Origin of the sequence: Sinimarinibacterium flocculans, from assembly GCF_003201205.1 — a bacterium.
GTDB classification, from domain to species: Bacteria; Pseudomonadota; Gammaproteobacteria; order Nevskiales; family Nevskiaceae; genus Solimonas; species Solimonas flocculans.
Map to the genome: position 1 here is coordinate 1 of NZ_QICN01000004.1, position 115,343 is coordinate 115,343.

The following is a 115,343-nucleotide window of genomic DNA, read 5'->3' on the forward strand; positions in this document are numbered from 1 at the left end:
TCGGCGCCGAGATCGAGCGCAAGCGCGCCATGGTGCAGATGCCCGATGAACCGGCACCCGCACCCGCGCCGGCAGCGCAGCAGGACGGCGAGGGCGAGCCGGCGGACGCTATGCTCAACCCGGAGATCGAAACGGCACACACCTGAGCGCAGGCACCGGCGCTTAGAGGACACGGGGGACAGGTCGATGAATGCAGAGCTGGACAAGAAGGTCGTCGTCGTCACCGGTGCGCTGGGCGTGCTGGGGCGGGCGGTGGCCGAAGCTGCCACCGCAGCCGGCGCGCAGGTCGTGGCCGTCGACCGCGTCGACGGGACACCGCCGACCGGTGCGGCGTCCTGGCCCGCGCTCGACCTGGGCAACGCGCAGCAGACACAGCAGGCCATGGCGGCGATCGCCGAGCGCCATGGGCGGATCGATGCACTGGTGAACGTCGCCGGCGGCTTTCGCTGGGAGACGGTGGCCGACGGCTCCATCGATACCTGGGACCAGCTCTACGGGCTGAACGTGCGCACCGCGGTCAACGCCTGTCGTGCGGTGCTGCCGCACCTGCCGACGGGCGGGCGCATCGTCAACATCGGGGCCGCGGGTGCGGTCAAGGCCGCTGCCGGGATGGGCGCCTATGCCGCATCCAAGGCGGGCGTGGCCCGCCTGACCGAAGCGCTGGCCGAAGAACTCAAGCCCCGCGACATCACCGTCAATGCGGTGCTGCCGAGCATCATCGACACGCCGACGAACCGGGCCGACATGCCCGATGCCGATGCTGCACGCTGGGTCAGCCCGCAGGCGCTCGCGGACGTCATCGTCTTCCTGCTCGGGCCCCGCGCGGCCGCCGTGACCGGTGCGCTCGTGCCGGTCACCGGCAGGGTCTGAAGGACGCTGTCGGATCGCGGCATCGCAGTATGACGACCGGATTGCAACACGGTTGCGGCGGCGTATGATGATAGTCAGCAGTGTTGACTTATAAGAAGGGCGCGTGTGGGCGTGCCGTTCGAAGGGTGTTGGGGGGAGTGATGCTGAAACGATAGGCCGGCTGCTGCAGGTCCACCGGGCCGGGCAGCAACGGCAGCAGGGCACAGGCCGCCTGCGTGCGAGAGAGGATCGGGCGGCGTCCGCCAGCCGCGCCGATCGGCCTGAATAAGGGGGAGAACCATGCTGCAGAGATTGTTGATGGCGATCTCCATCGGTGCGGCGATCGTCGTGCTGGTGGTGCTGGTCGTCCGCACCCAGAGCGAACCGCAGACGGTGCAGGGGCACCTGGCGCGGCTGACCACGCTTGCGCAGCTGCGCGTTGCCGACGAGAACGCCACGGCCCAGGTCACGCGCGCCCGCCTGCGCCTGTCGACCGAGGCGAAAGGTCTTGCGGATGCGGCGCGTCGCCTGGAGGACGCCGGCTCCGCGCTCGCAACGCATCGTGACGAGTTCCGGATGGTCTCGCGGGATCTCGCCGGTACGGCCGCGGGTCTGCTGCAGCAGATCGACGAGAAGAAGTCCCTGCTGGGCACCTATGAACGTCAGATCGAGCAGCTCGCATCGTCCTTCGAGCAACTGCGCGGACAGGCCGAGGCGCTGCTGGTCCATCCGGCACTTCCGGCGGGCAGCGCGCTGCACACGGCGGTGCGACGCCTGATCGAGGAGGTGACGCTCTATGCACTGCAGTCGAATCCGGACAACCAGCAGACCATCGAGGCACTGCTGAACCGCCTGAGCGCCGAGGCCGCGTCCGCGCGGGCGCTACGCGGTGCCCTGCTGGGCCTGGGGCGCGCGACGACGACCGTGCTGGGCGACAGCGACCGCGCGAGCGCGACGGCCGATCGCATCTCGCAGCTGCCGATCACGGCCGAGCTCGATCAGTTGCGGCATCGCTACGTCACGCACTACGCCAAGGCCGAAACCGAGATCGCCCGCTACCGCACGGTTCTGGTCATCTACGCGGGCGCGCTGCTGGCGGTGTTCGGCTTCGTCGGCTGGCGCCTGCGCCGCAGCTACGGCGAACTCGACCGCAGCCATGACGCGCTGCAGACCCTGAACACCAAGCTCGAAGCGACCGTCGAGGAGAGAACGGCGGAACTGCGCAAGGCATTCGACGATCTGCGCCTGCAGCAGGCGCAGCTGGTGCAGTCGGAGAAGATGGCGGCGCTCGGACAGATGGTCGCGGGCGTCGCTCACGAGATCAACACGCCGCTCGGTTATGCGCGAGGCAATGTCGAGACGGTACGCGAGGCCGTACCGCTGATCCGCGAACTGTTCGACGCCCAGGCGTCCGGCGACACGGCACGGCAGGAGCAGGCCCGGCGCAGCTGGCCGCCCGAGGAGGGACTGCCCGAGCTCGAGATGCTGCTGGGCGATGCGGAATACGGTCTCGAGCAGATCGGTGAACTCGTGCGCGGCCTCAAGGATTTCTCCCGTGTCGATCGCTCGTTCAACGAGATGTTCGACCTCAACGACGGCATCGACACGGCGCTGAAGATCTGCCAGAACCAGCTCAAGGGACGCGTCGAGATCCAGCGCGACTACGCAGAGCTGCCGCCGGTCCCGTGTGCGCCTTCGCAGATCAACCAGGTCTTTCTCAACCTGCTGAACAATGCCGGACAGGCGATCGACGGCGCCGGCACGATCGCGATCCGCACACGCGTCGAGGACCAGATGGCGGTGGTCGAGATCCGCGACACCGGTTGCGGCATGGACGCCGACACGCAGGCCCACATCTTCGAGCCGTTCTTCACGACCAAGCCGGTCGGCAAGGGCACCGGACTGGGGCTGTCCATCGTCTTTCGCATCATCGAGGACCACCGGGGTTCGATCGAGGTGGATTCGACGATCGGCGAGGGCACCACCTTTCGCGTGAAGCTGCCGCTGCGCTCGGCCGGCACCGGCGGGACGAGCAACGCAACCGCCCGTCCCGAGAACCTTCAGGAGACCGTCGCGTGAGTACCGCACCGCCCCCCAGCCGACCACGCCTGCTGTTCGTCGACGACGAGAGCCGGATCCTGCTGTCGTTGCGCGCGATCTTCCGCGCCGACTACGACGTCACCACCGCCGAGGGCGGCGCCAAGGCGCTCGAGGTGCTTCGCCAGGAACGCTTCGAGGTGGTCGTCAGCGACCAGCGCATGCCGGACGTTCCCGGCGTCGAGGTCCTGCGTGCCGCGCGCGAACTGCAGCCGCAGGCCATCCGCATGCTGCTGACCGGATACTCCGACCTCAACGCCATCATCGCGTCGATCAACGAGGGCGAGATCTTCCGGTTCATTCCCAAGCCCTGGACCAACAGCGAGCTGCGCGAGACGATCGCCGCGGCGGTGCGTGCCGCCTCGGTGGAGCACGTGGCGTTGCCGGAACCTCCGCCGGGGCCGCAACAGAATGCGGCATACAACGAGGTGGGCGTTCTGGTGCTGGACGAGGACCCGCAGACGACGATTGCCTTGCGGGCCGCGCTCGGCAGCGAGCGCGAGGTCTACACGGCGGACAGCATCGAGGCCGCGCTGACCTTGCTCGGCGAGCACCGTATCGGCGTCATCTTCACCGAGCTGGCGGTCGTCGGTCAGAGTGTCGCGCCCTTGCTGAGCGCGCTGCGCCAGCATCATCCGGCGCTGGTCGTTGTCGCCGTCACCTCGCAGGCGGACGCGGGGCACAGCATCTCGCTGATCAACCACGGTCAGGTCTTCCGCCTGCTGCAGAAGCCGGTGGCCACGACGCTGCTGCGCGGTACTGTCAACATCGCCAGCCGTCGCCACGAGATGCTGCGGCAGCATCCGGAGCAGGCGCAGCGGGTCGTGGCCGATACCGCGCCGATGCTGCAGGTCGCCGAACGCAGCGGATTGCTCGGCAGGATTCGCGGCCTGCTGCGCTGGATCTGAGCCATGGCCGACCAGAACGGGGGCAGGACCGGCGAAGGCGGCGTGTTCGCGCGGATCGCGGGTTCGGCCGAGTACTCGATCGCCGCGGCGTTGCTGGCCGTGTGCGTGGTCGTCGGCGGTGCCTTGTGGCTGCTGCAGCCGGAGTCGGCCGACGTGGTTGCGGCGCCGGTCGCCGCGCCGACCAGCGCGGTGGCCGCGGTCGACGAAGACGCGGCGCTCAGCGACTGGAAGCGGCGTCTCGGCGAGCAGTTCTCCCAGGCCGAGGCGGAGCAGCGGCAGCGGGCTGCCGACGAGGAGCGGGCGCGTCGCGCCCGCGTGGTTGCGGAGCAGGAGGCGGCTGCGGCGCGTCGGCAGGCCGAAGCCGACCGCGAGGCCCAGCGCCGTCTGGATGCGACCGCGCTGACCGCCCTGACGGCGCTGGCGACGCCCCGGCCGACGGTCGGGGCGCCGGTGGCTGCGCCGCGGACGTCCGCGCCGGTGGCGAGGCCGACGCCGCCGCCGGTCGCGGCGGTGCAGCCGACGCGCGTCGCTGCGGCGATCGACTGGTCGTCGTGCGAGGCGCCGCGCTACCCCGCGCTGTCGGTGAGCCGGGGCGAGGAGGGCGTGGTCGTCATCGCCGCCGATCTCGATGCCGCTGCACGGATTGTCGATCTGCGCATTGCCGAGTCCAGCGGACACTCGCGCCTCGACCGCGTGACGCTGGAGGCGGTGCGCGACTGCCGGTTCACGCCGGCGACGCAGAACGGCGTGCCGCAGGCGGCCACGGCCGAAGTCCGTTTCACCTGGAAGCTGCAGAACTGACGCGGCGGTAGGCAGCGGGTGCCGGGCCGGACAAGACGGCGGTCCCGACTTGTCCCTGCGCGAAATGTCGATGCGTCCGCGCAAACTGCGGGGACCTGTTCCGGGGCCGGGGCTAGCATCTTTCCCCACAAAGACTCCCGCGTCCCAACGCGGCGGGCGAGAGCTTCGGCTTCTGGCAGGAGATGACGATGGAAACCTTGTTCGCATTCGACAAACGCAACTATCAGGAATGCCAGACGGCGTTTCGCGGTCCGCGCAACCGCGAGTACTACGGCGGCGACTACTCGATCGAGTCGGACTCGGTAATCGACGTGCGCGCCGACCGCAAGGCGGTGGGTGCCTGCTCGATCATCCGTTTGCGCTCGCGCACCCGGCAGTTCTTCCGTCGCACCTGGACCCATATCCGCGAGGACGGGACCGATGTCGCCGTGCTCTGCTTCGTGCGCCGCGGCTGGCTGCGCCTGTCGCATCAGCGTGGCGAGAGTGTGGCGCGACCGGGCGACTTCATCGTCACCCGCTCGACCACGCCGTTCTCGGTCGAGAGCTTTCCCGGTGACGACGGGGCCTACGAGCTGCTGCACCTGACGGTGCCGACGCATCTGCTGCGGCGCGTGCTCTGCGACGATGTCCGCACCGGCTTCTGCGTGCCTGCAGGCAACCGCAAGTTCGCACTGGCCGAGCGCATCCTCACGGATCTCTTCGAGGATGCGGGCGAGATCAAGGATGCGGTGGCCGAGCAACTGGTCGATGCCGTGCTGTCGGTGCTCAGCGACGCGGTGCGCAGCCACGAATCCTTCACGCCCGAACGGCAGTCGCTGGCGGATCGTCGCCTGCACGACGTGCTGCGCTTCATCGAGACCCATCTGTCCGATCCGAAACTCAGCGTCGTCGCCGTTGCCCGGGGCTGCGGCATCTCGCCGCGCTATCTGTCGCTGCTGCTGCGCCAGCACGGTACGCCGTTCTCGGCGCTGGTCTGGAGCAAGCGGCTCGAGGCTGCAGGCCACTGGCTGTCCATGTCGCGGTCGGGAGAAGCCTCGATCAGCGAGATCGCCTACCGTGTCGGCTTCAAGAGCCCGGCGCATTTCAGCCGCATGTTCAAGCGCGAGTTCAAGATGAGTCCGCGGCAGTATCGCGCCGGCGCTGCGCTGCGCGCCGAACCGCAGACGGTGGTGGTCGACGGCGGCGAATCGCGCCACTGATCCGTTGCCGATGAACGACGCGCTGCGGGCCTACGACACTCTCGCCCTGAGTCGCCAGGGGCGGCGCCTGACCGTCACGCTGAACCGCGGTGACGCGCTCAACGCCGTCAACCTGCGCATGCACGAGGAGCTGGCGGACGTGTTCACGTTCGCCGCGCAGGACGAGCACTCGGACGTCGTCGTGCTCACCGGTGCCGGCCGTGCGTTCTCCGCCGGCGGCGACCTGGACCACGTCGCCCACAACGCGGCGAACCCGCACCTGTTCGACAACGAGGTGCGCCTGGCCAAGCGCATCGTCTTCGCGATGCTGGACCTGGACAAGCCGCTGGTGTGCCGCCTCAACGGCCACGCGGTCGGACTCGGCGCGACCCTGGCGCTGTTCTGCGATGTGGTCTTCGCCGCCGAGCACGCCAAGATCGGCGATCCGCACGTCGCCATCGGCCTCGTCGCCGGCGATGGCGGGGCGGTGATCTGGCCGCAGCGCGTCGGCCTGTGCCGGGCCAAGGAATACCTGCTGACCGGGGAACTGATCCCCGCTGCCGTGGCGGCCGAGATCGGGCTGGTCAATCACTGCCTGCCGATGGCCGAGCTGGACGCAGCCGTCGATACGTTCTGCGACAAGCTGCTCGCGGGTTCGCGCAACGCGATCCGCTGGACCAAGGTGCTGCTCAACCTCGAGCTCAAGCGCATCGCCACCGCGGTCATGGATGCCGGCATCGCCTACGAGGCGGTGGCGCAGCGCTCTGCCGACCATCGCGAGGGCATCCAGGCGCTGCGCGAGAAGCGCAAGCCGGTGTTCGGGCGCGAGTAGCGCCTCGCGGTCAGGCGGTGCGCGGCGCGTCTGCGCCGCGTGCGGGCCATGGGCCCGCGGAATCAATGCACGACCACGCGCACGCGGCCCAGATTCTGGACCCGGCCGTAGCGCGTCTGTGCGTCGCCCTCGCGCTGCGCGGTGGCGCGCAACACGGCGAAATAGGTGCCCGGCTGGGGGTACGCGTGCGTCGCGTCCAGCGTGAGCCTGGCCTGACCCGGCGCGATCTCCGCCGTGACCGGAAACGAGCCTGTGCCCTCGAAGTCCCATTCGGCCGCGACCAGGCTGCCGGCGTCCGGCGGCAGTTCGATGACCGCCTCGAAGTTCACCGCCACTCCGGCTGCAATCTCCGCTCGCACACCCCCGTTCACGCGCAGATCCACCACAGGCTGGATGCCGCCGCGATCCCGTGCGCCTGCCGGAACCTGCACCTGCGCGTCCTCGACCTGATAGCGCGTGTCGTGCGGTCGCCGCCCCTGTTCCACCCACGCGGCGAGATCGCGCAACCCCTGCTGCAGCACGCCGGAGAAGTTCACCGTGCGCGCCTGCGCGGCCGGCGTCTGCGGATTGTCGTGCTGGGCGTGGTCGACGAACCACAGCGCGAACTGGCTTTCGTAGTCCGCGCCGAGCGCGGCGCGGACCTTGTTGCGATACCAATCGGCCTGCCAGGCCAGTGCGTCGATGTCCATCAGGCACTCGACGACGAGCATCTTGCCGCTGATGCGTCCGTCCGGCACCGAGCCGGCGGTGCCGCTGGCGCCCAGCGGTCCGATCAGCACCTCGCGCTGCGGATACCGCGGCGTGCCGTCGGCCGTGCGGAACTGGTCCCAGCCGCAGTAGTCCGCGCTCGGCAGCTGGTGACGATGGTAGGTCTGCAACGCCAGCGCCCAGCGGTTGTCGATGCGCACGCGATCGCCGGCCGCCAGCGCGGCGACGGCGGTCTGGTCGGAGGCCAGCGCGAAGCTGACGATACGGCCGTCGATCCACGCGATGGGAATGCTCTTGCCCGCCGCCGCGCCGCTGAGCACGACCAGGTGAGCGTCGGCGAAGTCGCGCTCCGGCACGGCGGCAAGTTCGGCCTTCTTGTGGAAGGCGTCAATCGTGCGGACGACGGTCGTGTCGAAGGTGAAGCACAGGCGGTCGAGCCCTTCGGCCGGATCGCTGCCCAGATAGCCGGGCTGGGTCCAGAAATCGTCGATATAGGTCGGGTCGAGCATCGGCACCAGCGGCGCGACTTCGGAGAAGTAGCCGCTGCCGAGCGTCTCGTAGGCCCACCAGCCGCGCGGCGGGAAGCCCATGCGCGTGGCTTCGGACAGCGCGGCGCTTTCGCGGGCATTGAGCGTGGCATGCGGATCGCCGCTGCCGCCGGGATCGATCGCGTCCATGATCGCCGGCAGCACGTTGCGCTCGCGCAGCACGCGCAATGCATGCATGCGGATCGTGAACATGCTCGGGATCGCGTTGGGGGTGGCCATGACGAAGGGCATGAAGCCATCCCAGATGCCGCGCGTGTTCTCGGCGCTGCCGATGGTCTGGTACGAGCCGCCGCTGCCGCCGAACAGATAGCCCCAGGGACGATGCTCGCCGTACATCTCGCGCGCCACCTGGCGCGAGAACTTCGCCGCGGCGGCATTGACGCGATACGCCGCGATGGCCGGATCGGCCATGCCGGTGCGGTCCTTGCCGCCGAGATTGGTCTGGACGTAATAGGCGCCGCTGTCGAAGCTGAAACCCAGGTCGCCGGTGGCCACGTCGAAGGCGATCGGGAACGGGCCGACGTCCTCGTGCACCGCCAGCGGGTAGGTGTTGTGGAAGAAGCGCTTGCGGTACTGCGCCTGCGGCGGGAAGTAGAACGAGAAGCGCGCATCCGTGCCGGTGAAGCCGCCATGCACGTAGCGGTGCGGCGCCGGTGCGTCGCGCCATTCGTCGACGTCGATGTAGGCGTCGCGATACGTCGGGTCGACCGTGTCCTCGGTGAGCGGGCCGTCCAGTTCTGTGGCGGCCGGCGGCGGCGTCGCCGTTCCGGCAGCCACGCGTTCGCCGCTGAGCGTGGACGAGCCGAAGAGGCCGAGCTTCGCCGAGCCGCTGAAGCGGTCGCCGTCGATCCGGGCCTTGAAGCGCACCGTGATCGGCATTGGCTTGGCTGCTTTCATCTCCCAGCGCAATTCGCCGTCGGCACCGATGCTGCCGGCAATCTCGTGATTGCCCATCGGGCTCTCGATACGCCCGGTGAACCCCGTGTCGACCGTCAGGATGTGCAGCTGCATGCGCTGCGGCCCGACCGGTGTGGTCATGGTGACGTCCCAGGTGCCCAGGACATGCGGTTCGGCGGCACTCATCCGACGGGTCTCCTCCGGTCGTTGATGCAGCGGGCGCCGCCGGGCTTCGGCGGCGCCGGTACTCAGGCCGCGAAACCCTGCAGGCGTTCGCGGATGATGCGCGTGGCGTCGTCGACGATGCGCTGCATCAGCTCGGCCACGGTGGGGATGTCGTGGATCAGGCCCTGTATCTGGCCGGCCCAGATCAGGCCGGCATCGAGATCGCCGGTCTCCAGCGCGACGCGGCCCTGCGCGCCCTTTACCAGATGCGCGACGTCATCGAACTTCGCGTCCGGGCGCCTGAGGATTTCCACGACCTGATCGGACACGCTGTTCTTGCCGACGCGCGCGGTGTTCTTCAGCGACTTGAAGATGACATTGGTGCCGCGCTCGTCGTTGTCGACCAGCAGCTGCTTGATCTTGTCGTGGATCGGCGCCTCCACGGTCGCGCAGAAGCGCGTACCCATGTTGATGCCGTCGGCGCCCAGCGCCAGCGCGGCGACCAGGCCACGACCGTCGCCGAAGCCGCCGGACGCGAGCATCGGGATCTTCACCTTGTCGGCGGCAGCCGGAATCAGCACCAGGCCGGGAATGTCGTCCTCGCCCGGATGGCCGGCGCACTCGAAGCCGTCGATCGAGATCGCATCCACGCCCATGCGCTCGGCCGACAGCGCATGACGCACCGCGGTGCACTTGTGCACGACGGTGATGCCGTGAGCCTTGAAGTCCTCGACATGCTCGCGCGGGTTGTGGCCGGCGGTCTCGACGATCCTGATGCCGCTGTCGATGATCGCCTTGCGGTATTCCGCATACGGTGGCGGCTTCACCGACGGCAGGATCGTCAGGTTCACGCCGAAGGGCTTGTCCGTCATCGTGCGGCAGCGGGCGATCTCCTCGCGCAGCGCATCCGGGCTCGGCTGCGTCAGCGCGGTGAGGATGCCCAGGCCGCCGGCGTTGGATACCGCCGCGGCGAGTTCGGCGCGGCCGACCCACATCATGCCGCCCTGGACGATGGGGTATTCGATGCCGACGAGTTCGGTGAAGCGCGTCTTCAGGGTCATGGTTGGGTGTCGGGTGCGTGCGCCGTCATTCCGCGCTCACAGCGAGCGCGCGATGACCATGCGCTGGATGTCGGAAGTGCCTTCGTAGATCTGGCAGACGCGCACGTCGCGGTAGATCTTGGCGAGCCCGAATTCTTCGAGATAGCCGTAGCCGCCGAGCGTCTGGATCGCACCGGAGCATACGGCTTCCGCGGTCTCCGAGGCGACCAGCTTGGCCATCGACGCCTCCTTGAGGCAGGGCGCGCCACTGTCCTTCACCGCCGCCGCATGCAGCACGAGCTGACGCGCGGCTTCGAGGCGTGCCGCGAGGTCGGCGAGACGGAAGCCCACGGCCTGGTGATCGATGATCGCCTTGCCCATCGAGCGGCGTTCCTTGGCATAGCCGGCGGCGATTTCCAGCGCGGCGCGCGCCATGCCGATGCACTGCGCGGCGATGCCGATGCGACCGGCCTCCAGATTCGACAGCGCGATGCGATAGCCCTGGCCCTCGGCGCCCAGGCGCAGGCTGTCCTCGATGCGCAGACCGTCGAAGCGCAGGCTGCAGGTGTCGGACGCGAGCTGGCCGAGCTTGTGCTCGACCTTGTCGACGACGTAACCCGGCCGGTCGGTCGGCACGAGAAAGGCGCTGATGCCCTTCTTGCCGGCGGCCGGATCGGTGACGGCGAAGACGATCGCGAGCCCGGCGATGCGGCCCGAGCTGATGAACTGCTTGCTGCCGTTGAGCACGTAGCCGCCGTCGACGCGTTCGGCGCGCGTGCGCAGCGCACTCGCGTCGGAGCCGGCATCGGCTTCGGTGAGCGCGAATGCGCCGATCATGCGGCCCGCCATCAGCTCCGGCAGGAAATGCTGCTGCTGTTCGGGACTGCCGTCCTTGAGCAGGGCCGAGACGATCAGGCTGTTCTGGATCGACAGGATGGTCGACAGCGCGCCATCGGCGGCCGCGATCTCGATCAGCGACAGCGCGTAGGAAACGTAGTCGGCACCGGCGCCGCCGTGGTCCTCGGGCGCGGTCATGCCCATCAGGCCAAGTTCGGCGAGCTGTTCGAACAGCGCCGGCGGATAGGCGCGCGCCTGTTCGAACTGCGGCGCCTGTGGCCGGATCCGCGCCTGTGCGAACGCGCGCACGGAATCGGCAATGGCCTGCTGGGTTTCGTTGAGCAGCATGGGGGTCCGGAGAACGCGGAAATCGGAGTCGACGGCAGTCTAGCGGCGCGTTTTCCGCAGCCGAAGGGCGCGGCCACGGCAGGCAATTCTGTCTGCGTACCCGGTCATGCTCCGGCGCAGGGGCGACGGGATAATGCGTGGATGAGCCAAGCCCCGGAAGCCCTGCGCACGGAGGTGCGTGCGTGGCTGCAGAACAACATCCCGCGCGACTGGCGTGCCGCGATGACCGGCACCGACCAGGATGCCTTCGTGCGCGCGCAGCGCGAGTGGTTCGGCAAGCTGGTAAAGGCCGGCTACGCCACGCCGCACTGGCCCGAAGGCTGGCCCGGCGGCGGACGTTCGCTGGCCGAGCAGAAGATCATCTACGAGGAAGTCGCGCGCGCCGACGCGCCGCGCCTGATCCTGTTCTTCGTCGCGCTCTACCACGCGGCCTGCACGCTGATCGAGTGGGGCACCGACGAGCAGAAGCGCGCGCACCTGCCGGGCATTCTCGACGGCAAGCTCTGGTGCCAGGGCTTCTCCGAGCCGAACGCGGGCTCTGATCTCGCCGCGGTGCGCACGCGCGCCGAGCTGCGCGGCGACCGCTACGTGATCAACGGCCAGAAGATCTGGTCGACGCTGGCGCAGCACGCCGACTACTGCCTGTTACTGGTGCGCACCGACACCGCCGGACCGCCGCAGGCCGGGCTGACCTACCTGCTGCTCGACATGCGCAGCAAGGGCGTGTCGGTGCGGCCCATCGCGCAGATCACCGGCGACGACGAGTTCTCGGAAATCTTCCTCGACGATGTCGAGGTGCCGGTGTCCGATCGCGTCGGCGGGGAAGGGCAGGGCTGGGCGGTCGCGCAGTCGACGCTGGCCTCCGAGCGCGGCCTGACGCTGGTCGAGCTGTCACACCGCATGCGCTACGCGCTGAACCGGATCACCGGCCTGATGCGCGCGCGCGGCGTCGCGGGCGATGCGGCTCTGCGTCGCGACCTCGGGCGTCTGGCGCCGAAGGTCGATGCCGCCTGCGCGTTGGCCGACCAGTACCTGCTCAAGCGCATCGAGAACACCGAGGCGCCGGGCGACGCCTCCATCGTCAAGCTGCACTACGCGCGCACGCTGCGCGATTTCACCGCGCTGGGCCTGCGCATCGCCGGCCTGCAGGGCCAGTACCGCGAGCCCTTCATTCGCGGCGGTGGCATGGAGACCGGCAACTGGCCGTTCGACTTCATGAACTCCTACAACTGGACCATCGCCGGCGGCAGCGACGAGATCCAGCGCAACATCATCGCCGAGCGCATGCTGGGCATGCCGCGCGAACCCAAGGACTGGCGCCTGTGAACGCAGAACTGAGCGAACTGCGCGACAGCGCGCGGCAGGTGCTCGCCGCCGAAGGCCTGGCGGCACCCGAGGACAAGACCTGGCCGCTGGCGCTCGATCTGGGCTGGCTGCTGGTGGCCGTGCCGGAGGCGCAGGGCGGACTCGGGCAGGGCCTCGCCGGCGCTTGCGCCTTCCATGCGGAGATGGGCCGCAGCCTGTGCGCCGCACCGTACCTGCCGGCGATGCTGGCGATGGAGGCGGCGATCCACGCCGGTCGCGAGGACTGGATCGAGCGTCTGGGGGCGAGCGGCTTCGTCACGGCGCCGCTGGTCGACCCGACGCTGACGATCACGGATGGCGGCATCGTTGCCGGGATGGCGAGCGCCGTGCCGTCGGCCGATCGCGCCAGCCATGTGCTGCTCGGCAGCGAAGCCGGCGATTGCGTCGCCCTGGTGGCGCTGCAGCAGGCCGGCATCGACGCCCGTCATCGTGAGACCTGGGATACGACACGGCGGCTGTTCGACCTGCGTTTCGACAACGTCGCGGGGGACCCGTCGCTGGTGCTCGCGCGCGGCAACGATGCGCACGTGCTGAGCCGTCGCTTGGCGACGCATCGCGACTTCGCGCTCGCGGCGGATGCGGTGGGCGGCGCGGCCACAGCGCTGGAGATGACGGTCGAGTACCTGAAGACGCGGCGCCAGTTCGGTCGCCCGCTGGCGCTGTTCCAGGCGCTCAAGCACCGTTGCGCCGATCTCAAGGCGCGCATCGCGGCGGCCGAAGCCCTGCTCGCCGACAGCCTGGTGCGCGTCGGCACCGAAGTCGACAGCGAACGGGCCGAAGCCCTCGGCAAGGCGGCAAAGAGCTTTGCCGTCAGCGCCTACGCGGCCGTGGCCGAGGAGATGCTGCAGCTGCATGGCGGCATCGGCATGACGGCGGAGCACGCCTGCCACCTGTTCCTCAAGCGCGCACTGCTCGACGAACAGCTCGGGCGCTGTACGAGCTACGAGCTTGATGTTGCGGATACCCTGCTGGGGGCCGGCTGATGCGCCGGATGTCGGCATGCGTCAAATGTCGAATGGCTCGCAGAAGATGCCGGGATAGCCGGCGCGCCGACTCCTAGAATGCTTCGATCCCCCCACTTCCAGAACGACGGACCCCCATGTTCTCTGCAATCCTGATCAACAAGACCGACGCCGGACAGAGCGTCGAACTGACCCAGATCGACGAGGCCCAGCTGCCCGAGGGCGACGTCACCGTCGACGTGGAGTACTCCACGCTCAACTACAAGGACGGCTTGGCCATCACCGGCAAGTCGCCGGTCGTGCGCAAGTTCCCGATGGTGCCGGGCATTGACATCGCCGGCACCGTCAGCGACAGCAGCCACGCCGACTGGAAGAAGGGCGACAAGGTCGTGCTCAACGGCTGGGGCGTCGGCGAGACGCACTGGGGCGGCCTCGCGCAGAAGGCGCGCCTCAAGGGTGACTGGCTGGTGCCGCTGCCCAGTGCGTTCAGCAGCAAGCAGGCCATGGCCATCGGCACCGCGGGCTACACCGCGAGCCTGTGCGTCGAGGCGCTGGTCAACGCCGGGGTGAAGCCCGAGCAGGGCGAGGTGCTGGTCACCGGCTCGACCGGTGGCGTCGGCAGCGTCGCCATCGCCCTGCTGGCCAAGGCCGGCTACAAGGTCGTTGCGGCGACCGGCAAGGCCGCCGAGGGCGACTACCTCAAGCAACTCGGCGCCAGCGGCGTGATCGACCGCGCCGAACTGGCCGCGGCCGGCAAGCCGCTGCAGAAGGAGCGCTGGGCCGGCGTCGTCGACTCGGTCGGCAGCCACACGCTGGCCAATGCCTGCGCGCAGACGCGCTACGGCGGCGCCGTCGCCGCCTGCGGCCTGGCCCAGGGCATGGATTTTCCGGCCTCGGTCGCACCGTTCATCCTGCGCGGCGTGTCGCTGCTCGGCATCGACAGTGTGATGGCGCCCAAGGCGCGGCGCCTGACCGCCTGGGAGCGCCTCGGTCGCGACCTCAACCCGGCCGCGCTCGAACTGATCGCCAGGGAAATCGCGCTCGCCGACGCCATCCAGGCCGGCGCCGACCTGATCGCCGGCAAGGTGCGCGGCCGTCTGGTCGTCAACGTCAATCAGTAAGACAGTCTTTATGTAGGAGCGGCGTAGGGTGGGTTAGCGCCGAGAGGCGCGTAACCCACCGGCCTTGCGAACAGGAGGTCAACGATGATCGGCATGGACGGCGACAAGTGCCCTTTCACCTTCAACTTCGATCCGGCGACCTTCAAGGTCGGCGACACCGTGAGCTACCGGGTGCCCAAGCTCGGTGACTTTCCGTTCGCGGCGCAGATCGTCGCCGTGTTCGACGACCACATCGACATCGTTAATCCGGCCGAGCCGGACAAGGTGCTGCAGGCGACGCGCGAAGCGCGCCCGGTCGTCAGCGACGAGCAGGCATTGAGCTGAACCGCGACGATCGCCGATAATCAACAGCACTGTTGTATAGTGGCGTGAAAGCGCGCAGACAGGAGAACGCATGAGTACCCCGACATTCACGCCCCAGGTCCTGCTGGAAGTCTGGCGCAAGGCGCGGCAGATCAATCTGATCGACGAGAAGTTCCGCGGCCTGTTGCGCTCCGGGCGTCTGGCGGCGGTGTACTACTCGCCGCGTGGGCAGGAGATCCTCGCCGCGGCGATGGGCGTGCACCTGCAGCCCACGGACTACCTGGTCACCACCTACCGCGGCATCCACGACCAGCTCGCCAAGGGTATTCCGCTCAAGCCGCTGTTCGCCGAGTACTACGCCAAGGCCACCGGCGCCTGCAAGGGCAAGGGCGGGCCGATGCACATCACGCATCCGGAGACGGGCGTGATGGTCACCACCGGCATCGTCGGCAGCGGGCTGCCGATCGCCAACGGCCTGGCCTGGGCCTCGCAGCTCAAGAAGGACGGCCGCGTCACGCTGGTCACCTTCGGCGACGGTGCATCGAACATCGGCGCCTTCCACGAGGCACTGAACATGGCCGGCCTGTGGAAGCTGCCGGTGATCTTTCTGTGCCAGAACAACCTTTACGGCGAGTCGAGCAAGTACGAGAAGTGCACCTCGGTCGACCACATCGGCGAGCGTGCGGCCAGCTACAAGATGCCGGGCGTCACCGTCGACGGCAACGATGCCGAGGCGATGTGGCGCGCCTCTGCCGACGCAGTTGCGCGGGCACGCGCCGGCGAGGGCCCGACGCTGATCGAGGCCAAGACCTTCCGCTTCATGGGGCACTACTTCGGCGATCCGGGGGCGTACATCCCCAAGGAGGAGTACGAAGCCCACCTGGCCAAGGACCCGATGCCGAAGACGCGCGCCGCGGTGCTCGCCAGCGGCATCGCGACCGAGGCCGATCTCGAGAAATACGACGCCGAGGTCAATGCCAAGATCGAGGAGGCGCTGCAGTTCGCCGCCGACAGCCCGTTCCCGGATGTCGGCGAGATCGATATCGACGTCTATGGAGCCGCGGCATGAGCGCGACTGCAACCACCACTGAAGCCAAGCCCGAGATGATCACCTTCACCGAGGCCTTCTCGCGCGCGCTGCACGACGCGATGGAGATGGACCCCACCGTCATCATGCTCGGCGAGGACATCGCCGACGAAGAGGGCGGCGGCATCTTCAAGGTCACCAAGGGCCTGTCGACGAAGTTCGGCGGCGAGCGCGTGCGCACGACGCCGATCTCCGAGCAGGCGATCGTCGGTGCCGCCATCGGTGCCTCGCTGGCCGGCATGCGCCCGGTCGCCGAGATCATGCTGATGAACTTCATCACCGTGCCGATGGACCAGATCGTCAACCACGCCGCGAAGCTGCGCTTCATGTCGGGTGGCCAGACGCATGTGCCGATCACGATCCGCACGCGCACCGGTGCCGGCGCCGGCACCGGCGGCCAGCACTCGGACATGCTCGAGGCCTGGTTCGCGCACGTGGCCGGCATGAAGGTCGTCACGCCGTCGACGCCGGCCGATGCCTACGGCCTGCTGCTCGGTTGCATCTTCGACAACGATCCCTGCCTGTTCATCGAGGATCAGCTCACGCGCACGCAGACCGGCCCGGCGCCGGTCAAGGGCGAGATCATCAAGCTCGGCAAGGCGCACATCGCCCGCGAGGGCACGGACGTCTCCATCGTCGGCTACGGCCGCCCGATCCGCGACGCGATGGCACTGGCCGAGAAGCTGACCGGCGAGGGCATCTCCGTCGAGGTCGTCGACCTGCGCACGGTCTCGCCGATGGACACCGAAACCGTGATCAAGTCGGTCGCCAAGACCGGCCGCGCGGTCGTCGTGCACGAGGCGCCCCGCAGCTTCGGTTGCGGCGCCGAGATCGTCGCGCGCATCCAGGAGGCGCTGTACGGCCAGCTCAAGGCGCCGGTGCTGCGCGTCGCCTCGCGCGACGTCACAGTGCCGTTCTCGCGCGTGCTGGAAGCCGAGTATCTGTACAAGGGCGCTGACATCGAAGCGGCCGTGCGCCGCACGCTGGACACGGGGAGCAGGAAATGAGTGTGGAAGTCCGCATTCCGCAGATCGGGTTCTCGACGCAGGAAGGCACGCTGACCGAGTGGCTCGTCGCTGACGGCGGCCAGGTCGAGGCCGGCAAGCCGCTGTACACGCTGGAACTCGACAAGTCGGTCCAGGAAGTCGAGGCCCCGGCCTCGGGCACGCTGAAGATTCTCGCCGCGACCGGTGAGGTCTATCAGGTGGGGCATCTGGTGGCCGAGATCAGCTGAGGTCTATCAAACGTCGGGTCCTGCAAAGGCAGGAGGAGAGCCCATGAGCGTGAGTACACAGGCGAGCGGGACGCAGCACTGGCCCGACAGCTGGAAGGTTCTTGAACACGGCATCCGCAGCGGTCGCTACACCGACCCTGCGTTCATGCGCCTGGAGTTCGAGAAGCTGTGGAGCAAGGTCTGGCAGGCCGCGGCGCGGCTGGACGAGATTCCCGAGCCCGGCGACTTCACCACTTACGACATCGGCGACCAGTCGGTCATCGTCGTGCGTGTCGACGCCGACACGATCAAGACCTATCACAACGTCTGTCCGCATCGCGGCACCGCGCTGTCGGCGGGCGGCTGCGGGCATTTCAAGGACGGCAAGATCATCTGCCCGTTCCACGGCTGGCGCTGGAATCTCGAAGGCCAGAACCAGTACGTCCTCGAACGCGCCCAGTTCCGCGGCGGCAATCTGCAGAACAGCGATGTCGCGCTGCGCGAAGTCCATCACGAGGTCTTCGCCGGCTTCGTCTTCATCAACTTCGATCGCAACCCGCAACCGTTCGACGAGTTCATCGCGCCGGTGCGTGAGCTGATGGAGGGCCTGGCGATCGGCGACATGCACCACTACTGGTGGAAGTCGATCCCGATCGAGAGCAACTGGAAGGTGGCGCAGGAGGCCTTCTTCGAGGGCTACCACGTTCCGGCGACGCATCCACAGCTCGAGCCCGATGCCGCCGAGATCATCTTCGACGGCAATCCGGACGCCGCTGCCGAAGCCACGTTCGCGCACAAGAACGTCGTCTACGAAAACTTTGCCTACGGCCATGGCCGCTTCTTCGCCGGCCGCAACACGGCGATGCAGGGGCAGAGCAAGCCGCAACAAGGCGCCGTCGATCCGGTCGACGTGATGGCCGACCGTCTGAACCTGCTGGTCACCGGCATGGACGCGATGGTGCTCGCAGAAGACGTCGAGCTGGTGCGCTCGCTCAAGGGAAAACCCATTCCCGAGGGTTCGAGCCTCGGCGGCGAGTACGTCAAGGCGCTGTACACGACCGCGGCGATGCAGAAGCGCCCGATGCCCAAGCCGGTGCCGGAAATCCTGCGCATGTGGGGCGGCGAGATCTTCATCTTCCCAAACCTGCTGATCCTGCCGCAGGCGGGCAACGCGATGATGTACCGCGTGCGGCCCGATCCCCGGGACCCGAACCGCTGCAGCTTCGAGATCTTCTCGACCCGGACCTATCCCGCCGCCGTGACGCCGCCGCGTGCGGTGATGCAGCAGGTCACCGATCCCGAAGACCCGGAACAGGTGCTGCAGATTCCGCGGCAGGACCTCGGCAACATCTCGCGCATGCAGCGCGGCCTGCATTCCAAGGGCTGCAAGCAGATCTGGCTGGCGGTCGAAGAAGAAAAGATGATCCTGAACATGCATCAAGAGCTGGACCGCTATCTCGACGACAGCCAACCGGCAGCCGGAGCACGCGCGGCATGAATTTCGAGCTGTCCGAAGAACAGGAGCTGATGCGCGACAGTTTTGCGCGTTTTCTCGACGAGCAGAGCAGCACGGTGCGTGTGCGCGCGGCGATGCCGTCCGGCTTCGACGCGAAGATGTGGCGCGAATTTGCCGAACTCGGCGCGCTGTCCATCCGTGTGCCGGAAGACGCCGGCGGCCTGGGGCTGGGCCTGCTGGATGCGGCGCTGCTGATGGAAGAAGCCGGCCGCACGCTGGTATCGGGTCCGCTCGCGGAAACCCTCGTGTCCGCGCGGCTGTTGGCGCTGCTTGGTGGCCAGGACGACCTGTTGTCGCGCGTGCTCGCCGGACAGGCGGTCGCGAGCATCGCGCTGCACGACATCGCGCAGCAGCCGCTGCAGTGGATCGCCGGCGGCGCGGTGGCCGAGGCCGTCATCGCCCGCAAGGGTGACGAGGTGGTGCTCGTGGCGGTCGGTGCGGACGATCGTCGTGCCGAGGAAAACCTCGCGTCGACGCCGCTGGCCGAGATCGCGCTGGGCAGCCTGCCGGCGATCTCGCTGGGGCAGGGGACGCAGGCTGTCGCGCAGTTCGCGCAGGCCGTCGAGGAATGGAAGCTGCTGATCGGTGCCGGCCTCGCCGGCATCGGCCGCGAGGCGCTCAAGCTCGCCGCGGCGTATGCCAGCCAGCGCAAGCAGTTCGGACAGTTCATCGGCCAGTTCCAGGCCATCTCGCATCCGCTCGCCGATCTGCTGTGCGAGGTGGACGGCGGCAAGTTCCTGGTCTGGCGCGCGATCCGCAACATTGCCGACGGCGCGCCGGAAGCGGGCGCCGCGGTATCGATCGCCGCATGGTGGAATGCCGAGGCCGCGGGCCGCGCGGTTGCGCAGGCGCTACATACCTTCGGCGGCTACGGCCTGACCACCGAATACGACATCTTCCTCTACAACCTGCGCGCCAAGGCCTGGCCGCTGGTGTTCGGCGATCCGCAGTTGCTGCTCGCCGAAGCGGGCCGCCGTCTGTACGGCAGCGAGAAGGTCGCGTTGCCGGAAGCCGGCGATTGCCCGATCGAGTTCGACCTGGGCGACGACGCGCGCGCGATCGCGGCGGAGATCAACGCGTTCTTCGAGAAGAACGTCACGCCCCAGATGCGCGAGAAGTTCCACTACAGCTGGGAAGGCTACAACCCCGAGATCCACCGCAAGCTCGCGCAGGCCAAGCTGCTGTTCCCCGGCCTGCCTAAGGAGATGGGCGAGCGCGGTCTGGCGCCCTACGCCAAGATCGCGGCGATGGATGCCTTCGAGCACCAGGGCTACAACACGCCGGCGGCCAACGTCGCGCAGATGGTGGCGCTGATCATCCACCGCTTCGGCTCCGACGAGCTGAGGAAGGAAGTGCTGAGCAAGCTGATGGCCGGTGAGGCGATCGCCAGCCTCGGCTACTCCGAACCCGGCTCCGGCTCCGACGTCTTCGCCGCGCAGTGCAAGGCGACGCGCGAACCCGACGGCAGCTGGCGCATAGACGGCACCAAGATGTTCACCAGCGGCGCGAACCTCGCGTCCTACGTGCTGATGCTGTGCCGGACCAACCCCGACGTGCCCAAGCACAAGGGTCTGACGATGTTCATCGTGCCGCTGAAGGCCGAGGGCGTGACGATCCAGCCGGTGTACACCTTCCAGGACGAGCGCACCAACATCACGTTCTACGACGGCGTGCGCATTCCCGACAGCTGGCGCCTGGGCGAGGTCGACGGCGGCGTGCGCACGATGAGCGCGAGCCTCGAACTCGAACACGGCGGCGGCTTCTCCAAGGTCATGCGCGCCATGCTCAAGGCCGCCGAGCAGCTCTGCCGCGAACTGCAACGCGACGGCAAGCCGCTGATCGAGAGCACGTCCGCTCAATCGCGTCTGGCGCGCTCAATGGCCAACCTGTGGGTCTCCGACGTGCTCGCGTTCCGCGCGCAGTGGACCATCGCCGAGAAGAAGCCCAACCACGCCTTCGGGCCGATGGCCAAGCTGTTCTCGTCCGAGAAATTCCTGACCGACGCCCGCGACCTGCTCGACCTGACCGCGCCGCACTCGCTGTCCAAGCGCACGGGGCCGGCCGGCTTCCTGAATCAGTGCTACCGTCACGCGCAGGGCACGACGATCTACGGCGGCACCAGCGAGGTGCATCGCAGCATGATCGCCGAGCGCGCGCTGGAACTGCCGCGCACGCGGGCTTGAATCGTGATTCCCTCTCCCCGCGAGCGGGGAGAGGGCTAGGGTGAGGGGCGGCTGTTACATCGTGCGCTGCCCCTCACCCCAACCTTCTCCCCACCATGTGGGGAGAGGGAGCAAAGGGCTCCGAGGAAGAAGCTGATGTCAGACGAAGCACCCCACCTGCTGGTCGACCAGGACGGCGCGATCCTGATCGCGACGCTGAACCGTCCGGACAAGCTCAACGCGCTCAGCGCCGAGACGATGCGGCTGTTCGAGGAAGCCCTGCACCGCTTCCGCGATTCGCCCGATCTCAAGGTGCTGCTGATCCGCGCCACTGGCCGCTACTTCTGCGCCGGCGCCGACCTGCGCAGCGGCGACGCGCGCCGCCCGGCCGGCCCGCCGTCCGGCTCCGCGATCCGCGAGAATCATCGCCTGGGCCTGCACGGCATGCACCGCATCTACGACGAGATGGAGGCCATCGAAAAGCCCATCGTTGTCGCGCATCACGCCATGTGCATGGGTGGCGGGCTGGAGATCTCGCTGTCCTGCGACTTCCGCCTTGCCGCCAAGAGCGCGAAGTACGCCTTCCCCGAAGGCAAGATGGGCGTGATCCCGGCGTCGAACGGCGTGAGCCGGCTCACGCGGCTGGTTGGCACCCACTGGGCGCGCTACCTGATCATGGCCAACCTGCCGGTCGACGCCGACCGCGCGCTGATGATGGGCCTGGTCCACGAGATCTACCCGGACGACAGCTTCGAGCAGGACACGATGGCCTTCTGCCGTCATCTGGCCGAGCAGAACCTCGAACAGATGGGCACCGCCAAGCTCGCCATCGAACTGGCACGCGACGTGGAGAAGGCGCAGGCGCGCAACATCGAGCGACTGGCCAACAGCGCGCTGATGCTCAACCCGGCCTATCTCGAAGGCATGAAGCGCTACCTCGAAGGCGTCGGCAACAAGAACAAGTAGGCCGATGTCCACCGACGACCTGCACCGGCCGCGCTATGTGCCCGAGCTGCTGGTCGCCGCGCTCGACCAGACGCCCGACCGGCCGCTGCTCGAACTGGATGACGGCAGCGTCCTCAGCGTCGGGGATGTCCGCGACGCCACCGGCCGCTACGTGCAGGCGCTGCAGGCGGAGGGCATCGGCCGCGGCACGCGCGTGGCGCTGCTCTCCGGCACGCGCATCGAGGTGCTGTTCCTCGTCAACGCCGTGCAGCTCACCGCGGCGGTCTACGTGCCGCTGCATCCGCTCGGCAGTCTGGCCGATCACGCCCATGTGCTGGCCGACGCCGGCGTCGACCTGCTGATCTTCGATGCCGCGCGCTGCGCCGAACGGGCTGCGGCGCTCCAGCAGCGCCAACCCGCGCTGCGCCTGCTCGCGCTCGGTGACAGCCCGCTGGCGCCGGACCTCAACGCCTGTGCCGCCAACCATGCGCCGCGCCCGCTGCAGGCGCCCACCGTCGGTCCGCACGACATCCTGCGCCTGGGCTACTCCGGCGGCACCACCGGGCAGCCCAAGCGCATCGCCAGCGTGCAGCGCGTGGGCCTCGCCACCGTGCAGGCGATGATGTCGCAGTGGGAGTGGCCGGCCGCGCCGCGCTTCCTGTCGTGCACGCCGCTGTCGCATGCCGGCGCCGCGATGTTCCTGCCGCTGCTGCTGCGCGGCGGCACCATGCACGTGCTGCCGGCCTTCGAGCCGGTGGCGGTGATGCGGGCCATCCAGACCCACCGCATCAACTGCATCATGCTGGTGCCGACGATGATCTACGCGCTGCTCGATCATCCGCGCTTCAACGCGTTCGACCTGTCGAGCCTGGAAACGGTGTTCTACGGCGCCTCGGCGATTGCTCCGGCGCGGCTCAAGGAAGCCATCGAGCGCATCGGCCCGGTGTTCATGCAGTTCTATGGCCAGGCCGAGGCGCCGATGTGCGTCACCGTGCTGCGCAAGGCCGAGCACGACGTCAACGATCTGCAGCGCCTCGCGAGCTGCGGCCGACCGGCGCCGTGGGTCGAAGTCTCGCTACGCGACGCGAACAACCAGCCGGTGTCGGACGGGGAACCGGGAGAAATCTGCGTGCGCGGCCCGCTGGTCATGGATGGCTACCACGAGCAGCCGGACCTGACCGAACAGGCCTTCGCCGGCGGCTGGCTGCACTCGGGTGACGTGGCCGTGCGCGACCCCGGCGGCTTCCTGCGCATCATCGACCGCACCAAGGACATGATCGTCACCGGCGGATTCAACGTGTATCCGCGCGAGATCGAGGACATCCTCACCCAGCACCCGGCCGTGTCCCAGGCCGCCGTCATCGGCGTGCCGCACCCCAAGTGGGGAGAGGCCGTTGCCGCCATCATCGTCCTGCGCGACGGCATGCACGTCGACGCCCAGACCCTCACCGCGCTGGTCGCCGAGCGCAAGGGCGCCTACCAAGCACCCAAGACCGTCGAGTTCGTCGATGCCATCCCGCAGACCTCCGTCGGCAAGCCGGACAAGAAGGCGCTGCGGGCGCGGTATCCGGGCAATTGAGTAGCCGAGGCGTGTTCGGATGGCGTCCCGAGACAGTCGTGTGAACGAGACGGTCCGAGATCGCCCCCGAAGGGGGCGATCAGCTTTCAATGCACGACATAGCACTCCGACTGCGCTATGTTAAGTACGCCTTGGGCGGCATACGCCATGCGGCGTTAGGGGAACAACTGAATAGGTTGCATCGGCAAGCTGGCCCTGCAGCCCTTGCACGCCAAGTCGCAAGGCTTGGCGCACATGAAAACATAATTTTCGGGTTGCCTCCCTGCCAAGCCGCCCAAGGTCTATCTATCAGCCGAAACCAGCGATGGAAAAGGTATTTAGATCAGAGCTAACGGCAGAGTGCCACAAGCACATTCGTCGCCACGAAGATTACCTTCGTGATCTCGAGTTCGATGCGGTTCGAATTGAGAAGCGTACCGGTGTCGCGCCAATCAAGCGAGTGCAGCGTCCGGGGTACTGGTCTATCCACCGAAACTTCGATCCCTATAGAACCCGCTCTGAGAGACGTGTGGCGTCGCTTTCGTATGGCCTTGCAAGGCGATTCTTGGCAGCTACATATGATCCAGCACCGGCACTGATTTACACGGTCCCTAAGGCTAGCGGTGGTGAACGACATACCAACGTCTTCCAAATACCTGATGCGGTAGTCTCACGCTTCGTCTACAGCTCCTTGGTGCGCAAGAATAGGCACCGCATGAGTGGCTATTCGTATGCGTACCGTAGCGATATTGGCTCCCATGAAGCTGTAGTCAACATTCAGAACGACTTTATAGATCGTGCTCGGGTTTATGCAGCAGAATACGACTTTTCAGCGTTCTTCGACAACATCAGGCATGATTTCCTATGGAAGATGTTGGATCGTGGTGGCTTTCAGGTAACGAATCAAGAGCTGCACATCTTGGAGCGATTTGCTGAATGTCCGGCAATTGCGCTTGATCGCTATTTGACAGACAAGCCACCAAAGCGAGCCCGAGGTATTCCTCAGGGCACTTCTGTGTCGCTGTTTCTTGCCAATGCGGCGTGTTGGGGACTCGATCGCGCTCTTGAAAGGACCGGGGTTGGCTTCGCACGCTACGCTGACGATACCGTTATTTGGAGTGAAGACTACGCACGGATTGTCGATGCTTACGAGGTACTCAAAGCGTTCTCGATGGAGAGCGGAGTACCAATAAATGACGCCAAATCTGAAGGCATAAATTTGATAACTGACCTCCCCGGAGGCGGTGAGATTCGTAGTAAATCTAACGTTGTTTTTCTCGGGTACTCAATATCTACATCGAAGGTGAGCATAAGTCAGAAGCACCTTTCTCGGATAAAAAGAAATATCTCGAAGTTGATCTACTGCAATCTTCTTCAGGCGCCTCGCAAGGGCCTGTGCGTTGGGGGTCGTTATTCGCCAATTGACTGGGACTATTTGGTGTGTATTGCGCAGATCCGTAGGTATCTTTACGGTGGCTTAAGAACTATTGATCTTCTTAACTACACACGAGGCGTGACGACGTCCCTACGTTTTCGGGGATTGATGTCCTACTATCCTATAGTTTCGGATATTGATCAGTTGAGGGGCATGGATGGATGGCTGCTTCACTGCCTTAAGCGAGCCCTGTCGAAGCGCCAACGCCTTGTTGCAGCGATCGGAGGGCCATCCACGCTGCCAGGACCTAGGCCTGACTGGATTCAAAGCATAGAGAAGCTTCGAACTGAGTCGGTTGGCTCGCTCACACTTGACTATCGTCTTCCGAGCTTTTCACTGATCCTCTAAGTTCTCAAGAGAGCGTTGCAAACTGAGGGATCGTCACTTTTCTCGGGAAGCGGCTCCTCCTATTCGTCGGGGTTCTAGTCCGAGAATCATGCAATGGAGAGCGCAGTCGCCTAACCGTGTCTCGCTGCTAGCGACACGTGAATCGCGTGCAGGTCGGGCGGCAAATCGACCAGCGCCCGGAAGGCATCAGTTACGGACGTGAACTGCGACAGCGGCCGCTCGCGCAGGTTGATGCCAGCGTCCATCGCCGCCTTGCCGAAGGCCATGCGTGCCTCGGGCGGGACGTCCCAGGTCTTGCCTTCTTCGTACATCTGACCGGCGCGCACGCTGGTGACGCGGATGCCGGCGGATTCTAGTTCGTGGTGCAGGCCTTCAGAGAAGCGTTCCAGTCCGGCCTTGCTGCTCTGGTAGACGACCAGATGCGGGAAGCGCATGCCGACCGATTCGCTGCTCACGTTGAAGATGTGGCTGCCGCGGCGCATCAGCGAGATGGCTTCGCGGGCGCAGAGCATCGCGCCGACGAGGTTGGTCATGATGGTGTTGACGATCTGCGCGTCGCTGGCGTCGGCGACGAGGAAGGGTTCGAACACGGCGGCGTTGTTGATGAGCACGTCGATGTGCCCATGCTTACTCTTGATGGCGGCGAAGACCTGCTTCACCGAGTCCGGCGAGGCGACGTCGCAGCCGACGGCGATGGCGCGCTCGCCGAGTTCCTGGGCCACGGCCTCGACCTTCGATTCGGTGCGGCCGAGCAGGACGACCTGATCGCCGTCGTTGACGAAGCGGCGCGCCAGGGCGCGGCCGAGGCCGACGCCGGCGCCGGTGATGACGATGACTTTGGACATGGGGTTCTCCGGTTCTAGGCTGTGACTCGTCTTGCGCTTCACTTCCTTCTCCCCGCTTGCGGGGAGAAGGTGCCCGCAGGGCGGATGAGGGGCTGTTTGTCGCGCTTGCGCCTGCGGCGCGGCCCCTCACCCCGACCCTCTCCCCGCAGGCGGGGAGAGGGAGGTATCTGTTAGGCGAAACAGTGCTGCGCCACGGCCACGGACTGGCCGCCGCGCCCGCCCAGCTCGGACATCAGGGCCTTGAGCCGGTAGGTCCACAGGTGCAGCGGATGTTCGAGCGTCATGCCCATGGCGCCGAGCATCTGGTGCAGGTCGTAGACGATGCGGGTGGCACTGTCTTGCGCATGCAGCGCGGCGAGGGCGGCGTCGCCGTCGTCGGCGGTCGCAGCGGCCTGCAGCGCCAGCCAGCGCACGCCACCGGACAGCACGGCGCATTCGGCCATGCGGTGGCGCAGCGCCTGGAAAGCACCGAGCGGGCGGCCGAACTGCTTGCGCACGGACAGGTGCTCGACGGCGGAGGCGATCGCGGCCTGGATCAGGCCGGTGGCCTCGTTGGCCAGCGCCACGCGAATCCACTTGCGGACGGTGGCGGCGTCCTCTGCCGAGAGCTTTGTGGCCTTCGGTTGACGTTTGAGCCGGCCCATCGGGTAGGCGAACAGGGAGTCCACGGGTTCGACGTCGTCCGGCGTGACCTGCGCGAGGCTGATGTCGTCGCCGTCGATCAGGATCAGCGTCCTGGCGGTGGCGACGAAGCGGCCCGGACGGCCGTTCTCGACGACCGCCAGCGGACGCGGCCAGTCGCCGGGCAGGTGCGGGCGCACCAGCATCGACAGGGCGATGTCGGCGGTGTACGGCAGCCAGGCGAGCCGCTCGACCGCCATCGCTGCGGTCAGTGCGCCCATCTCGGGAATCTGCGCGATGTCGAAGTACTCGCCTTCGGTCAGCTCGCGTTCGAGATCGGAACCCACGAGTGCGAAGCCGTGGAAGTCGATCGGCTTGGATTCGAACGGGGCGACCAGACGGTCGAGCGCGCCGAGCAGCGCCGACTGATCGGAGGTCAGGGTGAAGTCCATAGTGAGCGGCGTCGGTCGTGTGCTGAGAACTCCCTCTCCCGCGTGCGGGAGAGGGCGGGGGAGAGGGCGCCGGCGCAGCCGGTGGTGTTCCGCGCTGCGCGCGGCCCTCTCCCGCCCCTTCGGGGCACCCTCTCCCGCACGCGGGCGAGGGAAGATTCCGGTTTGTGTGCGTCCCAAGCCATCAGCGCGGCTCCCTCGGCAACTGCAGCAGTTCCGTTGCGATCAGGTTGAGCTGAATCTCGGCGGCGCCGGAGGCGATGCCGGCAACGATGGCGCGCTGGTGATGCGCGAGCAGCAGCGGGTCGCCGCCGGCCAGTGCATCCGGGCAGTGCTCGACGACGAACTCGCCGACGAGTCGCTCGGCCATCACGGTGGCGTAGCGCGCGGCGCTGGCCTCGGGGCCGGTGGGCGTGCCGTGACGGCGCTGGTCGACGATCTGGTAGCTGTACAGGCGCGCGGCCTCGCAGGCGGCGAGGGCGCGTGCCGACTGTTCGACCGCACCGTGACCATAGCGATCTGCTTTCTTCAGTGCGGCGACGGCGCGGCGCAGCATGCGCGCGGCCAGCGCGAAGCGCGGAATGCCCACGCGCTCCAGCGACAGCGCGTTGCGGGCGATCTCCCAGGCCTGGCCTTCGGCGCCGAGCAGGGCGTCGGCGGGGACGAACACATCGTCGAAGAACACTTCGTGGATGTCGCCCTCACCGATCACGCTGGGAATCTGGCGCACGGTGATGCCGGCGGTGTCCATCGGCACCAGGAACACGGACATGCCGGTCTTGCCGATGCCGGTGCGGGCGAGCAGGAAGCAGGTGTCGGCGTGGCCGGCGTACGAGGTCCAGATCTTCTGGCCGTTGAGGCGGTAGCCGCCGTCGCAGCGCTCGGCGCGCGTGCGCAGCGAGGCGAGATCGGAGCCGGCCTCGGGCTCGGAGAAGCCCTGGCACCAGATGGTCTCGCCGCGCGCGATCGGCGGGATGTAGCGGTCCTGCTGCGCCTCGGTGCCGAAGCGCATCAGCGTCGGCCCGATCCAGTTCACGTTCATGTACTGGCCGCCGCGCGGTTCGCCGGCCATCCACATTTCCTCGGCGAGGATGAAGGACGTCCAGGCATCGGCGTCTCGACCGCCCCAGCGCTTGGGCCAGTGCGGCACCAGCAGGCCGGCCTTGGCTAGCGCGCCGCAGAAGGTCTTGGAGAACGCGCTCTGCGATTCGGAGCCCGGTCCATGGGCCAGCGACTCCCAGTCCGCGGGGAGGTTCTCGGCGAGGAAGCTGCGCACGGTGTCGCGGAAGGCGCGCTGCTCGGCGTCCCACTGAAAGTCCACTTAGCGCCCCAGGCAAACGGCCGAAGGCCGGCCGATGCTCCTCGCCCGCACAGCGGGAGAGGGGAGGACCATCCGCAGAGCGGATGGTGGGGAGAGGGCGGGGTCGCGCCGGCGACCCTGCCCGCTGATGCTCACAATCCCAGGCACAGGTACTTGATCTCCAGGTAGTCGTCGATGCCGTACTTCGAGCCTTCGCGGCCGAGTCCGGAGGCCTTCACGCCGCCGAACGGCGCGATCTCGGTCGAGATCAGGCCGGTGTTGACGCCGACGATGCCAGCCTCGATGCGCTCGGCGACGCGCCAGATGCGGCCGATGTCGCGGGCATAGAAGTAGGCGGCGAGGCCGAACGGCGTGGCGTTGGCCTGCGCGATGACGTCGTCCTCGGTCTCGAAGCGGAACACCGGTGCCAGCGGACCGAAGGTTTCTTCGCGTGCGACCTGCATCCGGGCGGTGACGCCGGCGATGACGGTCGGCTCGAAGAAGCGTCCGCCGCGCGCATGCGCCTTGCCGCCGACGACGATGCGTGCGCCGTGGGCCGTCGCGTCGTCGATGTGCTCGCGCACCTTGGCGAGCGCGCGCTCGTCGATCAGCGGGCCGATCTCCGTACCGGTCTCGGTGCCGGCACCGACCTTGAGCGCCTTGGTGGCCGCCGACAGGCGCTCGACGAAGGCGTCGTGGATGCCGGCCTGCGCGTAAATGCGGTTGGCGCACACGCAGGTCTGGCCGGCGTTGCGGAACTTGGACTGCATCGCCCCGGCGACGGCGGCGTCGAGATCGGCATCGTCGAAGACGATGAACGGCGCGTTGCCGCCGAGTTCGAGGCTGAGCTTCTTGATCGTCGGCGCGCTCTGCGCGTAAAGCTGCGCGCCGATCTCGGTCGAGCCGGTGAACGAGATCTTGCGCACCTTGTCGCTGGCGGTCAGCACGTCGCCGATCTCGCCGGCGCTGCCGGTGACGACATTCAGCAGGCCGTCCGGCACACCAGCTTCCTGCGCGAGCAGGCCAAGGGCCAACGCGGTGAACGGCGTCTGCGACGCCGGCTTGACGACGACACCACAGCCGGCGGCCAGTGCGGGGCCGATCTTGCGCGTGATCATCGCCGCCGGGAAGTTCCACGGCGTGATCGCGGCGACGACGCCGATCGGCTGCTTGAGCACGACGATGCGCTTGTCCGGCGCGTGCGCGGGAATCGTGTCGCCGTAGACGCGCTTGGCTTCCTCGGCGAACCATTCGATGAAGCTCGCGGCGTAGGCGATCTCGCCACGCGCCTCGGCGAGTGGCTTGCCCTGTTCGAGCGTCAGCAGCGTGGCGAGTTCGTCCTGGTGGGACATGATCCGCTCGAAGTAGCGCCGCAGGATCGTGCTGCGTTCCTTGGCCGTGCGCGCGGCCCACGGACCCATCGCCGTTTCGGCGGCGTCGATCGCCCGCAGCGTCTCGTCGCGGCCGAGGCGCGGCACGCGGCCGATGACGGTGCCGGTGGCCGGGTCGTCGACGTCGATCCAGCGTTCGCCGGCCACCCATTCGCCTCCGATCAGGCAGGCCTCTCGCTTGAGACGGGTCATCGACAGCAGCGCTTGAGGTCAAGTGTGAAGCGATCTTATCGGCAGGCCTGAGAGCCGCCGCCGCCCATTGCAGGCGCAGGCACATGACCCATCACCGACAGACCAAGGCTTGAGGAGACCTCACGCGCTCCGTCGGTGCGGGCCGAGTGCGGGACGCGGAGCGTGGGGTGTATCGAGGTTCTTGCTTCGGGGCCAAGCGCCCGCCGTTCGATACGACCGTGCGGCCACTCAGGGCAAGTTTGGATACACCCGCGTTGCGGGCTACTCGACGCGGACGGTTTGGGGTACTACGCGGCCTCGCGCAGATCGAGCTGACGCCGATAACGCTGCGGCGTCGATCCGGTCCAGCGCTTGAACGCGCGTCCGAAACTCGACTGCTCGGAGTAGCCGAGCATCGCGGCCACGTCGTCCAGCGTCATGTCGCCCTGTTCGAGATAGCTCTTCGCCAGCTCGACGCGGTGGCGCTCGAGAATGTCGGAGAAACGCAGACCCTTGTCGCTGAGCGTGGCTTGCAGGGTACGCACGGAGCTGCCGAGCTTGCGTGCGCATTGCTCGATGGAGCAGGTGCCCGACGACAGCGCGCCGCGCACGTAGTCCTCCACGCGCTCGACGATGCTGCGGCGCGACGCGGCGCGCACGCGCTCCAGGTAGCCGCCGAGCAGGCGGAACAGCAGGCGGTTGGCGCTGGCCAGCGGGTGGTCCAGCGTCGCCGCCGGGAAGGCGATGACGTTGGTCGGCGAGCGGCCGCGGAAGCGGCAGCCGAAGCGGCTCTCGACTTCGGCGAGATCCTTCTGGCGCACGTCCACGGTCAGGTTGACGTAGCTGGGGCGGAAGTTCGGTCCGGCGAGCTGGCGCAGCAGCTTGAGGTTCATCAGCGCGCCCTTGTACTGCGCCTGATCGGTCTGGCCCAGGTCGGTGTGCACGTGCCAGCGCAGTTCCGCGATCTCGCGGCCCTCCTCGATGTCCAGCGTCACCAGCGGGCAGTGGGCGACCGGGATGAAGGTCGCATAGCACTGCAGCGCCTCGCGAAAGCTCGACGCGGAGCGGCACAGCGTCGCCACCGAGCCGAACACGTCCGGGTCCTGGAAATGTGCGAGGCGCAGTCCGAACAGGGAGTCGTTGAAGGCGAGGCTGCAGTCCTCGAACAGCTCGACGATCGCCTTGCTGTCGACGTAGGAATCGGGATCGCGCATCGCGCGCGGGTCGATGTCGTGGCGTTCCAGCATCCGGCGCGGATCGCCGCCCAGGTTGCGGACCAGGTCGCCGAAGCCGGTCAGATTGCCGGCGCGCACCTGGCGTTCGACCGGCATCGTGTCGAGTGGGCCGTCAAGGCTGAAGAAATACCCATCGCTCATCGCTTGCGTCCTCCGCGCCGTCTGCAGCCTTGTGCAGCGGGTGTCACCTGGGGTCGTAGCGGGCACAGACAGAACCGGCCGTGCCATTGCTCCTCGGGACAAGAATATCGCGCTTCCGCGATAAATAATCAACAGTGGTGTTGTTTATTCATGGGTTAGTGCATGCTGCGCTGCGACATAGGCCCAGGTCAGCGCTGGGCCGATGCTGCCGCCGGGGCCGGGTTCGGCATGCCCCATCACCGAGGCGGCGCTGGTGCCGGTGGCATACAGGCCGTCGATCGCCGAGCCGTCTTCGCGCAGCACGCGCGCATGGGAGTCGGTGAGCAGGCCGCCATAGGTGCCGACATCGCCGGGGTAGAGCGCCACGGCGTAGAACGGACCCTGCTCGATCCTGCCGAGCGTGTTCGACGGGGTATCGGGCGAGGCGCTCAGCGGATCGCCGACCCAGCGGTCGTAGGCGGAATCTCCGCGGCCGAAGTCCTCGTCGCGGCCCCGGTCGACGAAACCGTTGTAGCGCTCGATCGTCTCGCGCAGGCGTGCGCCGTCGATCTCGCAGGCGGCGGCCAGCGCCTCGATCGTGTCGCCGCTGCACAGGAACTTCGCATCGAGCCAGGCCTGCGGCTTCTTCCTGCCGGGCATCGTGCCGGCGAGCATGTATTTGGCGAGATACTGGCTGTCGCAGATCATCCAGCTCGGCACGGCAGTGTCACGGCGTTCGAGCATGCGCTCGCTGAACTCCGGGTGTGAGCTCGATTCGCGCGCGAAGCGCACGCCGGTCCGGTCGACGACGATCGCGTGCGGCTTGCAGATGTCGTTCTGCATCGCCGCCTTGACCTTCATCTGTTCGCTGCCGGGCGGCCAGGCGATCTGCATGCCGATGCGTTCCGACATCTGCACGGTGGCGCCGCCGATGCGCTGCGCGGCCGCGATCACCTCGCCGGTGTCGGCCTCGATGGTGCTGGACCATTGCGCCGAGGTGCCGGGGATATGGCGGTCGAGCATCTGCTGGTTGCGCGCGAAGCCGCCGGCGCTGAGCAGCACGCCCAGCGCGGCCTCGAGGCGCTGCGGCTTGCCGTCGATCTGCGCGACCACGCCGCGGACACGGCCATCGTCGACGATCAGTTCCGAGACCGCTGTGTCGAGGCGGATGTCGACGCCGGCCTTCAGCGCGGCGTGCAGCAGCTGGCCTTGCAGGGCCTCGCCGGCGGTGCGACGGGCGCGGCCGGTGAACTTGTCTGCAATCGCACGGCCCAGCACCCGCAGCAGCACCTTCTTCGCCGCGCCGCTGCGCTTGATCAGCGGCAGCTGCATCGCCTCGTCGAGATGCGCCGGCAAGGGGACGAATCCGGGCCGCAGCTTCGCGCGCCACTCGCCGAGCTGCCTGACGTCGAACAGCTCGGAGACGACGGCCCGGCCCGGCACCGAGGCACCCGGCGCGTCGTAGTAGTCCGGCCACGACGGAATGCGCCGCAGCTTCAGGCCCTGCGCGACGAGAAAGTCGAGCATTCGCGGTGCCTGCTCGACGAAGGTCCGGCGGCGCTCGCGACTGGCGGCCGGCATGTCCGCGCGGTCGCCGACGACGGCGTCGAGATAGGCCATCGCCTGTGCGGCGCTGTCGTCGATGCCGGCGTCCTGCATGAACCGGTTGGCCGGAATCCACATCACGCCGCCGGACAGCGCCGTGGTGCCGCCGACCAGGCCGGTCTTCTCCAGGACTACGACACGCTTGCCGGCCGCGCGCAGCGCCAGCGCCGCGCACATCGAACCGGCGCCGCTGCCGACGATGACGAAGTCGAACGCGTGGCTCACGGAACCGTTGCCGTCCATCGCAGGCTCTCTCCAGATCGCAGGGGTGAGGTCGGCGCACGGGCGCCGGACGTTCTCTTGATGATAAACAGCATTGTTGATTGATGGACTGGGGCGGTCAAGCGCTCCGAAACGGGGTCCGCCGTGAACCGCAAATAAACAGCACTGTTGTATGTTAACGGGGTTTGTGAGATAAAGCCGGCGACACCGGCCGACCGCCGTCAGCGGCCGTGCCGGCATCTGGAGTGGACCATGAAAATCCGAATCGAGAAGGCGTCCTGCGTGGGCAATGCCCGCTGCGCAGCGGTCGCGCCGCAGCTGTTTCCGCTGGATGACGACGGCTATATCGCGGTCAGCGAGATCGACGTGCCGCCGGGCCAGGAACAGCTTGCCCGGCGCGGCGCCCGTGCCTGCCCCGAGCGGATCATCGTCGTCGAGGAAGATGCCCCGGACGGCACGCCGTAGCCGTCGTCATCACAACGGACAAGACCCGCAGCAGGAGACTCGGTAATGGACTTTTTGGGATACAGGAACAAGCGCGTCATCGTCAGCGGCTGCTTCTCGGGCATGGGCGAGGCCACCGCGCGCCAGCTGCTGGAGCAGGGCGCCGAGGTGCACGGGCTCGACTACAAGCAGACCGGCCTGAAGCTGGCGTCGTTCACCCAGGTGGACCTGCGTGATCCGGCGGCCATCGATGCCGCGGTCGCCGGCATCGGCGGCAAGGTGGATGCGCTGTTCAACTGCGCCGGCCTGCCGCAAACCGCGCCGCCGCTGGACGTGATGAAGGTGAATTACTGCGGCACGCGTCGCGTCACCGAGCAGGTGGCGAAGCTGATGGGCGAGGGCGGCGCGATCGTCAGCATCTCGTCGAACGGCGGCATGGGTTTTTCGCGGCGCATCCCGACGATCATGCAGCTGCTGCAGGTGCCGGACTACGCCGCACAGGTGAAGTGGTGCGAGGACAATGCCGACACCGTGCGCGAGGGCTATGCGTTCTCCAAGGAGTGCATCATCGTCTGGACGATGCTGATGTCGAACCAGCTCATCAAGAAGGGCATCCGCATCAACTGCACGATGCCGGGGCCGACGCAGACGCCGATGATGAGTCACTTCGAGCAGGCGACGAAGGCCTCGGTGCTGGAAGCCGCGATGCAGCCGATCAACCGTCGCTCGACGCCGGACGAGCAGGCCGGTCCGCTGCTGTTCCTCAACAGTGCGGCGGCGAGCTACGTCAACGGTGTGGCGATGGCGGTCGACGGCGGCTTCATGGGCGGTATCGCCACCGGCCAGATCGACCCGCGCAGCCTGATGGCGAACGCCTCCTGATCCGTTCCTCCTTCCAGCGGAAGTTCTCCCGATGACCCAAGCCAGACCCCTGAGCCCCGCCGTTGCCCGGCCGGCGCACGTGACCGATGCGGTCACCTACGATTTCGACATGTTCGCCGACGAGGCGTACGTGAAGAATCCGCACGACCGCATCCTCGATCTGCACAAGAACGCACCGCCGGTGTTCTGGACGCCGCGCAACGGCGGTCACTGGATGCTGCTGTCGCACAAGGCGAACTTCGACGCCTCGCGCGACGTGGAGACGTTCTCGAGCGAGGTGATTCCGCAGGCCCAGGTGCAGGCGATGCTGGCGCAGCGTCCGCCGGGTTCTCCGCACTTCCCGCAGCCGTGGCCGATCAACATCGACCCGCCGTTGCACACGATGCATCGTGCGCCGCTGCAGAAGGCCTTCTCGCCCAAGGCGATCATGGCGCTGAAGGACAGCATCCGCGAACTTGCCGGCGAACTGATCGATGCGATGAAGCCGGCCGGCACGGCGGAATTCGTCTCGGCGGTCGCCGAGCCGCTGCCGGTGCAGGTGTTTCTGAAGATGTTCGGCCTGCCGGTCGAGCGTCAGCAGGAATACCGCCAGGTGGTCAAGGAGCACATGGAGAGCATCTCGGTCTCCGACCCGCGGGCGGTGATGATGCGCATGCTCAAGATCACCGCGATCATGCGCGACACGCTGCTGGACCGGAAGGAGAATCCGAAGGACGACATCATCAGCATGCTCTGGCAGACCGAAATCGACGGCAAGCCGATGGGCATGGACGAGATGGAGAACTTCTGCGTGGTGCTGTTCGCCGCCGGACTCGACACCGTCGTCAACGGCATTTCGCTCGGCGCACGTCACCTGGCCGATCATCCGGAGCTGCAGCGGGAGCTGCGCGCCGACCCGACGCTGATCTCGGCGGCCACCGAGGAGATGCTGCGTCGCTACACCTTCACCGTGCCGCCGCGTCGCGTGAACAAGGACACCGAGTTCCACGGCGTGACGATGAAGGCCGGCGACAAGGTCATGCTGTTCCTGCCGGGCGCCGACCTCGACTCCAGGGAATACGCCAACCCCGAGCAGTACCAGCTCAAGCGCGAGACCGTGCACATCGCCTTCGGCGCCGGCCCGCACCGCTGCCTCGGCTCCCATCTTGCGCGTGTCGAACTCAACGTCGTCTACGAGGAGATGCTTGCGCGCCTGCCCGAGTTCCGCCTCGCCAGCGACAAGGAAGTTCGCTATCACGGCGGCCATGTCGTGGGGCCGGACGAACTCTGGCTGAGCTGGAACTGAGCATGGCGGCAGCCCGCCCCCTACCCAGACTCGACAACGACAACCGCTTCTTCTGGACCGGCGGTGCCGACGGCCGCCTGCGTCTCCTGCAATGCCAGGACTGCAGGACCTTCGTGCATCCGCCGCGTCCGGTATGCCGGAACTGCCTGTCCGAGCGGGTCGAGCCGACCGAGGTCGCGGGCACGGGCGTCGTCGACACGTTCACGGTCAATCACCAGAAGTTCCATCCGGCAATGGAGGTGCCGTACGTGATCGCACGCGTCGCCATCGACGGCGCGCCGGGCGTGATCCTGACGACCAACATCGTCGGCTGCCCGGTGGACAGCGTCGTCATCGGTGACCGGGTGCGGGCGAGGTTCGAGCAGCACGACGATGTCTGGCTGCCGCTGTTCGAGAAGATTGCGGCATGAAGGGGCAGGCCTACATCACGGGTGTCGGCATGTCGGAGGTCGCCGTCCGGCAGACGCGGCACCCGCTGCTGCTGACGCTCGATGCCGTGCGCGAGGCACTGGACGAGGCGGGGCTGACCATCGGCCAGATCGACGGCGTCTCCACATACCCGGGGCGCATGCCGGCCTACCTGGGTTTTTCACCGGTCGGCGCGGACGAGCTGATCGATGCCCTCGGCATCCGCGCGCGCTGGTACGCGGGCGGCGGCGAGATCAGCTCGCAGCTCGGCGCTGTCGTTGCCGCAGCGACCGCGGTGCGTGCCGGACTCGCGCGGCACGTGATCTGCTTTCGCACGGTCTACGAGGCCGCGGCGATGGCGCGGCCGGACGAGTATCCGCCGCTGCGCCGCGACCGCGTGGACGGCGCCTCGCAGTGGACCGCCCCTTTCGGGGCGATCTCGGCGGCGAACTGGACGGCGCAGTACGCGATGCGTCACGTCAGCAAGTACGGGCTGACGCGCGAACAGCTGGCCCAGGTCGCACTGACCGACCGCGCGCACGCGGCGCTGAATCCGCGTGCGCTGGTGCGCGAGCCGCTGACGATGGAGCAGTACCTGTCGGCGCGCATGATCTCCACGCCGCTGTGCCTCTACGATTGCGACCGCTTCACCGACGCCTCGACCGTGCTGATCGTATCAAGCGGCGATGCGCTCGATGAGGTCCGTTGCACGCCGGTGCGCATCGCCGCGATGGCCGGCAGCGTCGAGCGCCACAGCTGGGACCAGGCCGAGTGGATGGCCTGCTATCCGACCGGTGCCGAGCTGTGGAAGCACACGGACTACACGCCGGCCGACGTCGATACCGTGCAGCTCTACGACGGTTTCGCGTTCTACCCGATCACCTGGCTCGAGGCGCTGGGCTTCTGCGGCGTCGGCGAGGGCGGGCGTTTCATCGAGGGCGGCAAGCGCATCGCGCTCGACGGCGAGTTGCCGCTGAACACCTTCGGCGGCCAGATCGGCGCCGGGCGCCTGCATGGTTTCGGCTTCGCGCACGAATCCGTCGTGCAACTGCGCGGCAAGGGCGGCGAGCGGCAGATTCCCGGCGACCCGAAAGTCGCTGTCGCGACCTCCGGCGGCGGTCCGCTGGCCACCGCGTTGCTGCTGGCCCGGGATTGATTCCCGTGAGCGAGATCGACCGCCTGCCGGGGTTCCGCCGACGCTTTCGCGTCGATACCGGTGCCGGCTGGGTACGCAGTGCCGTCGAGGACGACTATCACTGCATGGCCGTGACGCTGCGCCACCGCGCAGGTGTGGTCGAGGCGGTCGAACCCGTCATGCAGCGCGCGCCCTGGAACACGTGCCCGGGTGCGGTCGCGCAGTTGCGGCAGACCTTTACCGGCGTGGCGCTGGACGGGTTCGTCAGCCGCGGCGAGAAGTCCGCCAACTGCACGCATCTTCACGATCTGGCGCTGCTGGCAGCCGCGCATGCCTGCGACGACGCGCCGCTGGTCTACGACATCCTCGCATCCGATCCGGTCGGATCGCGTCGCCAGATCGAGTTGCGCCGCAACGGGATGCGGTTGCTCGGCTGGGTCGAGCACGAGCACCGCATCGTCGAGCCGGCGGAGCTGGCGGGCCGGCGCCTCGACGAGCTGCGGTCGTGGTTCGACACGCTCGATCCCGATCTGCAGGAAGCGGCGCGCCTGCTGCGCTGGGGCGCGATGCTCGCGCACGGCCGCACGATTCCGATGGAACGGCAGTCGGACGCGAGCCGCATGCCGCCGAACTGCTACAGCTTTCAGCCGGAGCGGGCGCGCATCGCGCAGCGCGTCGGCGAGATCCGCGACTTCAGCCGGGGCGAGGCGCAGTTGCTCGACCGGCCTTTCGACATCAACAGCAGCCGTGACGGTCATGCGACCGCGCGGCTCCCTGCATGAGGAGCACGAGATGAAGATGAACGACATGGTGATCGTCAGCGTCGACGACCACATCAGCGAACCGCCGGACATGTTCAAGAAGCACCTGTCCGGCGACGATCTGGCGAGCGCGCCGACGTTCAAGGTGCTCGACAACGGCACCAGCTACTGGGAATACCAGGGCATGAAGATGCCGTCGGTGGGCCTCAACGCCGTGGTCGGCCGTCCGCTCGAGGAGTACGGCATGGAGCCGACCTCCCTGGAGCAGCTGCGCGCCGGCACCTACGACGTGCATGCCCGCATCGGCGACATGGACGTTAACGGCATCGCCGCGTCGCTGAACTTCGGCAGCTTTCCCGGGTTCGACGGCGGCCGCTTCCACAAGGCACCGGACAAGGCCAAGGCCCTGGTTCACCTGCGCGCCTACAACGACTGGCACATCACCGAGTGGTGCGGCGCCTATCCGGGCCGCTTCATTCCCTGCGCGCTGCTGCCGACCTGGGACATGCAGGCCACGGTCGAGGAACTCAAGCGCATCAAGAAGCTGGGCTGCAATACCGTCTCGATCAACGAGAATCCGACGGTGCAGGGCCTGCCGAGCATCCACAATGCCTACTGGGAGCCGTTGTGGAAGGCGGTGACCGAGCTCGACATGACGATCTGCCTGCACATCGGCGCCGGCAACCCCGCGCCGCACGCGTCGATGGAGACGCCGATCGAGGCGTGGATCACGACGATGCCGATGTCGATCTCGACCGGTGCCGCGGACTGGCTCAACCTTGCGGCGCTGCACCAGTATCCGACGCTGCGGATCGCGCTGTCCGAGGGCGGCATCGGCTGGATTCCGTACTTCCTCGAGCGCGCCGACTTCAGCCACAGCCGTCACCAGTTCTGGACGCACTCGCGCTTCAACTTCGGCGATCTCAAGCCAAGCGACGTGTTCAAGCGTCATTTCATGTGCTGCTTCATCGACGACGCCTTCGGCCTGCAGAACCTGCGCTACCTCAACGAGGACCTGGTCTCGTACGAATGCGACTATCCTCACTCGGACAGCCTGTGGCCGGAAGTGCCGGAGCGGCTGCACGAGACGGTCAAGCACCTGACCGACGTGCAGATCGACAAGATCACGCACGGCAACGCGCTGCGCTTCTTCAAGCACGACATGTTCAAGCACCACAAGCGCGAGGAGCTGACCGTCGGCGCGCTGCGCGCCAAGGCCAAGGCCGCGGGCGTGGACGTCACGCCGAAGTCCTCCGGCGGCGCGTCGCCGCTCGAGGCCGGCGAGCAACCGCGCGTGATCACCTCGGGCGACCTGATGCGCATGTTCTCCCACCATTCGAAGGCGGCGTGAAGGAACGGAAAATGACTGCAACTGCGGTGAAGCAAGCTGCCGTGACGGCCGTATCGCACTGGATCGATGGCGCCGAGCTGGCCGGCACGTCCGGGCGCACGAGCGATGTGTTCAACCCGAGCACCGGCGAGGTCGCCGCGCAGGTGCCGTTCGCCTCGCTCGAGGAACTCGATCGCTGCGTGGCTTCGGCGAAGGCCGCGAGCGCGGCCTGGGCGGCGACGCCGCCGCTGCGCCGCGCACGCGTGCTGTTCCGCTACCGCCAGTTGCTCGAGGAGGCCAGCGAGGAGCTGGCGCAGACGATCTCGCGCGAGCATGGCAAGACCGTGGCCGACGCGCGCGGCGAGATCGTGCGCGGCCTCGAGGTCGTCGAGTTCGCCTGTGGTATCCCCGACCTGATCAAGGGCGAGTACAACGAGAATGTCGGCACCGGCGTCGATGCCTGGAGCATCCGCCAGCCGCTCGGCGTCGTCGCCGGCATCACCCCGTTCAACTTCCCGGCCATGGTGCCGCTGTGGATGTTCCCGGTGGCGCTGGCCTGCGGCAACAGCTTCATCCTCAAACCGTCGGAGCGCGACCCGTCGGCGTCGATGCTGCTGGCCAAGCTGCTCAAGCAGGCTGGGCTGCCGGACGGCGTGTTCAGTGTGCTGCATGGCGACAAGGTCGCCGTCGACGGCCTGCTGGCGCATCCGGACATCGCCGCCATCAGCTTCGTCGGCTCGACGCCGGTCGCGCGGCACGTGCACCAGCAGGGCACGCTCGGCGGCAAGCGCGTGCAGGCCCTCGGCGGCGCCAAGAACCACATGGTCATCATGCCCGACGCCGATCTCGACGACGCCGTCGAGGCGCTGCTCGGCGCGGCCTACGGTTCGGCCGGCGAGCGCTGCATGGCGATCTCGGTCGCCGTTGCGGTCGGCGATGCCTGCGCCGACGCGCTGATCGAGAAGCTCGGGCCCAAGGTGCGTGCGCTCAAGATCGGGCTGCCGACCGATGCGGCGACCGAGATGGGACCGCTGATCAGCGGCGCGCATCGCAACAAGGTCTGCGACTACATCCAGCACGGTGTCGGCGAAGGCGCGAAGCTGCTCATCGACGGTCGCTCCGGCCATGTCGACAAGCCCGGCTTCTTCCTCGGCGGCTCGCTGTTCGACGGCGTGCAACCCGACATGAAGATCTATCAGGAAGAGATCTTCGGACCGGTGCTCGGCATCCTGCGGGTGCCGGACCTCGAGACCGCCATCAAACTGATCAATGCGCATCCGTACGCCAACGGCACCGCGATCTTCACGCGTAGCGGTGCGGCGGCGCGCATCTTCACCTCGCAGATCGAGGTCGGCATGGTCGGCGTCAACGTGCCGCTGCCGGTGCCGGTGGCCTTCCACAGCTTCGGCGGATGGCGCAGCTCGCTGTTCGGCGATCACCACATCTACGGCCGTGAGGGCGTGCGCTTCTACACGCGTCTCAAGGCGATTACCCAGCGCTGGCCGAAGGACGCCGACGCCAAGGCGGAATTCTCGATGCCCACGATGAAGTGAGGGATCTGCGCCAACCGATTGGAGGCTCGTGATGCCGGACGGAACCACCATCATCCCGACGCGGCGTCCGCGTCGTCGCCAGGACCCGGAGCGCACCCGTGCCGCGATCCTGGAGGCGGCCTGCGCCCTGCTCGCCAAGGATGGGCCGGAAGGGCTGAGCGTCTCCCAGGTTGCGCAGCTCGCGAAGGTCAACCGCGGCACCGCCTACCAGCATTTCCAGACGCGCGAGCAGTTGCTGGAGGCGACGACCACCTGGGTCAGCGAGAAGCTGCGGCGCGCCGTCTTCGGCGAGGCGCCGGTGAACTCCGATGTCGCGACGCTCGGCGACGCCCAGGGCGTCGCCCTGCGCATGGCCGAGTTCGCGATGGAGAATCCGGCGCTCGGCCGTGTCTGGCTGTTCGAGCTGCTGGCGTCGAGCCGGCCGGCCAGCGATCCGTTCTGGAACCAGTTCAAGACCTCGCTGGAGAAGTTCGCTAGGTCCGACCAGGCGCAGCCGGGCATCGACGTCGACGTGCACGCGGTGATGGTGCTGATCGGTACGCTGTTGTGGCCGGTCTTCGTGCGTGCGGACAGCCGTAGCGCCAAGGATCGGCGTCAACTCGTCGAGCGTTTCTCCAACGAGATGTTGCGCCTGAGCCTGCAGGGCACGATGCGGCCGGAGAAGTTTCCGGAGCTCGACGCGCACCTGCGCGCGGCGCGGGGTGACAAGGCAAGGCGCGCCAGCGCCGCGAAGTAGATGTTATTCCTTCTCCCCGCGTACGGGGGTGAGGGATCGTGTCCTTGCGAGTGCCGGTGGCACTCGCAGCGATCCCGAACGCCCGGCCATGGATGGCCGGGCCGGGCGATCCGAGCGGCATGCCGTAGCGCCATGGACGGCCAGGACGGGGTCGCATAGAAGCTTGCGCCGCCGCTACGCCATCTCGCTCATCGACACCCACAGCGCGCAGGCGGCAGCGACGAAGATCGGCAGCGCGAAGTACAGCGACAGCGCCGGCATCGACACGCCCGCCGCGATCAGCAGGCCGGCCACCGCCGGGCTCAACACCGCACCGCCGCGACCCAGGCCCGCGGCCCAGCCTAGGCCGGTGCTGCGAATCTGCGCCGGGTAGACCGTCAGCGCCACGGTGTACAGGTTGGTGAATCCGCCCATCACCGTGATGCCGATCAGCAGCAGCGAAATCCAGACGACGACCGGCGGCACGGTGTCCGCCGCAAGCAGCATCGTGCCGAGCGCGGCGGCGGTGAGGCCGCCGATGACGAAGGCGACGGTGATGATGCGGTTCAGCGGCTTCCACTTGGCGAGTCCGCCGATCAGCGTCGTGCCGATCACCGAGCCGAAGGCCATCGTCACCGCGCCGCGGATCGCCTGGTCCTGCGGCCAGCCGGCGTTGACCAGGATTTGCGGCAGCCAGCTGGTGAAGAAGTAGACCGTCGCGAAGGCGAGAAAGAACGTCAGCCAGACCAGCAGCGTTTTCGGCCGCCGAGCCGGTGTCAGCAGGGAGATGACCGAGGCCGACTCGCTGCGCTGGCCCGCCCCGGTGTCCGGCAGGCGTTCGATCCGGTCCTGGCCGATGTAGCGCAGGATGCGGTTGACCTTGTCCAGCGCGCCGTGCGGCCGACGCTTGATGATGAAGGCCATCGACTCGGGCACGACGGCGTACTGCAGAAGGCCGACCAGGATCGTGAGGATGCCGGCATACAGGAAGATGCTCTGCCAGCCGTGCTCGGTGATCATCGGCGCGGCGATCAGTCCGCCGATGACCGGCCCGAGCGGACCGGCCGAGAAGATCGCGGCGAGGATCAGCGTGCGGTGGCGGCGCGGGCTGTACTCGCCGACCAGTGGTGCGAGGGCGGCCATCAGCGCGCCGAGTCCGAGTCCGCCGACGAAGCGCAGCGCGATCAGTTGCGGCACGGTCTGGGTGTAGGCGACGCCCACGGTGGCGGCGCCGGCCATCAGCAGCATCAGGCAGACGATCAGCCGGCGGCCGTAGAGGTCCGCCAGCGAGGCGAGGAACATCGCGCCCAGCGTCATGCCGAGCACCCCGGAGCTGAACACCATGCCGAGCTGGTCCGCCGCAATGCCCCATTCCGCACTGATGGCCGGCGCGGCGAACGAGATCACGGCGACGTCGAAACCGTCGAGGACGTAGGCGACGAAGCAGATCGCCATGATCAGCCACTGCTTCGGCGTGATCTTCGACTCGTGGACGATGTCGTCGTCGGGGGCGGCGGTGGGTGTCGTGCTCATCGGCTCTCGCGGTGGGTTTCGGTTGGCGGTTTGCGGCGAGAGTGCATGCGGGCGATGCGATCAGCCGGTCTGGAACAGCTTCTTCACTTCGCGCCGCAGCAGCTTGCCCATCTCGTTGTAGGGCAGGGCGTCGACGACGACGATGCGCTCCGGCACGCGCGAGGAGCGCAGGCGGTTGCGGATCAGCGTGCGCAGCTCGTCTTCCGAGGGCGCCGGGTGCGGCGCGCGCGCGGCGATGGCCACGCCGACCGCCTCGCCCCATTCCACCGAGGGCACGGCGACGGCGGCGGCATCGGCGATCGACGGATGGGTCAGCAGCACATCCTCGATCTCTCCGGGCGAGATATTCTCGCCGCCGCGCACGATGACGTCGTCGGCGCGGCCCGCGAGAAACAGGTAGCCCTCGGCATCGAGCCAGCCGGCGTCGCGGGTCGGGAACCAGCCGCCGGCGTCGAGCGCCTTGCGTTCGCGGTACTCGCCGGACACCTGCTCGCCGCGCACGTAGATTTCGCCGCGCTCGCCGGCCGGCAGCACGCGCCCGTCCTCGTCGCGGATCTCGATCTCCACCGTCGGCAGTGGCTTGCCGACCGATGCCAGGCGTGCCCGTACCGCCGGGTCGTCCGAAGCCAGCGCCGCGCGGTGATCCTCGGGGCCGAGCAAGGCGATCGTCGAGCTGGTCTCGGTGAGACCATAGGCGTTGGTGAAGCCGGTGTCCGGCAGCAGTGCCAGCGCGCGCTCGATCAGTTCCAGCGGCATGCGGCCGCCGCCGTAGGCGATGGCCTGCAGCGACGACAGGTCCGGGCGATGGCCGGCGTCCATGCGCGCGATGATGCGGGCGAGCATCGTCGGCACGACAAAGGCATTGCTCGCGCGTTCGCTCGCCGCAAGCTCCAGCCAGGCATCCGGATCGAAGGCCGGCAGCAGCACGATGCGACGCATCGCGTAGATCGAACTCATCAGCGCGGCGATGCCGGCGATGTGATACGGCGGCACGCAGACCAGCGCGGCTTCCTCGGGGGACGCCGAGGCGAAGTCGACGGTGCCGAGGATGTACGAGAGCAGGTTGGCGTGACGCAGCAGCGCCGCCTTCGGCGCTGCGGTCGTGCCGCTGGTGAAGATTTGCGCGGCGATGCCTTCGCCCTCGCGCGGGTCCTCCGGCGCGCCGACGGCGAGCGCTTCGGCACAGGCGACGAAGTCCCCACGGCTCAGCGGGATGTGGCCGGAGCGAGGGTCGAGCCGCTGCACGCGATCGACGTCGCCGATCACGCAGGCCGGCGCCACGCGCTTGAGCAGTGCGCCGAGATCCGCATCGGCCAGCCGGTAGTTGAGCGGCACGTAGGGCACGCCCGCCAAGGCTGCACCGAACAGGGCGATGGCGGCCGCCTCGCTGCTCTCGTCGAGCAGGGCGACGTGCGTCGCGCCGGTTTCGAGGATGTGTGCCGCGGCGCCGCGCGCGGCGCCGAGCAGGGCGCCATACGACCAGCGATGACCGTCGCAGACCAGGCCGATGCGGTCCGGCTCGGCCTCGGCGGCCATCTGAAGGAGCAGTGAGATGTTCATCGTTCAGTGTGCTGAAATACTGTTCCGTCAAGCGCAGTAGTGCTGCTCTCTTCTCCCCGCATGCGGGGAGAAGATGCCCGCAGGGCAGATGAGGGGCGGCTGCTACTTGTGCATGCTCCTGCGGCGCGCCCCTCACCCCGACCCTCTCCCCGCATGCGGGGAGAGGGGGAGGTTATGCAGTGGCTCAGGCAATCGCGCCGGCGGCCTTCAGCTGCTCGATGCGCTCCCATTCCATGCCCATTTCCATCAGCACGATCTCGGTGTGCTCGGAGGCCTGGGGCGCGCGCGTGGTCTTCACCGGTTCATGGTTGAACTGCACCGGTCCGCGTACCAGCCTGATCGGATCTCCGCCGTCGCTGGCCTCGACCTCGAACAGCATGTCGTTCGCCAGCGCCTGCGCGTCGTCGGCAATGTCGAGCAGACTCTGCACCGGTGCCCACTGACCCGAGTAGCTCGCGAGTTTTTCGCGCCAGTACTTGAAATCCCGCTGTGCGAAGGCCTCGCGGATGATGTCGCTCGCGGCCTGCCAGTTCTTCATCAGCGCCTCGGCGGTGGCGAACCGCTCGTCGTCGGCGCATTCCGGCCTGCCGATGTGCTCGAAGAAGTTGCGGATGTGCGGGCCCGGCGTGAGCGTGCACATGTTGATGGTCTCGCCGTCGGCAGTGGTGTAGTTGCCCATCAGCGGGTTGCCCGGGTTGCCACCCGAGCCGGGCATGCGGTTGCGCATGATCTGGCCGGTATCGATGCCCATGTCGATCGAGGTGCCGGAAGCCCACCACGCCGTGCTCAGCAGGGAGACGTCGACTTCCGTCGCCTCGCCGGTGCGCTCGCGATGGAACAGCGCCGCGGAAATGCCGCCGGCGATGTTCATGCCGCCGATCGAATCACCGAAGGCGGGGATGCCCTGCGAGATCGGTCCGCCCAGGTCGGGAGGTGACATCGCCCAAGCGATGCCGCTGCGGTTCCAGAAGGCCGTGCCGTCGAAGCCGCCGCTGTCGCGCTCGGGACCCTTGTCGCCGTAGGCGCTGCCGCGGGCGTAGATGATCCTCGGGTTCACCGCGCGGATGTGCTCGACGTCGAACTTCATCTTCTGCCGCTGGGCCGGCAGGTAGTTGGTCAGGAATACATCGGCGGTCTTGGCCAGCTCGTAGATCACCGCCATGCCTTCCGGCTTGGAGATGTCGACGCCGACGCTGCGCTTGCCGCGGTTCGGGTGTTCCATGAACGGGCTGCGGTTCGGGTTGACCTTGATGCCGCCCAGATTGACGAAGCCGCGCTGCGTGTCGCCGCGCTGCGGATGCTCGATCTTGATCACGTCCGCGCCCCAGTCGGCGAGAATCGCGCCGGCGGCCGGCACGAAGGTGAACTGCGCCACCTCCAGCACCCGAATGCCCTTCATCACCTGGGTCATGCGTCATTCCTCCAAGAATGCTAATCAACAACATTGTTGCATACTGATCGGGGGTGCGCTACAAAGGTCGGCAGCCGTTCGCCGCGGCAGCAACAATCCCTATCCTTCACAGACCAGAGCCGCGGGGCGGACACCGACGGCTCGCCAGCGGGGAGCACCATGCGCATCGATTCCTCCATCTCGGCCGTCGTCACCGGCGGCGCCTCGGGCCTCGGCCTGGCCACCGTCCAGGCCCTGCGGGCAGCCGGCGTCAAGGTCGCGATCTTCGACCTGAACCCGGAAACCGGGGAGAAGGTCGCCGCCGAGACCGGTAGCGTCTTCTGCCCCTGCGACGTGCTGTCCGACGAAAGCGTCGATGCCGCGTTTGCCCAGGCGCGCAAGGCCAACGGTCAGGAGCGGGTGCTCGTGTCCTGTGCCGGGGGCGGCAACGCGATCCCGACCGCACGCCGCGACAAGAACACGGGTGAGATCAACATCTTTCCCAGCGACAAGTTCGAGTGGGTGCTCAAGCTCAATACCGTCGGCACCTTTCGCTGCATCACCCGTGCGGCGGCCGGCATGATGACGCTCGATCCGGTCGACGGCGAGCGCGGCGTGCTGATCAACACGGCTTCGGCCGCAGCTACCGACGGGCAGATGGGACAGGCCGCCTATTCGGCGGCGAAGGCGGCCATCGTCGGCATGACGCTGACGATCGCCCGCGACCTGTCGCGCGAAGGCATCCGCGTGAACACGATCCAGCCCGGCATCTTCGACACGCCGGCAATGGCGCGCGCGCCGCAGCAGATGAAGGACGCGCTCGGCGCGATGGTGCCGTTCCCGCCGCGCCTGGGCCGTGCCGATGAGTACGCGAGCCTCGCGCTGGAGATGATCCGCAACACCTACTTCAACGGCGAGACCGTGCGCCTCGACGGCGCGATCCGCATGCAGCCGCGCTGAGCACTGCTTGAAGACCCAGTCCATCGAGTACGCCAGCGGCCCCACGCGCCTCGTCGGCCATCTGGCGTGGGACGCGGACATCGGCGCGCGGCGCCCCGGCGTCATCGTGTTCCCCGAAGCCTTCGGCCTGAACGCGCACGCGCGCGAGCGCGCCGAACGCCTCGCGCGCCTGGGCTACGTCGCACTCGCCGCCGATCTGCTCGGCGATGGCCGGGTATTCGACAACCTGCCGTCCGTGGTGCCGTCGATCAAGGCGCTGTATGCCGACCGCACCGCATGGCGCGCGCGGGCCCGGGCCGCGCTCGAGGTGCTGCTCGCCCGGCCGGAGGTCGACCGCGAACGGCTCGGCGCCATCGGCTTCTGCTTCGGCGGCAGCACGGCGCTCGAACTGGCGCGCAGCGGTGCGCCGCTGTCGGCGGTCGCCACCTTCCACGCCGGCCTGCTGCCGCGATTGCCGGAAGACGCCGGGCGCATCGGCAGCCGCGTGCTGATCTGCCACGGTGACGACGACCCGGTGGTCAACCAGGATGCGCTGGCGACGGTCGTCGACGAACTGCGGCGCGACCGGGTCGACTGGCAGCTTGCCCGCTACGGCAACACCGTGCACAGCTTCACCGACCCGCAGGCCGATGCGCGCAACAACCCGGGGTTCGCCTACAACGCGCTTGCCGACCGGCGATCCTGGGCGGCGATGCGGCAGCTGTTCGACGAGGCCTTCGCGCTGCCGTGATGCCGTCATAATCGGCTGACCAGTCCACCGGGGGAGCGCCGCCGCCCATGAGTTCGCCGCAGTCGGTCACGCGGGTGATCCACATCCTCGAAGCCCTGTGCGCGAGCACCGAGCCGGTAAGCCTTGCGCAGCTCAGCCGCAGCCTCAAGGCACCGAAGAGCAGCATCGCCGCGCTGCTGCGCGGACTGGCGCAGGCCGAGTTCGTCGTGCCGGCGGACGGTGCGTGGCGGCTGGGGCCGCGCGCCTTCGGACTGGGCAGTGCGCTGATCGAGGCGCGTCGCCGGCTGCAGTCCTCCGACCTGATCCGTGCTGGCATGCGCCGGCTCGCCGAGCGGTCCGGCGAAACGGTGTTGTTCGCCGTCGGGGATGTCGATGCCGACGCCCTGACCTATGTCGACGTGATCGAGAGCCGCAATGCCGTGCGCTTCTCGGTGTCCGTCGGCGATCGTCGGCCGCTGTTCTGCACGGCGGGCGGTCGCGCACTGCTGGCGGTGGCGTCGCCGGCACAGGTCCGCAGCTATTTCCGGACGCTCCGTCCGCGCGCGTTGACCGCGCAGACCGTCGTCGACAAGCGCCGGCTTGCCGGGATCATCGAGCAGGCACGCGAGAACGGCTTTGCGCAGACGATGGACCAGGCCGCGGACGGCGCGACCGGCACGGCGTCCGCCGTGCGCGATGCCACCGGCGCGGCGCTCGGCGCACTGATCGTCGCCGCGCCCAGTTCGCGTCTGCAGGCGACGCGCGACGAACTCGCGCGCCTGGTGCGCGAAGAGGCCGCCGCCGTGTCGGCGACACTGGGATTTCGTGCGGCCGGTGGATAGCGCCGGCCGATTCACTCGACGGGGGAGAAGGGGATGAGGATCTTTCTGGTGATTTCCGCGCTCGGCTGGGGCGGCTACGGCCTCTACTGCCTGATCAATCCGGCGATGCTCGCCGAGTTGGCCGGGGTGACATCGACGACGCCCACCGGCGCGATCGAGTTGCGGGCGATGTACGGCGGTGCGCAGACGGGGATGGGTCTGTTCGCCGCCGTGGCCGTGTTCTGCGCCGCGTGGCAGCGTTCGGCGGTACTGGCGCTGGCCTTCGTCACCGGCGGCCTGTTCACCGCGCGGCTGATCGGTGCGCTGCTGGCCGGCGACTTCTCGTCCTACACCGTCGGCGGCCTCGGCTTCGAATTCGTCTTCACGGCGATCGCCATCGCCTTGCTGCGGAAGAGCGCCGCGACGACCTGATCCTCGGGGTCAGCGTGAGGCTACAGTCGCGCCCACGCCCGCTTCATCGAGCACCTGCTGCGTGTGCGTGCCCAGTTCCGGCGCCGGGCCGGCGACGCGGCCGGGCGTGCGCGAGAACCAGGTCGGCACGCCGGGGAAGCGCACCGGGCCGTGTTCCGACTCGACCGTCTCGAAGAAGCCGACGGCGTTCAGGTGGGCGTTGTCGAACAGTTCATCCGGGGTGCGCAGCGGCGCCGCCGGAATGCCCAGTGACTGCAGCAGCTCCAGCCACTCGGCGGTCGTGCGTTCAAGGAAGGTGTCGCCCAGCAGGCCGTAGACGCGGTCGATCTGTTTGGCGCGCTGCTTGAGCGTGGCCAGTTCCGGACCGGCCCAGGACGGCTTTACCGCGTCGACGAACTTGGCCCACATCTTGTCGTTGTAGATCAGCGCCGAGATGTGGCCGTCCTTGGTGCGGTACGGCTTGCGGTTGCGCGCGACGGCGCGCGGGTAATGCGCCTTGGACAGCGGCGGGCTGAACATCGCGCCGTTGGCGTGCTCGACGAGCATGAACGAGGCCATGGTCTCGAACATGCCGACCTCGACCTCCTGGCCCTCGCCGGTGCGCTCTCGATGGAACAGCGCCATGACCGTCGCATACAGCGCGGTCAGGCCCGCGACCTTGTCGGCGACGATGGAGCCGACGTAGTTCGCCTCGCCGGTCAGCATCTGCTGCACGGCGGTGAGGCCGCACTCGGCCTGGATGGTGTCGTCGTAGGCGGGCAGGTCGCGGTCGGGCCCGCGACGGCTGTAGCCGTAGGCATTGGTGTAGACGATGTCCGGCTTGATGGGCGTAACGTCGTCGTAGGCGAAGCCGAGCCTGGCGATGGCCTTGGCGCGCATCGTGTGGATGAACACGTCGGCATCGGCGATCAGCCGGCGCAGCGCCTCGCGGCCGGCATCGGTCTGCAGGTCGAGCACCACGCTGCGCTTGCCGCGGTTCACGTTGGCGAACACGCCCCCCATCGTCGGCGACGGCCCGATCGAGATGTAGCGCGTGCCGTCGCCGTCGGGCGGCTCGATCTTGATCACGTCCGCACCCATGTCGGCCATGATCTGCGTGCAGTACGGCCCCATGACCATGGCGGTCAGGTCGACCACGCGCACGCCGGCGAGCGGACCGCTGCGCTGTGTCGGGTTGCCCATGCCTACTGCTCCTGCCTGTGCTGCGGGAGCCGGATTGTTTCATGGATGTCGTACGGATTCCAGCACGATGAGCTAATATCGGCACGATCACTTGACGGCGGACCGGGGCGCTTCCATGGACTTCTCCCTCACCGACGACCAGCAGAACATCCGCGACGCGGTGCTCCGGCACTGCGCGCAGTTCTCGGCCGAGTACTGGCTGGAGCGCGACCGCGAAGGCGTGTTCCCGCAGGACTTCTTCGATTCCATGGCCGATGCCGGCTGGATCGGCATCGCCATGCCGAGCGAGTTCGGCGGCTCGGGCCTGGGCATCACCGAGGCCGCGGTGATGATGCAGGCCATTGCCGAGTCAGGTGCCGGCATGACCGGTGCGTCGAGCATCCATCTGCCGGTGTTCGGCATGCAGCCGGTGGTGCTGTTCGGCACGGACGCGCAGAAGCAGGCGTTCATCCCGAATGTCGTGTCCGGCAAGGATCGCGTGTGCTTCGCGGTCACCGAACCCAACGCCGGGCTCAACACCACGGAGCTGAAGACGCGCGCCGACAAGGTGGACGGCGGCTACCGCGTCAACGGCGAGAAGATCTGGATCTCCACCGCGCAGGTCGCCAACAAGATGCTGCTGCTGGCGCGCACCACGCCGCTGGACCAGGTCAAGCGCAAGACCGACGGCCTCACGCTGTTCTATACCGATCTCGACCGCAGCAAGATCGAGGTGCGGCTGATCCACAAGATGGGTCGCCACGCGGTCGACTCGAACATGCTGTTCATCACCGACCTGTTCATCCCGGACGAGCACCGCATCGGCGAGGAAGGGCAGGGCTTCAAGATCATCCTGCACGGTCTCAACCCCGAGCGCGTGCTGCTCGGCGCGGAGTCGGTCGGCATCGGCCGCGCGGCGATCCAGCGCGCCGCGCGCTATGCGCGGGAGCGCGTGGTCTTCGGCCGGCCGATCGGCCAGAACCAGGGCATCGCGCATCCGCTCGCCAAGTGCTGGGCGCAGCTCGAAGCCGCCAACCTCATGGTGATGAAGGCGGCGACGAAGTTCGACCAGCACGAGGACTGCGGCGTCGAGGCCAATGCCGGCAAGTACCTTGCCGCCGAGTTCGCCTTCGAGGCCTGCCATACGGCGATGCTGACGCTCGGCGGCATGGGCTACGCGCAGGAGTACCACGTGGAGCGCCTGCTGCGCGAGGTGCTGATCCCGCGCACGGCGCCAGTCAGCCCGCACATGATCCTCAACTTCCTCGCCGAGAAGGTGCTGGAACTGCCGAAGTCCTATTGACGGTACTTTCTCCCTCCCCCCGCGAGCGGGGTGAGGGGTGCGCCGCAGGCGCGGGCGATCGCGCAGTCAGCCCCTCATCCGCCCTCCGGGCACCTTCTCCCCGCAAGCGGGGAGAAGGAAGACCAGCAACGACTGATGCACCTACGAACGATACTCACATGACCCAAGCCACCGAAACATTCAGCGCCCGATCCTGGCTGTTCGCGCCGGGCGACAGCGAGAAGAAGATGGAGAAGGCCGCGGCCAGCGCCGCGGACATCGCGCTGTTCGACCTGGAGGACGCGGTTGCCGAAGGCGAGAAGCCCAAGGCGCGCGCGATGGTGCTCGCCATGCTGCAGAAGGCGCAGCCTGCGGAGCGTGCGCGCCTGTGGGTGCGCATCAATCCGCTGCAGGGGCCGCATGCGCTGGCCGATCTCGCCGCAGTGATGCCGGGCAGGCCCGGCGGCATCATGGTGCCGAAGACGCGCGGCGGGCATGACCTGGTGGTACTGGATCACTACCTGTCCGCACTCGAAGCCGCGAACGGCATCGAGCCGGGCAGCACCAAGGTGTTCCCGCTGGTGACGGAGACCGCCGAGGGCATGCTCAGCACGGGCTCCTACGTCGACGCGCCGCGGCTGGTGGCGATGACCTGGGGTGCGGAGGATCTCGCCGACGAACTCGGTGCGAGCGAGAACAAGAACGCCGACGGCAGCTACGGCTTCACCTACGAACTGGCGCGCAGCCTGTGCCTGGTCGGCGCCGCGGCGGCGCGCGTGGCCGCCATCGACACGATCCAGGGCGACTTCAGGGATCTCGACGGTCTGCGCAAGCGCGCGACGCAGTGCCGTCGCGCCGGTTTCCGCGGCATGCTCGCGATCCACCCGGCGCAGGTCGAGGTGATCAACGAAGCCTTCCTGCCGACTGCCGAGGAGATCGCGCAGGCACAGGAGATCGTCGACCTGTTCGCGGCCAATCCGGGCGTGGGCGCCATCGGCTACAAGGGCGGCATGCTCGACCGGCCGTACCTGGCGCGCGCGCAGCAGCTGCTCAAGCTGGCGGGCAAGGCGTGACGACGGTGACCGACGCGGCCGGGCTCGATCTCGGCCAGTACCTGCGGCGCGGCGACCGCATCGTCTGGGGCCAGGCCTGCGGCGAGCCGACGACGCTGATCGAGACGCTGATCGAACAGGCAGAGGGCATCGGCGAGCTGTCCGCGTTCGCGGCGACCAGTTTCTCGAAGCTGCTGACGGTGGAGGCGGCGGGCAAGGTCCGCCTGTCGAGCATGGGCGCGATCGGCACGCTGCGTACGCTGACGGCGGCCGGCAAGCTTGATGTGATTCCGTGTCACGTGAGCCAGGTGGGTCCGTACATCGAGCAGGGCCTGATCGGCTGTGACGTGGCCTTCGTGCAGGTCAGCCCGGCCGACGCGCACGGCAACCACAGCTTCGGCCTGATCAGCGATTTCGTGCAGGCTGCGGTAAGCAAGGCGCGCGTGGTCATTGCCGAGGTCAACGACCAGGTGCCGTACACCTTCGGCGAGATGCTGCCGGCGTCGAAGATCACCTGTGCACTGCAGGTGTCGCGACCGCTGGTCGAAGTCCCTGCGGCGAAGATCACCGCCACCGACGAGGCGATCGCGAAATTCTCAGCGGCCTACATCGAGGACGGCGCGGTGATCCAGACCGGCGTCGGCGCGGTGCCCGACGCGATCCTGCGCCTGCTGGGCGACCGCAAGGACCTGGGCGTGCATTCAGGCATGCTCGGCGACGGCCTCGTCGACCTGATCGAGGCCGGCGTCGTCACCAATGCGCACAAGCGCATCGACCCGGGCGTGTGCATCAACGGCGCACTGATCGGGACCCACCGCCTCTATCGCTGGGCGCACCGGAACACGGCGATACGCATGTGCGCCACCTCGTACACGCACGACGCCGCGGTACTCGCGCAGCTCGACCGGCTGGTCACGATCAATTCGGCGTTGGAGGTCGATCTCACCGGCCAGGTCAACGCCGAGCAGAGCGGCAGCGCCTATCTGGGCGGCACCGGCGGGCAGGTGGACTTCGTGCGCGCCGGCGCACGCAGCCCCGGCGGGCGTTCGATCGTCGCGCTGGCCGCCACGGCCAAGGGCGGCAGCCTGAGCAAGATCGTGCCGGCGCTGTCCGGTCCGGTGACCACGGCGCGCACCGAGGCGGATGTCATCGTCACCGAGTTCGGCGCTGCCGAACTGCGCGGGCAGACCCTGGCCGAGCGGGCGCGGCGGCTGATCGCCATCGCGCATCCGGATTTCCGCGAGAACCTCGAGCGTGCGGCCCACGACACCTTCCGCCGCGGCTACTGATCGGCCTGAAATGATGAGACCTTGTTGGCATTACCCGCTGGACCGCGGTGCAGGCGGGGTATAGCGTAGATGTCGACATCGCGGCCATGGGGGGCGCGATCGGCTCCGGCCGCGATTTTCAGGGAGGAGAACATCATGAGCTTGACGCGACGCGCGCTCGTCGGAGTGATGCTGTGTATGCCGGTGCTGACGCATGCGGGCACTGATGCAGACGACGTCATGCGCTGCATGAAGCGCAATGTCGTCGAGCAGGGTGCGCTGCGCGCGCTCGAGGTCACGACGACCGATTCCTCGGGCAAATCGAGCACGCTTGCGCTCAACATGTACTGGCAGGGCGAGGGCGACGAGGCCCGCGTCACCCTGCAGGTGTCGGAGCCGGAGTCACTGGCGGGTTCGGCCTACCTGATCCAGGAGAACGGCGACGAGGCCGACGACCTGTTCGTCTATCTGCCGGCCGTGGGCAAGGTCCGCCAGATCGGTGGTGCCGCTAGGGGCGAGGACCTGTGGGGCACGACTTTCAGCTACGAGGACTTCAAGCTGGTCCAGGGCCTGCTGGTCGACGGCGCGGCGCGCAAGTTGGCGGATGCGACCGTCGCGGACCGGCCGGTCCATGTTCTGGAGACGGCCCTGGGCAGTATCGATTCGACGTTCAGCCGGGTGCTCGCCTACGTCGACAAGGAGAGCTGCACGATCCTGAAGGGCGAGTTCTTCGATCGTGAGGGCAAGTCGCTCAAGCTTCTCGAAGGCGATCTCTCGCTGCTGTTCGAAACGGCAGATGCGAAGGACCGGACGGTGTGGGTCCTGCTCGGCTACACGATGAAGGATTTGCGCAGCGGCACCCGCAGCCTGGTCGAGCTGGGCGACATCCACCTGATGAAAGAGTCGCCCGCCGTGCTGTTCGAATCCGACGGCTTCTTCAAGACGCCGTAGACCCATCGGCGATCCCGGCGGATCGGACGGCGTCCGTGCAGCTCGACCGGACTCAGGTCTTCTTGCGCGACCGCCTCGTGCGCTTGGCGGCCGGTGCCGGCGATGGGGCGGTCGCCGCCTCCAGCGCGACCAGTTCGTCTTCGAGGTAGTCGAGCACACGCTGCACCTGCGGCACCGTCTTGCGGCAGGCGATGAGGCCGAAGTCGACGAAGTCGTGGCGGCTGATGACCGTGATATTCAGGCCAAGGCCGTCGAGCAGCAGCGACGCCGGGTACAGGCCGGACAGCCGTGCGCCCTGCCAGTACATGTCCTCGCGCGGGCCGGGGACGTGCGACACCACCACGTTGCCGAGCGTGCGGTCCTTGAAGCGGCTCAGTACGGCGGCGATCGCGCCAGGCATCAGCATCAGCGCGGCATAGCTCTGCACCTGCACCGGGCTGAAGTCCTTCATGCGCTGTTTGGCCTTATCCATGCAGCGCTTGATCGCGCGCAGGCGTTCGAGTGGATCGTCGATGTGCGTGGCCAGGTGGGTGATGGTGAAGGCGACCTCGTTGCCGAAGCCGGTGTGCTCGCGGCGCACCGACACGGGCACGCCGGCGATCAGCGGCTTTTTGGGCAGCGCATCCAGGCTCTGCAGGTAGCGGCGCAGGGCGCCGCCGCACATCGCCAGCACCACGTCGTTGAGCGTCGCCTCGCAGGCCGCGGCCACGGCGCGCATGCGCGGCGTCGAGTACTGCTGCGCGGCGAAGCGGCGCGTGGCGCTGATCTTGCCGTTGAGGATGCACGGCGGTGCCTGGCCGACCAGGGCGACATCGGGATCGCGCAGGCGCGCATCGTTGAGCGCGTGGCGCGCCTGGCGCAGCACCGGCAGTGTCGAGCTGAAGCCGGCGCGGGCCACTTCGCGCAGCGCGACGAGCCCGCCGGCGGCCGGAGTCGGCACCGGCAGCGGCTGTGCGCCGGACTTGCGCGTCGGCACCTCCCAGATCGGCGGCATCGTCGCCGAGAGGGCCGGGTCCGTGGACATGGACTGCATCAGCAGGCGGATACCGGCGACACCGTCCACGACCGCGTGATGCACCTTGAGATAGACGGCGACGCGTCCGCCCTCGATGCCCTCGATCAGGTAGATGCGCCACAGCGGGTAGGCGCGGTCCAGGTGACCGCCGTGCACGCGAGACACCAGCGCCAGCAGTTCGCGGATGCGGCCCGGCGTCGGCAGCGAGGTATGGACGAAATGATGGGCGAGGTCGAATTCCTCGTCGTCGACCCAGTAGTGCAGGCCGCGTCGGCGTTCGAGCCGCTGGTTGAACGGGGGTACCGTGGCGGTGGACTGCCGCAGACGGGCGGCCAGCCGCGCGGCGAAGTCGGGGGGGGCATCGGCCGGTGGTTCGAACAGCATCAGCATGCCGATGTGCAGCGGCTGTCTGCGGCTTTCCAGCCGCAGGAAGGTGTCGTCGATCAACGACAGCTTGTGCATGGTTGCGTCCTCCCCCGTACCCGTCCGGTTTTCGGCGCGTCCGGCGCCGACCGTCTACGCGGAACTATTTACGCGAGTCCCGCGGGCTGCGCTACAGCGCGGCGTGCCCGGGCGTTGCCCCCAACGGTGGCGCGAATGTTCCCGGTCGGCAGCGCGCCGCGCGCCTTCGTTGACAGCGCTGCCACGCTCGCCGACCTTCTGGTCCGGCACGCGACAGTCGCCGGGAGCGCATCGATGACGGACAGCACGGATCTGAAAACGACCATCGCCGCTGCGCGCAGCTTCGGTCTCGGCGACCTGCTGCGGCGCAGCGCGCGACGCTTCCCCGATCGCACGGCGCTGGTCTATGGCGAGCTGCGCCAGAGCTACGCGGACCTCGACGCGACCGTCAACCGCACCGCCAACGCGATGGCGGCACGCGGCATCGGGCGCGGCGACCACGTGGCGCTGCTGTCGCGCAACAACCACGCCTTCGTCGTCGTGCGCTTCGCGCTGGCGCGGCTTGGCGCCGTGGAGGTGCCGATCAACTTCATGCTCAATGCCGCGGAAGTCGGTTACATCCTGGACAACGCCGAGGTCTGCGGCGTCGTCGTCGAGGATGGCCTGGCGACGGTGGCGCAGGCGGCCATGGCCGAGTCCGGCGTCCGGCCGCGGCTGCTCGGCGTGATTCGCGACAAGCAGCTCGAGGTCGACGCACGCTGGGAGCCGGTGGACGGCTGGATGCGCCACGACGACGATCGCGAGCCGGCGGTCATCGTCGACGACGACGCCCCGGTGCAGATGCTCTACACCAGCGGCACCGAGTCGCGGCCCAAGGGCGCGATGCTGTCGGCGCGCAGCCTGTATGCGCACTATGCGAGCTGCATCGCCGACGGCGAGATGACCGCCGACGACATCGAGGTGCACTCGCTGCCGCTGTTCCACTGCGCGCAGCTCGACGCCTTCCTGACGCCGGACCTGTACCTGGGGGCGACCAGCATCATCCTGCCGGGCCCCGATCCGGCCGCGCTGCTGCGCACCATCGCGCGCGAGCGCGCCACCAAGCTGTTCTGCCCGCCCACGGTGTGGATCGCGCTGCTGCGCCATCCGGACTTCGACCGGACTGACCTGTCGTCGCTGAGGAAGGGCTACTACGGCGCGTCGATCATGCCCGGCGAGATCATCAAGGAGATCCGCACGCGCCTGCCGCAGGTGCGGCTGTTCAACTTCTACGGCCAGACCGAGATGTCGCCGGTGGCGACCGTGCTGCGGCCGGAGGACCAGTTGCGCAAGCTCGGCTCGGCCGGACGGCCGGCGATCAACGTCGAGACCTGCGTCGTCGACGACGATGATCGTCCGGTGCCACCGGGCACCGTCGGCGAGATCGTGCACCGCGGTCCGCACGTCACGCTGGGCTACTGGAAGAATCCGGAAAAGACCGCCGAGGCCTTCCGCAACGGCTGGTTCCACAGCGGTGACCTGGGCGTCATGGACGAGGAGGGCTATCTCACTGTCGTCGACCGCAAGAAGGACATGATCAAGACCGGCGGCGAGAACGTGGCCAGCCGCGAGGTGGAGGAGGCGATCTTCCAGCATCCGGCGGTGTCGGAGGTCGCGGTGTTCGGCGTGCCGCATCCGCGCTGGATCGAGGCGGCCATGGCGGTCATCGTGCTGCGCGCCGGCCAGCAGGCCGACGCCGCCGCGATCATCGCGCACTGCCGCGAGCGGCTCGCCGGCTTCAAGACGCCCAAGCTCGTCGAGTTCGTCGAGCAGCTGCCGAAGAACGCCAGCGGCAAGATCCTCAAGCGCGAACTGCGCCAGCGCTTCGCCGGGCGCGGGGCTGCGGCGGCGGAGTAGCATCGCGTTCGATGACCCGCAGACCGGAGGCGGACAGGTGAGCGAGCAGGTGGACGTGCAGACGCACGGGGCGGTGGCGTGCGTGGTGTTCCGCAATCCGCCGAGCAACTTCGCGACGATCGCGCTGATGCGCGGCATCGCCGATGCGCTGGCGCGCGTGGATGCGGACCCGGCGCTGCGCGCCGTGGTACTCGCGTCCGAGGGCAAGCCGTTCTGCGCAGGGGCAGACCTGGTGTCACCCAACGGCTTCGGTGCGCGCAGCGACGATCCGCTGCGCGAGTTCTACGACCAGGTGCAGCGGGTGTTCGAGACGCGCAAGCCGGTGGTCGCCGCCGTGCAGGGGGCCGCGATCGGTGCCGGCCTGGGCCTGGCGGTGGCGGCGGACTTCCGCGTGGCCGCGCCCGAGGCGCGCTTCTCGGCCAACTTCACGCGACTGGGCTTCCATCCGGGCTTCGGGCTCACGTTCACGCTGCCGCGGCTGCTCGGCCCGCAGCGCGCCGCGCAGATGTTCCTGACCGCCGAACGCTACCGCACCGACGAGGTGCTGCCCTGGGGGTTGGTGGACCGCGTCGTGCCGGCCGCGGAGCTGCGTGCAGCGGCACTCGCGCTGGCCGGCGAGATCGCGCAGAACGCGCCGCTGGCGCTGTTGTCCACGCGCGAGACGCTGCGCGGCGGCGTAGCCGCCGGGGTGCGCGACGCGCTGGCACGCGAGCATGCCCAGCAGCTCACGCTCAAGGACACGGCGGACTTCGCCGAGGGCGTGCGCGCGATGAGCGAGCGGCGCGCGCCGCGCTTCGAGGGTCGCTGAGGATCGTTGATAGCGCTCGCCGGCCGCTGCCGGCGCCCTCTCCCCAACCCCTCTCCCGCTAGCGGGAGAGGGCGCCGCGCCGGGGGGTTACCCCTTGACCCGCTCGCCCTTGAGCTTGGCCGAGCCGAACACGCCCATCTTGCACTTGCCGGTCAGGGTGTCGCCCTCGACCACGGCCTCGTACTTGAGCGTGATCTTCATCGGCTTGGTGACCTTCAGGTCCCACTTGAGCTGGTTGCCGGTGACGGTACCGGTGAAGTGGGCCTCGTCCATGTTCATGATGAACACGCCGCTGAGCTGATCGCCGTCGGTGGCGAGCCGCCCGTCGAAGGCCTGCGGTCCCATCGGCGTCGACAGCACGAACTTCCAGCCGCCGTCGATGCGCGCGCCGGACGCCGGCGCGAACGGTTCCTGCGGCGCGGACGGGGCCGGGACGTTGTGTGCCGCGGCGGCTACCGGAACCGGGTCGGCCGGGGCATCGGCAGCGGGCGCAGGGGCCTCGCTCGCCTCGGCCGGCTTGGGTCGCGCGATCTCGGGGCGCTGCTCGATGTGCGCGAGCAGGCGGGCCGGCGTCAGCGGCAGTTCGAGTTCCAGTTCGCCGAACGGGATCAGGGCATCGGCGATGGCGTTGACCAGCGTCGGCGGGCCGACGATGCAGCCGCCTTCGCCCACGCCGCGGAAGCCGCCTTCGGCCTGCGACGGCATCGAGGCGTCGTGGTGGTACTCGAACTCCGGCACGTCGAAGATCGTCGGCAGCATGTAGTCCTTGTACGTGACCGCCGTGGGATTGCCGCGCGCGTCGAACGACACCTCCTCCATCAGCACGCTGCCGATGGCCTGCGCCAGGCCGCCGGCGATCTGCCCCTCGACGATGGCGGGGTTGATCATGTTGCCGCAGTCCTCGCTGGTCACCCAGCGGCGGATCTTCACGAAACCGGTCTGCGCGTCCACCTCGACGATGCACGCGTGCGCGGCACTGGTCATCGTGATCGGCGGCGGGCGGTAGCGGTACTGTGCCTCCAGGCCCGCGTGGCCGTCGGGCATGCGGTCGGGGTCGCCGTAGGCGATGTCGGCGAGGTCGCGCAGGCTTACGGTCTGCGGCTTGTCGCCGGTCACGTGCAGCACGCCGTTGCGCAGCACGATGTCGTCCGTGCGCACGCCGAGGATGTGCGCGGCGGATTCGCGGATGCGCGCGAGCAGCAGGTCCGCGGCGCGGATGCAGGCGCCGCCGCCGGCCACCGCCTGGCGGCTGCCGTAGGCGCCGGAGCCGTAGCCGCCGCGCGAGCTGTCGTCCTCGTAGACCTCCACGTGCTCGTACGGCACGCCCAGGCGGTCGGCGATGACCTGCGCCATCGTCGTCTGCGTGCCGTGCCCCTGCGAGTGCGTGGACACCACGGCGGTCACGGTGCCGGTGGGCTCGACGCGCAGGTGCGCCGATTCGCTCATCAGCACGGCCACGCCGGTGCTGCCGGCGGTCGGTTCGATGTAGGTGGCGAAGCCGATGCCCAGGTAGCGGCCCTCACGGCGGGCCGCGGCCTGTTCGGCGCGGAACGCCGCCACGTCGACCTTCTGCAGCAGCACGTCCAGGCACTCGGCCGGGCTGATGTCGGTCAGCTCGAGGCCCATCGGCGTGGTCCACGGCTGGTCACTGCGGCGGATCAGGTTGCGACGGCGCAGCTCGATCGGGTCGATGCCCATCCGCCGCGCCGCGCGGTCGAGCAGGACTTCTCGGGCTAGCGATTCGATCGCCCAGGGGCCGCGGTAGGCCGCCAGGCCCACGGTGTTGGTGAACCAGCCGCGCGCGCGGAACGAGAACGCCGGCAGCTTGTGGGCACCCCACAGGAACATCATCACCGCGATGTTGCTGTCGGCCCCCTGCGGGTAGGCGCCGTTGTTGAGGCCGTAGTCCGCATGCGAGGCCACCAGCCGTCCCTCGGCATCGAAGGCCGCGCGCAGCGTGATCTCCTGCTCGCGCGCCTGGTTGGCGGCGGTGAGGTTCTCGAGGCGGTCCTCGATCCACTTGAGCGGGCGCCTGAGCAGCATCGCGCCGAGCACGACCGCCACCTCCTCGCGCCACGGCTGGCCCTTGAGGCCGAAGGAGCCGCCGACGTCCTTGGAGATGACGCGGATCGAGGTCTGCGGCAGCTCCAGCGCCTGCGCGAACCAGCGCGCGCACAGCTGCGGTCCCTGGCAGGACAGGTAGACGGTCAGCTCGCCGCTGCCGTGGGGCTGCGCGACCACGCCGCGGGTTTCCATCGGCGACTGCGAGATGCGCTGATGCCGGAAGGCCAGCGTCTCCAGATGCGCGGCCGCCGCCAGCGCTGCTTCGAGGTCCTCGTCGAGCTCCTCGGCGCCGGTGGCGGCGGCGACGTTGGAGTCGGTGTCCGGATGCACCAGTGCGCCCGTCTTGGCGTCGTCGAGCGTGACGACCGGGTCTTCCTCGTCGTACTCGACGACAATCAGTCCGGCCGCGTCCTCGGCGAGGTAGCGGTCCTGCGCGACGACCATGACGACGGGATCGCCGACGTAGGTGACGCGGCCGTTTGCGAGTACCGGCACCGGCACGACCGGCTGCGCGAGGAAGAAGCTGAGCATGTCGACCTTGAACCGCGCGAGGTCGTCCGCCGTGACCAGCGCGAAGACGCCGGGCAGCGCGCGGGCGGCCGACAGGTCGATGGATCGGATGCGTCCGCGCGCGATCGGGCTGCGGTGGAAGGCCACGTGCAGCATGCCGGGCACGCCCACGTCGTCGACGTAGACGCCGCGGCCGGTCAGCAGGCGCGTGTCTTCCTTGCGGGCGACGCGCTGGCCGATGTAGCGGCCGGTGGTGGCAGCGGGACGAGCGTCATCCATGCGTCGGCGCTCCCTGCGTCGGCGCCAGGCCAGCGAGCCTGCGCGCGGCGCGGCGGATGCCTTGGTAGCCGGTACACCGGCAGATATGCCCGGACAGCGCGTTCATGACCTTGTCCGGATCGGTTGCGGGCGTGGCGCCGGTCAGCGACGCCAGCGTCATGACGATGCCGGGCGTGCAGAAGCCGCACTGCAGACCGTACTCGTCGCGCAGCGCCTGCTGCACCGGATGCAGGGTGCCGTCGTCGTCGGCCAGGCCCTCGACCGTGGTCACGGCGGCGCCATTGGCCTGTACCGCGAGCATCAGGCAGGACCGCACGGCGGCGCCGTCGACCATGACGGTGCAGGCGCCGCAGACGCCATGCTCGCAGCCGACGTGCACGCCGGTGCAGCCGGCATCGCCGCGCAGGAAGTCGCTCAGTGTCAGGCGCGACTCGACCCTGGCTTCGTGCGCGCGGCCGTTGATGGTGAGCTGGATCGCGTGCTCGCTCATGCGGCTTTCCTCAGGTTCAGGGCCTCGCCCAGCGCGGCCGCAAAGACGCGGCGGCCGACGGTGCGGCGGTACTCGGCGGTGGCGTGCAGGTCGTCGAACGGCGCGGTGTCGGCGATGGCGAGCTCGGTCAGCGCGCCGGCATCCAGCGCGTCGACGCGCTGGCCCACGAGCGCGGCTTCGAGCTGGCGTGCCTTGATCGGCGTGGGGCCCATGCCGAACCAGGCGACGCCGGCGCGCGTTACCACGCCGTCGGCCACCGTCAACGCACCGGTCAGGCCGACCAGCGCGAAGTCGCCGGGGCGCATCGCGATCTCGCGGAACAGGCTGACCGTTCCTGCGGGCCATTCGGGCACGTCCACGGCGGTCAGCAGCTCGTCGGGCTCCAGCGCGGTGGCGTAGGGGCCGAAGTACAGTTCCTGGGCGGGGATCGTGCGCGTGCCGCGCACCGAGCGCACTTCCACGCTCGCGCCCAGCGCCACCGCGGTGGCCGGCAGCTCGGCCGCCGGCTCGCCGAGCGCGATCGAGCCGCCGACGGTGCCGCGGTTGCGGGTCTGGTGGTGTCCCACATGGCGCAGCGCGGTCACCAGCAGCGGCTGGTGCTGCTGCAGGGTGGCGTCGGCCAGCGCCTCGTTCTGCCGCGTGACCGGGCCGATGCGCGTCGTTGCGCCGCTGCGGCTCACGCCGCGCAGCGCGCGGATGCGAGTGATGTCGACCAGCACGAAGGGCTGGCTCATGCGCAGCGCGAGCAGCGGCATCAGCGTCTGGCCGCCGGCGAGCACGGTAGCGCCGCCGCCGGCGTCGGCCAGCAGCTGGCAGGCCTCCTCGACCGACGCGGGCGCGTAGTAGTCGAACGGCGCGGGTTTCACGGTCCGTCCTCGCGCAGCAGGCGGGCGAGGGTGCGGGCATCGAGCGTCACCACCGGCGCCGCCGCGTGGCGGCCCCAGGCGAAGCCGGCGGCGCCGACGATCAGCAGCAGCAGGCCGATCGACAGGCCGACCCAGTGGTGCTGCGTGCTGTCGCCGCTGCCCACGAGATAGCCGACCAGCGCCGCGACGACGATGGCGAGCAGCCATGCGATGGGCAGGCCCCGCGACGGCGCCGCGCCGGCGTTGGCCGCGGCTGGAACACCGGCGGCCACGCCGGCGGCGGGCGCCGCGTCCTTCGCCGGGGCGAACACCTTGGCGAAGCCGCCGAAGAAACGTGCGGCGAGCTGCTTGGCGGTGGCATCCATGATCGGGCCGCCGAGCTGCGCGAGGCGGCCGGCCACCTGTGCATCGACGTCGTAGCTCAGCAGCGTCCCGCCGGCGTCGTCGCTCAGGCGCACCTTGGCGATGCTCTTGACGCTGCCGACGGTGCCGCCCTGGCCTTCGATGATCAGCGTGTACGACTCCGGCGCCTGGATGTCCGCCAGCTCCACCGCGCCATTGAAGCGCGCACCGATGGGGCCGATCTTGATCTCGACGGTCGCGACCATGCGCGTGTCGGATTCCTTGCTCAGCGACTGGCAGCCCGGAATGCAGCGCCGGAGCACCTCCGGATCATTGAGCGCTTCCCAGACCTGCTGACGCGTGGCAGCGATGCGCTGCTCGCCGGACATCTTCATCGACATGCTCCTCGTGATCGGGCCGCCCGGCCGTTGGACGCCGGGTCACCGCGGGACCGGCGCGCGCAGGCCTCCGCGGCAGGCGGTTTGGCATGCATCGAGCTTATCGGCCGGACCGGCGACTACAAGCGGCTTGCGCGAAATGTCGATGCCTGCGCACGGGGGACGCCGCCGGCGTGAACGGGTCCTAATCCGCCGCGCCGGCACCCTTGCGGGCCATCTCGAAGCTGCGAAGGATGTGATCCATCTGCCCGGACGGGACCGGCGGGAAGACCCAGGGGCTGCTGCGGTCGTCGATCCGCGTCATCTGCTCGCCGACCTGCTCGATGGTCCACGTCGGCTGGTACACGCCCCGGGTTTCGGCGATGTAGATCTTGGACACGCGGCCGGCCATCGAGCTGAGGATTTCGCCGGTGACGGCGCAGGATTCGTGGGCCAGATAGCCGACGACCGGCGCGACGAGTTCCGGCCCCATCGGCGGGTACTGCGAGGTGTCCAGGCCTTCGGCCATGCGGGTGACGGCACCCGGTGCGATGACGTTGCACCTGACGTTGTGCGCCGCACCTTCCAGCGCCGCGACGTTGCACAGGCCGATCATGCCGGTCTTCGATGTGGCGTAGTTGGCGACGGTCTGGTTGCCGTAGATGCCGCTGACCGAGGAGGTCAGCACGATGCGGCCGTAGTTGGCCGCGACCATGTGCGGGAACGCCGGGCGCACGACATGGAAGGCGCCGCGCAGGTGCACGTCGAGCACGGCGTTGAAGTCGTCGTAGCTCAGGTCCTTGAGCAGGCCGCGGCGGACGTTGCCGGCGTTGTGGATGACGATATCGATGCGGCCGTAGTGGTCGAGCGCGGACTGGATGATGGCCTTGCCGCCGGCTTCGGTGGCGACCGAATCGGTGTTCGCCACGGCCTCTCCGCCGCTGGCCCGGATCGCATCGACAGCCTCCTGCGCCGGACCGGCGTCGCTGCCGTGTCCCTGCAGGCTGCCGCCCAGGTCGTTGACGACGACCTTCGCGCCGCGCGCGGCGAGCAGTTCGGCGTAGGCGCGGCCGAGGCCGCGGCCCGCGCCGGTGATGACGGCGACGCGATTGTCGAAGCGAAGATCGGCCATGGTGCGCTCCAGATGTGCTGCCTCAGCTGCAGCAGAAACGTGTCCCCTCTCCCGCAAGCGGGAGAGGGGAGCTTTGACTCAAGCGGCCGGCGCCGGCTCGATCAGCGACTTGGTCTCCACGTACTCGTGGAAGCCGTGCTCGCCCCATTCACGGCCGTTGCCGCTGCGCTTGATGCCGCCGAACGGTGCCATGAAGTCGAAGCCGCCGTTGATCGACACCCAGCCGGTGCGCAGGCGCCGCGCGACGGCGAGGCAAGCGGCCGCATCGGCGCCGTTGACGTAGCCGGCAAGGCCGAAGTCGGAGTCGTTGGCGATCTCGATCGCGTGATCGATGTCGTCGTAGCCGATGATGACCAGCACCGGCCCGAAGATCTCCTCGCGCGCGATGGTCATGTCGTTGCGCACGTTGGCGAACACCGTCGGCTTGCAGAAGTAACCCTTGCTCAGCCCCTCCGGGCGGCCGGGGCCGCCGGCGACGAGCTCGGCGCCTTCCCGGATGCCGATCTCGATGTAGCGCTGCACCTCGTTGTACTGGCTCTTGGAAACCACCGGGCCCATCGCGACGTTGCCCTTCGGGTCGCCTACGGTGACGGCCGCCGCCGCCTCCTTCGCGGCCGCGATCGCCTCGGCCATGCGCGCCTTCGGCACCAGCAGGCGCGAGCCCGCGCTGCAGGTCTGGCCGGAGTTGAGCATCATGCCGCCGGTTGCGCCGGCGACATTCGCGGCGAAGTTGGCGTCGTCGAGGACGATGAAGGCGCTCTTGCCGCCCAGTTCCTGGCACACGCGCTTGACCGTCGGCGCGGCGGCCTTGGCGATCTCGACACCCACGGCCTCCGAGCCGGTGATCGATACCAAGTCCACCCGCGGATGCGCCGACAGCGCGGCGCCGACGACCGCACCGCTGCCCTGCAGCATGTTGAAGACGCCCTTGGGCACGCCGGCCTTGTCGAGCACCTCGGCAAAGATCTGCGCGGAGTAGGGCGCGAGCTGCGGCGGTTTGAGCACCATCGTGTTGCCGGTGGCCAGTGCCGGCAGCACCTTGACCGCGATCTGGTTCATCGGCCAGTTCCACGGCGTAATCAGGGCACAGACGCCGATCGGGTCCTTGGTCAGCAGCGTGTTGCCACGACGCTCCTCGAACTTGAAGGTCTTGAGCACCTCGATCGCGGTGGCGATATGCCCGCCGCCGAGGCCGATATGGAAGCCGCCGCCGAGCGAGGCGGGTGCGCCCATCTCCTCAGTGATTGCCTCGCCGATCTCCCTCTCGCGCTTCGCGTATTCGGCCTGGATCGCCTGCAGCAGGTCCAGGCGCTGCTCGCGCGTGGTCTGCGACCAGCGTGCGAACGCCCTGTGCGCGGCGGCGACGGCCTTCTCGACGTCGGCGACCGAGGCCAGCGAGATGCGGCCCGAGACCTCTTCGGTCGCCGGGTTGATGACGTCCGCGGTCTTCGGCGTGGCCGGATCGACCCACTGGCCGTCGATGTAGAACTTCAGGTACTCGCGCATGACGCTCTCCTCAGATCGTGCTCCCCCTCTCCCACGTGTGGGAGAGGGGTTGGGGGAGAGGGCGCTCGCGCAGCGAGCGAAGCTTCCGTTCACGACGCGAACGGCCCTCTCCCTGACCCTCTCCCGCAGGCGGGAGAGGGAACTACGGTTCCTTTACTGCTGCCCTTCCGCGTACCAGGTGCGGAAGCGGTCGTAGTTCGGCGTGTCCTTGTTCTCGTTGCCGCCGTGGTTGATCACCGGGTCGATCGGCACGTGGATCACGGTCGGCTTGCCGCTGGCGAAGGCGGCTTCCACGGCCTTGCCGAGGTCCTCGCCCTTGTCGACGTAGACGCCTTCGCAGCCGAGACCCTTGGCGATCTGGTCGAAGCGCACGTCTTTGCTCCAGTGCACGCCCGGCTCGGTGGTGTTGCCGTGACCGAAGGTGCGCTTGTAGACGCCCACCTCCAATCCCCAGGCGTTGTCGACGGCGACGACAACCACCATCGGCAGCTTGAGGCGCGAAACCACTTCCAGATCGCCGATGTGGTACAGGAACGACGAATCGCTGGTGGTTAGCAGCACCGGGCGCTTGCGGCCGTCGGCCACCGAGGCGCCGATCGCGTAGCCGAGGCCGGTGCCGAGGCAGCCGAAGTTCTGGTTCCAGACCACGTCGTGCGGCTTGGCCTGCAGGTAGGTCCAGGTGAACACCACCGTGCAGCCGCCGTCGCGCGCATGGATCGCGTTCTTCGGCATCGCCTTGGTCGCTTCGACGACCCACTGGCCCGTGTGCACGCGGCCGCTGTCGGTCTTGAAGTCCTGCTTCGCCAGCGCCGCCAGACGCTCCGCATCTTCCTTGATCCAGCGCCGGAGGTCCGGATGCGGCTTGCGCGGGCTGCCTTTCAGTGCCGCGGAGAGCTGCGGCACGACGGTGCGCAGGTCGCCGACCAGCGGCACGTCGATCGGACGGTTCTGGCCAATGGCTTCCGGATCGAGCTCGACGTAGATCCACTTGCGGTCGGTCTTGCCCTTGGCCCACAGGAAGCCGCGGCCGTAGTGCATCGGCTCGCCGAGTTCGGTGCCGATCGCGACGACGACGTCGGACTTGGCGACGATCTCGTCGCCCACCGTCGAGAACAGGTAGGGGAAGGTGCGGTCCTCGACGCCTTCGATGAAGGCGTTGCCGCCCGAGGTCTGCAGGATCGGGCAGCCCATCAGCTCGGCCAGTTCGCGCACCTTCTGGCCGGCGCGCGTGCACTGCACCGCGTGGCCGACGAGCAGGATCGGGCACTCGGCGTTCTTGATGAGCTCAGCGGCCTTGGCCACCATGTTGCCGTCCGCGCCCGGCTCGACCAGTCGATAGGACGACGGCGGCAGCGCGGGCGGCACGTCCAGCTCCTGCTGGATCACATGCGACGGATACTCGATGTAGACCGGACCCGGCGTGCCCGACTGGCAGACGCGCAGCGCGTGACGAAAGATCTCGTCGGTCTGGTCGGCGTACTCGACGCTCGCGCTCCACTTCACCGAGTTCTCGAACAGCGGTTCCTGCTGGATGAACTGGATGCGCCCGCGGCGCACGCGTCGTTCGGTGATGCGGGCGCGCTGGCCGCCGAGGTAGATCACCGGCGTGTTCTCGACCAGCGAGGTCATCATCGAGCCCGAGGCCAGCGCGACGCCCGGCCCGAGCGTGGCGATGCACAGCGCCGGCCTTCCGGTCATGCGCGCATAGCCTTCGGCCATGAAGCCGGCGGACAATTCGTGATGCGGCGTGACCACATTCCAGCCGCGCTTCTCGGCTTCCACGAACAGGTGCACGAAGTTGGGATCGGGAATACCGAAGACGGTATCGATGCCCTCGGCTTCGAGCAGCTCGAGGATGCGCTGGTAGACCTTCACCTTGCCGCGCCCGCTGGAAGCGACGGCCGCCGCAGGCTTCTTCTCATCTGCGTACATGTTCTGTTGCCTCGTCTGAATCGTTGTCTGGGCTGCCCGGTCCGGGCTGCTGATCCGGTGGGGAGCGGTCTACCGCCGCCCACCGATCGCCGGTGGGTTCACTTGTCGAGCAAATGCAGGTACCCCGCACCCATGACGTCGGCGAGGACGCGATGGAAGTTGGTGACCTTGCGTTCCTGGTGCGGGTTGGGCAGCGTGCCGCGGAAGCCGCGCGAGTGCATGCCGCGCTGCACGGCGGCCATGTTCGAGAAGTCCTGCGACAGCACCAGGCCCCACTTCTCCTGCGTGGCCTCGGCGTAGACCCACTCGGTCTTCGGTTCCTCGCCCGGCGGGAAGCGCTCGATGGCGTAGGCCTCGAAGATGCACTTGTTGGGATCGTCGCCGTAGGGCCGCGCGCGATAGCACAGCGCGAAGGTGATGCCCTGCAGGATCGACATGTTCGGGAACACGCTCCAGGCCAGTCCGGCCTTGCCCTGCTGCTCGGGGGTGATGGTCGGCCAGATCACGCCGCGCGCGGCATCGTCCTCGCGTGCACGCTTGAGCCAGTGCTTGATGACCTCCGGTGCCGGCGTGCCCTCCGGCAGCTCGTCGACCAGGCGCTTCGCCGCGTTGACCAGCGTCAGCGTGGTGCTGGCGTTGTTGACCGTCTCGTAGATTTCCTTCTGCAGCTCGTAGGTCGAGACGCGCGGGTCCTTGCCGGCCTTGCCGGTGCGGGTGACCGAGCTGGCTTCCTTCTCGCTGCTCGCGCCGGCGGTCTTGCGCACGTCGAAGCCGGAGACGCCGTGGATGCCGTGCGCCGCGCTGTAGGCGTAGTAGTCGCCGTTGGCCAGCATCTGCGAATGCGTGCCGGTGACGTGGTAGGGCTCCATGAACGCTTCGATCGCGGTCTTCCAGTTGCAGTCGAAGATGACCCACTGGCGCCACTTGTAGCGCATCTTTTCCAGCTCGAACGGATCGAGGATGTCCGCGGCCTCGTCCAGGTACTCGCGCAGCGGCTTGGCCTCCGGGTCCATGTTGACGAACAGCCAGCCGCCCCAGGTATCGACCTTGACCTCGGTCAGCCGCGTGCGCGCCGGATTGCTCAGGCAGCCTTTCCAGTCCGCCTCGTCGTGCTTGTAGGTGCACTCGCCGTCGATGTTGTAGCGCCAGGCGTGGAAGCCGCAGACGAAGCCCTGCTTGTTGCCGTGCACGCCGTTGGTGCCCGGCGGCGTGTCGATGAGCTGACGCGCGCGGTGCGAGCAGACGTTGTAGTAGGCCTTGATCCTGTCCCTGGCCGTGCGGATGACGATGATCGATTCGCGGCCGATCTCGTAGGTGAGGTAGTCACCGACATTGGGGATCTCCTCGACACGCCCTGCGTGCTGCCAGACCTTCGGCCACAGGCGGTCGCGTTCGGCGCGCGCGTAGTCCGGGCAGATGTACGCTTCCACCGGGAAGGTCAGCGGCTCGGTGAGGTCTTCGATGCGAAAGCTTTGAGGTTTGTTCACGACATCCTCCTCCTGGCTCTGCGCGGGTCAGGCAGCGGCGGCGCCGGACCGTGCGGTCTGCAGCTCCATGCCTTCAAACGCGCCCTGGTCACGCCAGTCCTGCAGCAGTTGCTCGAAGGCGGTGAAGCCGGCGAGATAGAACTCGCCGAGGTAGTAACGGAACTTGCCGCCGGCCTCGTTGTTGAGATAGCTCGGCGGACATTCGCTCTGCATGTGCTTCGCGAACTCGGTCGACGGCGCCATGATCCGGACCCACTCGTCCTGGGCCTGCTGCGTCGGTTCCACGGCGCCGACGCCACGCCTGAGCGCCTCGCTGATGATCCAGGCGATGTGATGTCCCTGGCGGTTGAACTGCTCGACCGTCGTCGCGTACAGGCCACCCTGGACGTAGCCGGTGAAGAACTGGTTCGGGAAGCCGCGCGAGACGACGCCGTGCAGGGTCTTGTAGCCGTCCGCCCAGTGCTCGTAGAGCGAGAGCCCGTTGCGGCCGGCAATCTCGTCGATGCCCCAGCGGACGTCGAGATCGCTGGTGACCTCGAAGCCGCTCGCGCAGATCAGCAGGTCGACCGGATACTCCTTGCCTTCGTGCACGAAGCCGTTGGCCGTCATGCGCTCGACGCCCTTGGTCGCGGACACATCGATCAGCTCGACGTTCGGGCGGTTGAAGGTCGGGTAGTAGGTGTCGCTGGACAGCGGGCGCTTGCAGTGGAAGCGGAACCAGGGCTTGAGCTTCTCGGCGGTCGCCTTGTCCTCGACGATCTCGTCGATGCGCCGGCGGAAGCGCTCCATGACGTGATAGTCCTCGACCTCGCGCATGGCCATGAACTTTTCCGGCGTCAGCCCGGCCCAGGCCTGCTGCGCGTCGAGCTTCGCCGCGACGTTGCGGTTGATCTCGGTCCAGAAGTCGCAGACCAGATCGCGTTCGCCAGGCGCGAAACCTTCCATCGCGCCGCGATGGAAGTTGTCCTGCCGCTGCTTCTGCCAACCCGGTTGCAGCGATTCTGCCCAGGCCGGATCGGTCGGCGGATTCGGGCGCGAGTCGACGCTGGGCGGCGTGCGTTGCAGCACGTAGAGCTGCTTCGCGTACTCGCCCAGATGCGGCACGATCTGGATCGCGCTGGCACCGGTGCCGACGACGGCGACGCGCTTGTCGCGCAGCTTGTCGAGCACCGGCTTGCCCCAGCTGCCACCGGTGTAGTCGTAGTCCCAGCGCGCGGAATGGAAGACGCGGCCCTTGAAATCCTGCAGGCCGGGAATGCCCGGCAGCTTCGGCCGGTTGAGCGGGCCGCCGGCCATGATGACGAAGCGTGCGCGGATGTCGTCGCCGCGGTCGGTGGTCACGTGCCAGCGCTGGATCGTGTCGTCCCAGCGCAGCGAGCGCACCACGGTGTGGAACAGCGCGCGATCGTACAGCCCGAACTGGCGGGCGATACGCACGCAGTGCGCCTGGATCTCGACGCCGTCAGCGAAGCGCTTGCTCGGGATGTAACCGGTTTCCTCCAGCAGCGGCAGGTAGCAGTACGACTCGTTGTCGCACTGGATGCCCGGGTAGCGGTTCCAGTACCACACGCCGCCGAAGTCGCCGGCGTGCTCGATGTTGCGGAAGCTGGTGACCCCGGCCTTGCGCAGATTGACTGCGGCGAGAATGCCGGTGAAGCCGCCGCCGAGCACGGCGACGTCGATCTCCTCGGACAGCGCCGGGCGCGGTTCGACGGCCCTGTACGGATCGACGGCGGGATCGCCCACCGCGCCGCGCGCCGGGCGCAGGTACTGCGCCTGTCCTTCGACGCGCAGCCGGCGTTCGCGTTCCCGCCGGTACCGCTCACGCAGGGCCGGGATGTCGATCTCCACCGCTTCCGGGGTCTGCGTCGGCTCGCACTTCATGATTCGACTGTTCGGTGGGGGTGGTCGGCGGGCAGGTGGTCAACGATGCTGTCCATCATCGGACTTCGATTGTAGGATCCGGGTCTGCCGCTGTAGACGACTGAACGGGCCGCGCTTGTGACTGCAGGTGCAGTCGCCGTCTACGGCAGGGCCGGGTCCGGGATTGCCGCTTCGGGCAGTGGCGTGGCGCTCTCCAGCGCCCGCGGCCGTCCGAGACTGAACACGGACACCGCGGCCGTGCTCATCATTGCCATCGTCAGGTAGAGGAACGGCTCGTAGCCGCCGTAGCGGTCGAACAGCATGCCGGCCGCCAGCGGGCCGAAGGCGGTGCCCAGCGACAGTGCCATGACCATCGCGCCATACAGCGCACCGAAGGCGCGCAGCCCGAAGAAGCGGGTCGCGAGATACGCGATCACGTCGACCTCGGCGCCGAGCGTCAGTCCGAAGATCGCGGCCGCGATCATCTGGTTGGCGCGGCTGGCGCCGTCGTTGAGCAGCAACAGGCAGGCGACCAGCGGAATCAGGAAGATGATCGCGCCGACCTTCTGCGCCGGGTAGCGATCGATCAGCACGCCGGCGCCCAGGCGCCCGATCACCGAGAAGATGCCGATGATGCCGGCGACCTGTGCGGCGGTGGCCAGCGCCGTACCCTTGTCGGTCAGCATCGGCACGAAGTTCGCGGACACGCCGATGGTGGTGAACGAGAAAAAGCCGGATGCGAGCAGCAGGCGGTAGAACACCGAGGAGCGCAGGCCTTCTGCGAACGTGATGCCGGTGAGGACCCGCGCGGGCATCGGCTGCTTCTCGCGTCGCATCTGGTCCTGTGCGCCGCGGAACACGCCGAGCAGAAGCAGCAGCACCGGCGTTGCCCACAGTGCGGCCATCAGCATGTAGGCCTTGCGCCATCCGAATTCGGTGATGCCCCAGGTGGCAAAGCTCGGGAACACCGCGGCCGCGAGTGCGCCACCGGACAGCGTGATCGCGAAGGCGAGGCCGCGCGAGGTCTCGAAGCGGCTGGCGACCGCGCTGGTCCAGACCGTGGCCTGAACGCCGAGGGTGCCGATGGCGACCACGGCCCACAGCAACAGCCAGTTCATCTGGCTGCCGGTCGCGGTGCCGAGGCACGACACCGTCAGGCCCATGAGCACGACGCCGACGAGTCCGACCCGACGCGGACCGATGCGATCGACGAGCACGCCCATCGGAATGCACAGCAGGCCGCTGATGATCGAGGCGATGGTCAGGCCGGAGTAGATCTGCGCGCGGGTCCAGCCGAACTCCTCGGTCAACGGCCCGACGAAGGGACCGAGCGAATAGACGTGCAGCACCGAGGTCGCGTAGCCGAGCGCGCCCGCCAGCGGCAGGAACCAGAAACCGCGCCATTCGGCCGCGGCACCGCGCAAAGCGCCACTCATGCGTACTCCTCCGTGTCGTCCTGCCCTTCAGTCGAAACTCGTAGGATCGGCTTTAAGCCGCGACGGCGTGCCCACACGGTCGCGGCTTGAAGCCGCTCCTACAGATGCCGGTTGCTGCGGATCAAGCAAACGCCTCTTCGCCCTGCAGCTTCGTGCGGTGCAGGCGGCGGCCGGACTTCGGGTCGTACGGTGTGGCGCGGTGCATCGTGCCGGTGTTGTCCCAGATCACCATGTCGCCGACCGTCCATTTGTGGCGGTAGGAGAACTGCGGTTGCGTGGCCCAGTGGCGCAGGCGCACGAGCAGTTCGATGCTGTCCTTGTACTCCATGCCGACGACGTGGCGCGCGGTGGCGCCGATCACCAGCGACTTGCGGCCCGAGCGGTGCTTCCACACCAGCGGCAGTTCCTGGTCGCCGATCTGCATCATGCCCTTGAGCAGGCGCGGGTCCGGTTCCGGGTCGTAGTAGAACAGCGTGTTCCAGGCGGAGTGCATCACTTTCAGACCGTCGATCGCCTGCTTGTCCTCCTCCGGCAGGTCGTCGTAGGCGGCGTAGGTGTTGCAGAAGTCGGTGTCGCCGCCGGTGGGCGAGAGCACCTTGGCCGACAGGATCGACGCCAGGATCGGCACCTTGTTCATCGTGCCGTCGATGTGCCAGTACCACGAGCCCTTGAGGTAGTCGGCCTTCGGGTTCACGGTGTTGTCGAGCGTGACCTTGTACATGATCTCGCCGTCGTGTTCCGGTGCGAAGGTGCCGAGCGTATTGGTGAACGCGATCTGTTCTTCGTCGTTGAAGTCGATCTGCGGAAACACGAGCACACCGCGCTGTTCGAGCAGCTCGCGGATCCTGCCGGCGTACTCGCCGCTCAGCAGTTCTTCCTTGCTCGCCCTGATCTCGGTGGCGATGCGGGGATTGATGTCGCGGGTGGTGAAGGCCATCGGTGACTCTCCGGGGTGATGCCGTTGTCGGTGTTGTGGGTTCGGGTGGCGCGGGGCGCTCAGCGCATGCGGCGCGGCGCGCCGCGGCCCATGTAGCGGGCCAGGTTGCGGTGCAGGTTGGTGGTGGCGCGCTCCATGTACGGATTGCACTGCGTGCCGCGGAAGCCGGAGGACTTCATGCCCTTCTGCACCGCGGCCATGTTCGAGAAGTCCTGCCCGAGAACGTAGGACCAGGCTTCGGGCGTGGCCGGGGCGTACTCCCACTCGGTCTTCGGCTCCTCGCCACTCGGGTAGAGCTGGTAGACCGCGGCTTCGAAGATGCACTTGTCCGGGTCGTTGCCGTAGGGGCGGGCGCTGTAGCAGAGCATGTTGTTGACGGCATGGCCGATCTGGAAGTTCGGGAAGATCTGCCAGGCCGTGCCGCTCTTGCCGACGTGTGCCGGATCGACGGTCGGCCACACCACACCGCGCGCCTCGTCGTCGCGACGCGCCGAGGTGATCCAGTGCGTGAGCACCTGCGTGGCCGGCGTGCCTTCCGGCAGCTCGTCCTTCAGGCGCCGCGCCGCATCGACCATCGTTTGCGTCGTGTTGGTATTGGCCTTTTCCCAGGTGTAGACCTGCATCTCGGCCGTCGACAGGCGCGGGTCGGCCTGGGTGCCGACGCGCAGCTTGCCGGCCTGGTTCTCGTCCATGCCCTTGGGCGCTTCGTAGCCGATGTTGCTGTGCAGGCCCTGGGCGCGCGCCCAGCCGCGGAACTCGCCGTACTTGTTGAATTCCGGATGCGTGGTCTGGACGTGGTAGGTCTCGTTGAAAGCCTCCATCGCGACCTTCCAGTTGCAGTCGAAGATGCCCCACTTGCGCCAGCGGTAGCGCATGTTCTGGAGCTGGAACGGTTCGAGCATCGACGCCGCGGGTTCGAGGTACTCGCGCAGCGGCACCGCGTCCGGGTTCATGGTGATGAAGACCCAGCCGCCCCAGGTATCGACGCGCACCTCGCCCAGGCGGGTCCGCTCCGGCGTCAGGGCGCCGCACCAGTCGTCCTGGTGCAGGATGTGGATGTTTTCGCCTTCGAGGTTGAAGCGCCAGCCGTGGAAGCCGCAGACGAACATCTTGCGCTTGCCGCAGGCCTGCTTCTGGCCGTCGGGAATGTCGACCAGCCGGCGCCCGCGATGCGGGCAGACGTTGTGGTAGGCCTTGAGCGTCTCCGCGCCGGTGCGCACGACGATGATCGAGTCGTCGTGGATCTCGTAGGCGAGGAAGTTGCCGACCTCGGGAATCTCCTCGACGCGGCCGACCTGCAGCCAGACCTTGCGCCACAGGAGGTCGCGCTCCTCGCGCGCGTAGTCGGGGCAGGTGTAGGCCTCGACACCGATGCTGACCGCTTCGGCCAGCTCGTCGGCGGATTCGACCGGGGTGCCGGCCGGCGCGGTCTTCGTCGTGTCCATCGTCACTTCTGGATCGCGGCCTTGAAGCCGGGGTCCTTGAGGAACAGCGAGGTGTTGTCGGCGCCGAGGTGCGTCCATTTCAGGTTCAGGCCGCCGTCGGTGAGGATGGTCTGGCCGGTGATGTAGCCGGCGAGGTCGGACAGCAGGAAGAGGATGGCGCCTGCCTGTTCCTCGGGTTTGCCGCGACGGCCCATCGCGATCGCTGCACGATCGCGCGCCTCGTCCTTGTCGATGAACATCTCGGACGCCGGCGTTGCCGTCGGGCCCGGCGCGATGCAGTTGACGCGGATGTTGTCGAGCGCGAGCTCGGCGGCCAGCGTGCGCGTCGCTGCGACCATCGCCGCCTTTGCCGTGCCGTAGGCGATGTGATAGGGCGCGGTGTTCATGCCGCTGATCGACGAGATCGAGACGATGGAACCCGGCAGCTTCTGCGCGCGCAGCTCGGCGGCGACGGCCTGGGTCATGAAGAACATCGACTCCAGGTTCTGGCTGAACAGCGCACGCCAGTCGGTGCGCGTCACGCGCGTGGCGCGCATCCAGGTCTGCGGCGCGGCGCCGCCGGCGACGTTGACCAGACCGTAGAGCGTGCCCCTGGCGCGCTTCGCCGCGGCCATCGCTGCGGCGATGCCCTCGTCGGTCTCTGCATCGGCGGCCACCGGTACGACTGCCAGGCCCTTGTCGGCGAGCGGAACGAGGTGGGTGTCGATGTTCTTCTGCGAGCGGCTGACGCCGATCACCGTGGCGCCCGCCTCGGCGAGCATGCGCGTAGTCGTCGTGCCGATGCCGCCGCCGGCGGCACCCGAGACGATGACGATGCGTCCATCCAGATTCAGCAAGCTCGGCTCCATCGAGGTTCTCGCGGCGATGCGAAAGGCGTTCGGCTGGGGGCGCGGGCGCCCCCAGCGATGTCGCGAAGACCTTAGCTCGCGCTCTTCTCAGTAGTCAACAACGCTGTACATTAACTGCCTAAAATCCCTGTGTGGACCGCGAGTTCGCCGATCAGGCTGGCACAAGGAAGTCGGGCATGGCCGTATCATCCGCGAACCTCTGCACGACGGCGGATAGCGAATTCCATGGCAGGCAAGTCCCGGGTCCCGGCAGTCAAGAATGCACACGCGCAGGCACTGGCCGAGGCGCTCGAGCAGAGCATGGTGCCGGCGGTCTCGCGCGCAGCGGCGATCCTGCGCCTGCTCGGCCGCTCGACCGAACCGGTCGGCGTGCAGGCCATCGCGCGGTCACTGCAGATCGTGCCCAGCACCTGCCTGCATATCCTGCGGACGCTGGTCGCCGAGGAATTCGTGCGCGTCGATCCGGTCACCAAGCTCTACTCGCTCGATGCCGGCGTGCTGCTGCTGGCGCGCCAGTGGCTGAGCCGGGATCGCTTTGCCGGCATCGCCCAGCCGGCGCTCGATCGCATCGCCCGCCAGTACGGGGTGACGGCCATCGGCGTGCAGATCGTCGGACTCGAACACATGATCGTCGTGGCGATGGCGCGCTCGGAAACGATGATCCAGTTGCACACGCAGATCGGCAGCCGGTTTCCCGCGACGATCAGCGCGTCCGGCCGCTGCCTCGCGGCGTTCGGCGACCACGACCGCGAAGACCTGCACCGGCGCTTCAAGCGACTGCGCTGGGACCATGCGCCCACGCTGGCCGAATGGGAGACACAGGTCGAGCAGACGCGGCGCAACGGCTACGCCGTCGACCAGGGCAATTACATGGCCGGCATCACCGTCGTCGCCGCACCGGTGTTCGGCGTGGGCCGCCGTCTGTCACATTGCCTGGTCGTCGTCGGCATCAGCGGGCAGTTGCAGAACGCGACGCTGACGCGCATCGGCAGCGATCTGCGCGAAAGCGCGGCGCAGTTGTCGACGCAGCTTGGGGCAGGGTGACGCCTGCAGCCAGGCCGGGTCGCCCGCACCGGGTATCACCCAGGCTTTCGAGCGGCAGCCGGTCGTCGAGCCCCCTCATCCGGACAGGCAATTTTTCCTAGTCCGAGCCGCGGCGTCCTCCCGGACGAATCTGGCATGCTCGTCAGCATCGCTGGGAAACAACAATCGGGGGAGCTATGACCACGTTCTTTGGGCGCCGTCTCGCGGGCGCAGCATTGACAGCGCTTGCGCTGGCGGCATGTGGCGGCAGCGGAACGAATCCGGCGGAGGGACCGGAGCCGGGCGAGGTATCCGATCCGCCGAACGAGGGCGTGATCCTTGCCGAGGAACTGGTGCATATCGTCGAGCGCAGCGGGCTGTACTCGCTGCCGTCCGATCCCACGCAGGTGCTGACCGCGCTGTCGACGCTGCCCGACGGGCTGGGCGACGTGATCGCGATGCATCTCGGACGGCTGCACCCGACGCCCGACGAGTTCACGCCGGGCATGGGGCCCTTGCTGGCGTTGCTGCAGGCGCGGGCCAATCTGCTGCTCGGACTCGGGCAGCCGGTACGGGTGCTGGAGGACACGGCCGGGGGCGAGCTGTCGATCCTGCTGCTGCCGATGGATGCGACGACCGTCATCGTGATTCTGCCGACGCAGGTCGTGAAGGCCAATCCGGCGGCCGCGGCGCTGCCGGCGACGCCGATCGACCTGAGTCAGCTCACCTACGAGGTGAACGGCAACACGCGCACGCTGGAGCAGTACATGCAGAGCGGCTCGACGAACGCGATCGCGTTCATGCACAACGGCCGCTTCATCTACGACGACTACCAGAACGGCTTCAACACCAACACCCGGGCGCACATGTGGTCGGTGACCAAGTCGGTCACCACGGCATTGGTCGGCATCGCCGTATCGGAAGGTCTGGTCGACTCGATTCACGATCCGGTCACGAAGTACATCCCCGAGGCGACCGGCACCGTCTGGGAGGGCGTCAGCGTCGAGGACCTGCTGCAGATGGAATCCGGCACCTACTGGGTCGACGTGCCGGTGCACCAGCCGGAAGAACTCGTGCTGATGGGCGCGGACTACCACTCGAACGGCCTGTTCGGCATGACCCGTGACGAGTATCTGCTGCGGCTGACGCGGGTCTCGCCGACCGGCGACCACTACCGCTATAACAGCGGTGACGCGCAGATGCTGGCGTGGCTGCTCGAGAACGTCTATGCGCGGCCGTACGCGGAGATTCTCTCGGAGAAGATCTGGCAGCCGGCGGGCATGCAGGACGATGCGCTGGTGATGGTCGACCGCCTGGGCAACACCTTCGCGTCGATGGGGCTGATGGCCACGCCCCGGGACATGCTCCGCTTCGGCGAGATCTACCGCAACGGCGGGCGCAGCATCGATGGCCGGCAGATCGTTCCGCAGGCCTGGGTCGCGGCTTCGCACAACTACGACAAGGCCAACGGCGGCGGCCCGCGCGGTTACATGTGGCCGCACTGGGGTGGCGAGGAGTCCGGCAACTACACGGCGGCCGGCTACGGGCACCAGCGTGTCAGCGTCGCGCCGTCGCTGAACATGGTCGGCGTACGCTTCGGCAATGATCCGGTGGACTCGATTGCGCCGAAGGAATGGGAGGCGGTTCTGACCGCCGTGGGCAACTACCTGGAGCAGGGCGTCGCCCAGTGAGGCATGGCGGCGGACCCGATGCGTGAGGGGTTCCATGTCCGCCGCTGAGCCGGGCGCCGGGCGCGAGGCCGGGCCGTGCGCCGCGGACGGTCGGCTGGCCGAACTCGCCGCGCAGGCATTGGCGCGACCGCGTACAGCGCCGGCGGTGGAGTACGGGAACCGCTGGATCGAATGGGGCGCGATGCGCGAGGTCGCGCACGGGCTGAACGCTGCGCTCGACGCCCACGGCATCGGCGTCGGCGCGCCGGTCGCCTTCGTGCCGCGCAACCGCCCGGCGGCGCTCGCGGCGCTGCTGGGCATGATCGCGTCGCGGCGCACGATCCGGATGATCTACGCCTTCCAGTCCGCGGCGGCGATCGCGCGCGACCTGCAGCAGATGCAGCCGGCTGCGGTGGTGCTGCACGCCGAAGACCTGCACGACGCGCTGCGCACGGTGCTGCGCGAGCAGAACATCGGCGTGGTCGTGCTCGACGGCCTGCAGGCACGCTGGGAGGGGCCGGAGGCGGTGCGCACGCAAGGCGCGCCGCAGACGCCGCGCATCGAGATCCTGACCAGCGGCACCACCGGCAAGCCCAAGCCGTTCACCGTGAGCTACGAGCTGATTCTCGAGCATCACATCGGCGCGATGGCCGATCTGTCCGCGGAGATTCCGACGCTGCTGTACTTCCCGCTTGGCAACATCACCGGCATCTACTCGACCATCCCGCCGCTGCTGAAGAACCAGCGCGTCGTGCTGCTCGACAAGTTCAGCGTGGCCGGCTGGCACGACTACGTGCGCCGCTACCGTCCGACGGCCACGGGCCTGCCGCCGGCCGGCGTGCAGATGGTGCTGGACGCCAACATCCCGCGCGAGGACCTGGCCAGCATCCGCCGTCTCGGCACCGGCGCCGCGCCGCTGGACCCGGAGGTGCAGCGCGCCTTCGAGTCGCGCTACGGCATCCCCATCCTGCTGAGCTACGGCGCCACCGAATTCGGCGGGCCGGTCACGGCGATGACGCTCGACCTGCATGCCGAGTGGGGCGCGAAGAAATTCGGCAGCGTGGGCCGCGCGCTGCCCGGCGCGAAACTGCGGGTGGTCGATGCCGACAGCGGCGAGGTCTTGACGCCCGATCGCGAAGGCATTCTCGAAGTGGTGTCGCCGCGCATCGGGCCGGAGTGGATCCGCACCTCGGACATCGCGCTGATCGACGGGGACGGCTTCCTGTTCCATCGCGGTCGCGCGGACGGCGCGATCATGCGCGGCGGCTTCAAGGTGCTGCCGGAAACCATCGAGCGTGCGCTGCTGCAGCATCCGGCGGTGTCGGCGGCCGCAGCGACGGGCATCCCGGACGCGCGCCTGGGTCAGGTGCCCGGCGTGGCGGTTGAACTCAAGCCCGGTGCGGCCGCGCCGGACGCGGCGGCGCTGGAGGCGCACCTGCGCGAGCGCGTGCCGGCGACGCATGTGCCGACGGTGTGGCGCATCGTCGATGCGCTGCCGCGCACGCCCTCGTTCAAGGTGGATCGGCCGGCGCTGCAGCGGCTGCTGTCTGACCGGTAGGAGCGCACCTGGGCGCGACCGTCGTGCGCGTCTGGTGTTGCGGTCGCGCCCGGGTGCGCTCCTACAACTGCATCGGTTTACACCCGCTTGCCGGTGAACGGAAACGAGCCCATGAACCCGGCCTTGAGCTTGCCGCTGATCTCGTTGCCGTTGACGGTGCCGTTGAAGGTCAGCTTCATCTTGATCGGCTTGCTGATCTTGTTGATCCAGGTGATCGCGCCGGTCTTGGCGTCGTAGCTCGCGCTCTCGATCTCGGTGGTCGTGCCTTCGCCGCTCTGCGCGCCACTGAGGCCACCGGCGCCGTCCTTGAGTTCCAGCGTGCTGTCCATCGGGCCGGTCGGGCCCTTGACCGTGATCGTCCACGTGCCGGCGACCGAAGCCGGCGCGCCCGTGACCGGCGCTTCGGCGGCGGCCTTCTCGGCCTGCGCACGCGCCTTGATCTGGGCGGCGCCGCGCGCGTTGACATAGGCGGGCAGGCGATCCCAGCCGCGCACGGTCGATGTGGACAGCAGCTCGGCGTTGGCGAGGTCGATATCCCACTCGGGCACGCGCTTGAGCAGCTCCTCGAAGACGACGCGGCCCTCGAGCCGGGCCAGCACGTTGCCGATGCAGGTGTGGATGCCCGCGCCAAAGGCCAGGTGCGAGCGCGTGCGGTCGCGATGGATGTCGAAGCGGTCCGGGTCGGCGAAGACGCGGTCGTCGTGGTTCGCGGCACCGACCAGCATCAGGATGGTGCTGCCGGCAGGCAGCTTCTGCCCCTGGAACTCGACATCGCTGGCGATGTAGCGACCGACGTGCGGCGCCGGCGGCTCCAGCCGCAGCACTTCCTCGATCGCATCGGGAATCAGCGCCGGATTGCTCACCAGCTCGCGGCGCTGGTCCGGATACTCGGCGAGCGTCTTGCAGGTCCAGCCGATCAGGCGGTTCGTGGTCTCGTTGCCGGCGCCGGCGAGCACGTTGCAGAAGGTGATCAGCTCGTCGCGCGTGAGCTTGCGCTGGGTGCCGATGTCGTCGGTGAACTCGACGCCGAGCAGCTCGGTGATGACGTCATCGGAGGGATTGTTCGTGCGCCACTTGATGTACTCGTCGAAGTTCTCCTCCATCTTGAGGCCTTCGGCGTAGTCGATCGGCTTGCCTTCCTCGGTGCGCATCTTGGCGTCGGTCAGCTCGCGCACGAGCTGCTGGTCTTCCTCGGGAATGCCGAGCAGCATGCCGATGACGCGCATCGGCAACTGGCGACCGATGTCGTCGATCACGTCGAACTCGTCGCGGCCGACGAGCTTGTCGAGCACCTTGATCGTCTCGCTGCGCACCAGCGGCTCCAGGCCGTTCATGCGCCGCGGCGTGAAGATGCGCTGCACGATCTGCCGGTACATCGTGTGCCGCGGCGGATCGTCGAAGATGAAGGTGCCGGCCGGCATCTCGATCTTCTGCTTGATCATCTCCAGGATGCCGCCGCGGCCGGAGATCAGCGCCTTGTGGTTGATGAAGCCGGCACGCACATCTTCGTAGCGGCTGATCGCGTAGAAGTCGTATTCCTTGTTGTAGTACAGCGGCGCTTCCTCGCGCAGCCGGCGATACAGCGGATACGGATCCTTGACGATGGAGCGCAGGTAGGGGTCGTAGTAGACGGGATCGTTGGACATGGCGGATTACTTCTTGAGCTTGTAGGCCATCACGCTGTCGCCCATCGTCGACTGGTACATCGTGTGGCCGCCGGCGGCGATGACGACGTATTGCTCGCCGTTCACCTCGTAGCTGACCGGTACCGCGGTGCCGGCGGCGGGCAGTTCGGTTTCCCACAGCGTCTTGCCGGTGTGCAGGTCGAAGGCGCGGAAGGTGTTGTCGAGCGTGTAGCCGATGAAGGCGACGCCGCCCGCGGTGACCAGCGGTCCGCCGGCGCCCGGCGTGCCCAGCCTGGTGTCGAAGTTGAGGAAGGCGGGTGGCTGGAACGGCATCATCTTGCCGATGTCGCCCAGCGGCACCTCCCAGACGATTTTCTTGTCGACGATGTCGATGGCGGTGAGCGCGGCCCACGGCGGCGCCGAGCACGGCGAGCCCAGCGGCGACAGCAGCGGCTTGATGTTGAAGACGTAGGGCGAGTCGTCCATCTTGAACGCCATGCCGGCCGCCGATTCGAGGCTGACCTCGCCGACGCTCGCGGTGCCCTTGGCCGACGGCACCAGCGACACGACGATCGGCACGCGGTTGGTCGGCACGACCATGATGTGGCTGGCGGGATCGTAGCCGCCGCCGCCCCAGTTCGGTCCGCCACCGACCGAGGGCACGACGATCGTGCCCTGCTCGGTGATCGGCGTGTAGATCGGCCCGTGGACGTACTTCTTCGTCTCGCGCTTGCACAGCCAGCGGTCGATGAAGCTGAAGCCCCAGGCATCGTCGGGCGAGAACGACTGCGGCATCAGCGCCGGCATGCCGGCGGGGAAGGGCTGCGTCGGCGACAGCGTTTCCCCCGCGACCTTGCCGTCCTGCGGCACCGGCCGTTCCTCGATCGGCACCAGCGGCTCGCCGGTGGCACGGTCGAAGATGAAGACCAGGCCCATCTTGGTGTTCTGCAGCAACGCCGGCACCATCTGCCCATCCTTGCCCGGATAGTCGATCAGCATCGGCCGCGCCGGCACGTCGTAGTCCCACACGTTGTGGTGCGTGAGCTGCTGGTGCCAGACCACCTCGCCGGTGCTGCCGCGCAGCGCGACCACCGAGCTGGTGTAGTGGTTGTCGCCCGGACGGATCGCGCCGTAGAAGTCGCTCGACGGGCTGGTGGTCGGCAGGTAGACCAGGTCGAGCGCATCGTCGGCCGCCATCGAGCTCCACACATTGCCCTGTCCGATGCCTTGCGTACCCTTCTTCCAGCTCGCCATCGCCGGCTCGTCGGCGCTGCGCGGCACCGGGTCGAATTCCCAGCGCGGCGCGCCGCTGCGGGCGTCGAAGGCCAGTACGCGACCGCTCGGCGAGTCCACGCGCTGGTTGTCGGCGACGGCTGAGCCGACGACAACCACGCCGTTGACGACAGCCGGATTCGACGTGGCCGCGACTTCGCCTGGCCACAGCACCGGCTTGCTCGTCGGCATGGTGACGGTCCCGGCCTCGCCGAAGTCCTCGCAGGGCGTGCCGGTCTTCGCGTCGATCGCGATCAGGCGGTAGTCCACCGTGCCCAGGAAGATGCGCGACTTGCACTGCGCGCCATCCTCGGCCTGCGCATCGACCCAGTGCCCGATGCCGCGGCACTTGCGGAACTTCACGTCCGGTTCCTGCGGGTCGAAGGTCCATTGCGTCTTGCCGGTGGCCGGGTCCAGCGCAGTGAGCTTGCGCTTGACCGAACACACCACGAGATTGCCGTCGATCAGGCTGGGCTGATCCTGGAACGACATCAGCCCGTCGAAGCCTTCGCCCGGGCGGTCGCCCGTGTGGAACTCCCAGGCCAGCTCGAGTTCCGACACGTTGTTCTTGTTGATCTGTGCGAGCGATGAATACTGCGTGACCGGGTCGTAGGCAGCCGCCTTACCCTGCGCGTGCGCCAGCGGCAGCAGGACGGCGAGACCGGCGATGCCCAGCGCGGTCGACCATCCCCCGGGCGCGCGAGCGCCGCTTGTCCGTCCGGTCGGCCTGGTCATGCTATATCCCCTCGAATGCTGGCGGTGTGGATGCACCTGCAGCGGGTTGCGCGCGCTCCGGGCGCCGCGATGACGGCAGGTGCTGCGTCGGGAATATATGTCACCGGACTGCCACCAAAATGACCGTCGTCCGGCGCTGGCCGTCGTGGACAAGCGGCCGTTCCCTCACGGTCTATTGCGGCGGTGGCGCCCTCAGTGCCCGCGCAGAACGCGCAGCCGGTAGTCGCGCGGCGTGTGGCCGGTGACCCTGCGGAATGCGAAGCAGAAACTCGATGGCGACGAGAATCCCAGCGTGTAGGCGATGGCCTTGACGCTCTGGTCGCCGCGCAGCAGCGCACGGGCGTGATCGATGCGGCTTTCGGCGATGTGGTCGCCGATCGACCGCCCGCGGCTGGCGCGGTAGCCGCGCGTGAGCTGCCGCACCGACAGGCTGCACAGCTCCGCGAGTTCGGTCAGGCTCGGCGCCGCCGTCGTCTCCCTGAGCCGCTCGTCGATCAGGCGCAGGCGCCAGGCGGCCAGACCGCCGGCGGGCGCCCGGCTCCGGATCTCGGTGCAGTAGCGCGCCAACTCGATCGCGATCTGCGCGACGACCAGTTCGACCAGCGCGGCACTCGCGAAGCCGGGCTGCCGCAGTTCGTCGACCAGCCGCAGCAGCAGCGCACGCAGATGGCTGTCCGGAATGTCGAGGGTGGCTTCCAGCCGGCGGTCGGCCCAGTGCAGATCGCCGTCGAACCAGCGGCACAGGGCCTCCGGGACCAGATGACACAGCACCGACGCCTGCGAGGGACCGCCATCGCTGCGCGCCTGCACGACCTCGCCGGGCGGCAGCAGCATCAGCTTGCCGATGCGTTCGAAACGGTGCGGGCTCCAGTGATCGCGGTAACAGGCGCGGGCGTTGTGCGGGCGCGGCGTCAGGCACAGGTCCAGCCAGTAGGTGTCCCGCAGGTCGCGGATCGTGTCTGCCGGCTCGTGCACATGGAAGCGCGCGAGCTGCACGGTTGCGGTCGGGACGCGGATCTCCGCGTCCAGCGTCATCAGCGGTGACGTGGGTCCGCCGGTCGTTCCCATCTCGAATCTCCTCGCTGCGCACCGCCGCGACCGGAGGCGCGGCGTGCCGGCCGCCGGAAGACGGCCGGATGTCGACATTATTGCGCGTTGTGCCGGCGCTGACGGACGCCGAGACTGGCCTGTGCGTGCAATGTCGCCGCGATGACGCCTGGAGCAGACGGATGGGCATCTCCCTCTATGACGCGACGGTTCCCGGGTTCGTGCAGACGGTCGAGGCGACGATCGGCGTGCTCGACAAGGGCATGACGCATGGGCCGCAACTCGGCATCGATCCGCGGCAGATCGTCGAGGCGCGACTGCATCCGGACATGCTGCCGTTCCGCTTCCAGGTGATATCGGTGATCAAGCATTCCATCGGCGCGGTCGAGTGCGCGCAGGCCGGACGCTTCGGTCCTCCTCCGCGGACGCCCGACGTGGACTACGCCGGCCTGCAGGCCATGCTCGAGGACGCGGCGCTACGCCTGAAAGCGGTCCGCCGCGATGAGCTGGATGCGCTGCAGGGGCGGGAGCTGGCCTTCGAACCGGGAAGCATGAAGCTGCTGTTCACCGTCGAGGACTTCCTGCTGTCGTTCTCGATTCCGAACCTGCATTTTCACGCGACCACGGCCTACGACATCCTGCGGATGAAAGGTGTGCCGCTGGGCAAACGCGACTATCTCGGACGCATCCGCGTGAAGGCCTGAGGCCTCGCTTCCGCGCAGGCCGGATTCCGGCGCAGGAGGCGCGCGCGTCCCGAGGATGGATGTCCGTCGTTGCGGACATCACGCTCGATCGACGGCCGCCGCGAAGCATCGGTGGCCCGATTTCGTCAGCCTGTCCCGGCGGCGATACCGATTGCGATTGAGCGTGGCGTGCCCCCGGCATACAACAGTGTCCACGATGCAGGAGGAGCACATGGCCAAGGGTTTGTTCGATCTGTCCGGCAAGGTCACCGTCGTCACCGGCGGCAACAGCGGGCTGGGGCTGGCGTTCGCGCGCGGGATCGCGAAACAGGGCGGCGACGTCTCGATCTGGGCACGCAACGCGGAGAAGAACGCCGCGGCCCAGGCGGAGCTCGAAGCCTTCGGCGTGCGCGTGAGCACGCAGCAGGTGGATGTGTCCGACGAGGCGCAGATCGTTGCCGGCTTCGAGGCGGTGCTCAAGGCGCACGGTCGTATCGACTGCGTCATCGCCAACGCCGGCCTGCCGCCGCCGCAGACGCGCTCGATGCTGGACCTGCCCAGCGCGGAGTTCCAGAAATTTCTCGACGTGAGCCTCAATGGCGCGTACTACACGCTGCGCGAAGGCGCACGCTGCATGGTCAGGCGCGCCGAGGCCGGCGAGCCCGGCGGCTCGCTGGTGTTCTGCGGCAGCCTGTCGATGTTCAAGGGCCTGGCCGGCAAACCTTCGTACGCGGGTTCGAAGGGCGCGATGGGCGCGATCGTACGCTCGATGGCGGTGGAGCTGGGCAAGTACGGCATCCGCGCCAACTCCATCGCACCGGGCTACGTGAAGACCGGCATGACCGGCGAGGGCGAACTCTCGCCGCTCGACAAGTTCATGCTGATCAAGAACGCGATTCCGCGGCCGGGCTACGGCAGCGACTACGAAGGCATTGCCGCGTATCTGGCGAGCGATGCCTCGGCCTTCCACACCGGCGACACGATCACGATCGATGGCGGCTGCATGGTGATGCTCTGACAGGCCCCAGGAGACGACGATGGGACAGGTGCTCAACATCCACGGCGTCAACGACGTGCGGCTCGATCCGGTCGAGCCGCCACGGCCCGGCGACAAGGACGTGGTTATCAAGGTCAAGGCCTGCGGCATCTGCGGCAGTGACCTGTCGTACATCAAGATCGGCGGCATCCACCGCAAACCCGGCGGCGTGACGCCGATCGGCCACGAGGCGGCGGGCGAGATCGTCGCCGTCGGTGCGGCGGTGCAGGGTGTGAAGCCCGGGCAGCGCGTCGTCGTCAACCCGATGATGACGCCGAGCTACATCGGCAGCGGCGGCCCCGAGGGCGCGTTCACCGAGGAGCTGCTCGTGCGCGATGCGCGCGTGGGCGACAGCCTGCTACCGATCCCCGACGATCTGCCCTGGGAAATCGCCGCGCTGACCGAGCCGCTGGCGGTGGCGCTGCACGGCGTCAACCGTGCGCAGGTCAAGGCGGGCGATAAGGTGGTGGTCTTCGGTTGCGGCCCCATCGGCCTGGGCATGGTGCTGTGGCTGGTCGATCGCGGCATCACCGACGTGGTGGCGCTCGATCTGGCGGCGGAGCGCCGCGAGCGGGCCATGGCCCTGGGCGCGCGCGCCGCCTTCGATCCGACGCAGGAAGACCTCAAGGCGAAGCTCACCGAGCTGCACGGTGCGGCGCGTGTCTTCAGCCGCGAGGCCGTGGGCACCGATGCGTTCATCGACGCCGCGGGCGCGCCCAACATCCTGTCGGACGTGGTGCGCATCGCCAAGTACCAGTCGCGCATGGTCGTGACCGCCGCCTACATGAAGCCGGTGGAACTCGATCTGGGCGCGATGCTGACCACCGAGATGACGATCACGACGGCGGTGGGCTATCCCACCGAGATGCCCGAGGTCGTCGCTGCCTTGCCGAGACTGAGCAAGACCGCCGCGCCACTGATCAGCCACCGTTTCCCGTTCCGGCAGATCATCGAGGCGCTGGGCGTGGCCGCGACGCCGGCGTCCGCCAAGGTGATGATCGACTTCGAGACGAACGCGTGAGCGCGAGCGACAAGCAGCCCTCGCTGGCATCGCTGGTGCAGGCCGGCGAGGCGCAGACCGAGGCGGTGGCGGTGACCGACTTCATCTTCATGGTGAAGGACATCTCCAACCTCTATCTGGTGAAGACCGCGGACGGCGACCTGCTGGTCAACGCCGGCTTCATGGATTCGGCGGAACGCAACCGTGCGCTGCTGGCGCCGCATCGCAGTGGTCCGCTGCGCCGCATCGTCATCACGCAGGGGCATCCGGATCATTTCGGCGGCGCGCCGGCACTGCGCGACGCCGGCACCGAACTGATCGCGCAGCGGCACTTCACCGACACCTGCGCGGACTTTCGCCTGCTGGCGCCGTACTTCCGTCGCCGCTCGTTCAAGTTGTGGGGCTCGACGATCAAGCGCAAGGGCCCGCCCAACGCACCGCCCGGCATGCCGCCGGTGATCGAACCCGACGTGGTGGTCGACCGCGAATACGGCTTCGAGCAGGGCGGCCGCCGCTTCGAGCTGCTGTCCACGCCCGGTGGCGAGGCGCTGGACTCGCTGGTGGTGTGGATGCCGGACGAGCGGGTGGTGTTCACCGGCAACCTGTTCGGCCCGGTGTTCCTCGCCGTGCCCAATCTGGTCACCGTGCGCGGCGACCGGCCGCGTTCGGTGCGCCGCTACCTGCGCGCGCTGGATCGCGTGCGCCAGCTCGGTGCCGAGCTGCTGATCACCGGCCACGGCGAGCCGGTGCGCGGGGCCGGGCACATCCGTGCGAGCCTCGATCGCATGCATGCCGCGGTCAGCTTCATCCACGATGCCGTGGTCGACGGTATGAACGCCGGCAAGGACGTTCACACCCTGATGCGCGAGATCCGCCTGCCGGAGACGCTGAAGCTGGGCCAGCCGCACGGCAAGGTGGCCTGGGCCGTGCGCAGCATCTGGGAGGAATACTCCGGCTGGTTCCATTTCGACTCGACGACCGAGCTGTACGGCGTGCCGCGTGCGAGCGTCGATGCCGACCTGGTCGAACTGGCCGGGGGTGCCGATGCGCTCGCCGGCCGCGCGCAGGGCCATGCGGACGCCGGGCGGCCGCTCGAAGCCCTGCACCTGCTCGACATCGCGCTGCGCGTCGAACCGCGCTGTGCCGCCGCGCTCAGCGTGAAGAAGGCCGCGCTGCAGCAGCTGCAGCGCGAATCGGCGGGCGAGAACCTCAGCGAAACGATGTGGCTGCGCGCCGAGATCGCCGCCGTCGATGCGGTGCTTGCGGGCGACGGAGCGGTCGCCCCGTGACCGTCGCCACTTCATCCCCTCTCCCGCGCGCGGGAGAGGGTGCCCGTAGGGCGGGAGAGGGCGGCGCCCAGCGCCGTGCCGCCCGCAGACAGCCAACGCCGCTGCGCGGCCCTCTCCCCCAACCCCTCTCCCGCAAGCGGGAGAGGGGAGCCCGCCGATGCGCTGCTTCCGGATCCCCCGCATGAACACGACTGACCTCATCGAAGCCGCCCGCAAAGCCACAGGCCTGTCCGACTTCGGCGACCCCAAGGCGCTCGAAGGCCTCGACATCCTGGTCAAGGCATCGAACGAGGAGGCGCGCCTGTCGCCGGCCGGCGCGATGCGCTGGCGCGAAACGCTGACCACGGTGCTCGTCAATCGGCTGCGCATCGTCGACTACCTCAAGCGCAAGCCCGAGCTGCTGCAGCGGCCGGTCGAGAAGCCGATGTTCGTCTTCGGCCTGCCGCGCACCGGAACGACGCTGACGATCAACCTGCTCGGCGCCGACCCGATGCGTCGCTGCCTGCTGCGCTGGGAGGCGCTGCAGCCGGTGCCGCCGGCGAAGAAAGGTGAGCTGCATACCGACCTGCGCTGCGGCGCGCAGCGGCAGATGCTCGACGCGATGCTCAAGATCGCACCGCAGATCGCCGCGGCGCACTTCGAGGAGGCCGACAGCCCCACGGAATGCCAGTACGCGATGCAGCTCTCGTTCTGCGCCGAGATCTTCGACTCGATCCTGCAGATCCCCGGCTACCGTCGCTGGTTCCTGCATGAGACGGGGTATCGCCATGCCTTCGAGTTCCACAAGCAACTGCTGCAGCTGCTGCAGGAGCACAACGGCGGCCGCTGGACGCTGAAGAATCCCTGGCATCCGCTGTTCCTCGACGATCTCACCGCGGTCTATCCCGATGCCCAGCTGGTGATGACCCACCGCGATCCGGTCGAGGTGGTCGGCTCCGCGTGCGGGCTGCTGCGGCTGGTGCGGCCGATGTACAGCGACAAGGTGGACAATCGCGAGATCGCCGAGACGCTGCTCGAGACCTTCGACCTGATGATCGCGCGGCAGAACGCCTTCCGCGAGAAGCACGGCGCCGACGCGATCCACGACATCCAGTACCTCGAACAGCTGCGCGATCCGGTCGGCACGATGCGCAAGGTCTATGCGCACTTCGGCGAGCCGCTGTCCGCCGAGGCCGAGGCGCGGATGACGCGGCTGGCGCAGGAGAATCCGCAACACAAGCACGGCAGGCACGTGTATGCGCTGGAGGACTATGGCCTGACCGCCGCCGAGGTGCGCAAGCGCTATCGCGACTACATCGAGCGCTTCTCGATTCCGCAGAAGAGTCAGGAGCCTGGGCGGTAGGCACCGCGCAGGCGAGGCAAGGCCAGATCGGGAGAGGCCGCGCGGAAGATGGCCGCAATGGCGACATCGCAGTCGCGCGCGCTTCTGCCGCCCCGGGCTCCTGGGCCGGCGCGGCGGCGCCCGGCCTCAGGACAGGCCGGCGCGCTGCAGGCCGAAGGCCTCGTCGGCCGAGCCCGGCGGGTTGCGGAAGGCGACGTTGAGGCGATTCCAGGTGTTGATCGTGGCGACCGCAAAAGTGAGGTCGGACAGATCCTTCTCCGAGAACTGCGCGCGCGCCGCCGCGAAATCCGCGTCGGACACGCCGTGTTCCGGCAGACGCGTCAGCACTTCGGTCCACGCCAGGGCGGCGCGCTCGCGCGCATCGAACAGCGCCGATTCGCGCCAGATGGCGACATGGTGGACACGCAGTTCGCGCTCGCCGCGGATCTTGGCCTCCTTCACGTGCATGTCGAGGCAGAAGCCGCAGCCATTGAGCTGCGAGGCGCGGATGTCGACGAGATTGAGGATGGCCGGCGTCAGACCGCTGGCCTTGCTGGCCGTGCTCAGGGCGACGACCTTCCTGAACAGGTCCGGGGATTGCTGCATGTAGCTGAGGCGTGCGGTCATGGGGCGACTCGTCGGTGTGGGGTTTGCCCTTCACAGACGAGCGACGCCGTCACCGTGTGACATGCGCGGGCCGCGCGCCCTTCAGCCGAGCAGGGTGCGCAGACGGTCGGCGACGGGCCGCACGGCATGATCCGGAGCGGCCTCGCCACCGGGACCGTTGAGCCGCGACCATTCCGGATGGGCGCGGCAGCGCAGCACGGCCTGGCGCAGTCCGGCATCCGGCCAGGCCTGCGCGGGATCGGTGCGGACGCCGGCCTGGCTGGCGTGACCGCGGCGCAGCAGGGCCGCGAGCAGCAGATGCTGGCGCGCGGCCAGCAGCGCCAGCGTCGGCTCTTCCAGCGCGATGTCCTGATGGCCGCGCAGGCGATCGACCCAGGGCTGGCCGAAGCTGCGCAAGGCACTCCAGCCGGCACCGAGCCCGGCACCGAGCAGGGCGGCAGCGCCCAGGCTCATGCCGCCGACCGCGGCATCCACGGCGAGGCCCGCGGCGCCGCCGGCGGCAGCAGCGGAGCCGGTGCGGATGCCGAAGCTCCGCAGCGTTTCCGGGTCGAAGGCATCGAGTTGCCAGCGCCCCTGCTGCAAGGGCAGTTCCGGTGGCCGGTAGGCGTCCAGTTCGAAGCGGAACAGGCCCAGCAGCGTATCGACGCAGCGCTGCTCGGCATCGCGGATCGTGTCGCGCAATCGTTCGTGCACCTGCTCCGTATCGTCATCGAGCGTGCCGTGACGGCGCGCGCCCGCCGCATCGACGAGCAGTTCGGCGACGGCGCGGCATGCCGATTCGATCAGGGCCTCGCGTTCGCGAACGCGGCTGTGCCGCAGGCGCTCGAAGTCGCGGCGGCGGTGTTCGAGCAGGGTGGCCAGCCGTTCGAAGACGCGCTGTTCGGCCTGCGCGTCGTAGACCACGGTGTCGAACTGCGCGAGCACGTGCAGGCCGACGCGTGCGAGCTGTTCGCGCCAGGTCTCCGCATCGGCCTCGTCGTTGGCGACGAAGTTGAGCACCGGCATCAGCGGTTTGCCGCAGGCCGCGAGCAGGCGCAGTTCCTCGCGATGCTTCGCCAGCACCGGCTCGCGGGCGTCGATGACGTACAGGGCCGCGTCGCTGCGGCGCACCTGGCGCAGCACTTTGGCTTCCTGCTCGTAGCGGCCGTCGCCATGGTTGCCGGCGATGAAGGCGTCGATGGCCGCGACCGGATCGGTGGCACCGGCATGCGCGCGGGCCAGTACCGCCGCGACGCCCATGGCGTCCTCCAGACCCGGCGTGTCGTACATCGCCACCACCGCTTCGCCGTCGGCGAGCAGCATCACGCCCTGCACGTCGCGGGTCGTCGCCGGCCGGTCCGAGACCTCGCCGAAACGCGAATCGTGCGAGAGCGTGCGCAGCAGCGAGGTCTTGCCGGTATTGGTATGGCCGACGACGGCGATGTCGACAGGCGTCATCCGGCTCATGCCGCGGCCTCCAGCCCCTGCACGGCGACGCCGTTCCGGTCCGCCAGTCGCTGCCAGTCGTCGAGCCGGCGTGCATGGACGTCGGCCCCGCGCGCGCGCAGGCGGTCGAGATCGTCGAGCAGCAGCGTCGCGGGTGCCGGCGCGGCGGAGGCCAGTTCGCCGATGAAGCGTTCGATGCCGCGATCCGGCGTCATCGTCGCCCGCACGCGGATGGCCAGCGCCTCGACCCGTTCGCCGCGCAGCCGCTGCAGCGCGGATTCGCGCGAACCGGCATCGTCGACCGCGCCGAGCCAGACCCAGTCGACGTCGGCCAGCGGCGGTGCGCCGCGATCGCTGGACTCCAGGCAAAGCCCGTGGACGCGACCGCGTAGCACGGGCGTTGCGGTTGCTGACTCGCGACGGGGCGCGACGGTATCGGCTGGCGGCGCGACGTCGACCGTGCCGAGCGCCTGGTGGTCGGGAAGCAGGCGCGTCCGCAGACGTGCGAAACCGGGGCGGCTGGGATCGGAGGCGAGCGCGCGCTGTGCGCGCCACAACATCGCCAGGCTGGCGGCGAGCGCGGTCGCGCGCGGCAGCACGCCGTAGGCGATCGCTGCGGTCACCAGCCACAACGACCAGGCCTGCGCAGCGTCGCCGGCGTCGATAACCGGCAGGCGGTCGGCACCGGGGACGCCGAGCAAGGCCGGGCCGACGGACAGCAGTCGTGCCCAGGCGGTGAGGGCCTCGGCGTCGAGCAGCGTCGTTTCCCAGGACAGCGCATAGGCCCGCACGCTCAGCAACACGGTGAGGGCCAGCACGGCGCCGACGGCGAAGGACAGCCACGCCAGATGCACCAGTGAGGCCGCCGACCATCGCGCGAGGTTGCCGCTGGCGAGCACGCGGAGCAGGGCGTCCGGCGGCGGCTGTCCGTCAGCACGGCCCCGGCCGATGCCGCGTCGCCACAGCGCGAGCAGGACCGAGCCGATTCCCGGTGCGATCCGCGATCCCGGGAACTGCAGTAGCATCCACAGCACGAGGGTCAGCAGATTCGCGCCGACGACGACCAGCAGCACCAGCGGCAGGCTTGCCGGTTCGCGGGCACCGAGCGCGGTCGCGGCCGCGGCGATCCCGGCGAGCCCGGCAAGCACCGCGAGCACCATCGCCGCCATGGCGGCGCCGCCGAGCAGGCGGCGCAGGCGCCGGCGCTGTGCGTCACTGCCGGGTAGCGCGCCCGCGCGCACGACGATGCGTTGCACCAGACCGCCGCCGGCGCGGCGTGCCGCCTCGTCGGCCGTCGGGCAATCCGCCGGATGGCCGGCGGCCTCCTCGCGGATGCGGACCAGCTCCGCGATGACGCGGTCGGCGAAGGGCGCGATGGACATCACGAGGTTGTAGCCGAATCGCCACCGCGGCGAAAGGGCGCTGGCCGGCGGATGGCCGCCGCAGTATCGTCGGCCCATCGGGCGGGTTGCGGAGCGGCGCCATGGGGCAGGTGAAGCCGGAGGGGGTTCAGGCGACCGGGGTGCGCGCGGCCCGGCCCGCGGATGCCGATGCCCTCGCGCAGATCTACAACCACTACATCCGCGAGACCGTCGTCACCTTCGAGGAAGCACCGCTCGACGCCCCGGCCATGGCGGCCCGCCTGCAGGAGACGACCGCGGTTTCCCTGCCGTGGCTGGTCGCGGAGGCGGGTGGCGCCGTCATCGGCTACGCCTATGCCAGCCGGTGGAAAGGACGCTGCGCCTACCGCTACTCGGTCGAAAGCACCGTGTACCTGGATCCCGCGCGCACCGGTGGCGGTGTCGGTACACGGCTGTACGCCGCGCTGCTGGATGAGCTGCGGGCGCGTTCGCTGCACGCCGTGATCGGCGGGATCGCGCTGCCGAACCCGGCGAGCGTGGCGCTGCACGAGAAGCTCGGCTTCTGCAAGGTCGCCCACTTCGAGGAAGTGGGGTTCAAGTTCGGTCGCTGGATCGACGTCGGCTACTGGCAACTGCGGATCTGACAGGCAGTCCGACCCGGGAGCGTGGCGCCGGACGCGTGGTCCGACGCCATAGTCCCGGGTGAGCCGGCGGCTCAGTGACGGCGACGCGCGCGCAGCAGCCCCGCGGCCAGCAGCATCAGCAGCAACGAAGCCGGCAGCGCGCCGCCGAAGCGACCCGGATCGTCGTCGCCTTCGTTGCCGCCGCCGTTGCCGCCACCATTGCCTCCGTCGCCGCCGCCACCGTTGTCGTCCGGCGTCACGCACTGGTTGCCGACCACGCGGTAGTTCTCCGCTGCGGCACCGGAATCGGTCGTCAGGCCGATGCCGTTGACCGGAGTGGTCTGGCGGATGCTCGCGGCGAGGCTGCTGAGCACGGTGCCGCTCTCGATGCCGAGCGCGGCCTTGTCCAGCACCAGACGGATGGTGCCGTCGGCGTCATAGCCGCTCGCGGCGTCGAGGTCGCCGAGGACCGTGAAGGTGCCGACGCCGCCGACCGCGGGGACCGGAATCGCGCTGCGCGTGCCGTAGACGAAGCTCGGCGACAGGCCGACGCTGTCCATCGCCACGAAGTAGGCGTTGGTGTCGTCGGGCAGGCTGAAGTACGCGTACCAGCGGTGCAGCGGCGGCACGTTCGACAGGTCGGCGACCTTGATCGTGAACACGATCTTGCCCGGCATGTCGACCGGCTCCGCGACCCAGAGCTGGCGCAGGTCGTCCTGGCCGGTGGGCAGGCCGATGTTGCCGGTCACGCCGGCCGGGCTGGTGAACTGGGTCAGGCCGGGCAGCTCGCAGCTCTTCTCGGTCGACGGCGGCGGCACGCCGGGGTCGAGCTGGGTCGTGAACGCGCGGCCGAACATCGGGCGCTTGAGCAGGTCCGACACCAGCGGCAGGCTCGGTTCGTCCGGCAGTTCGGGCAGCAGGCCCGACGCGGACGGCGCGGCATCCAGGGTCGACAGCGCACCGTCGGCGAAGACGCGGATGTTGTGGATCGGCTCGCCCGGATCGGGGAACCCCAGATGCGCGTATGGCACGAAGAAGCTCAGGACGTTGCCTTCGAGCGCCGCCTGCTTGGCGACCGCGGTGTTGCCCGGGCCGCCTTCCGGAATCTCGACGCCGTCGCTGCCGGCGACGACCGTCGTCGAGACCGGCAGGCCGGCGACGTTGGCGGCGACCCGGAACGCGACGCGCTCGATCGGCGCTGCGCTCAGCGTCACGCGGTACTGGATGCCCGGCAGATCGTCGACCGCACCTTCCTGCATCGTCAGGGTCTGGATGTCGGCACCCGGATCGCTGATCAGCAGGTCGCTGTCGCCGTCGAGCACGATCCACTCCTCGGCCAGCGGCGGCATGCCGGCGTGCGGCGTGTCGAGGGCGTCGAGGATCGACGGCAGGTCGAGCAGTCCCGCGCCGTAGGCGAAGTGCGTCGTGCCGCCGGGCAGCAAGGGGTCGGGCTCGTAGTCGCTGCCGACCTTGCGCGCATTGAGCTTGATCAGCTTCTCGACGTCCGCCGGCGTCAGCTCCGGATGTGCCTGCAGCATCAGGCCGATCGCGCCGGTGACGTGCGGGGCCGCCATCGAGGTGCCGGAGATCGTGCCGTACCACGGCAGCCAGGTGCCTTCGATGAGGCCTTCGCTGCCGCCCAGGCAGATCGCCTGGCTGGGTTGCGACTGGAAGCAGGTGGAGGTGATCAGGTCGCCGGGCGCCGAGATGTCCGGATAGCGGTCGGACGCGCCCTTGAGCGCGCGGCTCGAGAACGTCGACAGCGCGCCGTCGCGCACGCCGCTGCCGGCGTCGTTGTAGCTGGCCACGCAGATCACGCCGGGGGTCGGGTCCTTGCAGGTCGAGGAGGTCTGGTCGCTGCTGCCGTCGCCGCCGTCGTTGCCGGCCGCGAAGACCATGACCACGCCGCGATCGACGATCTCCTTGATCAGGCACGAGGACGTCGAGCCGGGGTCGTACTGCGAGCCGGCGCCGTCGCCGTAGGAGTTGTTCACGGCACGCAGCGGCGGGTCGAAGCTGTCGAGGTTGTCGAGCAGGTGCCGGTAGGCGCTGGCCACGTCGAGCACGAGCAGTGCGGCGCCATTGGCCCAGTGGATGATCCTGGCGTCCGGGGCCACGCCGGCGTAGGTGCCGCGGACGTTGGGTGCGAAGTCCGGAATCGGGTAGAGGCCGTCGGAAGCGGCGCCGCTGCCGGCGACGGTACCGGTGACGTGGGTGCCGTGGCCGCCGACCTGGCTTTCGCTGTCGAGCGGGCCGATGTCGAGATACAGCGGGTCGGTGACCAGGCCCGGTACCAGCAGCTTGAAGTTGTGCAGCAGGTTGTCGGCGAAGTCCGGATGCAGGCCGTACAGGCCGCTGTCGATAATGCCGAGCGTGACGCCCTCGCCGGTGAGCCGGCGACCTTCGCTGTCGAAGTACGGGCCTCCCGCAACCGGTTCCTGGGCGACGCGTACGCGCGTGGCCCACGGCGCGGTGCTGCCGAGGTACTGCAGCGGGCGGTTGTGCTCGATGCGCGCGACCAGCGGCTCGTCGAGCAGCGCGGTGAAGGCCGCGGCCGGACCGGTGACGAAGACCGAGGACACGTAGCGGCGGAAGTCATGCGTCGCAGTCAGGTCGAGCCGTTCGAGCAGGCCGTCCTGCTGCTTGCGGGTGCCGCCGTCGAAGCGCACGAAGGCGCCGTAGATCGCGGTCTGCGCGAGGTTGGCGAGATCGGCGATCACGCCGGCGTCCATCTGCGCCGCGCCGCCATCGGTCGCTGCGCAGACATCGGTTTCGCCGCCGCCGTCGACGGGATCGGTCACCAGGCCGACGGTCAGCGTCGAGGTCGAGCCGGTGACCAGGAAGGGGATCGCCTCGACGCGCACGCGCGCCGGCAGCTCGGCCACGCGCAGCACGACGCGCTCGCCGGCATCGGCCGATGCCGACGCGCCGAGCAGGCCGCCGGTCTCGTCGTCGCGCACGTAGAGGTCCAGGTCGTCACCGCCATTGGTCCATTCCAGCGCGATCACCACCTCGGCGTCCGGATGTGCGCTGCGGTACGCCTCGTCGACATCCAGATCGAAGACGAAGGTGTCGCAGGTCACGCCGTCGCCGGTGCAGACCGGATCGAGCGCGACGCCGACCGGGTTGGAGATGACGTAGGGTCCACCTTCGGCGATCAGCGTCGGGCTGGTTTCGCTCAGGCTGCCGCTTTCCGGGCTGAAGGACCACGCGGCCAGCGGCAGCACACACAGGACCGAAGCCCAGACTTTCGACGGACGACGCAACATGGAACGGGAACCTCTTGTCTTGTAATCGGGCTTCGGAAGGCCGCGGGGCGGGCATGCGGGCCCGGGCGGCGGCGCGAGTGTGCCAATCCGCGCGCGGCGGCGACAGGGGGAAATCTTACAGAGCGCCGGGCGGGCGCCTGACCGGCGCCCCGGTGGCGGCGCGTCGGCGGAACGGTGCTTTAGGAACCTGAGCGGTAGAAACGCAGGCGGCTGCGGCTTTGCCTCGCCTGCCAGCTTCCTACCGCCCAGACTCCTAGGCCAGCATCTGCCGGACCAGGGTCTCGCAGGTGGGCCGATCCATGTAGCGCGGCACCGCGTAGGTCCAGTGCGCTTCCTTGAGCGCGGCGTCGGTGATCGCCGGCACATCTTCCGCGCGCAGCTTCTCGACTTTCTGTGGAATCTTGAATTGTTCGTTCAAGGCTCTGATATGGCTGACGAATCTGTCGGCGAGCTCGGTCTCCGTCTCGCTGCCCTGGCGCAGGCCGCCGGCCTCCGCCAGTTCGGCCAGGCGTCGCGTGCAGGCCGGCTTCGAGTAGTCGAGCACGTAGGGCAGGACGATGGCGTTGGCGAGCCCGTGCGGCACGTGGTAGCGCGCGCCGAAGTTGTGCGAGATCGCGTGGACGTAGCCGACGCCGGCCGTGGTGAAGGCCACGCCGGCCTTGTAGGAGGCCAGTGCCATGTTCTGCCGCGCGTCGAGGTCGCTGCCGTCGGCCATCGCCCGCGGCAGGTTCTGCATGATCAGGCGCGTGGCTTCGAGCGCCTCGGCATCGGTGGCCGCGGTGGCGTTGCGCGAGATGTAGGCCTCGACCGCATGGGTCAGGGCGTCCATGCCGGTGGCCGCGGTGATCGGTGGCGGCAGCCCGGTCATCAGCTGGCCGTCGAGCGCCGCACCCACCGGGACCAGCTTGGGGTCCATGATCGCGAACTTACGCGTGTTCGCCGGATCGGAGACGACCGCGGCGATCGTCACCTCCGAGCCGGTGCCGGCGGTGGTCGGGACCACGTACAGCGGCATCGGCTTGAACAGGATGCGCATCAGGCCGGCCATCCACGCGATCTTGTGCGGGTTGGTCGCACGTGCGGCGATGACCTTGGCCGCGTCCATCGACGACCCGCCGCCGATGGCGAGGATGGCCGTGCACTGTTCGCGCCTGAGCAGGGCCAGTCCGGTCTCGATCTGCTCGATCGTCGGGTCCGGCTGCACGCCGTCGTAGAGCACGGTGTGCACGTCGAGGGCCTTGAGCCGATCCAGCATCGGCTGCAGCAGGCCGATCTTCACCAGCATCGCGTCCGAGACGACCAGCAGCCGCTTCACGCCGGAGCCGGCGATGGCCTCGCACAGCTTCAGCGACGAGCCCGGGCCCGTGTGCAGCTCCGGCTGGCGGAAGTTCAGAATCTTGGTCGAGAGCTTCAGCGCCAGCATGAACAGGCGGTAGAAGAACACCTGGATCGGGAACGGGATCATGGCGGTGGGTCGGTTGGGTTGACGGGCGCCCGCGGCCCCGGCCGGCGGGCTTTCAGGGGGCGCATGATGACCGATTGTGACGGTATTGGCTGTAACCCTTGCAGCCCGGCGCCGGCACGCTGCCGGCGTCGCGCCGCGCATGGGGCCATGCATTAGACTCGGACGGAGCGTCGCCGCGACGCCGACGAAACGGATGTCCCGTTTGGCCACCACCCCCCTGACCATCTGCGAATGCTGTGACGCCGTGTACGAGCGCCGGCCGCTCGCGTCCGGCGAGATCGCGCACTGCCGTCGCTGCGGTGCCGAGCTGTACCGCAACCGCCGGCTCGATCTGGATGCGATGCTGGCGATCGCCTTCGGTGGCCTGATCACCTTCGTCATCGCCAACGTCTATCCGGTGCTGATCATGGAGCTGGGCGGGACCCGCGCCCAGGTCACGCTGTGGGACGCGATCCTGGCGACCTACGACGCCGGCGTCGGCCTGGTCGCGGTGCTCGCCGCGCTGAGCCTGTTCATGCTACCGCTGACGCAGATCCTGATGTTCCTGTACGTCCTGCTGCCGCTGCGGGCCGGCAGCGTGCCGGCGGGATTCGTGCCGGTGATGCATGCGATCCGCCACACGCGCCCGTGGAGCATGGTCGAGGTCTTCCTGGTCGGCGTGCTCGTGTCCGCGGTCAAGCTCGCGGCCGAGTCCGAGCTGGCGCCCGGCGTCGGGCTCTGGGGTCTCGCCGCGCTGACCGTGCTGCTGACGCTGCTGACCACCTTTGACCTGCAGGAACTGTGGGATCTCGCGGCCGACTGCGAAGCCGGGGAGGGCGTCGCATGTCCGCCGTGATCAGCGCGCGCGAACTCGGCCTGCTGCGCTGCCACGCCTGCGGCGCGGTGTACCGCGCTGCGGCGCCCGGTCTGCGCTGCCATTGCCGGCGGTGCGGCGTGCGCCTGCATCAACGCAAGGCCGACAGCCTGTCGCGCACTTGGGCGCTGCTGATCGCGGCGGCGATCCTGTACCTACCGGCGAACCTGATTCCGATCATGAAGACCTCGACGCTGCTCGAGGAGCGCTGGGACACGATCCTGTCGGGCGTCATCGCGCTGTGGCAGAAAGGTTCGCCGGAGATTGCGGTGATCGTGTTCGTCGCCAGCATCGTCGTGCCGCTGGCGAAGATCGCGGTGCTGGCGCTGCTGCTGGTGACGGCGCAGCGGCGTTCCGCGTGGCGGCAGGCCGAGCGCGCGCGCCTGTACCGCTTCATCGAATTCATCGGTTACTGGTCGATGCTCGACGTGTTCGTCGTCGCGCTGCTGGTCGGCCTCGTACACTTCCGGGGTCTGGCCGACGTGCAGCCGGGCGGCGGCGCGGTCGCGTTCGCCGCAGTGGTGGTGCTGACGATGATGGCCTCGAAGAGCTTCGATCCGCGTCTGATCTGGGACAGTGAGCCACCGCGCCGCGTTCGGCGCGAAGCATGAGCAAGGACCGCACGTGAGCGCATCGGATTCCCCCACCGACCTGAACCCCGGCGACCTGCCGCCGCCGGAGATCCGCCACAAGCGGCGCGGCATGCCGTCGCTGGTGTGGCTGGTGCCGATCGTCGCCGCGCTGATCGGCGTCGCGCTGGTGGTTCGCGCCGTGCTGTCGGCCGGCGTCACGCTGGAGATCACCTTCGAGTCCGCCGAGGGCCTGCAGGCCGGGCAGACCGAGCTGCGCTACAAGGACGTGGTCGTCGGCACGGTCCGGCGGATCTCGCTGAGCGAGGACCTGCAGACCGTGATCGTCTCCGTCGAGCTCGATCGCGATGCCGCCAACCTCGCGGTGGAGGATTCGCGCTTCTGGGTGGTGCGTCCGCGGGTCGATACCGGCGGCATCTCCGGGCTCGGCACGTTGGTGTCCGGCGTCTACATCGCCGTCGATGTCGGCAAGTCCGACGAGCCGCGACGCGAGTTCGTCGGACTCGAGACCGCACCGGCGGTGACCAGCGACAGCGTCGGCACGTCCTTCGTCCTGCGCAGCCTCGGGCTCGGTTCGCTCGGCGTCGGCTCGCCGGTCTATTACCGTCGCATCCAGGTCGGCCGCGTCGGTGCCTACGAGCTCAACGAGGACGGCAACGGCGTCACGCTGCAGGTCTTCGTCGACGCGCCCTACGACCGCTTCGTCACCGCCGATACGCGGTTCTGGAACGCCAGCGGCATCGACCTGTCGCTCGGCGCGAGCGGCCTGCAGGTCAACACCGAGTCGCTGGCCTCGGTGCTGGCCGGCGGTGTTGCCTTCGAGACGCCCAGCGATGGCGATCCGGCGCCGCCCAACACCACGTACTGGCTGCACGAGGACCGGGCGACGGCGCTGGCGCCGCCATCCGGCCGGCCGGTGCGCGTGCGCATGCGCTTCGCCGATTCGATCCGCGGCCTCGCGGTCGGCGCGCCGGTGGACTTCCATGGCGTCGAGTTCGGCACCGTCGAGTCGGTCGAACTGGAATACGACAGCGACAAGCGCGAGCTGTACGGCAACGTCGTCGCGCGCCTGTTTCCGAAGCGTCTGGGCCGCGGCTACGACAGCCTGCGCAAGGCCGCCGACGAGGAGCGCAGCGACACCCAGGTGCTGGCCGCGCTCATCGGCGACGGCCTGCAGGCACAGTTGCGCAGCGGCAACCTGCTGACCGGGCAGCTCTACGTCGTACTGGAGCTTTCGCGTCGGGCGCGCGGCCGCTCGGTGGGCCAGGTCGTCGCGGCGGATGGCGTCATCGAGATTCCGACCGTGCGCGGCAGCCTGGCGCAGTTGCAGGACCAGATCGCCAGCGTCGTCGAACAGCTCAGCCGGGTGCCGTTCGAGGACCTGGGCAACAACCTGCGCGACGCGATCGGCAGTGCCGACGATCTGCTCAAGCGCCTCGAAGGCGAGTTGACACCGGAGGCGACGCGGACGCTGGTCGAGGCACAACGTGCGATCGACAACGCCAACCGCGCCCTGCTCGCCGACGATTCCGGCCTGCAGCAGGATTTGCGGCAGACCTTGGGCCAGGTCGAGCGTGCCGGGCGCTCGCTGCGCGCCCTGTCCGATTACCTGCAGCGCCATCCGGAGGCGCTGATCCGGGGCAAGGCCGAGGAAGAGCTTCCGCCCGCCGCTGCCGGGGAGTCGCCATGATCCGATTGCCTGCTTCGATCCGCGCCGCCTGCGTGCTGGCCGTCGTGTCCGCGCTGGCGGCGTGCGCGAACCGCGCGCCGACGCAGTTCTACACGCTGTTGGCGCCGGCGGAGGCGACGCCGGTGCCGGCAGAGTCCGGCTACGCCATCGAACTGCTGCCGGTGGTCGTGCCCGAGCAGGTCGACGTGCCGCAACTGGTGCTGCGCAGCGGCAGCGGCGCGCTGCAGCCGGTCGACACGCGGCGCTGGGCGGCACCGCTGGGCGAGGAACTGCGTACCGCGCTGTCGGCACGACTGTCGGCGCGACTGGGTGTGCGCGACGTCTACCGGCTGGCGTCGCCGGCCTCGCTGCCGCTGTACCGCGTCCGCGTGCGCGTGGGCCGGTTCGACTCGGTACCGGCGGACTATGCGCTGCTCGACGCCGGCTGGAGCGTCGAGCGGCGTGACGACCGCAGTGTGCGCACCTGCGACGCGCGCTATCGCGAAGACGTCGGTGCCGGCATCGACGCGCTGGTCGCCGGGCACCAGCAGGCGCTGGCGCGTCTGGCCGACGACATCGCGGCGACCCTGCGCCGGTTCGACGCCGGAGGCTGTCCCGACACGCGGACCTAGGAGCCTGGGCGGTAGAAACGCAGGCGGCTGCGGCTTCGCCGTTTCGGGCATCTTGCGCGCTGCTTCTCGGCCAATAGAACCCGCTATTGGCCGAGAACCAACGCGAAACCCGCCTCGAAACCGCTTTGACTCGCCTGCCAGGTTCCTACCGCCCAGACTCCTGGCGGACAGCCTGCCGCGATCCTGCGCTGTCGCTGGCCTGACGGGCCGGCGGCGTGCGCCGCAACGGGCAGGGCGGCTACAGTGCGCCGCACACCCGTCGCGCGGAGCGCAGCTTGTCCACACACGACTACGACCTGTTCGTCATCGGCGGCGGCTCCGGCGGCGTGCGTGCCGCGCGCATCGCCGCCGGCCACGGTGCGCGCGTGGCGATTGCCGAGGCGGACCGTTTCGGCGGCACCTGCGTGATCCGCGGCTGCGTGCCGAAGAAGCTGCTGGTCTATGCCTCGCGTTTCAGTGACGAGTTCCACGACGCTGCCGGTTTCGGCTGGCAGATCGGAGCGCCCCGGTTCGACTGGCCGACCCTGATCGCGAACAAGGACCGCGAGATCGCACGCCTCGAAGGCTTGTATGCGGAAGGACTGGAAAAGGCCGGTGTGACGCTCTATCGCCAGCGCGCGCAACTGTCGGGCACGCAGGCCGTGCGTCTGGCCGATGGCCACAACGTCAGCGCCGCACACATCCTCATCGCGACCGGCGGTGTGCCGCGCCGCGACCCGGAGTGGGCCGCGCATCCGCGCGTGATCGTGTCCGACGACATGTTCGCTCTGCCGGCACTGCCGCAGCGCCTGATCGTCGTCGGCGGCGGCTACATCGCCGTGGAATTCGCCTGCCTGATGCACGGACTGGGGGTGCAGACGACGCTGGTCCACCGCGGGCCGGAACTGCTGCGCGGTTTCGACCAGGAACTCGCCGCCGCGCTGCGCGAGGCGATGGAAGCGCGCGGCATCGGCGTGCGGCTCGGCGTGCGGCCGGCCGCGTTCGCATCGCACGACGACAGGCTGAGCGTGCGTCTGGACGACGGCAGCATGCTCGAGGCCGACTACGCGCTGCTGGCGATCGGCCGCGAGCCGGCGACCGCCGGACTCGGCCTCGACACGGCCGGTGTCGCCGTGAAGGCCGGCGGTGCGATCGAGGTCGACGCGGCGTCGCGCACCTCGGTGCCGGGCATCTACGCGGTCGGCGATGTCACCGATCGCGTCAACCTGACCCCGGTGGCGATCCGCGAAGGTCATGCCTTCGCCGACACGGTGTTCGGTGGCCGGCCGGCGACGGTGGACCATGCGCTGATTCCGACGGCGGTGTTCAGCACGCCGGAACTCGGTACCGTCGGCTTGGGCGAGGCGCAGGCGCTCGCGGCGCATCCGCGGATCGAGATCTACCGTGCGCGGTTCCGCCCGCTCAAGGCCACCCTCGGCGGCAGCCCGGAGCGGACACTACTGAAGCTGATCGTGGACGCCGACACGCAGCGCGTGCTGGGCGCCCACATGCTGGGGCCGGACGCGGGTGAAATGGCGCAGTTGCTGGGGATCGCGCTGCGCATGCGGGCCACCAAGGCCGACTTCGACGCGACGATGGCGGTACACCCGACGCTGGCCGAGGAATGGGTCACGCTCAGGGGGCCGCCGCAGCGGGTCGGCAACGCCTGATCAGACGCCCAGGCGCTGCCGCAACGCCGCCGGCGTAAGGTAGGGCGGCGGCGACTGCCCTTCGAACTTCTGGATCAGACCGATGATCCGCGCATTGACCGGTGTCGGCACCTTGTGTTCGAGACCCAGGCAGACGATCTCGCCGTTGAGCTGGCCGATCTCCGTCGGCCGCCCGGCATCGACGTCGGCGACCATCGACGGATACGAGCCTTCCTGCAGGCCGTTGCGCAGTTTTGCGAACCACCACGGTAGCGGTGTGCGGCCGCCGAGCAGCGCACGGTAGACGCCGTACGGGATCGGCATCGGCAGTTTGTAGTCGATGCCGGCGGCGTCGAGCAGGCGGATCGCCTCGTCGAGCACGGCGACATAGATGGCGCGCAGGTCCGGGTGCGTCAGCAGGTCCTTGAACGTGGTGTGCGTCAGCGCGCAGATCGCGTTGGCGAGGTTGATCAGCAGCTTGCCCCAGGCGGCCGATTCGCCGGCGACGCGCGTGACCTGCATGCCGGTGCCGAAGGCGCGCAGCAGGCGTTCGTCGTCGCTGCCGATCAGCACCTGCGGGCGCGTGGTGATGCGTGCGTGCAGCGGCTCCAGCAACTGGCCGTTGAACATGATCGTCATCGGTACCGTGCGCGCGTCCGGGTAGCGCTCGCGGATGCGCCGCAGGGCGCCGACGCCGTTGAGCGTCGAGACGATGCTGCAGCGCTGAGGCACGTCGCCGAGCTGGTCGAGCACGGCGTCGAGCTGCGGGAACTTCACGCACAGCAGCAGGTAGTCGATGTCGTCGAGCGCCAGCGAGCGCGTGAGCTGCGGCTTGGGCGCGACGATCGGCGGATGGCCGGCGCCGGCGTGCTCGACGCGCAGGGTCTGCACCGTCTGCAGGGTCTCGACGTCCTTCTCCCGTACGTACAGCTTCGCCGGCTCGCGCCGCGCGGCCGTCAGATGGGCACACAGGATGGTGCCGACCGCTCCTGCACCGACCACGAGCATCATGTTGGATCTTCTCCCCGCTGGCTGACTGCTGGCTGTGGCGGCAACGTGGAGCATCGGCACGGCCAAGTCAATGCGCCCGGGCTATGATGGGCCAGGAGGTGATGGATGGATCAGCCAGGGGCACGGCAGTGCGGAAGCTGCGGGACGGAGAATCCGGCCGGAGCGCGCTTCTGCAACCAGTGCGGCAGCCGTCTGGATGCCCCGGCACGCGCCGCCTACACGCCGGCGCACCTGGCCGGCACGCTGGCCCAGGGTGCGGCGCTCCAGGGCGAGCGCAAGCGCGTGACGGTGCTGTTCGCCGATATCAAGGGATCGACCCGGCTGGCCGAGCAGGCCGGCGCGGAGCTCTGGCACCAGGTCCTCGACCGTTTCTTCGGCATCCTCGCGCGCGTCGTCCACACCTTCGAGGGCACGATCAACCAGTACACCGGCGACGGCATCATGGCGCTGTTCGGCGCGCCGCGCGCGCTCGAGGATCACGCCGGCCACGCCGCCTACGCGGCCCTGCAGATGCAGCAGGAAGTGCGCCGCTATGCCGACGAGCTGCGCCTGGCGCACGGTCTCAACCTGTCGATGCGCGTGGGCCTGAACAGCGGCGAAGTCGTCGTCGGCCGCATCGGCGACGACCTGCGCCACGACTACACCGCGCAGGGACCGACGGTGAACCTGGCGGCACGCGTCGAGAACATCTGCGAGCCGGGACTGGTCTACGCCACCTGCGAGACCGCGCGCCAGATCGACGACCGCTTCCGCCTGCGCAATCTCGGCGCGACCCAGATTCCCGGTGTCGAGCTGCCGGTCGAGGTGTTCGAGCTCGAGGCGGCGAAGTCCGGCCTGCGTACGCGCCTGCAGCGCAGTCTCGCGCGCAGCGGCTCCCCGTTCATCGGTCGCGACGCGGAGCTGCAACGTCTCACCGAAGCACTGGAGCGCGCCCGCGGCGGGCAGGGCCAGGTGGTCACCGTCGTCGGCAACGCGGGCATCGGCAAGTCGCGCCTGTGCCACGAGTTCGTGCGCGCCTGCGAGCGCGATGGCGTCAAGGTCCATCGCAGCAGCGGAGTGCCCTACGCGAGCCGCCTGCCGATGTTCCCGTTCCGCGAACTGCTGCGCAGCAAGCTCGGCGTACCCGACGACGCCGCGCCGACGGATGCGCGCCGCTGGATCGCCGGTGCGCTGCTGCTTGAGAGCCCGGACAACGCCGCGCTGCTGCCGCCGCTGTTCGAGTTCCTCGGCATCGGCGAGCACGACGACCGCACGCCGGATGCGGCCGTCACGATGCAGCAGCGCATGCTCGACGAGCTGGCCCAGTACCTGCCCTGCGACGAAGGGCCGATCATCCTGCTGATCGAGGACCTGCATTTTCTCGATCACGCCAGCGAGGCGTTCCTGCCGCGCCTGTGCGAGGCGGTGCGCGGACGGGCCTGCCTGCTGCTGATGAATCACCGCAACGACTACGCGTCGGAATGGCTGCAGCCCTTCGTCGACGAGGCCCTGCCGCTGACCGCCTTGCGCCCTGCGCAGCTGCATCGCCTGGCATCGACGCTGCTCGGAGAGGACCCGTCGCTCGAGGGTGTCGCCGACATCATCGTGCAGCGCGCCGCCGGCAATCCGTACTTCGTCGAGGAGGCGGTGCAGGCGCTGGTCGATGGCGGCTGGTTGCAAGGACGTCCGCGGGCTTGGACGCTGCGGCGGCCCATCGACGAGTGGCCGCTACCGGACAGCGTGCAGGCGCTGCTGGCCGCCCGCATCGACCGGTTGCCGGATGCCCTGCGCGCGCGGTTGCAGACCGCCGCGGTCGTCGGTCTGGAGTTCGATGCGCGGATTCTCGATGCGCTCGATGCCAGCGGCGACGCCGAGGCCGACTTGGCTGCGCTCCAGGATCTGGGCTTCGTCCACGACCGCGACGACGGCGGCAGCGCGTTCTGTCATCCGCTGATGCAGGAAGTGGCCTACCGCGGCCAACTCGAGACACGCCGGCGGGCGCTGCACGCCGACCTCGCCCGGCTGCTCGCCAGCCGCTGCGGCGGCCTCGACGCCGAGCCGTCCGCGGGCGCGCTCGCCGTGGCACTGCACTGGCAGCGGGCCGGCGAGTGGGCCCGGGCCGGCGCCTGGAACCTCACGGCCTCGCGCTGGCTGGTGTCGCAGGACATGCCCAGCACGGTCGAGCAGGCGCGGCTGGCCCTGGCGCATTTCGACCGGGCCGAGGAGTCGCCGGAGGTGCTGCTCGGCCGCATCGCCGCCCGTGCGGCACTGATCCGCATCGCACAGTTCGCGCCGGTGGGCGAGGAGACGGTCGAGCGGGTCTATGCCGAGGCGCGCGCGCTGGCCCGACGCTGCGGCGATGTCGGCGCCGACGCCGAGCTGCAGATCTCCTACGGCAACGAACTGATGCACCGCGGCCAGGTGGACGCGGCGGCGCAGATCCACGAGCAGGCGATGGACCTGTGCTTCGCCCACGGCCGTGCCGAGCTGATCAACCGGTTCCGCGTGGCGGTGCTGATCACCTTCAATGCAGCCGGGCGCCTGCGCCGCATCGTCGAGATTCTCGACCGCGCCGGCGGCGACTGGCGCACGCGCGCGGTCGACGAGGAGAACTATCTGTCGCGCGGCTTCTACGGCCTGATGCTGGCGTGGATGGGGCGCTTGCAGGAGGCCAGCCGACATCAGCAGGCGGCGATCGAGTTCGCCGCACGTGGCCAGCGCATGGCGAGCTGGATCTATGCGAGCACCGTCGATCTGGCGCTGCTCGGCGGCGACGACGGCGGCGCGCTGATGCACACGCGCACCGGGCTGGAACAGGCCGAGAAGTTCGGCAGTCCGTTCTTCCGCGCGGTGGCCCTGCGTGCGCACGGGCTCGCGCTGAGTCTGAACGGGCGCCACGCCGAGGCGCTGGCCCTGCTGCACGAGGCCCTGCCGCTGGTGGCCAAGGGCGCCCTCGCGCACCAGTTCGAAGCGAATCTGCTCGCGACTCTGGCGCAGGCGCAGCTGGCGGCCGGCGACGAGATCGCGGCCGAGGCGAGCGCGCGTGCGGCGCGCCGCAGTGCCCAGGGAGCCGGCTCGCGGATCTGGGAGATCGCCGCGTGGCTGGCCTGGCTGCGGTTGCCGACGACCGCGGAGCGCCGCAGCGAGGCGGTGGAGGGCCTGCAGCGTGTCGAGGCACTGATCGACTTCTGCGGCGCCGAGGGTTTCCGTCCCTGGTGGCACCTTGCCCGTGCGCACTGGGCCACCGATGCCGCCGTCGCGCGCAGCGAATGTCGCCACGCGCGCAGCGCGTTCCTGGCGATCGGTGCGCAGGTGCACGCCGCGCGCCTGGCGCAGGCCGATACTCAAGAGCGGACGGGGATGCGAGAATCGGCCTGAATCCGGGGCCAGCCGGGGAGAGACCATGGGCAAGGGAAAAGCGCGCATGCGGCTCGCGGCCGTCATGCTCGCGGCAATGCCGACGACACTCGCGTTCGCCGACGAGCCGCTCGACGCCGTGCTGTCGTGCATGCGCGCGAACGTGCCGCAGTCGGTGCAGATCAAGGAAGTCGAACTCACGGCGGTCGATCGCGTGGGCAGCAAGCGCGTGCTGCGCGGTCGCCTGTACGGTCAGCGCGAGAAGGAGCAGCTGCGCACGTCGCTGAAGATCGCCGCACCGCCGGATCTGGCCGGCGCCGCCTACCTGCTGCGCGAGAAAGGCGATGGCGACGAGATGTACATGTACGTGCCCGCGCTGCAGCGCGTGCGTCGCATCACCGGAACCGGCAGCGACGGCTCGCTGTGGGGCACCGACCTGTCCTACGGCGACGTCAAGCAGATCAACAACGCGTTCTCGGCCGGCGGCGGTGCCGTCGACGGGCAGGGCGAACTCGACGGGCGGCCGGTCCACCTGCTGACCCTGGTGCCCGATCCGGCCGAGGACTCGCGCTATGCCAGCATGAAGGTCTGGGTCGACCAGCAGACCTGCGTGAGCCTTCGCGCCGATTTCTACGAGGGCAGCACGGTGCGCAAGCGCTGGTCCGCCGACCCGGCCTCGCTGGCACGCGCCGGCAAGCACTGGTACGTCGGAAGGGCAACGATGAGTGATCTGGTCGAGGGCACGAGTACGAGTCTGCGCGTGCTCGGCGTGAGCAGCGACGTCGACCTCGCCGGGCGCTACTTCAATCCGCAGACCTTCTATCTCGGCAGTTGATGCAGCGGCTGCTCTCGTCGCTGGCGGCGCATCCGCTCGCGCTGGTCTGCGCGGTGCTGGCGCTGTCCGTGCTGGCGGCGGCGACGCTGTTCGACGCCCGCACGGGGCAGATCCGTCTGCGGGTCGATCCGTCGCTGGAGCGGCTGCTGCCGCCGCAGGACGAGGATCGGGCCCTGTTCGACCGCGTGCGTGCGCTGTTCGGCGAGACCGATCCGGTGCTGCTCGCGGTGGAACTCGGCAATGTCTACACCGCCGGGAACATCGAACGCATCGACCGTCTGACGCGGCGCCTGGCCGAGCTCGAGGGGGTGCGACAGGTCGTCTCGATCGCCAACGTGCAGAACCCGGTGGCCGACGAGTTCGGCATCAACCTCAGCACCTTCGCCGCGCAGGCGCGCGCCGATCCGGCGGCGGTCGCGGGCTTCGCCCAGCAGGTGGCCGACAACCCGATCTATCGTGACGCCCTGGTGTCCGAGGACGGCCGTGTCGCGGCGTTCGCGCTGAGCTTCGCCGATCTCGACGAGACCCGCTTTCGCGCCGAGGATTACACCGGCCGCATCCGCGCGATGGCCCACGAGATCACCGGCGCCGAACAGGTCTGGGTGACCGGCAGTCCGGTGATCAAGGCGGCGACCACCGACGCGATCCTGCGCACGCTCAAGTTCACGATTCCCGCGATCTTCGCGCTGGTCGTGATCCTGCTGCTCGCCGCCTTCCGCAGTCTGCCGACAGTCGTCTTCGCCGCACTGACGGTCGCGCTGGCGGTGCTGTGGACGCTGGCGATCGCCTCGGCCTTGGAACTGTCGCTGAACCTGGTGACCACGCTGGTCCCGGTGCTCGTGGCGACGCTGTGCCTGGCCTACACCGTGCACGTGCTCGCCGAGTACTTTCATCCGCGGCGCCCGGAGCAGCAACGCGACCGGCTCGAGCGGGTCTATCGCCGCATGGGCGCGAGCCTGACGTTGTCCGGCGCGACCACCGTGGCCGGCTTTCTTGCTCTGATTCCCGGCTCGCTGCCCGCCGTCGCGCAATTCGCGGCGCTGTCCTCGCTCGGCGTCGGCCTGTCCGTGCTGCTGAGCCTGCTGTTCCTGCCGGCGCTGCTGACGCTGATCGGACCGCAGGGCGGCCGTCGCCCGCTCGGCGCGGCGATGTTTGCGCGCAAGGCACGCAAGCTCGCGGTGTTCGACCTGAAGTGGCGCAACTGGATCATTGCGATCGCCGTGCTGTCGCTGCCGGTCGACCTGTATTACGCCAGCAAGATTCGCGTCGGCACCGAGTACATCAACGGCTTCGACGCCGACCAGACGGTGCGCGTCGACTACGAGGCGATCAACAGTGCCTTCGGCGGCGCCAATCTGGTGTCGATCCTCATCGAGACCTACGTCAACGACGCGCTGACCGATCCGGCGCTGATCCGCGAGGTCGAATCGCTGCAGGACTGGCTCGAGGAGCAGCCGGAAGTCGGGGCGACGGTGTCGTACGTCGACCACCTCAAGCTGATCAACCGCAACCTCAACGACGGCGATCCGGCGTTCCACCGGATTCCCGACGACGCCACCGCGGTCAAGCAGCTGCTGGTGTTCGGCGGCAGCGACGAGATCCGCCGCGTGATCGACTCGAGGTTCCGCACCGCCCTGATCGCGGTGCGTATCCGTGTCGACGCATCGATCGAGATCGCCGAGTTCGTGCGGCGCACCGAGTCGCGGCTACAGAAGATGAGTCCGCCGCTCAACGGTCAGGTAACCGGCAGCCCGGTGCTGGCGACGCGTACCGTCAACGAGATCGCCTCGGGGCAGCTCACCTCGCTGCTGGTCGCCTTCGCGGTGATCTGGGCGATGCTGGCGCTGATGTTCACCTCGGTGCGCTCGGCACTGCTGTCGATGCTGCCGAACGCGCTGCCGGTGGCGCTGTACTTCGGCACCCTGGGCGCGCTCGACATCACCCTCAGTCCGACCACGAGCCTGATCGCCTGCGTCGTGCTCGGCATCGCCGTCGACGACACGATCCACTTTCTCACCCGCTTCAATCACGATGCGCGTGCCAAGGCCAGCGAGAAGGCGGCGGTCAAGAGCGCGCTGGCCTCGGTGCTGCGCCCGGTCACGTTCACCACCGTCGCGCTCGCGCTGGGCTTTCTCGTGTTCACCGGCAGCGAGCTGCGCAACCAGGTGCAGTTCGGCGCGCTGGCCGCATTCACCATCGTGCTGGCCTGGGTCTCGGACGTGACGCTGACGCCGGCGCTGGGCTCGCGCCTGCGCATCGTCACCCTATGGGACATCCTGCGCCTCGACCTGGGTCAGTCGCCGCAGCACACGATCCCGCTGTTCTCCGGGCTGTCCCTGCGCCAGGCCCGCGTCTTCGCGCTGATGTCGCGCCTGGAGACCCATCCCACCGGCGCCCGCGTGATCAACCAGGGCGATTCGGCGCGCGACATCTACGTCGTGGTCGACGGGACCCTGCAGGTCTGGGTCGAGCGCAATGGCGACCGCAAGGCGCTGGCGGCGATGGCGCGCGGCGCGGTCATGGGCGAGGCGGGCTACTTCGGTCAGCGCCGCACGGCGAATGTCGACGCGCTGACGCCGGTGCGCCTGCTGCGCTTCGACTCGCAGGACCTGGAGCGGCTGCGACAGCGCTATCCGCGCATCGCGGCGGTGATCTACCGCAATCTCAACCGGATCCAGGCCGAGCGCCTGGCGCGCGCCACGGCAATGATCCAGTAGCCTTGCCGCCGCTTCCGCGCCGGGACGGGTAGGGCGCTCGGTCCTATCCGTTTGCAGGGTGCGGCGCCACCGGCGACGCGCTAGCGTTCGTCGCCTGACCGGACCGACATCATCGAAGAAGGGGAGTCCCATGAGCCTGAAAGGCAAGACGCTGTTCATCACCGGCGGGTCGCGCGGCATCGGCCTTGCGATCGCCGTGCGCGCGGCGCGCGACGGCGCCAACGTCGCCATCGCGGCCAAGACCGCGGAGCCGCATCCCAAGCTGCCGGGCACGATCTACACGGCGGCCGAGGACATCGAGAACGCCGGCGGCAAGGCGCTGCCGATTGTCTGCGACATCCGCGACGAGGCGCAGGTGCAGGCCGCGGTCGACAAGACCGTCGAGACCTTCGGTGGCATCGACGTGCTGGTCAACAACGCCAGCGCGATCAGCCTGACCGGGACGCTGGCCACGGACATGAAGCGCTACGACCTGATGAACGGGATCAACGCGCGCGGGACCTACCTATGCGGACGGCTGTGCATCCCGCACCTGAAGAAGTCGTCGAACCCGCACATCCTGACCCTGTCGCCGCCGCTGGACTTCCGCCCGCGCTGGTTCGCACCGCACGTGGCCTACTCGATTGCCAAGTACGGGATGAGCCTGTGCACGCTGGGCTGGGCCGAGGAGCTCAAGCGCGACGGTATCGCCGCGAACTCGCTGTGGCCGCGCACGACGATTGCGACCGCGGCGATCACGATGGTCGGCGGTGACGCGATCACGAAGATGTCGCGCACGCCGGAGATCATGGCCGACGCTGCGCAGGTGATCCTGAGCAAGCCGTCGCGCGAGTTCACCGGGCGCTACTGCATCGACGAGCTGGTCCTCCGCGCCGAAGGGCAGACCGACTTCTCGGCCTACGCCGCGGTGCCGGGCACGCCCGACAGCGCGCTGGCGCCGGACCTGTTCCTGCCCGACGATCTTTCGGCGCTGGCCTGAGCGGAGCACCGGAGTGGGGCGCTGGCGTCCGCCGTCGGCGAAGTCCTCGCCGCACATCACCGCCGACGGGCACGCGAGGCTCAAAGCGGAGTTCGAACAGCTCTGGCGCGTGCGGCGCCCTGAGGTCGTGCGCGCGCTGGCCGCGGCGGCGGCCGAGGGCGACCGCAGCGAGAACGCGGAATACCAGTACCGCAAGAAGGAGCTGCGCGAGATCGACGCGCGCCTGAAGTACCTGACCATGCGCCTGCAGGAGGTGACCGTGGTCGAGGTGCGGACGCGCAGCGACGGCAAGGTCTACTTCGGAGCCTGGGTCGAGATCGTCGACGACGACGGCAACGAACGGCGCTACCGCATCGTCGGCGCCGACGAGACCGACGCCCGCGCCGGGCTGATCAGCGTCGATTCGCCGGTTGCGCGCGCGCTGCTCGGCCGCGGCGAGGGCGAGGTCGTCGAGGTCGTGCTGCCGGGCGGACGCCAGCAGCTCGAGATCGTCGCCGTGCGCTACGACACCGCGTAGCGCACGGCGCCGTCCGGCCTCAGGCCGCCTTGCGCTCGGCCTCGGGGGCCGAGGTGCGGATCAGGTGGTCGAAGGCCGAGAGCGCGGCCTTGGAGCCTTCGCCCATGGCGATGACGATCTGCTTGTAGGGCACCGTGGTGACGTCGCCGGCGGCAAAGACGCCGGGTACCGAGGTGCGGCCGTGCGCGTCGACCTCGATCTCGCCGCGCGGCGACAGCGCAACCGTGCCCTTGAGCCACTCGCTGTTCGGCAGCAGGCCGATCTGCACGAAGATGCCTTCGAGCTCGATCGTGTGCGACTCGCCCGACACGCGGTCCTTGTAGACCAGGCCGGTGACCTTCTGGCCATCGCCGCTGACCTCGGTGGTCTGTGCCGAGACGATGATCTTCACGTTGGGCAGGCTGCGCAGCTTGCGCTGCAGGACCTCGTCGGCGCGCAGCTTGGCGTCGAACTCGATCAGGGTGACGTGCGCGACGATGCCGGCGAGATCGATCGCCGCCTCGACGCCGGAATTGCCGCCGCCGATCACCGCCACGCGCTTGCCCTTGAACAGCGGGCCGTCGCAGTGCGGGCAGTAGGCCACGCCCTTGTTGCGGTACTCGTCCTCGCCCGGCACGTTCATCTGCCGCCAGCGCGCACCGGTGGACAGCACCACGGTCTTCGACTTCAGCGATGCACCGTTGGCGAGCTGCACCTCGACCAGTCCGTCGGCGCCGGCCGGGATCAGCTTCTCGGCGCGCTGCAGGTTAATGATGTCGACGTCGTACTGGCGCACGTGTTCCTCGAGCGCCGCGGCCAGCTTCGGTCCCTCCGTCTCCTTGACCGAGATGAAGTTCTCGATGCCCATCGTGTCGAGCACCTGGCCGCCGAAGCGTTCGGCGGCGACGCCGGTGCGGATGCCCTTGCGCGCGGCGTAGATCGCCGCGGCGGCACCGGCCGGCCCGCCACCGACGACCAGCACGTCATAGGGCGCCTTGGCCCGGATCTTCTCGGCATCGCGTGCGCCGGCACTGGTGTCGATCCTGGCGAGGATCTCCTCGACGCCCATGCGGCCGGAGGCGAAGTCCTCGCCGTTGAGAAACACCTTGGGCACCGACA

General features: G+C 68.6%; 92 protein-coding genes and 2 pseudogenes (1 of these 94 running past the window's edge). 57 read left to right on the top strand and 37 right to left on the bottom strand.

The window, feature by feature from the left end:
- Positions 1 to 186: 186 nt before the first annotated feature.
- The 6 genes from C8D93_RS08770 (at position 187) to C8D93_RS08795 (ending at position 6,665) form a co-directional block, all read left to right on the top strand.
- A complete protein-coding gene (locus tag C8D93_RS08770) occupies positions 187 to 870 on the top strand; it encodes an SDR family NAD(P)-dependent oxidoreductase (protein ID WP_110264821.1) in 684 nt (227 codons plus the stop codon).
- Between the two features lie 279 nt (positions 871 to 1,149).
- Positions 1,150 to 2,928 (top strand): DAHL domain-containing sensor histidine kinase, encoded by a 1,779-nt coding sequence (locus tag C8D93_RS08775; RefSeq protein ID WP_110264822.1) that lies wholly within the window; start codon positions 1,150 to 1,152, stop codon positions 2,926 to 2,928.
- A complete protein-coding gene (locus tag C8D93_RS08780; RefSeq protein ID WP_110264823.1) occupies positions 2,925 to 3,854 on the top strand; it encodes a response regulator in 930 nt (309 codons plus the stop codon). The genes C8D93_RS08775 and C8D93_RS08780 overlap by 4 nt, the downstream gene beginning before the upstream one ends.
- A gap of 3 nt (positions 3,855 to 3,857) precedes the next feature.
- Positions 3,858 to 4,655: an energy transducer TonB gene (locus C8D93_RS08785; protein ID WP_110264824.1), complete on the top strand. Its 798-nt coding sequence runs from the start codon at positions 3,858 to 3,860 to the stop codon at positions 4,653 to 4,655.
- A 188-nt stretch (positions 4,656 to 4,843) separates the two neighbouring features.
- Complete coding sequence (locus C8D93_RS08790) at positions 4,844 to 5,854, top strand: AraC family transcriptional regulator (protein ID WP_110265096.1); 1,011 nt, start codon at positions 4,844 to 4,846, stop codon at positions 5,852 to 5,854.
- Between the two features lie 10 nt (positions 5,855 to 5,864).
- Positions 5,865 to 6,665: an enoyl-CoA hydratase/isomerase family protein gene (locus tag C8D93_RS08795; protein ID WP_110264825.1), complete on the top strand. Its 801-nt coding sequence runs from the start codon at positions 5,865 to 5,867 to the stop codon at positions 6,663 to 6,665.
- Positions 6,666 to 6,727: 62 nt separating this feature from the next.
- Here the strand turns inward: C8D93_RS08795 and C8D93_RS08800 are convergent, their stop codons facing one another.
- From C8D93_RS08800 to C8D93_RS08810, 3 genes are all read right to left on the bottom strand, one after another.
- Complete coding sequence (locus tag C8D93_RS08800; RefSeq protein WP_211307270.1) at positions 6,728 to 9,004, bottom strand: PKD domain-containing protein; 2,277 nt, start codon at positions 9,002 to 9,004, stop codon at positions 6,728 to 6,730.
- A 62-nt stretch (positions 9,005 to 9,066) separates the two neighbouring features.
- The gene (locus C8D93_RS08805) at positions 9,067 to 10,044 is read right to left on the bottom strand and encodes an NAD(P)H-dependent flavin oxidoreductase (protein WP_110264826.1); all 978 of its coding nucleotides are present in this window, start codon (positions 10,042 to 10,044) and stop codon (positions 9,067 to 9,069) included.
- Between the two features lie 36 nt (positions 10,045 to 10,080).
- Positions 10,081 to 11,208, bottom strand: coding sequence for an acyl-CoA dehydrogenase family protein (locus C8D93_RS08810; protein WP_110264827.1), 1,128 nt, complete (start codon positions 11,206 to 11,208; stop codon positions 10,081 to 10,083).
- A 141-nt stretch (positions 11,209 to 11,349) separates the two neighbouring features.
- Here C8D93_RS08810 and C8D93_RS08815 point away from each other — a divergent pair, with 141 nt between their 5' ends.
- From C8D93_RS08815 to C8D93_RS08870, 12 genes are all read left to right on the top strand, one after another.
- A complete protein-coding gene (locus tag C8D93_RS08815) occupies positions 11,350 to 12,534 on the top strand; it encodes an acyl-CoA dehydrogenase family protein (protein WP_110264828.1) in 1,185 nt (394 codons plus the stop codon).
- On the top strand, positions 12,531 to 13,556 hold the full coding sequence (locus C8D93_RS08820; protein WP_110264829.1) for an acyl-CoA dehydrogenase family protein: 1,026 nt from the start codon (positions 12,531 to 12,533) through the stop codon (positions 13,554 to 13,556). The genes C8D93_RS08815 and C8D93_RS08820 overlap by 4 nt, the downstream gene beginning before the upstream one ends.
- A gap of 116 nt (positions 13,557 to 13,672) precedes the next feature.
- The gene (gene acuI, locus C8D93_RS08825) at positions 13,673 to 14,656 is read left to right on the top strand and encodes an acrylyl-CoA reductase (NADPH) (RefSeq protein WP_110264830.1); all 984 of its coding nucleotides are present in this window, start codon (positions 13,673 to 13,675) and stop codon (positions 14,654 to 14,656) included.
- 84 nt (positions 14,657 to 14,740) lie between these two features.
- Positions 14,741 to 14,980: a hypothetical protein gene (locus C8D93_RS08830; protein ID WP_110264831.1), complete on the top strand. Its 240-nt coding sequence runs from the start codon at positions 14,741 to 14,743 to the stop codon at positions 14,978 to 14,980.
- 70 nt (positions 14,981 to 15,050) lie between these two features.
- The gene (locus C8D93_RS08835) at positions 15,051 to 16,028 is read left to right on the top strand and encodes a thiamine pyrophosphate-dependent dehydrogenase E1 component subunit alpha (protein WP_110264832.1); all 978 of its coding nucleotides are present in this window, start codon (positions 15,051 to 15,053) and stop codon (positions 16,026 to 16,028) included.
- Positions 16,025 to 17,053 carry an alpha-ketoacid dehydrogenase subunit beta gene (locus C8D93_RS08840; protein WP_110264833.1) on the top strand — a complete coding sequence of 343 codons (1,029 nt, stop codon included), beginning with the start codon at positions 16,025 to 16,027 and terminating at the stop codon, positions 17,051 to 17,053. The genes C8D93_RS08835 and C8D93_RS08840 overlap by 4 nt, the downstream gene beginning before the upstream one ends.
- Entirely contained in the window at positions 17,050 to 17,280 is a 231-nt protein-coding gene (locus tag C8D93_RS08845; RefSeq protein WP_110264834.1) for a biotin/lipoyl-containing protein, read from the top strand. The genes C8D93_RS08840 and C8D93_RS08845 overlap by 4 nt, the downstream gene beginning before the upstream one ends.
- Positions 17,281 to 17,323: 43 nt before the next feature.
- Entirely contained in the window at positions 17,324 to 18,757 is a 1,434-nt protein-coding gene (locus C8D93_RS08850) for an aromatic ring-hydroxylating oxygenase subunit alpha (protein WP_110264835.1), read from the top strand.
- Positions 18,754 to 20,958 (top strand): acyl-CoA dehydrogenase family protein, encoded by a 2,205-nt coding sequence (locus C8D93_RS08855; protein WP_110264836.1) that lies wholly within the window; start codon positions 18,754 to 18,756, stop codon positions 20,956 to 20,958. Before C8D93_RS08850 ends, C8D93_RS08855 begins: the two co-directional genes overlap by 4 nt.
- Before the next feature lie 135 nt (positions 20,959 to 21,093).
- On the top strand, positions 21,094 to 21,903 hold the full coding sequence (locus tag C8D93_RS08860) for an enoyl-CoA hydratase/isomerase family protein (RefSeq protein WP_110264837.1): 810 nt from the start codon (positions 21,094 to 21,096) through the stop codon (positions 21,901 to 21,903).
- Between the two features lie 4 nt (positions 21,904 to 21,907).
- Positions 21,908 to 23,461 (top strand): AMP-binding protein, encoded by a 1,554-nt coding sequence (locus tag C8D93_RS08865; RefSeq protein ID WP_110264838.1) that lies wholly within the window; start codon positions 21,908 to 21,910, stop codon positions 23,459 to 23,461.
- Between the two features lie 304 nt (positions 23,462 to 23,765).
- Positions 23,766 to 25,223: a reverse transcriptase domain-containing protein gene (locus C8D93_RS08870; RefSeq protein ID WP_110264839.1), complete on the top strand. Its 1,458-nt coding sequence runs from the start codon at positions 23,766 to 23,768 to the stop codon at positions 25,221 to 25,223.
- A gap of 110 nt (positions 25,224 to 25,333) precedes the next feature.
- Here C8D93_RS08870 and C8D93_RS08875 read toward each other — a convergent pair whose 3' ends face one another.
- The 6 genes from C8D93_RS08875 to C8D93_RS08900 form a co-directional block, all read right to left on the bottom strand.
- Positions 25,334 to 26,068, bottom strand: coding sequence for an SDR family oxidoreductase (locus C8D93_RS08875; protein WP_110264840.1), 735 nt, complete (start codon positions 26,066 to 26,068; stop codon positions 25,334 to 25,336).
- Positions 26,069 to 26,238: 170 nt separating this feature from the next.
- A complete protein-coding gene (locus C8D93_RS08880; protein ID WP_110264841.1) occupies positions 26,239 to 27,141 on the bottom strand; it encodes an acyl-CoA dehydrogenase family protein in 903 nt (300 codons plus the stop codon).
- A 181-nt stretch (positions 27,142 to 27,322) separates the two neighbouring features.
- Positions 27,323 to 28,459 carry an acyl-CoA dehydrogenase family protein gene (locus C8D93_RS08885; protein ID WP_110264842.1) on the bottom strand — a complete coding sequence of 379 codons (1,137 nt, stop codon included), beginning with the start codon at positions 28,457 to 28,459 and terminating at the stop codon, positions 27,323 to 27,325.
- A 131-nt stretch (positions 28,460 to 28,590) separates the two neighbouring features.
- A complete protein-coding gene (locus tag C8D93_RS08890; protein WP_110264843.1) occupies positions 28,591 to 30,021 on the bottom strand; it encodes an NAD-dependent succinate-semialdehyde dehydrogenase in 1,431 nt (476 codons plus the stop codon).
- A 287-nt stretch (positions 30,022 to 30,308) separates the two neighbouring features.
- Positions 30,309 to 31,376: an AraC family transcriptional regulator gene (locus C8D93_RS08895; RefSeq protein WP_110264844.1), complete on the bottom strand. Its 1,068-nt coding sequence runs from the start codon at positions 31,374 to 31,376 to the stop codon at positions 30,309 to 30,311.
- 144 nt (positions 31,377 to 31,520) lie between these two features.
- Positions 31,521 to 33,203, bottom strand: a complete 1,683-nt coding sequence (locus tag C8D93_RS08900) for an FAD-dependent oxidoreductase (protein ID WP_110264845.1) — start codon at positions 33,201 to 33,203, stop codon at positions 31,521 to 31,523.
- Positions 33,204 to 33,434: 231 nt separating this feature from the next.
- Between C8D93_RS08900 and C8D93_RS08905 the strand changes: the two genes are divergently transcribed.
- The 9 genes from C8D93_RS08905 to C8D93_RS08945 are packed head-to-tail and all read left to right on the top strand — an operon-like array spanning position 33,435 to position 41,716.
- A complete protein-coding gene (locus C8D93_RS08905; RefSeq protein ID WP_110264846.1) occupies positions 33,435 to 33,647 on the top strand; it encodes a ferredoxin in 213 nt (70 codons plus the stop codon).
- A 45-nt stretch (positions 33,648 to 33,692) separates the two neighbouring features.
- The gene (locus C8D93_RS08910) at positions 33,693 to 34,508 is read left to right on the top strand and encodes a coniferyl-alcohol dehydrogenase (RefSeq protein WP_110264847.1); all 816 of its coding nucleotides are present in this window, start codon (positions 33,693 to 33,695) and stop codon (positions 34,506 to 34,508) included.
- A 31-nt stretch (positions 34,509 to 34,539) separates the two neighbouring features.
- Positions 34,540 to 35,793: a cytochrome P450 gene (locus tag C8D93_RS08915; RefSeq protein ID WP_110264848.1), complete on the top strand. Its 1,254-nt coding sequence runs from the start codon at positions 34,540 to 34,542 to the stop codon at positions 35,791 to 35,793.
- Between the two features lie 2 nt (positions 35,794 to 35,795).
- A complete protein-coding gene (locus tag C8D93_RS08920; protein ID WP_110264849.1) occupies positions 35,796 to 36,203 on the top strand; it encodes a Zn-ribbon domain-containing OB-fold protein in 408 nt (135 codons plus the stop codon).
- On the top strand, positions 36,200 to 37,357 hold the full coding sequence (locus tag C8D93_RS08925) for a thiolase family protein (RefSeq protein WP_110264850.1): 1,158 nt from the start codon (positions 36,200 to 36,202) through the stop codon (positions 37,355 to 37,357). The genes C8D93_RS08920 and C8D93_RS08925 overlap by 4 nt, the downstream gene beginning before the upstream one ends.
- A 5-nt stretch (positions 37,358 to 37,362) precedes the next feature.
- Positions 37,363 to 38,118: a DUF2889 domain-containing protein gene (locus C8D93_RS08930; RefSeq protein WP_211307271.1), complete on the top strand. Its 756-nt coding sequence runs from the start codon at positions 37,363 to 37,365 to the stop codon at positions 38,116 to 38,118.
- Positions 38,119 to 38,128: 10 nt separating this feature from the next.
- Positions 38,129 to 39,448: an amidohydrolase family protein gene (locus tag C8D93_RS08935; protein WP_110265099.1), complete on the top strand. Its 1,320-nt coding sequence runs from the start codon at positions 38,129 to 38,131 to the stop codon at positions 39,446 to 39,448.
- A gap of 11 nt (positions 39,449 to 39,459) precedes the next feature.
- Positions 39,460 to 40,980, top strand: a complete 1,521-nt coding sequence (locus C8D93_RS08940) for a CoA-acylating methylmalonate-semialdehyde dehydrogenase (protein WP_110264851.1) — start codon at positions 39,460 to 39,462, stop codon at positions 40,978 to 40,980.
- A 31-nt stretch (positions 40,981 to 41,011) separates the two neighbouring features.
- Complete coding sequence (locus C8D93_RS08945; RefSeq protein WP_211307272.1) at positions 41,012 to 41,716, top strand: TetR/AcrR family transcriptional regulator; 705 nt, start codon at positions 41,012 to 41,014, stop codon at positions 41,714 to 41,716.
- A gap of 174 nt (positions 41,717 to 41,890) precedes the next feature.
- Here C8D93_RS08945 and C8D93_RS08950 read toward each other — a convergent pair whose 3' ends face one another.
- From C8D93_RS08950 to C8D93_RS08960, 3 genes are all read right to left on the bottom strand, one after another.
- Positions 41,891 to 43,228 carry an MFS transporter gene (locus tag C8D93_RS08950; protein ID WP_110264852.1) on the bottom strand — a complete coding sequence of 446 codons (1,338 nt, stop codon included), beginning with the start codon at positions 43,226 to 43,228 and terminating at the stop codon, positions 41,891 to 41,893.
- 60 nt (positions 43,229 to 43,288) lie between these two features.
- Positions 43,289 to 44,788: a class I adenylate-forming enzyme family protein gene (locus C8D93_RS08955; RefSeq protein ID WP_110264853.1), complete on the bottom strand. Its 1,500-nt coding sequence runs from the start codon at positions 44,786 to 44,788 to the stop codon at positions 43,289 to 43,291.
- Between the two features lie 184 nt (positions 44,789 to 44,972).
- Positions 44,973 to 46,199, bottom strand: coding sequence for a CaiB/BaiF CoA transferase family protein (locus C8D93_RS08960; protein ID WP_211307273.1), 1,227 nt, complete (start codon positions 46,197 to 46,199; stop codon positions 44,973 to 44,975).
- Between the two features lie 159 nt (positions 46,200 to 46,358).
- On the opposite strand from C8D93_RS08960, the gene C8D93_RS08965 reads away from it, so the two are divergent.
- Genes C8D93_RS08965 through C8D93_RS08980 form a run of 4 tightly spaced genes read left to right on the top strand, consistent with a single transcriptional unit; the run spans position 46,359 to position 49,100 of the window.
- Positions 46,359 to 47,138, top strand: a complete 780-nt coding sequence (locus C8D93_RS08965; RefSeq protein WP_110264854.1) for an SDR family NAD(P)-dependent oxidoreductase — start codon at positions 46,359 to 46,361, stop codon at positions 47,136 to 47,138.
- A 7-nt stretch (positions 47,139 to 47,145) separates the two neighbouring features.
- Positions 47,146 to 47,868: a dienelactone hydrolase family protein gene (locus C8D93_RS08970; protein ID WP_110264855.1), complete on the top strand. Its 723-nt coding sequence runs from the start codon at positions 47,146 to 47,148 to the stop codon at positions 47,866 to 47,868.
- 47 nt (positions 47,869 to 47,915) lie between these two features.
- Positions 47,916 to 48,689: an IclR family transcriptional regulator gene (locus C8D93_RS08975; RefSeq protein ID WP_110264856.1), complete on the top strand. Its 774-nt coding sequence runs from the start codon at positions 47,916 to 47,918 to the stop codon at positions 48,687 to 48,689.
- A 33-nt stretch (positions 48,690 to 48,722) separates the two neighbouring features.
- Complete coding sequence (locus C8D93_RS08980) at positions 48,723 to 49,100, top strand: DUF4345 family protein (RefSeq protein ID WP_110264857.1); 378 nt, start codon at positions 48,723 to 48,725, stop codon at positions 49,098 to 49,100.
- Between the two features lie 9 nt (positions 49,101 to 49,109).
- Here C8D93_RS08980 and C8D93_RS08985 read toward each other — a convergent pair whose 3' ends face one another.
- Entirely contained in the window at positions 49,110 to 50,282 is a 1,173-nt protein-coding gene (locus C8D93_RS08985) for a CaiB/BaiF CoA transferase family protein (protein WP_110264858.1), read from the bottom strand.
- Positions 50,283 to 50,397: 115 nt separating this feature from the next.
- On the opposite strand from C8D93_RS08985, the gene C8D93_RS08990 reads away from it, so the two are divergent.
- From C8D93_RS08990 to C8D93_RS09005, 4 genes are all read left to right on the top strand, one after another.
- On the top strand, positions 50,398 to 51,564 hold the full coding sequence (locus tag C8D93_RS08990) for an acyl-CoA dehydrogenase family protein (RefSeq protein ID WP_110264859.1): 1,167 nt from the start codon (positions 50,398 to 50,400) through the stop codon (positions 51,562 to 51,564).
- Positions 51,565 to 51,722: 158 nt separating this feature from the next.
- The gene (locus tag C8D93_RS08995; protein ID WP_110264860.1) at positions 51,723 to 52,616 is read left to right on the top strand and encodes an HpcH/HpaI aldolase/citrate lyase family protein; all 894 of its coding nucleotides are present in this window, start codon (positions 51,723 to 51,725) and stop codon (positions 52,614 to 52,616) included.
- Positions 52,613 to 53,884 carry an acetyl-CoA hydrolase/transferase family protein gene (locus tag C8D93_RS09000; protein ID WP_110264861.1) on the top strand — a complete coding sequence of 424 codons (1,272 nt, stop codon included), beginning with the start codon at positions 52,613 to 52,615 and terminating at the stop codon, positions 53,882 to 53,884. The genes C8D93_RS08995 and C8D93_RS09000 overlap by 4 nt, the downstream gene beginning before the upstream one ends.
- Before the next feature lie 135 nt (positions 53,885 to 54,019).
- Complete coding sequence (locus C8D93_RS09005; RefSeq protein ID WP_170123971.1) at positions 54,020 to 54,814, top strand: outer membrane lipoprotein-sorting protein; 795 nt, start codon at positions 54,020 to 54,022, stop codon at positions 54,812 to 54,814.
- A 52-nt stretch (positions 54,815 to 54,866) separates the two neighbouring features.
- Here C8D93_RS09005 and C8D93_RS09010 read toward each other — a convergent pair whose 3' ends face one another.
- Positions 54,867 to 56,291 (bottom strand): WS/DGAT/MGAT family O-acyltransferase, encoded by a 1,425-nt coding sequence (locus C8D93_RS09010; RefSeq protein ID WP_110264863.1) that lies wholly within the window; start codon positions 56,289 to 56,291, stop codon positions 54,867 to 54,869.
- Between the two features lie 234 nt (positions 56,292 to 56,525).
- On the opposite strand from C8D93_RS09010, the gene C8D93_RS09015 reads away from it, so the two are divergent.
- Entirely contained in the window at positions 56,526 to 58,127 is a 1,602-nt protein-coding gene (locus tag C8D93_RS09015) for an acyl-CoA synthetase (RefSeq protein WP_110265102.1), read from the top strand.
- Between the two features lie 37 nt (positions 58,128 to 58,164).
- Positions 58,165 to 58,935, top strand: coding sequence for an enoyl-CoA hydratase/isomerase family protein (locus C8D93_RS09020; RefSeq protein ID WP_110264864.1), 771 nt, complete (start codon positions 58,165 to 58,167; stop codon positions 58,933 to 58,935).
- Between the two features lie 87 nt (positions 58,936 to 59,022).
- Here the strand turns inward: C8D93_RS09020 and C8D93_RS09025 are convergent, their stop codons facing one another.
- The 13 genes from C8D93_RS09025 to C8D93_RS09085 form a co-directional block, all read right to left on the bottom strand.
- Positions 59,023 to 61,788, bottom strand: a complete 2,766-nt coding sequence (locus C8D93_RS09025; protein ID WP_110264865.1) for a xanthine dehydrogenase family protein molybdopterin-binding subunit — start codon at positions 61,786 to 61,788, stop codon at positions 59,023 to 59,025.
- Positions 61,781 to 62,278 carry a (2Fe-2S)-binding protein gene (locus tag C8D93_RS09030; protein WP_110264866.1) on the bottom strand — a complete coding sequence of 166 codons (498 nt, stop codon included), beginning with the start codon at positions 62,276 to 62,278 and terminating at the stop codon, positions 61,781 to 61,783. Before C8D93_RS09030 ends, C8D93_RS09025 begins: the two co-directional genes overlap by 8 nt.
- On the bottom strand, positions 62,275 to 63,144 hold the full coding sequence (locus C8D93_RS09035; protein WP_110264867.1) for an FAD binding domain-containing protein: 870 nt from the start codon (positions 63,142 to 63,144) through the stop codon (positions 62,275 to 62,277). The genes C8D93_RS09030 and C8D93_RS09035 overlap by 4 nt, the downstream gene beginning before the upstream one ends.
- Positions 63,141 to 63,881: an SRPBCC family protein gene (locus C8D93_RS09040; RefSeq protein ID WP_110265103.1), complete on the bottom strand. Its 741-nt coding sequence runs from the start codon at positions 63,879 to 63,881 to the stop codon at positions 63,141 to 63,143. Before C8D93_RS09040 ends, C8D93_RS09035 begins: the two co-directional genes overlap by 4 nt.
- A 187-nt stretch (positions 63,882 to 64,068) precedes the next feature.
- Positions 64,069 to 64,995 (bottom strand): SDR family NAD(P)-dependent oxidoreductase, encoded by a 927-nt coding sequence (locus tag C8D93_RS09045; RefSeq protein WP_110264868.1) that lies wholly within the window; start codon positions 64,993 to 64,995, stop codon positions 64,069 to 64,071.
- Between the two features lie 78 nt (positions 64,996 to 65,073).
- The gene (locus C8D93_RS09050; protein ID WP_110264869.1) at positions 65,074 to 66,501 is read right to left on the bottom strand and encodes an aldehyde dehydrogenase family protein; all 1,428 of its coding nucleotides are present in this window, start codon (positions 66,499 to 66,501) and stop codon (positions 65,074 to 65,076) included.
- A gap of 153 nt (positions 66,502 to 66,654) precedes the next feature.
- Positions 66,655 to 68,433 carry a thiamine pyrophosphate-binding protein gene (locus C8D93_RS09055; protein ID WP_110264870.1) on the bottom strand — a complete coding sequence of 593 codons (1,779 nt, stop codon included), beginning with the start codon at positions 68,431 to 68,433 and terminating at the stop codon, positions 66,655 to 66,657.
- Between the two features lie 98 nt (positions 68,434 to 68,531).
- Positions 68,532 to 69,920, bottom strand: a complete 1,389-nt coding sequence (locus C8D93_RS09060) for an aromatic ring-hydroxylating oxygenase subunit alpha (protein ID WP_110264871.1) — start codon at positions 69,918 to 69,920, stop codon at positions 68,532 to 68,534.
- A 27-nt stretch (positions 69,921 to 69,947) separates the two neighbouring features.
- Positions 69,948 to 71,804 (bottom strand): flavin-containing monooxygenase, encoded by a 1,857-nt coding sequence (locus C8D93_RS09065; RefSeq protein ID WP_110264872.1) that lies wholly within the window; start codon positions 71,802 to 71,804, stop codon positions 69,948 to 69,950.
- 140 nt (positions 71,805 to 71,944) lie between these two features.
- Positions 71,945 to 73,219 (bottom strand): MFS transporter, encoded by a 1,275-nt coding sequence (locus C8D93_RS09070; protein ID WP_110264873.1) that lies wholly within the window; start codon positions 73,217 to 73,219, stop codon positions 71,945 to 71,947.
- 121 nt (positions 73,220 to 73,340) lie between these two features.
- Entirely contained in the window at positions 73,341 to 74,156 is an 816-nt protein-coding gene (locus C8D93_RS09075) for a TauD/TfdA dioxygenase family protein (protein WP_110264874.1), read from the bottom strand.
- Positions 74,157 to 74,215: 59 nt separating this feature from the next.
- Positions 74,216 to 75,601 (bottom strand): aromatic ring-hydroxylating oxygenase subunit alpha, encoded by a 1,386-nt coding sequence (locus C8D93_RS09080; RefSeq protein WP_110264875.1) that lies wholly within the window; start codon positions 75,599 to 75,601, stop codon positions 74,216 to 74,218.
- 2 nt (positions 75,602 to 75,603) lie between these two features.
- Positions 75,604 to 76,449: an SDR family NAD(P)-dependent oxidoreductase gene (locus tag C8D93_RS09085; protein WP_110264876.1), complete on the bottom strand. Its 846-nt coding sequence runs from the start codon at positions 76,447 to 76,449 to the stop codon at positions 75,604 to 75,606.
- Between the two features lie 225 nt (positions 76,450 to 76,674).
- Between C8D93_RS09085 and C8D93_RS09090 the strand changes: the two genes are divergently transcribed.
- From C8D93_RS09090 to C8D93_RS21440, 4 genes and pseudogenes are all read left to right on the top strand, one after another.
- On the top strand, positions 76,675 to 77,493 hold the full coding sequence (locus tag C8D93_RS09090; RefSeq protein ID WP_110264877.1) for an IclR family transcriptional regulator: 819 nt from the start codon (positions 76,675 to 76,677) through the stop codon (positions 77,491 to 77,493).
- A gap of 176 nt (positions 77,494 to 77,669) precedes the next feature.
- Positions 77,670 to 79,163 (top strand): serine hydrolase domain-containing protein, encoded by a 1,494-nt coding sequence (locus C8D93_RS09095; RefSeq protein WP_110264878.1) that lies wholly within the window; start codon positions 77,670 to 77,672, stop codon positions 79,161 to 79,163.
- Between the two features lie 28 nt (positions 79,164 to 79,191).
- Positions 79,192 to 80,292: pseudogene (locus C8D93_RS09100) on the top strand (AMP-binding protein); the annotation flags it as partial.
- Between the two features lie 105 nt (positions 80,293 to 80,397).
- Positions 80,398 to 80,700, top strand: a complete 303-nt coding sequence (locus C8D93_RS21440; protein ID WP_422635959.1) for an AMP-binding enzyme — start codon at positions 80,398 to 80,400, stop codon at positions 80,698 to 80,700.
- A 461-nt stretch (positions 80,701 to 81,161) separates the two neighbouring features.
- Here the strand turns inward: C8D93_RS21440 and C8D93_RS09105 are convergent.
- From C8D93_RS09105 to C8D93_RS09115, 3 genes and pseudogenes are all read right to left on the bottom strand, one after another.
- Positions 81,162 to 82,346, bottom strand: a pseudogene (locus C8D93_RS09105) (cytochrome P450); the annotation flags it as partial.
- 6 nt (positions 82,347 to 82,352) lie between these two features.
- Positions 82,353 to 84,332: a pyrroloquinoline quinone-dependent dehydrogenase gene (locus tag C8D93_RS09110; RefSeq protein ID WP_110264881.1), complete on the bottom strand. Its 1,980-nt coding sequence runs from the start codon at positions 84,330 to 84,332 to the stop codon at positions 82,353 to 82,355.
- 192 nt (positions 84,333 to 84,524) lie between these two features.
- Positions 84,525 to 85,400, bottom strand: coding sequence for a helix-turn-helix transcriptional regulator (locus C8D93_RS09115; protein WP_211307274.1), 876 nt, complete (start codon positions 85,398 to 85,400; stop codon positions 84,525 to 84,527).
- A 161-nt stretch (positions 85,401 to 85,561) separates the two neighbouring features.
- Between C8D93_RS09115 and C8D93_RS09120 the strand changes: the two genes are divergently transcribed.
- The 5 genes from C8D93_RS09120 to C8D93_RS09140 all read left to right on the top strand — a co-directional run bounded on the left by C8D93_RS09120 (position 85,562) and on the right by C8D93_RS09140 (position 90,729).
- A complete protein-coding gene (locus tag C8D93_RS09120) occupies positions 85,562 to 86,083 on the top strand; it encodes a DUF1993 domain-containing protein (RefSeq protein WP_110264882.1) in 522 nt (173 codons plus the stop codon).
- Between the two features lie 211 nt (positions 86,084 to 86,294).
- Positions 86,295 to 87,080: an SDR family NAD(P)-dependent oxidoreductase gene (locus C8D93_RS09125; protein WP_110265105.1), complete on the top strand. Its 786-nt coding sequence runs from the start codon at positions 86,295 to 86,297 to the stop codon at positions 87,078 to 87,080.
- Between the two features lie 19 nt (positions 87,081 to 87,099).
- On the top strand, positions 87,100 to 88,119 hold the full coding sequence (locus C8D93_RS09130; RefSeq protein ID WP_110264883.1) for a zinc-dependent alcohol dehydrogenase: 1,020 nt from the start codon (positions 87,100 to 87,102) through the stop codon (positions 88,117 to 88,119).
- Entirely contained in the window at positions 88,116 to 89,387 is a 1,272-nt protein-coding gene (locus C8D93_RS09135; RefSeq protein ID WP_211307275.1) for an MBL fold metallo-hydrolase, read from the top strand. The genes C8D93_RS09130 and C8D93_RS09135 overlap by 4 nt, the downstream gene beginning before the upstream one ends.
- Positions 89,388 to 89,568: 181 nt before the next feature.
- Positions 89,569 to 90,729 carry a sulfotransferase family protein gene (locus tag C8D93_RS09140; protein ID WP_110264884.1) on the top strand — a complete coding sequence of 387 codons (1,161 nt, stop codon included), beginning with the start codon at positions 89,569 to 89,571 and terminating at the stop codon, positions 90,727 to 90,729.
- A gap of 126 nt (positions 90,730 to 90,855) precedes the next feature.
- On the opposite strand, the gene C8D93_RS09145 is transcribed toward C8D93_RS09140, so the two are convergent.
- From C8D93_RS09145 to C8D93_RS09155, 3 genes are all read right to left on the bottom strand, one after another.
- Positions 90,856 to 91,335, bottom strand: a complete 480-nt coding sequence (locus C8D93_RS09145) for a carboxymuconolactone decarboxylase family protein (RefSeq protein WP_110264885.1) — start codon at positions 91,333 to 91,335, stop codon at positions 90,856 to 90,858.
- Positions 91,336 to 91,416: 81 nt separating this feature from the next.
- A complete protein-coding gene (locus tag C8D93_RS09150) occupies positions 91,417 to 92,781 on the bottom strand; it encodes a GTPase/DUF3482 domain-containing protein (RefSeq protein WP_110264886.1) in 1,365 nt (454 codons plus the stop codon).
- A complete protein-coding gene (locus C8D93_RS09155; RefSeq protein WP_146216555.1) occupies positions 92,778 to 94,142 on the bottom strand; it encodes a DUF2868 domain-containing protein in 1,365 nt (454 codons plus the stop codon). The genes C8D93_RS09150 and C8D93_RS09155 overlap by 4 nt, the downstream gene beginning before the upstream one ends.
- Positions 94,143 to 94,243: 101 nt before the next feature.
- Here C8D93_RS09155 and C8D93_RS09160 point away from each other — a divergent pair, with 101 nt between their 5' ends.
- Complete coding sequence (locus C8D93_RS09160; RefSeq protein WP_110264888.1) at positions 94,244 to 94,765, top strand: arsinothricin resistance N-acetyltransferase ArsN1 family B; 522 nt, start codon at positions 94,244 to 94,246, stop codon at positions 94,763 to 94,765.
- A 71-nt stretch (positions 94,766 to 94,836) separates the two neighbouring features.
- Here C8D93_RS09160 and C8D93_RS09165 read toward each other — a convergent pair whose 3' ends face one another.
- Positions 94,837 to 98,013: a S8 family peptidase gene (locus C8D93_RS09165; protein ID WP_170123972.1), complete on the bottom strand. Its 3,177-nt coding sequence runs from the start codon at positions 98,011 to 98,013 to the stop codon at positions 94,837 to 94,839.
- A gap of 253 nt (positions 98,014 to 98,266) precedes the next feature.
- The gene (locus tag C8D93_RS09170) at positions 98,267 to 99,478 is read right to left on the bottom strand and encodes an iron-containing alcohol dehydrogenase (RefSeq protein WP_110264890.1); all 1,212 of its coding nucleotides are present in this window, start codon (positions 99,476 to 99,478) and stop codon (positions 98,267 to 98,269) included.
- A 193-nt stretch (positions 99,479 to 99,671) separates the two neighbouring features.
- Between C8D93_RS09170 and C8D93_RS09175 the strand changes: the two genes are divergently transcribed.
- The 5 genes from C8D93_RS09175 (at position 99,672) to gorA (ending at position 104,871) form a co-directional block, all read left to right on the top strand.
- On the top strand, positions 99,672 to 100,313 hold the full coding sequence (locus C8D93_RS09175; protein ID WP_110264891.1) for a paraquat-inducible protein A: 642 nt from the start codon (positions 99,672 to 99,674) through the stop codon (positions 100,311 to 100,313).
- Positions 100,301 to 100,942 (top strand): paraquat-inducible protein A, encoded by a 642-nt coding sequence (locus C8D93_RS09180; protein ID WP_110264892.1) that lies wholly within the window; start codon positions 100,301 to 100,303, stop codon positions 100,940 to 100,942. Before C8D93_RS09175 ends, C8D93_RS09180 begins: the two co-directional genes overlap by 13 nt.
- Positions 100,943 to 100,955: 13 nt before the next feature.
- Positions 100,956 to 102,611 carry a PqiB family protein gene (locus tag C8D93_RS09185; protein WP_245903863.1) on the top strand — a complete coding sequence of 552 codons (1,656 nt, stop codon included), beginning with the start codon at positions 100,956 to 100,958 and terminating at the stop codon, positions 102,609 to 102,611.
- The gene (locus C8D93_RS09190; protein ID WP_110264893.1) at positions 102,608 to 103,222 is read left to right on the top strand and encodes a PqiC family protein; all 615 of its coding nucleotides are present in this window, start codon (positions 102,608 to 102,610) and stop codon (positions 103,220 to 103,222) included. Before C8D93_RS09185 ends, C8D93_RS09190 begins: the two co-directional genes overlap by 4 nt.
- Before the next feature lie 275 nt (positions 103,223 to 103,497).
- The gene (gorA, locus tag C8D93_RS09195; protein ID WP_110265108.1) at positions 103,498 to 104,871 is read left to right on the top strand and encodes a glutathione-disulfide reductase; all 1,374 of its coding nucleotides are present in this window, start codon (positions 103,498 to 103,500) and stop codon (positions 104,869 to 104,871) included.
- On the opposite strand, the gene C8D93_RS09200 is transcribed toward gorA, so the two are convergent.
- On the bottom strand, positions 104,872 to 105,861 hold the full coding sequence (locus C8D93_RS09200) for a ketopantoate reductase family protein (RefSeq protein ID WP_170123973.1): 990 nt from the start codon (positions 105,859 to 105,861) through the stop codon (positions 104,872 to 104,874).
- Between the two features lie 105 nt (positions 105,862 to 105,966).
- Between C8D93_RS09200 and C8D93_RS09205 the strand changes: the two genes are divergently transcribed.
- From C8D93_RS09205 to greB, 5 genes are all read left to right on the top strand, one after another.
- Positions 105,967 to 109,218, top strand: a complete 3,252-nt coding sequence (locus C8D93_RS09205) for an adenylate/guanylate cyclase domain-containing protein (RefSeq protein WP_110264895.1) — start codon at positions 105,967 to 105,969, stop codon at positions 109,216 to 109,218.
- Positions 109,219 to 109,243: 25 nt separating this feature from the next.
- Positions 109,244 to 110,032 (top strand): outer membrane lipoprotein-sorting protein, encoded by a 789-nt coding sequence (locus C8D93_RS09210; RefSeq protein WP_170123974.1) that lies wholly within the window; start codon positions 109,244 to 109,246, stop codon positions 110,030 to 110,032.
- Complete coding sequence (locus C8D93_RS09215; RefSeq protein ID WP_110264897.1) at positions 110,032 to 112,749, top strand: MMPL family transporter; 2,718 nt, start codon at positions 110,032 to 110,034, stop codon at positions 112,747 to 112,749. The genes C8D93_RS09210 and C8D93_RS09215 overlap by 1 nt, the downstream gene beginning before the upstream one ends.
- 130 nt (positions 112,750 to 112,879) lie before the next feature.
- The gene (locus C8D93_RS09220) at positions 112,880 to 113,728 is read left to right on the top strand and encodes an SDR family oxidoreductase (protein ID WP_110264898.1); all 849 of its coding nucleotides are present in this window, start codon (positions 112,880 to 112,882) and stop codon (positions 113,726 to 113,728) included.
- Positions 113,729 to 113,741: 13 nt separating this feature from the next.
- Positions 113,742 to 114,245 (top strand): transcription elongation factor GreB, encoded by a 504-nt coding sequence (gene greB / locus C8D93_RS09225; RefSeq protein WP_110264899.1) that lies wholly within the window; start codon positions 113,742 to 113,744, stop codon positions 114,243 to 114,245.
- A 19-nt stretch (positions 114,246 to 114,264) separates the two neighbouring features.
- On the opposite strand, the gene ahpF is transcribed toward greB, so the two are convergent.
- Positions 114,265 to 115,343, bottom strand: partial view of an alkyl hydroperoxide reductase subunit F gene (gene ahpF, locus C8D93_RS09230; RefSeq protein ID WP_110264900.1) — the 3' portion only. The gene runs 505 nt beyond the window's last position; only the last 1,079 of its 1,584 coding nucleotides appear in the window; the start codon falls outside the window, past its right edge — the gene reads right to left on this strand; it ends in the stop codon at positions 114,265 to 114,267.

Excerpts from the sequence above, each read along its gene's own strand:
- C8D93_RS08835 (WP_110264832.1), top strand. The coding sequence starts at position 15,051 with ATGAGTACCCCGACATTCACGCCCCAGGTCCTGCTGGAAGTCTGGCGC.
- C8D93_RS08775 (WP_110264822.1), top strand. The coding sequence starts at position 1,150 with ATGCTGCAGAGATTGTTGATGGCGATCTCCATCGGTGCGGCGATCGTC.
- C8D93_RS09175 (WP_110264891.1), top strand. The coding sequence starts at position 99,672 with ATGTCCCGTTTGGCCACCACCCCCCTGACCATCTGCGAATGCTGTGAC.
- C8D93_RS08940 (WP_110264851.1), top strand. The coding sequence starts at position 39,460 with ATGACTGCAACTGCGGTGAAGCAAGCTGCCGTGACGGCCGTATCGCAC.
- C8D93_RS08960 (WP_211307273.1), bottom strand. The coding sequence starts at position 46,199 with ATGACCCAGGTGATGAAGGGCATTCGGGTGCTGGAGGTGGCGCAGTTC.
- C8D93_RS09095 (WP_110264878.1), top strand. The coding sequence starts at position 77,670 with ATGACCACGTTCTTTGGGCGCCGTCTCGCGGGCGCAGCATTGACAGCG.
- C8D93_RS08895 (WP_110264844.1), bottom strand. The coding sequence starts at position 31,376 with ATGAGCGATGGGTATTTCTTCAGCCTTGACGGCCCACTCGACACGATG.
- C8D93_RS09180 (WP_110264892.1), top strand. The coding sequence starts at position 100,301 with ATGTCCGCCGTGATCAGCGCGCGCGAACTCGGCCTGCTGCGCTGCCAC.
- C8D93_RS09025 (WP_110264865.1), bottom strand. The coding sequence starts at position 61,788 with ATGGATGACGCTCGTCCCGCTGCCACCACCGGCCGCTACATCGGCCAG.
- C8D93_RS09215 (WP_110264897.1), top strand. The coding sequence starts at position 110,032 with ATGCAGCGGCTGCTCTCGTCGCTGGCGGCGCATCCGCTCGCGCTGGTC.
- C8D93_RS08865 (WP_110264838.1), top strand. The coding sequence starts at position 21,908 with ATGTCCACCGACGACCTGCACCGGCCGCGCTATGTGCCCGAGCTGCTG.
- C8D93_RS08790 (WP_110265096.1), top strand. The coding sequence starts at position 4,844 with ATGGAAACCTTGTTCGCATTCGACAAACGCAACTATCAGGAATGCCAG.
- C8D93_RS08925 (WP_110264850.1), top strand. The coding sequence starts at position 36,200 with ATGAAGGGGCAGGCCTACATCACGGGTGTCGGCATGTCGGAGGTCGCC.
- C8D93_RS09160 (WP_110264888.1), top strand. The coding sequence starts at position 94,244 with ATGGGGCAGGTGAAGCCGGAGGGGGTTCAGGCGACCGGGGTGCGCGCG.
- C8D93_RS09040 (WP_110265103.1), bottom strand. The coding sequence starts at position 63,881 with ATGAAGATGTCCGGCGAGCAGCGCATCGCTGCCACGCGTCAGCAGGTC.
- C8D93_RS09220 (WP_110264898.1), top strand. The coding sequence starts at position 112,880 with ATGAGCCTGAAAGGCAAGACGCTGTTCATCACCGGCGGGTCGCGCGGC.
- C8D93_RS08830 (WP_110264831.1), top strand. The coding sequence starts at position 14,741 with ATGATCGGCATGGACGGCGACAAGTGCCCTTTCACCTTCAACTTCGAT.
- C8D93_RS08975 (WP_110264856.1), top strand. The coding sequence starts at position 47,916 with ATGAGTTCGCCGCAGTCGGTCACGCGGGTGATCCACATCCTCGAAGCC.
- C8D93_RS08910 (WP_110264847.1), top strand. The coding sequence starts at position 33,693 with ATGGACTTTTTGGGATACAGGAACAAGCGCGTCATCGTCAGCGGCTGC.
- C8D93_RS09205 (WP_110264895.1), top strand. The coding sequence starts at position 105,967 with ATGGATCAGCCAGGGGCACGGCAGTGCGGAAGCTGCGGGACGGAGAAT.
- C8D93_RS09010 (WP_110264863.1), bottom strand. The coding sequence starts at position 56,291 with ATGCACAAGCTGTCGTTGATCGACGACACCTTCCTGCGGCTGGAAAGC.
- C8D93_RS09065 (WP_110264872.1), bottom strand. The coding sequence starts at position 71,804 with ATGAAGTGCGAGCCGACGCAGACCCCGGAAGCGGTGGAGATCGACATC.
- C8D93_RS08945 (WP_211307272.1), top strand. The coding sequence starts at position 41,012 with ATGCCGGACGGAACCACCATCATCCCGACGCGGCGTCCGCGTCGTCGC.
- C8D93_RS09055 (WP_110264870.1), bottom strand. The coding sequence starts at position 68,433 with ATGTACGCAGATGAGAAGAAGCCTGCGGCGGCCGTCGCTTCCAGCGGG.
- C8D93_RS09125 (WP_110265105.1), top strand. The coding sequence starts at position 86,295 with ATGGCCAAGGGTTTGTTCGATCTGTCCGGCAAGGTCACCGTCGTCACC.
- C8D93_RS09140 (WP_110264884.1), top strand. The coding sequence starts at position 89,569 with ATGAACACGACTGACCTCATCGAAGCCGCCCGCAAAGCCACAGGCCTG.
- C8D93_RS09005 (WP_170123971.1), top strand. The coding sequence starts at position 54,020 with ATGAGCTTGACGCGACGCGCGCTCGTCGGAGTGATGCTGTGTATGCCG.
- C8D93_RS08870 (WP_110264839.1), top strand. The coding sequence starts at position 23,766 with ATGGAAAAGGTATTTAGATCAGAGCTAACGGCAGAGTGCCACAAGCAC.
- C8D93_RS09050 (WP_110264869.1), bottom strand. The coding sequence starts at position 66,501 with ATGCGCGAGTACCTGAAGTTCTACATCGACGGCCAGTGGGTCGATCCG.
- C8D93_RS08815 (WP_110264828.1), top strand. The coding sequence starts at position 11,350 with ATGAGCCAAGCCCCGGAAGCCCTGCGCACGGAGGTGCGTGCGTGGCTG.
- C8D93_RS09150 (WP_110264886.1), bottom strand. The coding sequence starts at position 92,781 with ATGAGCCGGATGACGCCTGTCGACATCGCCGTCGTCGGCCATACCAAT.
- C8D93_RS08905 (WP_110264846.1), top strand. The coding sequence starts at position 33,435 with ATGAAAATCCGAATCGAGAAGGCGTCCTGCGTGGGCAATGCCCGCTGC.
- C8D93_RS09070 (WP_110264873.1), bottom strand. The coding sequence starts at position 73,219 with ATGAGTGGCGCTTTGCGCGGTGCCGCGGCCGAATGGCGCGGTTTCTGG.
- C8D93_RS08900 (WP_110264845.1), bottom strand. The coding sequence starts at position 33,203 with ATGGACGGCAACGGTTCCGTGAGCCACGCGTTCGACTTCGTCATCGTC.
- C8D93_RS08915 (WP_110264848.1), top strand. The coding sequence starts at position 34,540 with ATGACCCAAGCCAGACCCCTGAGCCCCGCCGTTGCCCGGCCGGCGCAC.
- C8D93_RS09045 (WP_110264868.1), bottom strand. The coding sequence starts at position 64,995 with ATGGCCGATCTTCGCTTCGACAATCGCGTCGCCGTCATCACCGGCGCG.
- C8D93_RS09115 (WP_211307274.1), bottom strand. The coding sequence starts at position 85,400 with ATGGGAACGACCGGCGGACCCACGTCACCGCTGATGACGCTGGACGCG.
- C8D93_RS08875 (WP_110264840.1), bottom strand. The coding sequence starts at position 26,068 with ATGTCCAAAGTCATCGTCATCACCGGCGCCGGCGTCGGCCTCGGCCGC.
- C8D93_RS08890 (WP_110264843.1), bottom strand. The coding sequence starts at position 30,021 with ATGACCCGTCTCAAGCGAGAGGCCTGCCTGATCGGAGGCGAATGGGTG.
- C8D93_RS09110 (WP_110264881.1), bottom strand. The coding sequence starts at position 84,332 with ATGACCAGGCCGACCGGACGGACAAGCGGCGCTCGCGCGCCCGGGGGA.
- C8D93_RS09210 (WP_170123974.1), top strand. The coding sequence starts at position 109,244 with ATGGGCAAGGGAAAAGCGCGCATGCGGCTCGCGGCCGTCATGCTCGCG.
- C8D93_RS08920 (WP_110264849.1), top strand. The coding sequence starts at position 35,796 with ATGGCGGCAGCCCGCCCCCTACCCAGACTCGACAACGACAACCGCTTC.
- C8D93_RS08800 (WP_211307270.1), bottom strand. The coding sequence starts at position 9,004 with ATGAGTGCCGCCGAACCGCATGTCCTGGGCACCTGGGACGTCACCATG.
- C8D93_RS08850 (WP_110264835.1), top strand. The coding sequence starts at position 17,324 with ATGAGCGTGAGTACACAGGCGAGCGGGACGCAGCACTGGCCCGACAGC.
- C8D93_RS09200 (WP_170123973.1), bottom strand. The coding sequence starts at position 105,861 with ATGATGCTCGTGGTCGGTGCAGGAGCGGTCGGCACCATCCTGTGTGCC.
- C8D93_RS09165 (WP_170123972.1), bottom strand. The coding sequence starts at position 98,013 with ATGTTGCGTCGTCCGTCGAAAGTCTGGGCTTCGGTCCTGTGTGTGCTG.
- C8D93_RS09015 (WP_110265102.1), top strand. The coding sequence starts at position 56,526 with ATGACGGACAGCACGGATCTGAAAACGACCATCGCCGCTGCGCGCAGC.
- C8D93_RS09030 (WP_110264866.1), bottom strand. The coding sequence starts at position 62,278 with ATGAGCGAGCACGCGATCCAGCTCACCATCAACGGCCGCGCGCACGAA.
- C8D93_RS09120 (WP_110264882.1), top strand. The coding sequence starts at position 85,562 with ATGGGCATCTCCCTCTATGACGCGACGGTTCCCGGGTTCGTGCAGACG.
- C8D93_RS21440 (WP_422635959.1), top strand. The coding sequence starts at position 80,398 with ATGCGCGGCGGCTTCAAGGTGCTGCCGGAAACCATCGAGCGTGCGCTG.
- C8D93_RS09145 (WP_110264885.1), bottom strand. The coding sequence starts at position 91,335 with ATGACCGCACGCCTCAGCTACATGCAGCAATCCCCGGACCTGTTCAGG.
- C8D93_RS09075 (WP_110264874.1), bottom strand. The coding sequence starts at position 74,156 with ATGGCCTTCACCACCCGCGACATCAATCCCCGCATCGCCACCGAGATC.
- C8D93_RS08785 (WP_110264824.1), top strand. The coding sequence starts at position 3,858 with ATGGCCGACCAGAACGGGGGCAGGACCGGCGAAGGCGGCGTGTTCGCG.
- C8D93_RS08860 (WP_110264837.1), top strand. The coding sequence starts at position 21,094 with ATGTCAGACGAAGCACCCCACCTGCTGGTCGACCAGGACGGCGCGATC.
- C8D93_RS09090 (WP_110264877.1), top strand. The coding sequence starts at position 76,675 with ATGGCAGGCAAGTCCCGGGTCCCGGCAGTCAAGAATGCACACGCGCAG.
- C8D93_RS08845 (WP_110264834.1), top strand. The coding sequence starts at position 17,050 with ATGAGTGTGGAAGTCCGCATTCCGCAGATCGGGTTCTCGACGCAGGAA.
- C8D93_RS09190 (WP_110264893.1), top strand. The coding sequence starts at position 102,608 with ATGATCCGATTGCCTGCTTCGATCCGCGCCGCCTGCGTGCTGGCCGTC.
- C8D93_RS08995 (WP_110264860.1), top strand. The coding sequence starts at position 51,723 with ATGACCCAAGCCACCGAAACATTCAGCGCCCGATCCTGGCTGTTCGCG.
- C8D93_RS08950 (WP_110264852.1), bottom strand. The coding sequence starts at position 43,228 with ATGAGCACGACACCCACCGCCGCCCCCGACGACGACATCGTCCACGAG.
- C8D93_RS08795 (WP_110264825.1), top strand. The coding sequence starts at position 5,865 with ATGAACGACGCGCTGCGGGCCTACGACACTCTCGCCCTGAGTCGCCAG.
- C8D93_RS08880 (WP_110264841.1), bottom strand. The coding sequence starts at position 27,141 with ATGGACTTCACCCTGACCTCCGATCAGTCGGCGCTGCTCGGCGCGCTC.
- C8D93_RS08985 (WP_110264858.1), bottom strand. The coding sequence starts at position 50,282 with ATGGGCAACCCGACACAGCGCAGCGGTCCGCTCGCCGGCGTGCGCGTG.
- C8D93_RS09170 (WP_110264890.1), bottom strand. The coding sequence starts at position 99,478 with ATGATCCCGTTCCCGATCCAGGTGTTCTTCTACCGCCTGTTCATGCTG.
- C8D93_RS08935 (WP_110265099.1), top strand. The coding sequence starts at position 38,129 with ATGAAGATGAACGACATGGTGATCGTCAGCGTCGACGACCACATCAGC.
- C8D93_RS08840 (WP_110264833.1), top strand. The coding sequence starts at position 16,025 with ATGAGCGCGACTGCAACCACCACTGAAGCCAAGCCCGAGATGATCACC.
- C8D93_RS08965 (WP_110264854.1), top strand. The coding sequence starts at position 46,359 with ATGCGCATCGATTCCTCCATCTCGGCCGTCGTCACCGGCGGCGCCTCG.
- C8D93_RS08955 (WP_110264853.1), bottom strand. The coding sequence starts at position 44,788 with ATGAACATCTCACTGCTCCTTCAGATGGCCGCCGAGGCCGAGCCGGAC.
- C8D93_RS09155 (WP_146216555.1), bottom strand. The coding sequence starts at position 94,142 with ATGTCCATCGCGCCCTTCGCCGACCGCGTCATCGCGGAGCTGGTCCGC.
- C8D93_RS09085 (WP_110264876.1), bottom strand. The coding sequence starts at position 76,449 with ATGGAGCCGAGCTTGCTGAATCTGGATGGACGCATCGTCATCGTCTCG.
- C8D93_RS08770 (WP_110264821.1), top strand. The coding sequence starts at position 187 with ATGAATGCAGAGCTGGACAAGAAGGTCGTCGTCGTCACCGGTGCGCTG.
- C8D93_RS08855 (WP_110264836.1), top strand. The coding sequence starts at position 18,754 with ATGAATTTCGAGCTGTCCGAAGAACAGGAGCTGATGCGCGACAGTTTT.
- C8D93_RS09130 (WP_110264883.1), top strand. The coding sequence starts at position 87,100 with ATGGGACAGGTGCTCAACATCCACGGCGTCAACGACGTGCGGCTCGAT.
- C8D93_RS09080 (WP_110264875.1), bottom strand. The coding sequence starts at position 75,601 with ATGGACACGACGAAGACCGCGCCGGCCGGCACCCCGGTCGAATCCGCC.
- acuI (WP_110264830.1), top strand. The coding sequence starts at position 13,673 with ATGTTCTCTGCAATCCTGATCAACAAGACCGACGCCGGACAGAGCGTC.
- C8D93_RS08810 (WP_110264827.1), bottom strand. The coding sequence starts at position 11,208 with ATGCTGCTCAACGAAACCCAGCAGGCCATTGCCGATTCCGTGCGCGCG.
- C8D93_RS08990 (WP_110264859.1), top strand. The coding sequence starts at position 50,398 with ATGGACTTCTCCCTCACCGACGACCAGCAGAACATCCGCGACGCGGTG.
- C8D93_RS08805 (WP_110264826.1), bottom strand. The coding sequence starts at position 10,044 with ATGACCCTGAAGACGCGCTTCACCGAACTCGTCGGCATCGAATACCCC.
- C8D93_RS08980 (WP_110264857.1), top strand. The coding sequence starts at position 48,723 with ATGAGGATCTTTCTGGTGATTTCCGCGCTCGGCTGGGGCGGCTACGGC.